This is a genomic window from Flavihumibacter sp. UBA7668, from assembly GCF_002483205.1.
Lineage (GTDB): Bacteria > Bacteroidota > Bacteroidia > Chitinophagales > Chitinophagaceae > Flavihumibacter.
Genome location: NZ_DLHM01000007.1, coordinates 230685 through 346027 on the forward strand (window position 1 = coordinate 230685; position 115343 = coordinate 346027).

The window sequence follows — 115343 nt, forward strand, 5'->3', positions numbered from 1 at the left end:
CCTATTCGGAATATAGGACGCCTTCGAATCAGCAAACTGCTATAGATCTCTGATTTATTTCTTGTTTTGATACCCAGACATAAACCAAAAGTTCGCAGATCATCGCGCAGGATGCGTTTAACCAGGTATTCCTTCAACTCCAGTGCTGCTGAACAGTCATCCTCCACCTGAAAATTCAATTCATTGGCTGCATGCCGAACATTCAGGCGACAGATATCCAGCCAATCTGTCCATTTTTCCCGATCTGCTTCCTGAATTCCTTTTATAATGATCGATTTCCATGGAGTGGAACAGATCTGACCAATTTTGGTATCAAGACAAAGCATGGCAAGCTCCTTCAACCAACCAATTGCAAACTGTTCATTTCTCCGATAGATACCAATCCAGTAATGTTGACCCCATTTATTAAGTCCTTCGTAATAAGGCAGATTAAATGATGGCAGCACACATTGTTTATCAGCAGTCCGATATAACATGTTATAATCCCGGCAGATTTCATCCAGCAAAACCTGCATTTCCAACACAAAGCGTTCTTCCCGAAACTCCATGCCCTTCAGCTTCCATTCCAGTATTTCTGAGAAACGTGCCAGGTCATTTGTATACACTTGTTTTGTCCATTCCATAAGGGCATTTGTTTTTGGAAACCGAACCTGCAAATGCCAGTAATGCGGATGAACCGGATCCGCAATCCAATTGATATTTCCGGTAACAAGCGGAGTAAAACTCTGGTTGGGTGCGCAAATATTGATCTTGATTTCCGGCCGGTATTGAAATGCATCCAGCACATCTTTGTACACATTTTCCGTAAGCCAGCCTGCAGCCATCAAACTTTCTACAGCCGGATAAGAGCTGGTAATATTCGGAAAGCGATCACCCTCCGATTCATATAAAACTCCCAGCCGATCCAGTTCTTTAACCAGAATTTCAACGTTTCCTTCTTCCAATGGTAATATGAGTTGTTGCCGAAGACCAACTTTCACCCAATGAATTCCCGCCTTCTCACAAGCAACCATCAGGTTGTATAATTGTCCGGGTGAAATCATACCGCCCTTGCAATTGACCTTAATACTTTTCATTACAACAGTATTTTGTCGGTGGATGAAATTGATTTTCGTTGCAATTGCTCTTCCAGCAACTGCTTCACTTCAGGACGGCAACTACCACATCCCATACCGGCACCGCTTAACTGACAGAGCTGTACCAGATCGGTACATCCTTCCCTAATTTTCTGTTGGATATTCCCACTGCCTACATTATTACAACTGCAAACCAATTTACCCAATACAGGTTCTGCAGTTTTTCCGGCTCGCAGTAACTGAAGCCGCTTCTCACTTAATTCTGTACCCTGTTCAATCAGATTTTTGAATTCAAGAAACTCGGTTTTATCTCCTATAAGCAAAGCACCCACCAGCCGGTCTTTATATACTATACATTTTTTATAATAACGCCTTGATTTATCAAGGAAAAGAATTTCTTCATAACCTGGTTCACCCGGACATTCAACCATTCCCATTGAACAAAAATTAGCACCCGGAATTTTCAGAATATTCATCAGCAGTGAACCCTGATAGGAACGGGCAATATCCCCTGCTAAAAAATTAGCTACCACCCCTGCCTGTTGTTCAGCAGCAGCCGTTATTCCAAATAACTGCTGTTGCCATTCCGCAATTTCACCAATGGCAAAAATGGAAGGATCACTTGTTTGAAGATAATTGTCGACCACCACACCCCGCTGAATAGCGAGTCCGCTTTCCCTTGCCAGTTCAATATTGGGAACTGTTCCTATGGCAATTACCATCAGCTTACTGGAAATAAGGATACCGCTCTTCAGCCGAATTCCATCCAGTTCCGAACTACCCAGGTAGCGATCTATTTCGTCGTTATAATAAATAGTTACTCCTTTTTCAATCAATGTATCATGCAGGAACTGACTTCCCAAAGGATCCAATTGCCGGTCCATCAACCTTGAAATCCGTTGGATCATTATTACTTCCCTATCCATCTCCCTCAATGCAACAGCCAGCTCGATTCCCAATAATCCGCCACCCACAATTACAACCGGGCCTTTTTTTCCATTTAATTCCTGCTGAAAAGCATCCGCATCCTTTTTAGTTCGCATAGTATAAATTCCCTCCAGGTCAGGAACATCGCGTAATAAAGCTGCGCGGCTTCCGGTAGCCAATAGTAAAACATCGTAGGAATGAACCAGACCATTGCTATCAACCACCGTTTTCTCCTGGCGATTTACTTTTTCAATACTTACTCCCTTATGCAGCGTCGCATCCAGTTCAAAGACTTCTTTATCACTTAATTTTATCAATTGCTGCCAGGGCAAGTGACCAGATAAGTAGTCGGGTAATAAAACCCGATTATAAAAAGGAAGATCTTCCTTACTGAACAATTCAATTTTATCCGTTTCATTCAATTGCCGATAGGATCGCAAAAATCCACAGGCGCCTGCACCTGCACCAGCCACCAGAATTTTTCTGCGAGCCGGACGATATGCTTCCACCTGAACAGGGGTGAACTTAAAATCAGGCTCCTTACTTTCCGGATCAACCAAATCATTTGTCAGATTATTGGCTCTCAACAAATCCATTCCATTAGTTTTCCCCCAATGCATAGGAAGAAATACCACACCTTTTTTGATGGTGTTATCCAATTGCAGGAGTACACGTACCGATCCAAATTCCGAATCCACCACTACCATCTGCTGATCATTCAGCTTTCGTTCCGCAGCATCAAATGGATGCATCGATAAAACCGGAACTGGAATATGTTGTTTCAGCTTATTGACTTTTCCTGTTTTACTCATTGTATGCCACTGGTCTCTCAGCCGGCCAGTTGTCAGGATCAATGGAAATTCCGGTGTCAGCGAAATACTTTTATTTGCATCCGGAACCGATTGAATCCTCGCTTTTCCGGATGGTGTAAAAAAATTCCCATCTTCAAATAAGCGTTTAGCCGTTTGTGTTAGTTGATCTGTGGAATCTCCTTTTTTAAACGGCCATTGGACAGATCGATACTGTTGTAACAATGAATAAGTGACACCGCTCATATCCATATTGGTTCCGGCTGTCAATGCTGCGTGTTCATCAAATATGTTGGCTGGTGATTTAAACGCAAAACCGGGATAACTCATCGCATTTGCAAAACGTTGAATAATTTCAGCATCCGGCAGGGCTTCACCAGGAGCTTCCATAATTTTTGGAAGATGCGTTATCCTTCGTTCTGCGTTGGTCATGCTGCCTTCTTTCTCTGTCCAGGCAGCTGCCGGAAAAACCACATCGGCGTAGCCAAGCGTCTCTGCTTTACTGGTAATTTCCTGAACCACCACGAACTTTGCTTTTTTCAATGCCGCTTCTGCTTTTCGTACATTGGGTAAACTGACAAGTGGGTTGGTACAAATAATCCAAACTGCTTTCAGTTTTCCTTCGTCCAGGGCATCAAACAATTCGGTTGCGGTCAATCCGGGTTGAGCGGCAATTTTTCCTGGCTCAATTTTCCAGAATTGTTCAACTTCCGCACGGTGCGCCGGATCCTGCAGGTTACGATGGGCTGGCAACATATTTGATAACCCACCTACTTCCCTTCCACCCATGGCATTTGGTTGCCCGGTAAGCGATAAGGGTCCTGCACCCGGTTTTCCTATTTGACCCGTGATTAAATGCAGATTGATCAGCGAAACATTTTTATTAACACCCACCACACTTTGATTCAGCCCCATGGTCCACATCGACAAAAAAGCGTTTGATTCACCAATCCAGTTTGCTGCCAGATAAATATCGGCCAGCTCTAATCCGCAAATAGCTGCAGCTTCTTCTACTGTTTTGGAAAAAACCTGCTCCTTGTATTCCTGAAACCCTTCGCAATGCGCTTCTATAAAATGCATGTTCAGATAGCCGCCTTCAATCAGAATCCGACCCAGGGCATGATGAAGGGTGATATCTGTACCCGGATAAATCGGCAGATGCAAATCGGCCAATTGCGCAGATTGTGTTTTCCTTGGATCAGTAACAATGATTTTCATAGACGGATTAGCCGCTTTAGCCGCTTCCACCCTTCTCCATAAAATAGGATGGCACCAGGCCGGATTTGCACCTGCTACTAATATTGTTTCCGCCAGTTCAATATCATCATAACATACCGGAACAGTATCTTCTCCCAATGTTTTTTTATAGCCTGCCACAGCGCTGCTCATGCATAAGCGCGAATTAGTATCTATATTATTGGTTCCGATATACCCCTTCACCAGTTTATTAATTAGATAATATTCTTCCGTCAAACATTGCCCCGAAGCGTAAAACGCAACGGCATCCGGACCATATTTTTGAATAAGTGTACGAAATACTTTGGCGGTCCGCTCCATGGCAGTATCCCAGCTAACCCGCTCCAGTGGATGATTTCGGCTCCAGCGCATTTGAGGAAACAGTAACCGGTCCTCCCGGTTATTAACGGTATGGTGCAGGTTCATGCCCTTACTGCATAACTGGCCCCGGTTCACGGGATGATCCGGATCTCCATCCACCTGCAACAATCCATTGGTATCTTTTTTAACCAATATCCCGCAGCCAACTCCGCAATAGCAACAGGTTGTCCGGTAACCATTCGTTGTTTCTTTTCTTTTCATAAATATATCAGGCCACCGCTTCCAGACTGGTGGTCATTACCTGTGTTTTTGATTTGGCAGCAAATCGGGTAAAGAAAACAAGCAGTGATATACCAATTGCTACAAAGCCGATGTATTGAAATGCCTGCCAGTAGCTGATACTGCTGCTTTTGAATAAAAACCCGAATAACATTCCGCCCAGATTACCACCTGCTCCAACAATGCCACTAACCAATCCAACATTGTCTTTATTGATAAATGGTGTTATTGCATAGGTGGCTCCATTTGCCATTTTTAAAAAAAGCGCAAATCCAATCATGCTTATTATTGCCATAGTTAATGAGCCGGCGGCAGCGAATAAAATAATACCCAGTCCCTCCAGCAATAAAACCAGGGCCAGCAATGAGCCTTTCCCTTTTAAACCATGTTTGCGACCCACTTTATCAGCCAGCCACCCACCCAATGCACGGGCGAACAAATTCATAAAACCAAAAACCCCAGCCCAAAAGCCTGCTCCGGCCTGCGATAAACCAAACTCCTCAACAAAATAAAGTGCGGCCACATTATCAAAAGTGATCTCCATTCCAAAACAAACAGCATAGGCAAGCGAGAGCGACCAGATCCGCCAGTCGAGCAGGATCCGATAATCTGTTTTAGCGGCAGCTTTCTTCTCTTTATTCAATTCCGAGAAATTTCCCCGGGGTGTATCTTTCGTATAACGGTAATACAGATACGCAGCCAGCAACATCAGCGAGCCCGGTAAAATCATGGCATATCGCCAGGCTTTTTCAGGTGCAAATCCGGCTGCAACAATTACTGCAAAAACCAGGGGCATCAACATATTAGTGACTCCCCCACCCAAATTACCCCAGCCTCCCGCCACCGCATTAGCTGTTCCTTTAATGGCAGGTGCAAACATCTGGGAAGTATGGTATTGGGTTATTACAAAAGAAGCCCCTATAACACTTATGGCTAAGCGAAATAATAAAAAACTGGTATAACTCTGTGCCAATCCCACCAGGAAAACAGGAATAGAACCTACAAGCAACAATAAAATATAGGTTTTTCTTGGGCCCCATGTATCGCATAAACGACCTATCAGCAGGCGGGCAAGAATGGTTCCTGATACGGATGCAATCACAATATTGCCAATCTGACTTTTGGTTAAACTAAGATCCTCTTTAATGGTTGGCATCAATGGAGCCAGGCCAAACCAGCCGAAAAAACAGATGAAAAAAGTGAGCCAGGTAACATGAAAGGTTTTCATTTGTACACCTTTCATTGATAACACAGGGAGATGATCCAATGGTTGGTTCGTTACTGCCATAACTACTTATTTATTGGTTGTTGATTGTTTGAATAAAAAGGGGCGGATATTGAGTTGCAGATAAACCCACCAGGCGGTTCGCTGATAATTACCTGCCGGTTGTGCTTTTGCAGTTATCATTGATTTACTTGCAAATAACAGGGCTGTGCCCAATTCCACCTGAGTGATTGGATTCATCTGATAGCGCTGAATCCAGTCAAGTTCTGTTCCGAGATAGGGCGATAGTTTTATCCCATTCAAACTGGTCTGCCGGTTGGCCAGACCGAAATAATGCAGTTCTGCAGCGGATTCATAGTTCTTCTTTGACTTGTATGCATATTTCAGGTATGCATTGTTCAACCCTCCTGCGGGCGATCCTGTTCCGGCATAGAAAAAATCCATTTGTCCCCAGAATTTATGCGGGGTACCATACAATGGATCAAAGCGCCTTGACTGATCCGGGGTCAATCCGGTTTTATTTCCGGAAAGAAAATCCCATCCCGCCTGCCAGCTCGATTGTTTTTTCTTCAGGTGAAGCTGAAGGGTTGAGGTATAGGCCCTGAGTTCTTTTCCATCAGGGTCTTTACCGCCCTGAAAATAGAAACCAGCCGTAACAGTTAGTTGATTTTTTGTTAGTGGCTGTTGTACTAATATCCCTGTAGTTATTCTTGTATTGAATCCGCTGGTCTTATAATTACGGCCATACACATACGCAGTTTCACCATTGTAATTATTGGATACAGAATCCAGCCGGTATTGTTGAAACTGATCTGCCAATAATAAAAACGACAATTCACGTGCTCCTTTTTTATTATTCAGGTGCAAAAACTGCAAGGATTTATAATGCTGCCGCAATGCATTGGTGGAAGGCGGACCTGCCAATGCCGGCTGTCCCTGAAGACTGCTGATTCCCTGTGCATTTACCAGCGGAATAAAATTGGCAGGCACCGGAACCAGTTCTCCTTTTGAATTTTTAACACTGGATGCCAGATTGCCCGGGGTATAATAGGTTCCATCATAGGAAAATGCATCGGTATGCTGATTGAAAGCCACTCCCAAATCGGCTTTCCAGGTTCCCTTAGTCCATTTCAAGAGTGCGGCATCGTGTCGGCGGGCCTGTTGCAGCCAGTCCAGATTTCCCAATAAACGACTGTCATCATAGAGCAATTCCTGTCTTCCAATTTTCAGGCTCAATTGCCCTGTTGGAGAATTCACCGCACTATCCATAGTTTTTAACGGGATTATTGCCCAAGCTTCGTGTAATCCAAAACGATTACCATCAGCCGAACTTATCGAAGATGCATCCTGCCCCCATACCCGAACATCCTGCAGGCTGGTAAAAAACTGAATGCCCCCATACTTATAGGATAGATTCAGTCTGGTTCTTTGGGAAGTAAAAAAAGCGGATGCCTGATCTTTTCTTATTAGATTACCTGTTCCATGCCGGAGTTCTGATCGGGTTCGTAATTGAGCACTTAACTCCAGTTGCGCTTCAGAAAATAGGGGAATCAGCAGGTTTAAAGCGATTGCCACCCCCCATTTGGCATCTAAAATTTTAAGCATAGTTTTGATTGATTTCTGGTTACTGCTTCTTTATGGCAGGCAATCACTCGAGGCCGATATACACCATAGCCTCCTCCACTTTAACGGGATAGGTGCGAAGCGAACATTCATCGCCGTTCAGGCATTCACCTGTGCGGAGGGAAAATGATTTTTTGTGAAAAGGGCAGGTAATCTTAGGCTCATCCGCCTGAGATCCCAGCAGTCCGCGGCTCAGGGCCATTTGTTTACGATGCGGACATTCATTCTGAGTGGCATACCATTCGCCACGTCGGGTGAAATGATAGAGGGCAATCTGCTCCTCTTCCAGTTTTACACAGACACCGCCGTTCGAGGGAACATCGTCCACTCGGCAGGCCGGCATCCATTGGATGGTTGTTGTTGGGTTGCTCATATACCGAAAGTTTAGTGATGGTGTATATGGGCAGGCAATCGTAGCGGCTTATTTCCATTCCATGGCGCGTTTCTGGCTGCGCATGGGATCAAATTGAACTGTTGGATCTTTTTCTCCGGGAGCATTCACAAAATGCTGAAAGCGCTTGCGGATTTCCGGATTATTAATGGCTTCTTTCCACTCGCACTGGTAATTATCTACAAGGCCCTGCATTTCCGCTTCCAATTCATCTGCAATGCCCAATGAATCTTCCAATATAACTTCTTTCAAATAGGCCAATCCTCCTTCGAGCTTATTCAGCCAGGTTGCCGTACGGGTTAGCGGATCAGCCGTTTTGATATAAAACATCAGGAAGCGATCGATGTATTTTATGCAGGTTGCCTCATCAATATCGGAGGCAAGCAATACGGCATGTTGTGGTTTGGAGCCACCATTTCCGGCAACAAATAAATTCCATCCTTTTTCCGTTGCAATCAGACCAAAGTCTTTGCTCTGTGCTTCTGCACATTCCCGGATGCAGCCGGATACCGCCGATTTAATTTTATGGGGTGCACGTATGCCTCTATACCGTTCTTCAATGCGGATGGCAAAACTCACGGAATCATGCAAACCAAACCGGCACCAGGTACTTCCCACACAACTTTTTACGGTGCGAAGGGCTTTACCATAGGCATGTCCGCTTTCAAACCCAGCCTCAATCAATTCTTCCCAGATAAAGGGAAGATCATCCAGATGGGCGCCGAATAAATCAATTCGTTGTCCGCCGGTAATTTTGGTATAGAGTCCATACTTTTTCGCCACCGATCCAATTACCAATAATTTATCCGGTGTAATTTCTCCGCCCGGAATGCGGGGTACCACAGAATAGGTACCCCCCTTCTGGATATTAGCAAGAAACCGATCGTTACTGTCCTGAGCGGTATCATTCCCTTTCTTCAGGATCATATCATTCCAAATACTGGCAAGCAGGGAAACCACCAGCGGTTTGCAAATTTCACAGCCATCTCCTTTACCTGCCGTATCAAGCACTTCATCGTAGGATTGTAATTTTTTAATCTTGATGATATCGAACAATTCCTGACGACTATAGCCAAAATGTTCACATACCACTACCTTACCAAGCTTCCCTTTTGCTTTCAGTTCTGCCTGCAGGATATCTTTTACCATTGGGGTACAGCCACCACATCCGGATCCGGCACCGGTACATTTTTTTATGGAATCGAAACTTTCATTTCCCTGATTGACCGCATCGATGATTGATTTTTTGGAAATGCCTTCACAACTGCAAATGATGGCATCCTCTGCCAATGCGGCTATTCCTGCTGCTGCTGAACCTCCGGTTTTGGATCCAAGAATTAATTCCTCCGGTTTTTCAGGAAGCGGCATAAACCCTTTACATACCTGCACCAATTGATTGTAAGAGGAGGCATCTCCAACCAGCACACCACCCAATAATTTTTTACCGTCTGCACTCAGGTTAATTCGTTTGTAAACACCATTGATGGAATCAGCCACACGAATAATTCGGGTATCCGGACCTTCGAGCATCGGATCTCCAAAACTTGCCACATCCACTCCAATCAGTTTGAGTTTGGTGCTCATATCAAAACCGGTGAAGTGCCGGTTATTCCCGGCCAGTTGCGAAGCAAGAATATCTGCCATATCATAGCCAGGTGCAACCAGGCCGTAAATCATTCCATTATGCAGGGCGCATTCTCCGATGGCAAAAATGGAGGGATCACTTGTTTGTAAGAGATCATTCACCAATATTCCACCCCGGTGCCCAAGTTCCAATCCGGCTAATCTTGCCAGCTCATCTCTTGGCTTGATGCCTGCTGAGATTACGAGCATATCCACCTGAAGTCGGCTATCGTCCTGAAAACGCAAACCGGAAATCTGATCCTCCCCTTCAATTGCTGCTGTCTGTTTGGAAGTATGAATGGTGAGTCCCAGTTTCTCCAGGTGCGAACTAAGCATTTCCGAACCGGCTGCATCAATCTGACGGGGCATGAGTCGGGGAGCGAATTCGATTATATGGGTATTGGTAATTCCAAGATCCAACAAGGCTTTTCCAGCTTCCAAGCCTAATAGTCCTCCACCAAGCACTGCGGCGGATCGGGCTTTTTTACTCCAGTCGCGGATCAACTCCAGATCCTCAATGGTCCGGTATATAAAGACACCCGGTTTTTCAGTTCCCGGAATCGGCGGAACAAATGCGGAGGAGCCGGTAGCCAGTACAAGAAAATCATAGACCGTTTCTTTTCCGCTATGCGAAACCAGGTTTTTTTCTTCCCGGTTAATCAACACTACCGGATCGCCCAAATGCAGGGTGATACCTTTTTCCTGGTACCAGCTGATTGGTGCCAATTCCAGTTCCTCTGCATTGAAATGGGAAAAATAGTCACTTAAATGTACCCGGTCGTAGGCCGGACGGGATTCCTCCCCGAATACGATCAATTCAACCTGATCGCCTAGATAATGGAGCAATTTTTCACAGCATTTAAAGCCCACCATGCCGTTGCCAATGATTACTACTTTCATATTAGTTGGTTTAATAGACAAGTAGCAAGTAATCGTATGAGTCTTTTGTGAATATAATAATAATTTCAAAAACAATCCAACTTTAATCAATAAAATATTATTTATATCATGTTTTAATGGCTTTTATGTAGATTTATATTGATTGCCTGCTATATTTTATTATATACAATTAAATGACATATGATAAAATCAACCTTATACTTAGTAGGTGCAGGTCCGGGAGATCCGGAATTAATTACATTAAAAGCTGTTCGGATTCTTTCGGATGCGGATGTGGTATTATATGATGTATTGGCTAATCAGGATTTACTGCGGTATTGCAAATCGGAAGCTGAGCTGGTATTTGTAGGAAAACGGTATGGCTGCCATGCACTTTCCCAATCCGAAATCAATGACCTGATTGTAGAAAAAGGCCGGATGTATAAAAAGGTAGTCCGGTTGAAAGGGGGCGATCCCTTTGTATTTGCCCGGGCACAGGAAGAAATTCAGGCAGCCCGGATGAATGGTATGGAAATTCAAATCATTCCTGGAATTTCCAGTGCGCTGGCTGTACCCGCCCTGCAGGAAATCCCGCTCACCTGCCGGGGCATAAGCGAAAGCTTCTGGGTTACCACCGGCACTACCAAAGATGGAACCATTTCAGCGGACATAAAATTCGCCGCCCAATCGAGTGCAACTGTGGTGATCTTAATGGCGATGAGTAAACTTGAAGCCATCATGGATATTTTTGTTGCCAATGGGAAATCAGAAATACCGGTAGCCATTATTCAGTCCGGCACTACCAAGGAGGAAAAACTGGTTATTGGCAAAGTAAACGACATCGCTTTTCGGGCGGCAGCGGCAGCACTTTCCAATCCGGCTATCATTGTGGTAGGAGAGGTGGTGAACGCTAGGCCAACACAATGGAAGCAGATGGTGCAAACTGAGTTAAATTGCAGCCAAAGCCATTGACTCCTTATGCGGAAAGACAAATATGCCTGCGACCTCGCCACCTGTGCCTTATGCAAAGAATGTTTACCCGAATGGTTGCCAGCAGTTGCTGCACAAAAGCAAAATATCCGCATAAAAAAGGGGGAACTGATATTTCGCGAAGGTGAGCCGGTGGAAGGAATCTGGTTCCTGCATAAAGGATTAGTAAAAGTGCATAAGCATTGGGATGAGGAAAAAGAACTGATTCTGCGTTTTGCAAAAGACGGACAGATACTTGGTCATCGTGGATTGGGAGGCGAGTTGACTTATCCGGTTTCGGCAACTGCTATAGACGATACCATCCTCTGTTATTTCCCACTTGATTTTTTTCTCCAGTCACTTAAAGTAAATAGTCAGTACCTCTATAACCTGCTCCTGTTTTTTGCAGATGAATTAAAACAATCCGAAAAACGCATGCGGAATCTTGCACATATGCCGGTTAAAGGCCGGATGGCAAGTGCCTTGCTGCGATGGGAGCTGCAATTTGGGAAAGATGAATCAGGCTGCGTTAATCTGCCAATCAGTCGCCAGGATTTTGCAGCCTATGTTGGCACGTCCTATGAAACGCTGTTTCGATTGTTGAATGAGCTGGCGGATGAACAACAAATCAAAATAAATGGCAAGGGAATTCAGCTGCTTAATCATGCAAGCCTCTCTATTCTTGCGAAAAATTAGCCTCTTCACAAGAAAAAACAACAATTTTTAAATTCACCAATACTTGGCGAATTTTCACAAGGGGATCTACTCTGCCTGAATTATACTAAGTTTATTTCAGGACCCGGGATTACCAACGACTGCTTATGCCTGCTAAAAAGAACCAAAAAGAGGAAATATCCGCCTGGTATGAACAATACCGCGACCAACTCTCCCATTTTGCGATGCGACTGGGTTGTCAGCATTGCGAAGCCGAAGACCTTATCAATCAATTATTTCTGGAGCTTTGGGAAAAGCAAACGGATCTCTCTACTATAGTGCAACCCAAAACATTCCTTCTTACCGCACTTAAAAGAAGAATGATTGACCAGTTTCGTAAAAAGAAATCCAATTTGTTTGTTGTAACGGATGACATGCAGGAAGCTGATATGGAACCCGGCATACAATCCAGACTGGAACAATTGGAAGATCAGGCACAACTTACAAATAAGCTGGCCTCCACCTATGCGAGTTTACCAAAACGCCTCAAAGAGGTCGTTTACCTAAAGTATTACAAAGGATACTCCACCAGCGATATTGCTTCAAGTTTTGGAATCTCCCATCGCACCGTTTACAACAGCCTGTTTGAAGCAATAAAACTGTTCCGCACCAAACTTTCAAAAAAATAAAACAAAAAAAATCTCTTTTTTTCCGGTAAATCGGAAGGGGCGGCACGACTGTATAAGTACGTATTGCCGCCATGAATCCAACCAAACGAACAATTGAGGACCTGCTACTGGATGATAGTTTCTGTAACTATTGTTTTAAAACCAATGAAGAGGATCTTCTCTTTTGGGAAACTTACCTTGAATTTTATCCGGAAGAAAAAAGCACCCTGCTGGCAGCAAAAGCTATGGTACTCGGACTAAAAGAAGCCATCCATACGCATAAAAGAAATAAGCTATTTTTTCTTCAGCCTTTGTTACGAATTGCAGCAGTATTACTGATAGCTGTTGGTGCCTATTTTACCTATGAATGGATACATCCCGCTGCAAAGCAAAATAAGCTAAGTCAGCAGACCGCAGACAGCAGTCAATCTAATTTTATTGTTTACACCACAGCTCCGGGTGAACGAAAAAAAATCAGACTACCGGATAGTTCAACTGTTGAATTAAATGTTGCCTCCCGCTTACAATTAACCAAAGAGTTCAATAATACCAACCGCGATATTTACCTGGAAGGAGAAGCGCTGTTTGATGTTACACACAATGAAGAACTTCCATTTATAGTTCAGACCCCAACCTATGAAGTACGGGTATTGGGAACATTGTTCAACGTTAAGGCCTATCCTGGTGAGTCTATAAGTGAAACCTCGCTCATAAGAGGAAAAGTAAAACTTTTTAAAGCGGATGGAGGCCATCTAACCCTACTCCCATTACAAAAAGTGGTATTTGAAAACAATACCAATGCAGTAAAAAGCTATCAACCGGATGCTGTTCCTGAATCAGGTATTCAACATATTATGCCGGTAACAAAAAGCCTGGAAGGTGAAATCAATGAAATTTCCTGGACAGAAAACACCTTGCAGTTTCAAAATGAATCCATGTTGGAGATCAAAGCGAAACTGGAACGCTGGTATAATATAAACATCGAATGGAAAGATTCCATAATAGGCACCTATCGTTTCACTGGAAGCTTTCGGGATGAACCCATTGAAAAAGTATTGGAAGCACTACAATTCAGTTATCCTTTCAATTATGCAATCGATCAGAATACTATCATCTTATCAAAATAAATAAGGAGAATTGGTTGCAGCCAATCCTCCCTAAAGTTGCTGCTCATCCCCTAAGTAAGAATGAGCGCTATTGTTCATAAATAAACCATACAAAGGTATGAAAATTTACTGCCTAATGTTTAGTCCGCCTCCAAGCAGGCCCGGACTAACCAAAATGATGAGAATCATGAAACTGACTGCCCTGCTGCTGCTAGCCGCCACCCTGCAAGTCTCGGCCAAATCCTATTCCCAGAAAAAGGTGACGGTCGATTTTAACAAAATTCCGTTAACGGAAGCTTTACGGCTATTGGAACGAAAAACCGAATACCGGTTTGTGTACAGCAATTTTGTTCTGGAGGAAAACAAACTGATCAGTTTTTCTGCCCGAAATGTACCACTTGAACTGGTGTTGGATAGTTTACTTTCCAAATCCAACCTAAGCCATAAACAAATTACAAATAACCTGATTGCTATCCGTTCAACCATTGCTTCCCTATTGCAGGACATTACGATCAAAGGAAGAGTAACGGATAGCAAAGGAAGTCCACTTAGCAATGTCAGTGTTTTTAATGATAAAGGTGAAGGTGTTTATACAAATGATAATGGAGAATACTCCATTACCGCTGAGGAAACCGGAAAACTCACATTCAGTTATGTTGGGTTTGTATCACAGACTGTTTCAATTAAATCACAAACAGCCATTTCCATATCACTACAGGCAAGTAATAATGAATTATCTGATGTAGTGGTGGTTGGTTATGGCACACAGAGTCGTCGTAAAATAACCGGCGCTGTTTCAACGGTGAGTGGTGAAACACTCAACCAACGGGTTGCAACCAATCCTGCCACCCTGTTACAGGGACAATTACCCGGTTTACAGGTAATTCAGGGATCAGGCGAACCCGGAGCGGAGAATGTAAATTTTCGTATTCGAGGTGTCGGCACATTTAGTGGAGCAGGAAGTTCTCCACTTATAATAGTGGATGGCTTGCCAGGAAGTATTACGGCTTTAAATCCCAATGATATAGAATCGATTAGTGTATTAAAAGATGCAGCATCGGCCGCTATTTATGGTTCACGAGGTGCAAACGGAGTTATTGTAGTGAAAACAAAAAAAGGAGGCAATGGTTTCTCCCTGAGTTACAATTATAATCTGGGAATTACCAATGCTACCTCCTTACCAGATGTAATTACCAACTCTGCCGAGTATATGGAATTATACAATGAGGCGCGCACCAATTCCGGATTGCAACCTCAATATACCCAGGCACAGATTGATTTATATCGGAATGCTACAGATCGGGTTCAATATCCCAACCACAATTGGCTGAATGATTTGTTTCAGACCGCTATAGTCCAGAACCATTATCTTAATCTGAGTGGTGGGAAGGAAGGCACTTCTTATCATGTAGGAATTGGTTTAACTGATCAGCCAGGCACAATGATCGGGTTTGATTTTAAAAAATATACCCTGGATTTCGGCCTCAGTTCCAAAATCAATAAACGTATTACCATTGGATCCAATATCCAGATGCAATACGGAAATAAAAACAATCCGCGCCAGGGTGCCGGAGATCAGTTTTTATCTACGTTGGCGCAATCTCCCCTGTATCCACCCAGAGCACCGGATGGCCGTTGGATTAAACGGGCTTTCCCCAATGAGCAGGGAAATAAAAATGCTATTGCTATTGTGCATGAAGGAGCCACCCGTCAAACAGAATCCTATTACCTGCAGGGGAACCTGAATATGGAAGTACAATTATTTAAAGGGTTAACCTGGGAAACCCGTGCCGGTGCCAATTATGCTGCAGGCAAATACAATGATTTCCGTCCTACCGTTCAGCTTTTCTATTATAATGATATGAGTCCGGCTGGCAATCTCGATGTAGGTTCACCCGGATTGGATGTTGGACGGGATGATAATATCTATACCGTATTTTATAGCCAGTTCAATTATAAAAGAGGCTTTGGCGAACATTCCATCAGCGGTTTCGCTGGTTATCAGGAAGAACATAATGTTGCCAGCAATATCAATGCATTCCGGAATCAGTTTACCACCAATATTCTGAGAGAACTGAATGCAGGCCCCACCAATGGAATGACCAACAGCGGCAGTTCCAATGAATGGGCACTTCGCTCCTACTATGGAAATGTAAACTATGATTATCAGGACAAATACCTGGTTGGATTCAGCTTGCGCAATGATGGAACATCCAGACTTCCGGCAGACACCCGGAGAGGCTGGTTCTATTCCGCATCTGCCGCCTGGCGCCTGAGTAATGAAAATTTCCTGATGAATGTAAAATGGCTGAATGATCTGAAAATAAGAGCTTCTTATGGAAAACTCGGCAACCAGAATATCGGCATCTACCCTTACCAGGCCACCTTACAAAACAGAGATTATGCTTTCAATGGCTCTGTACAACCTGGTTACTCGGCATCTACTTTAGTAGATCCATCCCTGATCTGGGAATCTGCCAGCGTATTTGATATCGGACTAGACCTTACCGCATTTAATAATAAACTGACGGTAATTGCTGATTGGTATAACAAAAGCACCTATGATATTTTGCGGGAGGCGCAGATTCCATTGTGGGTTGGTCTCAATGCTCCAACCATAAATAATGGATCCGTTCGCGATAAAGGTTTTGAGCTCGCTGTACAGTATCGTGACCAAATCAATAAAGATCTTGGCTATTTTATCGGAGGAAATATTCAGCGTTATAAAAACACCATAGAAGATTATGGCAGTACCGATATTATTGGTCGTAATATTCGGAAAGAAGGTATGGAGCTGGATGCCTATTATTTATATATATGGGACGGTATTTTTCAAAGTCAGGAAGAAATTGACAAATCGCCCACTCAACCGGTTACTCCCAGACCTGGCGACCTAAAAATCCGGGACCTCGACAACAATGGAATTATCAATGATTTGGATCGCACAAGAGTGGATGGTAAATATCCAAGTTTTCAATATGCCATGAATCTTGGACTCACCTTCAAACAATTTGATTTCAGTGCGCAACTGTATGGCTCAGCCGGACAAAAAATCTATGTCAACGGATGGGGAATTGAACCTTTCCGCCAGGGGTCTCTGCCAACTACTGACTGGCGCAATCGCTGGACACCGGACAATCCCAGCAACACCATGCCACGTATTTATGTCGCAGACGGATATGCGCCGGTACAGAGTTATGCCTCCACCTATTTCCTGAAAGACGCTTCCTTTATGAGACTCAAAAACATACAACTCGGCTATACATTACCGGGAGCAATTCTGAAAAAGCTCACTATGAAATCAGCCCGGCTCTATTTCACTGCGGACAATGTTTTCACCATCAGCAAATTTCCGGGACTGGATCCTGAACGCGTAGGCGATGGCAACTATGTTACATATCCCCAACTCCGCACCTTCACTTTTGGAGCCATGGTTCAATTCTAAATGATAAAAAAACTAGTATGAAAATCTTACATAAATTTTTATTCGCCGGCATTGCAGCTGCAACACTAAGTACCAGCTGTAAGAAAGATTTGCTGGATGTAAATCCCCGTGATCAGTTATCCACCACTGTTTTCTGGAAATCAGAAAAAGACGCAGACCTCGCACTAACTGGACTGTACAATTATCTTTATGCGACCGGTGGTAACTGGGGATGTTCTCAATATGAAATCATGGGATGGGACGGATATACCGACGATGTTTATTCCCAACATGATTATGGTGGTGGCCGGGCTGCTACATCATCCGGAATTACACCCAATAGTGGGGGTTATGTAGCCAATTATTACGCCAACAACTATCGGGCACTGGCGGCCATTAATAGTTTTCTTGCCAATGTAGATAAAGTTTTGACTGGCGATAAGCTTACTCAATACAAGGCAGAAGCGCATTTTCTTCGCGCATTTAATTATCTCTACCTTGCACAACTCTATGGGAATGTTCCATTGATAACAGAAGATCCCTTTACACTTGATTTCAATAAGGGAATTGCCAAAGCATCAAAAACAGCGATACTTGAATTTGTATTAGATGAACTGGATATCGCCATTGCGGGCTTACCCGATGTTGGATACACAACAGGGCATGCTGTAAAAGCTACAGCCTTGGGATATAAAGTGCGGGCCCTGATGGAATTGAAACAATTTGCTACGGCAGCAGCAACAGCAAAACAAATAATTGATGGGAATAAATTCAGTCTGCATACAAATTATGCTGCGAATTTTTATAAAGCCGGTCAGCGGACCAGTCCGGAAATAATGTTTTCTGTTGTTTTTCTGGCACCCAATATAGTACATGCAGATGCTGCCTTAAATGTTGCTATGCACCGTTGGGGTGGTTTTGCCGGTACACAAAACCTGATTGATGAATATGAAGAAGGTGATCCCCGTTTAACCATGACCTGGTTCTTTGCCGGGGATGGTGCTGATAAGGGTTGGCCTTTTGACGATCCGGCAGTAGCTTCCCCTGGTTCAGGCGAATGGCCTGCTAATTTTTACATTCCAAAAAAATGGCTGACCCCTGGAGTTCGTAATCCTGATTATGGATTACAGGGCGATAATGATTACGTTTTGCTTCGGTATGCCGATATAAAACTACTCTATGCGGAAGCACAAAATGAAGCCGCAGGTCCGGATGCAAGTGTTTATCAGCAGGTAAATGAAGTCCGCGATCGGCCTGGTGTTGAAATGCCCGCTCTTCCAACAGGTTTATCTCAGGCAGAAATGAGAGAGCGTATCCGTCATGAACGAAGAGTGGAATTGCCCCTCGAAGGAATTCGTTATTTTGACTTGAGAAGATGGGGTATTGCCAAGGAAAAAATCAATGGATTTGCACCCAATCCGGTATTTCCTGATATCCAACTCAAATACGAAGAAAAATATGAATACTGGCCAATTCCACAAACTGAAATTGACCGTAATAAAGGCCTATTGGAACAGAATCCTGGTTACTAAGAAGTAGAATTTCGCATCAACCACGGTCGTCTTCTTCGGAAGGCGACTTTTTTTATTGCAGCGGTTTCAACAACACCGCATCGGCCAGCAACAGGCCTTTCTCACCTGTGCCCTCCAGCGTAATTTTTGAACCCGGTGACAATTTAAATTCTCCTATCCGGTGCCAGATACCGGATGTTTGTCCGCTTACTTCAATGGCTGCTAAATCCACGGACACTATCTGCGATTTTTTTCCATCCCAAACAATCCAGTTCATCGTACTGATATGGTTCGGATGTTTTGGTAACAGATATACATACAGCTCGTATTTCCCACTCCTGGATAATTCTGGCTGATAAATTACCCGTCGGGTGGTAGACGCATCCCTTATCTCAAGCAAATCTTTTCCAAAACCAATATGCTGCACCGGCTTCCATTCTCCTTCTACCTTAACCCTCGCTTTATTATCATTATCCAACAGGATTTCCGGCTTGGATCCATCCGCCAGCGGATTTCGTTTCAACTCAGCCTGTAAAACTGCAATATTGATATCCTGCACAGCCTTTGTTTCATTAATAGCCATGGCTGCTGCTACAGCTGCTGATTGCCCCAATACCATAAATACCGGTTCCATCCGGATGGAGCCATAGGCAATATGACTGGCGCTTAAACAAACCGGAACCAATAAATTTTTACACTCTTCCTTCCTTGGAATAAGCGACCTGTAACTGATTGGATAAGGTCCAAACCCTCCTATCTGCACATCTCCCTCATTCTTTACCATGCCATTGATAACCAGACGTTGTGTATTGTGTGAATCCATCGTATAAGCGGCCATCCCAACTCCATCTTTCACTATTTCTTTCCCCTGGCAATTGGCCTGTGTCATAACATATGCACCAATCATTCTTCTGGCTTCCCTTACATATAACTGAGGTGTCCAATGATTCGACTCCGGGTATTCATCCTTTGGATAACCCCAGGTTTGCATTTCATTCCTTAAATGCTCCGGCATCCGTACATCATTTCCGATAAAATACAATAGGCCCTTAATATAGTTGGTATGTTTTATTTCGATGGCTTTTCGTGTTGCATAATCCGCCTCCGGATACGCATAATTTTCTCCAATCATATCCGTCGAAAATGGGCCATTGTTATTGATATCCGTTTTGTTATTCGGCATCAGGTCCATTTTCAAAATCGGACTTAAACTGGCTGCGGGAGTTTTCTGAAGATGACGCAGTAATAATTCATAACGCTCCGGCTGGTAATCTTCCGGTTTGGTTATGGGAATCCGGTTCTCCGGCTGGTTCGTTAAACAGATCCGATAATTATAGGCCTGTACCATTTTATCTCCTGAACCAATCGGAGCAAGAGAAGCAGCACTTATGCCCCATAATAATCCACTGGTTGTATCACCCGGAATTTTATACGGATCAATACCATCTGCAAACTGATGGTATTGATGCACCTGTACTCCATTGTAGGTTTCGCCGTATTTTACATTCGCTTCCCTTCCAACTATATAAGATACTCCTGCCTTTGCCATCAGATCGCCCTCATAACTGCAATCCAAAAATACCTTCGACTGAATACGTCGCTTCGCTGCAGCCTGATTATTTGGATCAGCTACCTGAATTTCCCGGATGAATCCCTCCTCTTTGGTTAAATCAATGAGAGTCGATTCATACAGGATTTCAATATTCCCTCTTTTCACATAAGAATCAAAGGTGGCGAGTGCCACTTTCGGCTCAAATAACCAGGATTCAAATTTTCCATAATAGGCTCCGATCCTTCGGTAAAAATCAAGCGACAAACCCGTTACCGCAAACTTGTTACCGATATCCGTATAGCCAAGTCCGCCTGTTGTTAACCCGCCGATCCGTTTGCCCGGTTCAATCACCACTACCGACTTCCCCATTTTACTGGCGGTATACGCTGCAATTATGCCGGCTGAGTTGCCGCCATATATACAGATATCAACTTTTTTAACACCCTGTGCTATACTTAAAAAAGGACAGCAGCACAAAAGGAAAAGTATTTTACGCATAATTCCTGACTTGTATTTTATTCAACTGATTTTGCAAATTCATCATCCGTCCATTCCGGATAGGCCGCAGCCACCCGATCCAATTCTTCTGCTTGTCCGGGTGATAATTTCTCCTCCGGACTCAGACAATAAATTCCATTCAGTAATCCCTGCCGCCGCAATACTTCATGAATCCCGGCAATACATCCTTTGAATTTATTGGCTGCATCAAACACAACAGCATTCATATCCGTTACTGCTGCACCAATCGTTAATAATTCAGCATAGTTTTCTGCAGCATTCGTCCGGCAGTCTTTAATCCTCGCTAACAATTCAACCGCCTTGCTTGTCCATACGGCCCAATGCCCCAACAATCCACCTGAGAATTTCTTCTCCACTATTTTACCATTGATTTTGAACCGATAGGTGGTGAGCAGATCTGCCACGATATTATCATCGTTCCCGGTATACAAACTAATCTCCGGATTTCGCTTACTGTATGCAACTGCCCGTACCACATCCAATGTCTGATAGCGATTGAAAGCAGCAATTTTAATGGCCACTACATTGGGAATTTCCGCAAATGCCGACCAGAAGGAATAACTCAATACTCTTCCACCCACCGCAGGCTGCAAATAAAATCCAAATACCGGCAGAATCGCTGCAATTGCTTTTGTTCTTTCCAACAAATCTGCTTCTGAATAATCAGGTAATCCTCCCATACTCAGCAGTCCGATATGAAATCCATAGTTCACTGCCAGTTGTGCTTCTTTCAATGCCTGTTCGGTTGGTCCGCAAATCCCCGCTACTTTTATAAAATCAACAGACCGCGGATTTCTCTCAATTTCTTCAGCAGCCATTTTGAAAATCGGTTCCAATAAATTAAATGCCGGATCCCTGATTTCAAACTGCGTGGTATGTACACCTACTGCCAGTCCGCCTGCGCCACTGGCCATATAATACCGGATCAATCTTTCCTGTGCAGGCTGATCAATCTGAAGTGATTCTGTTAGCGCCAGGGGTAGTGCCGGAATAACTTTCCCTGCTCGTAAATGTTGTAACCATCCGGCCGATTGCTGCTCACTGTTCATGCATTCCTATTATAATACGATAAATTAATAACGTCCCTCTCTTTCCTGAAAATGGGTTGGCTTATATACGGTTGCTCCTCCTTCTAATAACCAGTTGGTAGTAAGATCAATCATTTGTAACAGACTCACTCTCGGATAGCCAAATAACCCAAAGGATTTTGCAGCATTGCTGAGTAATGCAGTTGGTGCGGGCTCACCCACCAATACGGGCTCCTTCCCAAAACGTTGACCAAACTGTTCTGCGATCCATTCAACAGCAACCGTTTCGGGGCCTGTTATATTCAGTTTAGCAGGCGGATTGGAACAATGTAATAAACTACGGATGGCCATCTCATTGGCATCCCCCTGCCAGATTACATTTACATGCCCCATTCGGATATCAATGGCCTCTTCATTTTTTACTTTTTTGGCGATCTCCAGCAAAACACCATAAGACAGATCAATAGCATAATTCAACCTGTAGAGCAACACCTTTGTCCCGTATTTCGAGGAGATATATTCAAAAAGACGCTCCCTTCCTAAACAGGATTGCGCATACTCACCCAATGGCGCAGGCGGATTTGATTCATCCAATCCGCCTTTTGCAACCGGAGAAAGCGGGTACACATTTCCGGTAGAAAAAGCCACTATCCTTGAATTTTTATACTTTTCTCCCACTCTTGCCGGCAGGTAACTGTTCATTGCCCAGGTAAAGGATTCTTTTCCTGTGGTACCGAATTTTTGTCCGGCCAGATATAAAAGGTTGGGCATTTCCGGCAAGGATTGCAATTGCTGATCATCCAGCAAATCCACGGCATAGGTGGTAATCCCGAATGCGTCCAGCTTCTCCTTTAAACCGGCTTCAGAAAACCGGGAGGCAGCGGCAATTTTTTTATTTATTCCTGCAGCCTGAACTGTTTTTGCCAGCAGTTCTGCCAGAGCCGGTCCCATCTTCCCGCCAGCTCCAAGAATCATAATATCTCCATCAATGGCAGCAATATCTTTTAAAAGAGCTGGTGATGGTTCCAATAAGGAATGATAGTGTTCTTCCGTTTTTGTCATGAGTGAAAAATTCATTTAGTTTAAAAACCAGGACTTAAAATTCAATGCGGCCAATGTAAGGATGAGCAACAAACCGAGTAGTCCCGCCAGCTGCTGCCATCCCTTGTTTTTTGCAGTGCCCATAATGGAGGCATCGTTCGCAATCAGATAAAGTGCCAGTCCGATTATTGGTACAATAAATATTGTAATACTTTGTGCAAACACGATGAGCTGGAGGGGTAGTTTCCCAAACAGGATGGCTACCGAAGCTCCAATAAGCATGATTGCCGCAATCAGCAGGCGGGTACGGGTATCTTTAAACTGTCCGCCCCATCCCAATCCATCTGATAAAAGGGATCCGCCAACGGTGGCATTTCCTACCAGTGAAGAGAATCCGGCACCAAATAAGCCTACCAGAAATATGGCGGAAGCTTTTGATCCAAACAAAGGTTCCAGTGCTTTGCCCATATCACTGGCAGACTGCGGATTGATCTGACGGGGATACAAAATATTGGCCGCTGCCAGTAAGGAGATACTGCTCATCAGTCCGAGTAAAATAATGCCGGCTACAGTTCCATTGGTTTGTCCCGCTGTATCCGGACGCACCCGTTTTCTTTCCTGCACCAGATAAGCCTGATACAAGGCACCCACCAAAGAAAAACTGGAAGCTATAAATGCAATTACCAATCCCTGAGAACCGGTCGGCAACCTGAACTGAAATCCCTTGCCGATCAGTTGAAGCGATGGAGGTGACCAGAACAAGGTCATCACAAAAGAAGCCAGCATCATAAGAATCAGAAAAATCATCAGCTTTTCCAGTACTTTATAGAAGGATTTAAAAAACAGCAGAGCAATACTTATTACTGTAAATCCTATTATCCAGGGCTCTGGTTCCGATCCGGTTAACTCTGCCAAAGCGATTCCAACACCAACTGCATTTCCCGCCTGAAACGAGGAACAAACCAAAAAAACACCGGCACCAACCAAAACGGATGCCCATCGCCCCCATTTCATAGCTAATAACTGCAGTACTGTATGTGGAGAAGCCAGTCCGATTCGGGCGGCCATACTGGTAAATAAAATCATGAACAGGGTGGCAATCAAAACAATCCAGAGAAGATCCGTGGAATAAAGTGCCCCCAGTTTGGAAGTAATGGTCATTTTACTGGGACCAAAAACCAGCGCAGCAGTAATCAAACCCGGTCCCATCAGGTGCAACCAGCTGGCTATACCATTAAACGCCGAATTTTTTTTTGGTTCCATCGAAGCAATTTACTCCTAAATTATTATTAATTAAGGTTTCGAAACAATAAAAATAAGGTTTCGAAAATTTTTATAAATCCTGGATCGCCTGTTTAAAGTAGTTTTTAATTTCTTTGGGGCTTGGTTTTTTGAGAGGCCGGACGATCCGGAAACCTACAAAAGACGCATCCGTCATCCACCAATTGCTTTTTGGCAACTGAGGATCTCGTTGTTTCCAGGAGGGATCTGAGCCTTTACGGGCGGCAGACCGCAAATCAGCCGGACCATCATCCCAGGATCCGCCTCTAACCGAATGCGGGTATAATTTAGTAGGTTCTGCCCATGCATTGGGTTTACTGGCAGCAGCACTTGAATAAAATTCCGGCAGATACTGGTCCAGTGTCCATTCTGCCACATTTCCATGCATATCATGCAATCCCCATTTATTGGGTTTTTTCTGTCCGGGTTGCTGGTATTTTTCCTTACTGTTTTTGCTGTACCAGGCATAGTCTGCCAATTCAGCTGCATCATCACCGAAGTAATAGGCGGTAGAAGAACCTGCTCTGCAGGCATATTCCCACTCCGCTTCGGTAGGAAGCCGGTAAAACTGTCCTGTTTTTTCAGTCAGCCATTTGCAATAGTAGAGGGCGGCATGCTGGGTAATATTAATGGCAGGATATCCTGCTTTACCCATTCCAAAACTCATATCGGTAAAAGCAGGGGAAGGTTTGGTAACGGCATCTACATTTTCTGCTCCCACAAAACGTTCAAATTCATCCCAGGTAACCTCATATCGTCCCATCCAGAAAGCATCAATCTGTACGGTATGAACCGGCCCTTCGTCGGGTTTTCTTCCTTTTTCCCCAGCCGGACTACCAATAGTTGCTTTTCCGGCAGGTATGGGCAGCATTTCAAAACGGATGGAGGATTCCGGAACAGTTCCTGAATAAGGTTGGAAGGGATCGCTCTGGGTAGCGGCACCCGGACTGGTACAATGAATTCCGATTAGACCAGCCAAACAGGATCCCAACAATATATAACCGGATCTGGAAATGGATTGGAATTTGATCTGCATAAAAAGGGTTTTATTCAGTAATCAGGTAAATGGCAAGTACGGCAATCACCAGTCCAACCAGTGTCACCGGATGCGGAACCACACTATAAATCAATAATGAAATCAGAATAGTAATTACAGGGGATAATCCGGTAAGGGGTACAACTATTATTGCTTTCCCGTACCTTAAGGCATACACAAGCGTAAGCGCACCGATGGAATTCAAAAGATGAATGCCCGCAGCCATTCCGGATCCTTTCCAACCCCAATTGACAGGAACCGAAAAATCAGTCATATAAAGTGCGACAGGACTCAGCAAAACACCGGCCACTGCCATGTAGAAAAACAGGGATTCTGCTTCCATAGTGGAATTGGCCACTTTCATCACATAAGCCTGGATACCCCACATAAAAAAAACAAGGGCGGCCAGGACCAGCCACAAATACGAGTTGAAACTATTCTGACTGGGTGGCTGATAAGACAGCAAAACGATGGCAACCAGGGCAAGTACAATTCCAATTTTTGCTTTACCACCTGCGCGCTCCCGCAAAAAAAGCATGGAGAGAAAAATCGTAACCACAGGAAAAAGGGAAATGATCGGAAATACAATGTATGCAGGTCCGTCACGAAGTGCCTGAAAAAGGAGAAGTTGTCCGCCTGCACCAGTTAATCCAACCAGCAGGCCATACCCTATATTTTTAGTTTCTGTGTTGAGTTTCCAGTTGATTCGACGGAGGGCAAAGAGGGCACAGGGAATCATCGTCAGTGCCCAAACCACATAACCTAATGTGGCGGGGAAGCCGGCTTTTTCCGGAATTTCAATAAAAGCCCCCCATACGCCCCAGAAGAGCGTTGTTACCAGGGCGTATAAGAGCCATGGTCGTTTGTTTATATGTGTCATTCGTTGGGATTAAACTATCATCACCTGGATCCCGGCATTTTCGAGTTTTTTCTGATCTTCTGCAGGGATGCCTGCATCCGTCACAATAACATCGATTTCAGTCACAGGGGCAATGAAAGCAAAACTTCGTTTATGGAATTTACTTGAATCAGCTACTACAATTACCTGTTTGGAGATGGACATCATAATCCGATTAAGATGTGCCTCTTCCACATTGGGTGTTGATAAACCATGACTCACACTGAATCCGTCTACAGCCAGAAAAAGCTTATCACAGAAATAATTCTTGAAACTTTCTTCTGCTGTTGCACCAACCAGGGATAATGAATTTTTCCTCAAAAAGCCACCGGGAATAATTACATTGGCCTTGGGATGCTCCGCCATTTGGTTGGCTATATTCAGCGCATTGGTTATTACTGTCAGATCAGAAATGGATCCCAGATTACGGGCAATTTCCATGGTGGTTGTTCCTGAATCAAGGATTATGGTATCACCATCTTCGATAAGAGAAGAGGCCAGTTTCCCGATCCGTTTCTTTTCATCAAGATGCTGTTTGTTCTTATCCGAAAGTGTAAAATCAATCCCTACCCGGTCTACTTTAATGGCTCCGCCCCTTGCTCTGATCAGTGCATTTTTCTGTTCCAGACGTTTCAAATCGTTTCGAATCGTAACCTCACTGACCTGAAGATCCTTACTTAGAGAGGTTACATCTACCTGACCCATGGACTCCAGTTTTTCCAGTATCAGTACCCGCCGCTGAACGGTTGACTTATGTTCGGATTTTTCCACTTGTTTACATTTTACACTGTCAAAATAAGCGTATTCATCGCAATCGAAGGTTTTTTCGCTTCATTATTTATTAAAAAATGCTTTCGAAACAATAAAATTAATAAAAATATTATTTTTTGAAAGGTTTTATTTAGCTTTAACATAATTTCGAAACGAAATGAAATATAAATATGTCATCTTCTTTTCATAACCTGACTTCTGAAAAAGAAACGAAAAGTTGCCTTGCAGGCCTGGAAACTACAGAGTTGATGAAGTTGGGTGCATTGCATACCGCCACTGAAATACTACAACAGCCCTGGTTATGGAATCGGATTTATGAATTGGCCTTGGAGCGCCGGAATCAGTTGGAGGCATTTATTAACCAGGCATTTGAACATCCGACTCTTCGCATCATTTTAACTGGTGCTGGATCCTCCGCTTTTATAGGAAATGTATTGGAAGGGCCGCTGCAGCAATCCACCGGCAAATCCTGCTCTGCAATTGCAACAACAGAATTGATAAGCCATCCGGCTCACCATTTTACTAGTCATCCAACCTTGCTTGTCTCCTTTGCCCGATCGGGTGATTCCCCTGAAAGTCTGGCTGCTGCACAATTGGCCGCCTCCCATTGTACCACTCTCTATCATTTAATAATAACCTGCAATCCCAATGGCAAACTGGCCAGTGATTTGAAAAACGGGGTATCGCATGTATTTCTCCTGCCCTCAGAAGCAGACGATAAAAGCTTAGCCATGACCGGCAGCTTTACCGGGATGTTGTTGAGCGGTTTACTGATATGCAGAATCCATGAATTGACTGAATTGAAAGAAACTATTCAGCAGCTATGTACCTATGGTAAAACAATTCTTAACAGTTATTGTCAACCTATTAAGGAAATTGCCTCCCTGCCTTTTGACAGGGCAGTGTTTCTCGGATCTGGTCCAATGAAAGCAATTGCCAATGAATCGGAATTGAAAGTACAGGAACTTACAGATGGAAAAATTGTCTGTAAGTTTGACTCTTTCCTGGGATTCCGCCATGGTCCAAGGGCAGTAGTTCATCCTCATACCTTGCTGGTTTACCTTTTTTCCAATAATCCTTATGTGAACCAATACGAAACAGATTTGGTAACCGCAATCAATAGTGGGGAGAAAGGAATTTGCAGAATTGGCCTTGAAGAATCAAACAATGGCAACCGGCCATTGGATTTACATATTCAATTGGGAAATGAATCAGGTAATCTGGAAGAAGTATTTTTATGTATCTGTGCTGTATTACCGGCACAGCTGCTTGCTTTCTTCAAATCGATTCAGTTAGGCCTGCAACCGGATAATCCATCAAAAAACCAGGCAATAACAAGGGTTGTAAAAGGAGTAACCATTTATCCATATTATCAAACTATCCCAGTTAATGAAATCCACTGATGTAACAGTTCTTGGCGAACTCAATATTGATCTGCTCTTTAATAAACTGGATCGGTTTCCGGAAAACGGGAAAGAAATCCTGGCGCAACAGATGGAATTATCATTAGGTAGCTCATCTGCTATATTCGCTTCGAACCTGAGTGCGCTTGGTACCAGTGTTCAGTTCATGGGTAAACTGGGGAATGATTTATTCGGGCAATTCATTCTTCGGTCGTTGGAGGAACGCAAGGTTAATACAGCTACTATATTGATTGATCCTAAAGTAGAAACGGGGGCCACAGTGGTGATGAATTATGGACAGGACCGTGCCATGTTAACACATCCCGGCGCAATGGCAAATTTTGATATCAACGATATCGACTGGAATGCAATCTTTAAGAGTCGTCATCTGCATGTGTCTTCACTTTTTCTTCAACCAGGAATCAAAAAAGATATACTATCCATTTTCAAAAAAGCAAAAGCAGCCGGACTCAGTACTTCACTGGATGCCCAATGGGATCCTGAAGAAAGATGGGACCTTCCACTTGCTGAACTACTACCACTGGTAGATTTGTTTCTTCCTAATGAAAAAGAACTATGCCTGTTAACAGGTGAAACCAGTCTGACCAGGGCAATTGCCGCTGTAGAACCACTCCTCACAATAATGGTGGTTAAAATGGGAGAAAAGGGAAGTATGGTAGTAAGCGGACAGAAACAACGATTGCTTTCGGTAAAAAAATCCAATTCTTTTGTTGATGCAATAGGTGCAGGCGACAGTTTCAACGCGGGCTTTATCCATCAATGGCTGAAAGGAGAATCACTGGACAATTGCCAGGAATTCGGAAATTCCTGCGGCGCCTTTTCAACAACTGCAGCAGGTGGCACCAATGCCTTCAACAACACTCAAAAACTTTACACCGATGTCACAGCGATTGCCTGATATTCACCCGGCGGATCTTACAGAACAACTTACTAATTTTCAAAATAAAGGGAAGGCCATTCTGGCAACCAATTTTTATAATTATGAGACCCTCAGGGGGATTTTGCAGGCGGCTTCCTCCATGGAACAGCCTATCATCCTCCAGTTAACAAAGAGCTCACTCGATTACATGGGATTGAGCTCTGCTGTTAAAATGGCAAGGGCCGGATTGCAGCAATTCAATATAAAAGGATGGCTTCACCTGGATCATTGCTACTCTTATTCCTTAATTCAGCAATGCCTTGATGCGGGATTTGATTCGGTAATGATCGATGCCAGCGAGCGCCCAATGGAAGAAAATATTAATATCACCCGACGGGTAGTGGATCTGGCCGCTGAATACAACGCCAATGTGGAAGCCGAACTGGGTTATGTTGCCAAACTCGGCCAATCAACCGATCAGGTTGGTTTTACTGATCCGGATGAAGCCAAACAGTTCGTTGAAGCAACCGGTGTTCATGCACTTGCTGTAGCAATCGGTTCAGCACATGGCTTTTATAAACAGGAGCCCAAACTGGACATTGAATTACTGGCAGCTATCCGGGAAAAAACAGGCATTCCACTGGTATTACACGGTGGATCCGGAATTCCAGCAACGGCTCTCCAGGCTGCCGTGAAAAATGGTATCTGTAAAATCAACCTGGCAACTGAAATAAAAAATATTTTTATACAAACCTTACAAGCATGTTTAACCGAAAATGCGGAAATTGATCTCCGCATAGTATTTCCGCCAGCAATAAATGCAGTCAGCGATTTGGTAAAAGAAAAATTAACCATCATTAATCAGCGATAGGATGAGATATCAACTATCCAGTTTACTGGTTTTATTATCCGGTTCCGTTTTGTTTACATCCTGTTCAAATGCAGGCTCATCGAAACAGGATGATGCATATTATTCAGCGGACGAGTTCAGGGAAGTAAAAAAAATTGATGCGCATGTTCATGTTAATACCTTCGACACTACCCTGGTCAATTTGGCCAAAGAATATGGTTTCCATTTAATCAGTTTGAATGTTGGCGCTCCTGAATATCCATCCCTTTCAACACAACAGCAGTACTCCTTATTTCATCTTCATAGAAACCAAAGCGGATTTGCCTATACCACCAGTTTTGATATGAAGGAATTTGAAGCAGCCAACTGGCAGGAAGCTCAATTGAACTATCTCGCCAGTTCTTTTGATAGTGGTGCTGTAGGCGTTAAGGTATGGAAGCATATCGGCATGGAACTGAAAGACAGTGCGGGTAAATTCATTATGATCGATCATCCCCGAATGGATACCCTCTTTAAATTCATTACGGACAAAAATAAAACACTGGTAGGGCATTTGGGTGAACCTAAAAACTGCTGGCTGCCCCTGGATAAAATGACGGTTAAAAATGACCGGAATTATTTCAGCAAACATCCGGAATACCATATGTTCCTACATCCGGAATTCCCTTCCTATGAAGATCAGATCAATGCCAGAAACCGCCTACTGGAAAAACATCCCTCTCTTCGATTCGATGGCGCACACCTTGGAAGTCTGGAATGGAGCGTGGATGCCATGGCTGAACACCTCGATCGTTTTCCAACAATGGCGCTGGATATGGCAGAGCGGATCTCGCATTTACAATACCAGTCGAAAGAAAATCGGCAGAAAGTAATCGACTTCATCACCAAATACCAGGATCGTTTAATTTATGCAACTGATATTGTTCAGGATGAAACGGCTGATCCGGAAGCATTGAAAACCTATTGCAAATCAACCTGGGAACAGCACTGGCTGTATTTTACATCCGACTCCATGATGGAGGCGCCGGAAATTGACGGGTCCTTTCAGGCATTGCACCTGCCCAAAACCATCGTTGATAAAATTTATCGCTTAAACGCAGAAAAATGGTTCCCGGATGCTTTCCGCACAACACCATAAAAGCAGCCAATTGCAGGCAAGCATCCTGTTTGCCTTTTTCTTCCTGCTGGCCTGTCAGCATAAGGAAAAAGAACCAACTGGTTATCTGGTGAAAAAAACGGATGATTTTGTAGTTAATGGAGCTGGTAATTCCGTCAATTGGAATGCAACTGAATGGACCAGCCTGACATCTTTACCCAACTACCCATCCGATTACACTACTGAATTTAAGTTGCTCTATTCGTCCAATGGTCTGTATGCAATTTACCGTTGCACAGACAGTTTGCTTACCAGTACATTAAAAGAAGATCGGGCCGCATTGTACAAGGAGGATGTAATTGAACTTTTTCTGCAACCAGACACTACCCGCACCCATTATTTTGAATATGAATTATCGCCACTTAATTATGAAACACCTTTGCTTATTTTTAATACGGAAGGCGATTTAAACAGCTGGCATCCCTTTGAACAGTCAGAGAAGCGTAAAGTAGTGCATGCAACCAGTGTTATCGGAGGAATAAAAGAAAGCGGATCCGTTGTTTCTCAATGGACAGGAGAATTTTTTATCCCATTTGATCTGCTCCGACCACTTGGAGGAACTGCACCAAAATCAGGCGATAACTGGAAAGCCAATCTTTATAGAATAGATTACGACAGAGGAGAAGCACTGTGGGCATGGAAATTAAACAGTGGAAATTTTCATGAATTCCAGCATTTTGGAATTCTTCATTTTGAATAAACCGATTAGTATGAGTAAAACATCCTTTCTATCAGAAAACAATAACAGGAGAAGGACTTTTATAAAAAAGACCAGTGCTCTTTTTGGTGGTTCTTTATTGATCAGCTCCTTACCAGTTTCGGCAAAAGGATTTTTTCTTTCTGCAGATACAATAAAAATCGCCCTCATCGGATGTGGTGACAGAGGTACAGGAGCAGCAGTAAATGCACTAAGAACCAAAGGTGCAATTGAGTTGGTAGCTATGGCCGATGTTTTTCGTGACAAAATTGATGATTCCATTGCCCTGATGAATAAAATTGAGGATATCAAAGGAAAATTAAAGGTTCCGGATGCCAATAAATTTGTCGGGTTTAATGCTTATGAAAAAGCCATCGCTTTAGCAGATGTCGTTCTGCTGGTAACTCCTCCTGCATTCCGACCTCTTCATTTTGATGCTGCAGTAAAGGCCGGAAAACATGTGTTTATGGAAAAGCCTCTGGCTTCTGATGCGCCGGGTATTCGCCAGGTACTGGAGACCGGAAAACTGGCAGCACAAAAAAACCTGAAAGTAGTGGTTGGATTGCAAAACAGATATGATCCGGCATTTATCGAAATGGTTGATAAACTGAAGCAGGGAGCTATTGGAAAAATAGTTTCCGCTACCGATTATTATATGATCGGGCCATTAAAGCAGATCAAACGCACTTCCGGACAAACTGAAATGGAATACCAGTTACGTAACTGGCGCTATTTCAATTGGCTTTGGGCAGGTTCTCCCGCTGGATTGCAGATCCACAATACGGATGTGGTGAACTGGTTCAAAGGTTCCTTCCCGGTAAGAGCCCAAGCAATTGGTGGAAAAGCCATGCAGGGCCAACCCGACCAGGGAGATATCTTCGACAACTTTGCCATTGAATATGAATACGAAGATGGTTTTAAACTGAACAGCTTTATCCGTCACCTCCCTGGTACTAACACTAAAGGCGGCGCTTATTTTCAGGGAGCCAATGGTACTGCAAGCATTCATTCCGGAATCAGAGATGCAAACGGAGAACGGATCTGGAGAAGGCAGAGTGGATCCACTGAAAATGCCTATCAGATCGAACACGACAAATTATTTGAAGCAATCAGAAACAATACGCCCCTGAATGATACCGAGTGGGGAGCCCTGAGTACCATGACTACCATCCTTGGCAGAATGGCGGCCCATTCAGGCAAACTGGTAGAATGGAAAGATGCTTTTAATTCTGAACTAACCCTGCTGCCTAATCGCTTTGCATGGGATGCAGCAGCACCGGTAATGCCAGATAAAAATGGATTATATCCTTTTGCCATCCCGGGTGTTTCGCCTGTTTTGTAACTGACTGAACTGCTGTCATGAAAAAATCATTGTTAGTACTGGCTATTTCCGGCACCAGCCTGACTGCCTGTATCGCTACCAGATTACCCACGCATACGGAATCTGTAAGCTTAATTTCTAATGAAACTGATTTCAGCAACTGGGCAGCTATAAATGCTCCTGCTGGTGATTGGATCATTAAGAAGGATAGCTTGAAAACCAGCAGCAATGGAATAGGGTACCTGCGATCTCCAAAAATTGCGGGCGATTACCTTTTAAGTTTTGACGCTTACAGTGAAAGCCCTGAATCAGTTGATATTATGCTGGCGGCCACAGAACTGCCTGAAAAAGGAAGTCCATATCCTGATGGGGTTCCCATCCGTCTGCAAAAAAATAAATGGGTACAATATCTGATTGAAGCAAAAAATGGGCAATACAGAATTTTTGGAGATAAAAAACTAATTAAAACAATTAATGCGTCCGACAAATCAGCCGGCTTTATTTGTTTTCTTAAAGACGGATCACCAAAAACCTTCGCCAATATTCGATTCTCTGAATTCGAAACTCAGCCTGCTGACAAACAGGTACAAACAGCAATGGATACCCGCTTTCATCCATTGTACAATGGTGATGAGCTGAATCAATGGCAAATGAAACCCGGACATGAAGGTCATTGGACAGCTTCCAACTGGATGATTGATTATGACGGACTCAGCCAGGAAAAAGACAAGTGTTTGTGGACAAAGCAGTCTTACCGTGATTTTGAACTGATTGCTGATATCCGGCTGACCCGCGAGCCAACAGCTGAATTAAGTCCGGTTGTACTGCCCAACGGTGATAATGCCTTGAATCCGGATGGAACTGTTCAACAGGTATTGGAACTGTATGCGGGTGATACCGGCATTTACCTCAGAGGTCATTCAAAAAATCAGATTAATATCGGGTATCGTTATCTTGGTTCGGGTGAAATTTATGGATTCCGGGTAGATAAAAAAATGCCTCCTGAAGTTCGGGAAGCAGTTACACCAAAAATAAAGGCTGATAATTTTCCCGGTCAGTGGAATCGCTTTTATATCCGATTAATTAAAGACCGGCTGACAGTTCAATTAAATGGTATTACGGTAATTGATCATGCACAGCTGCCGGGGATTGCTCCCGAAGGTCCGATTGCTTTGCAGGATGATCATGCGTCTAACAACAGGTTTCAATTTGCCAATCTTTTTATTCGGGAATTATAAAATTGATCTATGAAATATGTATTGCTGGCATCCATGCTTTTGATGGAGCTTACCGGATATGCACAGATTAATCAGGATTTGGATCGATTTATTTCAGTGCAGAAAGAAGAGCTGATTGGCTTTTATAAACAGCTCCACCAAAACCCCGAATTATCCTTTGAAGAGGCAGCCACCTCCGCATTATTAGCAAAAGAGCTGAAAAAATTAGGGGTAAAGGTTACCGAAAACATTGGTGGATTTGGCGTAGTGGGCGTTTTAGAAAACGGGAAAGGTCCCACTATTCTGGTACGCACCGACATGGATGCTCTGCCCATTCAGGAAGCCACGGGTGCCTCTTATGCCAGCACAAAAATAATTACCGACAAGCAGGGAAATAAAATTCCGGTTATGCATGCCTGCGGGCATGATTTTCATATGACTACCTGGCTGGCGGTTGCCCGCTTTATGGATACCCACCGGAAATACTGGAAAGGCACCCTGGTCTTTATAGCTCAACCGGCAGAGGAAAAAGCTGCAGGTGCAAAAGGCATGCTGGCTGATGGATTATATTCCAGGTTTCCAAAACCGGATTATGCCCTGGCTCTTCATGTGAATTCCAAATTACCTGCCGGTACCGTGGGCTATTGTCCGGGTGGTGCCCTTGCCAAAATTGATCTCCTGGATATTACTGTAAAAGGAAAGGGCGGGCATGGCGGAATGCCTAATTTTTCTAAAGACCCGATCGTATTAGCCGCCCAGTTAATCATGTCCCTTCAAACGATTGTAAGCAGAGAAGTTAATCCGGCTGAACCAGCTGTTCTTACCATTGGATCCATTCATGGGGGATCGAATTCAAACACCATACCAGCTGAAGTGCAATTGGGCCTGACCATCCGTTCTCTAAATGACAGTGTTCAGGCAGCCATGATCCGAAGTGTTCAGCGAATAGCCAATGGCGTAGCGATGGCAGCCGGATTGGAGGAAAAAGATTATCCGGTTATTCATCTCCGTGATGAATCCAGCCCATTGGTTTATAATGATCCAACCCTGAGCCACCGGATAGGAGCCGTATTCCAGGAAAAGTTCGGAAAAGACAAGGTAATCCTGCTTCAGCCGGAAATGTATGGAGAGGATTTTGGCATGTACCGACAGACCGATCCACCTCTGCCTACGCTGATTTATTCTGTAGGAACAGTTGGAACAGGGCCTTTTGTATCAACCCATTCACCGCTTTATCTGCCGGAAATAAATCCAGGTCTGGAAACCGGAATTAAAAGTTTAACCTGGGCATTGTTAGATTTGCTGAAACCAGCAAAAAAATAACAGATTGATTACTTCATATACCAATCAGGGAGGCGCCATGCCAGATCGGGTTGTTTCAATAAAGGGAATACCACATTTATATTTCAGTGGCACCGCTTATTTGTGCATGAACCACAATGAAGCGTTCACCCAACTAATTCAGGAAGGCATGCAGTTATACGGAACTAATTATGGGAGTTCCCGCTCGGGAAATTTTCAAATTCCGGTGTATGAAGAAGCAGAAGCAGCAATGTCGGTGCAATTTAGATCAGAAGCAAGCCTAACGCTTTCTTCCGGTTTTATGGCCGCCCAATTGGTGATCCGGCAATATGAGAACAAGGCTTCCTTCATCTATGCGCCGGATAGTCATCCGGCATTACTTCGTACCAAAAAAGATTATACTATTGGGTCTTTTAAAGAATGGGCTGACCGGTTGCCAGAAACAATTGCAATGAATCCTGCCAATGAGTTGGTAATAATTTGCAATTCACTGGACCCATTAAAAGCAGCCTATCATGATTTTTCATGGATCAATCATCTTCCTCACCATAAATCAATCACGCTGATAGTGGATGATTCGCATGGACTTGGAGTGACCGGTGAAAATGGGGAAGGGATTTACGCTGCTTTAGGTACAAAATCCGGAATTGATTTGATAGTAGTTTCATCCTTGGGTAAGGCAATGGGATTACCTGGTGGAATTATTATCAGCACCAAAGAGAATATAGCTGAATTCAGAAAAAGTTCCTACTATACTGCCGCTTCACCAATGGCACCGGCATACCTGCATGCCTATTTACATGCAGGATCAATTTATGCAGAAGAACGGGTGAGATTAAAGCATAATATTCAATTTTTCCAATCAAGCCTTAACAGGAATTCAGCTTTCCAATATGCAGAACAATATCCGGTAACTTATTGTCATAAAAATGAATTGGCCGGTTTTCTCTTAGCGCAAAATATCCTGATCAGCAGCTTCTCGTATCCTACATCTTCCGATGAACTTATTACCCGCATCATACTAAACAGCCACCACACGAGGCATGATATTGAACAACTCCTTAACGCCATTCAGGCATTTACTTCGTCATAAAAAAAATCAATTCAACTGATCCGATGATTTTACCAATTTTAGTTGTTTTGACAATTCAATTACCGTTTTGCTGTTTTTCATTGATTCATATAAATTAGTAAACTCATTGGGGTCTTTTTCATGATCATACAATTCAAAGCCAGCTCTTCCTTCATCCCATTCAGTATATCGCCATTTTTCTGTTCGAATGCTATTACCAAAAATGGTACCTCTTTTGATTTGAGTATAAGCCGGGTGGCTCCATTTAGCTGCGGGATTTTTTAAGAGAGCAGTATAATTTTTCCCTTGCAGCTGACCTGGAAGGGGAAGATTACAAAGAGTAGCCAGTGTTGGATACAGTCCAACCAGTTCAACCGTCCGGTTACAGGTGGCGGCCTTCGCAATACCCGGACCAGCAATAATCAGCGGTACTCTTGCAACTCCTTCAAACAAACTTTGCTTCAGCCATTGCCCATGTTCACCCAGGTGATATCCGTGATCACTCCAAAACACGATTATAGTTGATTTCATTAAATCAAGTTCTTCCAATGCATCCAGCAGTTTTCCGACTTGTTGATCCAGCAGAGAAATAGAGGCATAATAAGCACGCATAGCGGTAATTCTTTCATCAACTGACAATCCCCAATGTGCAGGCTTGGTAAATAATGCTGCTGCCGGAATGTCATTCCAGTCGCTTATGCTTGAATCTGGCAATTGTATTTTATCTGTAGGATATAAATCAAAAAACTCTTTTGTAGCTATATAAGGTGTATGAGGACGAAAAAATCCTACTGCCATAAAAAATGGTTCTTCTTTCAGCGTTTTCATCAGGCGAACTGCTTCATTTGCAATTTTTCCATCAGTTTGCTCATCTGCAGTTCCTTCCGATTGGTGCCAGGCTAGCGCTGCACCAAGAGATCGTTGCGGTGTGAGATTTTTGACCAATGCTTCCTCCAACTTGTCCCGGCCAATCGGATTGACTACGGTATCCCAACTCGGTTTATCGTCCAGACCGTCCGTTCCAATTTCAGCTGGTACATGATAATGATAAATTTTTCCAAGCCGCGCAGATTTATATCCATTCTTCCGGAACAGTTGAGGAAGTGTAATGACATCAGGGAATCTCGTTCTGAAATGGGTGTCAAGGTCATAGATTTTGAGTTGTTCTGGTCTAATCCCTGTCATAACAGAAGCTCTGCTGGGATTGCAAAGTGGATATTGATTATAGGCAGCATTAAACTGAACACCCATTTTAGCTAACCGATCAATATTGGGTGTTTTTATAAGTGGATGACCATAACAACCCAGGTCATTATTCAGATCATCCGCGGCAATAAAAAGCACATTCAATTTTTCCTTTTTTATCTGGCCTGCGGCTCCTATAGTCCAACAAATAAGGAATGCGAAATAGATTACCTGTTTCATATTAGTCCACTTTAATCATCGGAAATAATTTTCGAATTATTATCTGAAAATAAAAAAGCATTCAATACCCGGTATAGACCAATGTATTGAATGCATTGCAAAACTATTAATACTGTGTGGAAAACCTAGTAAATCTCAGGTGGAAACTGGCCTTGTCTTGGGTGAAGGAAAGGCAATCCCGGTTTAGCATCCCACCAGATTCTGCTGGTCATCAGATCACCGCCCTCTAATCTGGAAATTGCTGACCGCACATTATTCTCATTCAGTGAATATTCCGATTGCGGATAGGTTGCTCTGCGAGGTATTCTTCCGTTTGTGCTACCCAGGTCGCTACCGGTCCAAATTTCAGGATAACCGGTTCTGCGATATTCAGCCCAGCTTTCTGTTCCCAACCAGAAGTTGGCAAGATATTTTTGAATTATAATTTCCCGAAGCTGTTCTTCTTCTGATCCTTCAAGAGAACCATACTCGCCTGCCAGATAATCAACAATATCCCCTGCAGCAACATTATACTGACTCATAGACAGTTCTATTCCATTTCTATACATTGCTTCTGCATCCTCACTGGAAAGCCCAACCAGAGCAGCCTCAGCCCGAAGGAAAGCGACTTCCGCCGCATTCATAACCTGAATATCAAACACCGGTGTCCGGAAAAAATAATCCAGATAGGCCGTATTGACGTCTCCATAGGGAGGTTTTTCATCTGTGAACAGGCACATGGGACGGCCCTTATATCCGGATACACCATCTGTAGCAGGATCGGCAAATTTTTCCAATCTTGGATCATCCCGCTGGAGAAGATTCTGCGTAACGGTAAACCCAACCCATAAAGGATAACCATTTGAACTAACGAAGGAATTATAAAGCGGATTGCGGTTAGCAACTTCTGCACCGTCAATGGTACGCAAGGTAGCAGCCTGATTATTTGCAACTATGAGCGGCTTGGTAATTACATCTGAAATATGTTCCTGTGCCAGGCTTTCATTTGCATAACGAACGCGTATGGCTAAGCGAAGACGCAAAGAATTGGCGAAACGAACCCAGCGCTCTGCATTTCCATTAAAAAGAATATCTGCAGAACCGAAAGACGCAAGAGCGGGCTCTGCAGTAAGTTGTGCAGCAGCTTCTTTCAACTCTTTCAGCATATCCGTGTAAATCGCTTCCTGTGTATCATAAACAGGCTGATTGATTACTTCATTTACATCCAGCAGGGCTTCAGAATATGGCACATCACCAAACATATCAGTAAGCTGGTGAAATTGCCAAACCTTCCAGATTCTTGCTACAGCCTGTTGATTTTTCAAAGCCGGATCATTACCTGTTAACCGGATAACTTCCGCAATATTTATCAGATCGCCGGTATAATTGAAACTTCCACCCCAATCACGCGCCTGAAAAATAGTACCGGATGCCTGGTTGGCATAATAGTTACTGTATTCATTCAGGGTTCCATTACTATGATTTGCAAAAATGGTATTCTTCAATACAAGGGTAAACATCATAGATGGACGAATCACCTCTTTTGTAATCAGAATAGGATTGGTATTTATCTGTTCAAAGTTTTTTGTACACCCCGCCATAATCAGGGTTATCATCCCGGCCGAAATAAGGTGTATTTTATATTTTCTGAGTTTCATACGTTCTGATTAATCGGTTAAAAAGTAAAGGATAGATTAATTCCAATGCTGCGGGTTGTTGGAACACCTTTTGCTTCGTATCCCTGAGCAGAAATAGTGGTATTATAGGCTGATTCCGGACTTATCCCCATAGCCTTGAACTTGGCATCCCGGTGGATATAGAAAAGGTTTCTGCCTATGAGTGAAATCCGGGTTCCTTTAAAATAGGTTTTATTCAACCATCTGGAAGCACCGATATTATACCCAATGCTCGCTTCCCGAAGAGCTGCATAATCTGCATCGATAATGGCATCCGTTGCGATATTTCCCCAGCTACTTCTGCCGGCATAGTAATCCTGAGCCAATAGTACAATATCACTTGGTGTATATTTCCCATCCGGACCTTCAATTACCCCTTCTGCAATCAGATTTGTTCTGTTTTCTGTGAACTTACCCGTTCCTTTTGCACTCTGATCATCATAGGATTGAGAATAAATCTTTCCGCCTTTCCTGAAATCAATCAATGCACTCAGTGTAATCCCTTTATAGGTGAAACTGTTGGTTATTCCACCCAGCCAGTCGGGCTGAATATTTCCAAGGATAGTCGCTTCATCTGCTCGTTGGAATTTTCCCTGCTCGGTTAATAAAATGCGTCCGTCTTCCGTTCTCTTATAGTCATACCCTATCAAATTACCAAATGCTTCACCAGGAGTTGCCTGAATGGAAACACGTGTTGCTGACAGCATCATGTAAGTTGATATTCCTTCTGTCAATTCAAGAACCTTTGACCGATTTCTTGACAGGTTCAAAATCATATCCCAGCTGAAATCTTTTGTTCTTACCGGGCTTCCGGTGAGCAAAATTTCCACTCCCCTATTCTGAATTTCACCTGCATTGATCATCCTGGATGCATATCCGGTTGCATTTGACAAACCTATGTTGATAATCTGATTAAATGTTGCCGCCCTATAATAGGTTAAATCAAGACCAAGCCGGTTGTTTAAGAATCGAAGTTCAGTTCCGATTTCAAAACTTCTTGTCAACTCATTTTTTAGATCTGCTAAGGGTACAGTTGAATTTATGGCTGCAAATGGTTGCCCATTAAAATTCAGGTTGGATAAATTATAACCACCTGTTGTACGATAGGGATCTGCGTCATTTCCTGCTTCCGCATAAGAAACCCGAAGTTTTCCATAATCCAGAATCCCTGTATTGGTTCCCAAAACATCAGAAAATACAAAGCTGGTACTAACAGATGGATAGAAAAAGGATTGATTTTTTAATCCAAGAGTTGAAGACCAGTCATTTCTGCCGGTTACATCGAGGAATAGGAAATTTTTATACCCAATTTGTCCGGTGAAATAAGCAGAGTTAATTACTTTTTCACTTATATTATTTCTGGTCGCTTTTGTTTTTGCATTGTTGATATGATAGAGTCCCGGAATATTAAAGCCGGTACCAGTAAAACCAACCTGCTCCTGTTCTCTTTTCAGATGATTGCCACCCAGGGAAACGGATCCGGTAAAATTTTTGGACAGGTCACCTGCTGCAGTTAATAACAAATCACTATTTGATTCTTTAACCTGGTATTGATCATTTGCTATACTTCCATCCAGGGTTCCGGGTGTCCCTATTCCAATTCTAACCATCCTGTTTTCTGTATAAAAATCAGTACCTGACCGTGCCTGGAGGCTAAGCCAATCTGTAAATTTATACCGGGCAAGCACATAACCGATGATCCTGTCACGGGTATCCTTACTAATCAGTTCATTCATCAGCCAGTAGGGGTTATTAGGGCTGCCATTTTTATAGTTGATCTGGGTACCATTGGCTCGTTTATAGTCTTTTTGCCAGGCAAGATCAATGAAACGCGGTGTTATCATCAAACTGGCAATCGGAGATGTAAGTAATCCACCTACTTCAGGACGATTATTCCCACTTTGGCGGATATAGTTCACTTTTGTTTCAACAGTAAGCCTTTTAGTTACATTCAGCGAGGCCAGTAAATTAATACTTTGTCTTTTCAATGAGTTATTTGGAATAATACCTTCATTTCTCATATCCGAAGCGGAGAGACGATACGTGCCTTTTTCGCTGCCACCTGACACTGCAACCGTATTGGTAAATGTTTTACCCGTACGGAAAAAAGATTTCAGGTTATCTGAGGGTTGCGGTGTATACGAAACGACCCCAATTTCCGGCCATGCATCAAAGACGATTTTTCTACCGTCCATTCGTCCTCCCCAATTATCATTCATCCAGCCGGGCCAGCTGTCATATTCAACTCCATCAATTGTTTTTTTATTGAAAGAGGTATAGTTATCATCGTATCCGCCGCCCCATACATTTTGGAATGTTGGTAAAACATTGGGAGATTCAAAGGTTGAATTGGAAGTAATATCCACGCGCGCGGGGCGGCCTGATTTTCCTTTTTTGGAAGTGATCAGAATTACACCATTTGCACCGCGTGCACCGTACAGTGCAGCTGCAGCCGGACCTTTCAATACTGACATAGACTCAATATCATCCGGATTGATATTACCGATACCATCACCAAAATCACGTTGTCCGCCAAATTGACCTGGTGTACCTAATGTCTGATTATCAATAGGCACACCGTCGATAACATACAAAGGTTGATTATTTCCCTGAAGAGAAGATGCACCTCTGATTACAACAAAACTGGATCCCCCGGCACCTCCAGAAGAAGGATTGATGTGCACTCCGGAAACCTTGCCTTTCAAGGCATTTGCCACGTTGAGGTCCTTATTTTCTGACAAACGGTCTCCATCAATGGTTTGCATGGAATAACCCAGCGATTTTCTGTTTCTTTCCACCCCAAGAGCCGTAACAACCACTTCTGATAGCTGTCCGTTGGAAGCAGATAATGTTATAGCGATATTCTGACGCCCATTGATGGGGAGCTCCTGCTGCTGAAAACCGGTATAACTAACAACCAGCGTACCATTGGCAGGGGCATCGATGGAGAATTTACCGTCCGCATCGGTTAGTACCCCACGGGTTGTACCCTTGAGAAAAACAGAGACTCCGGTTAACGGTTTTTGATTCTCGTCCAAAATAGTACCACCGATCTTTGCTGTTTGCGAGAAGGCAATCCCTCCCGTCATAAACAACAATAGGATCAGTAGCAGACTACTCATCAATTGATTTCGTTTCATTTGCAGTGTATTTGGCATTAATTAAAAAAAGAAGGTTACAAAAGAAATTGTCGGTGTTATATTTTCGTTTCCTTTCCTTAAAATTATGTTTAATTCATTATTTAACAAAATAAAAATAGATTTTTTCCCCTTTTTATTTGCGAAACCTTATCAAACCCTGAAACAAGAAAAGAAAACAGCAGATTTGAGGAAATCAGAAGGGTCCCTTCCGATTGTTGTAAGTAGCTTTTTTGACAGCACCCGGCATTACTCCCCTTTTCTGATGGGCAGATAACCGCTCCAGGCTCTGGGGATTGTACCAATCAGCGGTAAGCTGATCCGGACAATCATCGCCGGTTTGGCGGATCCAGCGTTTCAATACCTTTTGCAGCCGGCGGATTTCCCTCCGAAAAGAGGGATCATCGATCCGATTGCCAAACTGTAAGGAATCTGATTGGGTATCGTAAAATTCTTCCGCTGCACGCGGACTTGTATAAATCGACTGTTGCAGAGCCGATAATTCATTCCTGTTCCTGGCAATACGCAGGTCCGTCACCGCCGCCCCGGCTTTTACATCCAGCGGACCTTCCTGATTAAACTGCGGACGATTGTTCTTAATATATAAATACCGCTCAGTTCGAACCCCTCGCGCATGGGCTTCAAAGTCGTGCCAGTTTTGCTCAAGAAAAACATAGTTACGAAAGCGCTGATCCGGCTTGTTCAAGAGACCTGCAAAACTTCGGCCCTGAAATTGGTGAGAAGCTGAAACTCCTGCCAACTCACAGAATGTTGGTGCCAGATCAATGCTGCTGATCAATGCATCGGAAACTGCTCCCGGTTTTGCAATGCCATCAGGCCAGTACAACAATAGGGGAGATTGTACCCCGCGGTCGTACAAAAGGGTTTTACTACCCGGAAAAGGACGCCCATTATCTGTAACAAATAATACCAGGGTATTTTCCAGGACTCCTTTCTCTTTCAAAACCTTCAATAATTTTCCTACATACTGATCCAGCCGATAAATTTCATTATAATAGCTTGCAATGTCCTGTCGGGTACCCGGCATATCCACCAAATGAGGAAACACCCGCACATCCTCCGAAGTAAATGGACTATCTGATTCATTATCCCAGGGACGATGCGCATCATGTGCTGCCAGCCAGAGAAAAAAAGGCTTATTTGCCGGAGTGGCACGTACCAGCTGCTCCCATTGTGCTTCTCCGCCAGCACCATTATGCTTCAACAGCATGGTATCATAGGCTCTGGCTGTATTCGGACCTTCATGCCATTTTCCGGCAAGCGCCGTGTAATAACCAGAATTTTTCAACAACTCTGGAAAGTAGGCTAGATGCGAAGGAACCGGGCTGTGTAATTCCGCAGCACCGGTATTATGCGGGTATCGTCCGGTGAGTATACTTGCTCTGCTGGGACTACAGGAACTTGCAGTAACAAAAAAGCGATTGAACTTTAAACCTTCCGCAGCAAGTTTGTCCAGATTGGGTGTTGGTAACGCCTGCTGATTATAACAGGAAAGATCATCCACGCTGATATCATCTCCAATGATCAGAATAATATTGGGGCGATGAGCTACTGCCTGTTGTGCATGCAAAACCTGATTCCCGCAAAACAAAAAGAACAACCCACCCAATAAAGCAACCGTATTTCTCATTTAATATTGATCTCCCTTTGCAAACTGATTGGTTCGTTGCATCCATTGTCCGCTGGTGAAATCCGGAAAATCAACGGTTTCATTTCCAAGGGCAATTGAAGTTTCGCTTAACGGAGTGATCGCACTCCAGGCTGCCGCATCGTACACATCCATTGGCGTTGGCTCTCCTCGTTTTGCAGCTTCGACAAAAGCATGCAGCACGAAAAAATCAATGCCATCATGCCCGGTTTTGGTGGCTTCCGCTCCCCATTTTTTCCAAAGCGGATGTTCGTATTTTTTGAACCATTCCGCCGCATCATCCCAATGTTCATGATCGTATTTGCTAACCCCTTCAATGTACATACCATTGTTCAGATTCATCCAGATTCCATTGGTACCCTGCACCCGAAACCCAAGCGAATAGGGTCTGGGCAAATTGGTATCATGTTGTAAAAAGATGGTCTCTCCGTTTGCGCAGGCAATCTGTGTGGTTACCACATCCCCCAGTTTGAACAACTGTTTTGCATTGGGATGATTGGCGCCACCCTTTTTAACTATATAATTATGCAACCCTCTTGATTTGGTTGCGAATGAATTCAGGGATACAAAACGATTACCCCGATTAATATCAATGAGCATAGCCAATGGGCCAACATCATGTGTCGGATACAGGTCTCCGTTACGATGAACCGAATGAGCTGTTCTCCATTTCGCCTCTGAAAATCCTTTCTCTCCAAATTCCGCACCGCTGTTATAAGGAGTGATGCCATCATTGAATTTAACGCCTCTCAAATCGTGCTGATACCCCCCCTGCAGATGAATGATTTCTCCAAACAAACCCTGACGAATCATATTCAGAACAGCCAGAATATCGCGACGATAGCAGGCATTCTCCAGCATCATTACGTGTGCCTTGTTTTTTTCTGCAGCACGTACCACTTCCCAATGATCTTCCAGCGTTATGCCCAATACCACTTCGGTTGCAATGTATTTTAGTCCGGCTGAAATACTGTCAAGTATCATGGGCGTATGCCATTCCCAGGGTGTTGAAATCACTACCGCATCGAGTTTGCCGGATTCCAGCATTTTTTTATACGCATATACATCCCCGGTAAATACCTGTGGAGCTGTTTTTCCGGATTTTTTAATCAGGTCGCCGGCCATTTTTAACATACGTGGGTCAATATCACAGATGGCAGTCACTTCCACATCTGTACGATCCAGACTCATGGCAAGATGGGCCTGCCCTCTTAATCCCGTTCCTATTAAACCCATGCGCAATTTTTTTTGCTGATTGGAAAAGGCTGCTATAACCGGACTTCCAATCGTAATTGCTGCTGTTGATAAGGCAAGCTGCTGTACAAATTTTCTTCTTGGTTGCATGAAAATTGAATTAGGGTTGAAGAGTTGGCTTGAATCGCTCACGAAAATACTTGTTATATGCTTTTAGTTTTTCCAGATAGCCTTCCAGATCGAGTAATTGTTCATCATAAATCAGGTAGTCCATTCCGGCTACCCTGCTGGCAAAATGCCGGGTTCTTTCCTGTTCAAAAAAGTATTTTTTGTCCGGGGTAGACATGCCTTTTGGCAATCGTGTTTCTTCCCATTTTTTACAAAGGGAAGAAAACACGGATTGCCTGCGGGCCAATTGACCACTTACTATTTTTTCTGCATTCAACAAATGATAGTACGATGAATCCGTATTTAGGAATCGCTGCAGATGTGCTTCTTTGATGGTTGCCTCCAGTTTTTCCAGATCGAAATAAGTTTGAGCTGTATGTTTTGCCAGTTCTGCCAGAGTTTGTAACACTTCAATATCATATGCATTTTGTGCACCAGCTTTTAAATTGGTGGTGCAAATCGCGATAGCTGAATCCATTTTTGGCAACATAAGTTTAGAAGCTTCCAAACGGTCTGCATATTCCCTTGTCCAGAATGGATCGTATTCCAGTGCATCTCCTCTTGGCAGATCCGGTAAGTGTGTCTTTCCGATATCGCCCCAGGCCCAGACTCTTCGCTCAAAACTTTCCATATAGAAATAAGCTGCTTCATTCAATAGCCGATACAGCGTTGTCATTTCATCTTGTTCAGCCCCATACCGATTGCGCATGAATGCAGTTGTAAACTCCTCCATATTATACCCTTTTACATTCCAGGAGTAGGCTGCTGTAGTGGCGAAACAAAGCATCCAAGCCTGCATGGGTAAGCCGGAATCGTCCCAGTTGGTACGAATAACTCCGTCAAAAACATTTTTACCCAGGTTATCCTGCAGAAATTTTACAGAAGCTTCCAGTGCCCCTTCTTCGTATTTACCCTTTCCTTTTTTCACGAAAAAATAAGGGAGGAAGAGTTGCTCAATACCCGGATTGGGGTCATATGCATACACAGCATATCCCAGCGCTTTTGCTTCTTTTGCGTATTTCAGATCAGGCGTTTCATAACTATAGGATTCGGTCATGATCAATGATTTGTGCGGTACAACCGGAGCGTGTTGCACTGCCTTATCTTCACCATGATAAATATTGAGTCGGCCCTTTGCCCAACCCATGGGCGCTTCCCAGGCCATCACGCCCCTTTTGTAAGGCTTCAATAATTCTGCGCTTTTACCCAGGAAAAGATGATACAGGCCGCTTCTGCCGATTTCGGTCTGCTTTTTACTGCAGTTTTCGCATTTTCCGAGTTCATAGGTTTCATCCGATCCGATATGGATAAACTTTGCTCCGGGTGTAGCCTCCATTGCATCTTTCCATAAATCCATCAACAGTTCGTAGGAACCTTCTTTCAATGGACAAAATTCAAAATTGGAAGCGGGAACTTCTCTCAAATGCGCAAACTGAGGCCATTTAAGAATAAAGCCGACATGTCCGAGGCCCTGAACTAGTGGAACAATCTGAACATGGTACTGCTGTCCATAACGGGTCAGCTCCTGCATTTCAGCCATGGTAAATGCACCCGGTGCCCCAATTTCCGGATGACTGGGATACAGAAATTTATCTTCCCATTCCCAAACCAGCATATTCATTTTATAGGCTGCCAGCTCACGAATGAATTGTTTTACATATTCTTTGTTGTCCTGATGATGTTTGGTATCGTAATGCGCTGCACGAACTTTGGTATCCGGCCAGTCGCGGATCTGCACTGCCCTGATTGTGGCACTTCCAGGTTTGCCCTGTATAAGCTGCAATAGGGTCTGCACACCATAAAACAAACCGGCTTCGCCTGGAGATGAAATGGTGATACCTGCCGGCTGTACGCTAAGCCGATACCCTTCTTCACCCAGACTTTTATCTTTAATTCGCTGCAACCTAATTGACTTTTGTTTTGATGAAGTGGTTACGGAAATTGTTTTGCTCCAGTTCTTTTGAAGAGATTCCTGAAGCATTTCCGCCGTAAACCGGTCTGCCTTTCCTGCGTTGCCGGATAAAACGATTTGCGTAAACTCCGCCAATTGTACACTGGTTTCAGAGAAACTGATTTCCCGTGGATATGGTACCAGCGCCGGAAGATCCTGCGCCGGTTGCGGACTGGCCTGAATGGAAACCGACCATCCCGTTAACAGGACAAGAAAAAAGTGGCGAATGCAGGTTACTGTCAATCGTTGCATGATGCTTGATTATTTTAAGGAGGTATAAATATAAATAAGCCTATTTATCTTTCAAAATATTTTGTATTTAAAACATTTTCTTTCATTTCCTTATTTTACTGGAAGAGCCTAACTTTAGTAAAAACTCTCCCCATGCGAATTCCTGCCTTTCTTCTCGTGGTTTATTTATCTGCCGGTAGTTCAATAACCAGTCAGGCTCAATCCTGTTTACCCTGTGATTCTTTACGATTACAATCCGGGGTCATTTTTTGCGATGATTTTGAATCGGATGAGCCAATCCGGAATCGTTATTTTGGATACGATCCGGATGATGGTGAATTTGTACGAATGTCGGGAGTAGGCAGGAACGGCAGTTTTGGGATGCGGGTGAAATTTCAGGCTGGTGAGGTTGGAGCAGGTGTTTTACAAAAAGCAATTGGACGATCTCCGGATTCAGGTATGACACACCGGAGTATGCCGGACAGCAATTTCAAAGAAATTTACTGGCGGATCGATATCCGGAATCAACCCGGCTGGGAAGGCGGCGGAGGCGACAAATTAAGCAGAGCGACTGTTATTGCAAGTAAGTCCTGGCAACAGGGAATGATTGCCCATGTTTGGTCAGGTGGAAAACCGGATACCTGGGATTACCTGGTGATGGATCCTGCCACCGGTATCAGTACAGACAGCAAACTGGCCAGTAAAAAATACAATGATTTCGCTAACCTGCGCTGGATGGACGGGACGCATGGACCAACTCCGTTGTTCCGGAAAGACCTAATCGGACAATGGAATTGTGTGGTGGCGCATGTAAAACTCAATACGCCGGGCATTTCGGATGGGGTATTTGAGTTGTGGGTCAATGGCAGGTTACAGGGTGCGCGATATGACCTGAACTGGCATGCGAGCTGGAACCTGCAACCCGATTCCTATGGAATCAATGCTGTTTTTTTTGAAAATTACTGGAACAAGGGATCGGTAAAGGAGCAGGAGCGCTATTTTGATAATATCCTGATCAGCACCCAGCCTATTTCCTGTGATTGTCCTCAGCAATAGGGCCGATATATCGTTTCGCTACTACAAGATGATCATATTTGGTATAATGGTTTTCGCCAACCGGACTCTTACTATCATAATGTTCGATCCGAAGGAAATTGAAATTCAACAGCGGATTGGAACGCCATTGAAATCCTTCGAATGGTTGTCCGGATGGATCATTGATCCAGCGGTCCTTTACCCATCTGCCTTTTGGAAAACCCGCTCCCCAGTGGCCCACTTCCTTACCATCCTGCCAGATCCGGATAGATCCGTTTCGGGCGGTGGCGGGCTTATTGAGTTTGATCATTATCTCAATGCAGATCCATTCATCCCATTTTAAATCCTGGGCAGTACTGCTTTTATTAACCAGTGTATTTCCATAACAGCTGTTACCATTGTTCCAGCTACGCATTTCCCCCCAGTAGAGGTAAGCGTCCATTTCCGGTTCATTATTGGGTTCATAGGAAATGGAGAATCGCTTGTCTCCCTGTCCGCAGGTGCCGGCCTGGCCCATATGATAGGGTATAGCGGGATAATTTCCGCCAATTTTTACCGCTTCATGATGAATATACCCATTTGAAATAGCCGGATACTTAACATAATAACGGATAAAGAGACTGTCATCCCAGCCGGGCTGGATCATTTTATACAGATGCGCTCCATCGTTTTTGCCTCCTGTATTGGTTAAACGGATAGATTGTTTGCCATTACTTCCTTTTGGCACATCCGGATCAGTATATATCCCCTTCCTATTCTTTACATCATCGTACCGTGAAAAAATTCCTGCTGTATCATCTTCGAACTGTTCTGTAAAGAGCACATTTGGATCCTTCTCGATACCAATATCATATGGATACTGTTGAGATAGCGGATCCGTTTCGAGTTTATTTTCCCAGAGTAAGGAGGAATGAAATAACGGATTGAATAAAATCAAAAGATATATATACTTCATAAATAAACGCCTACAACTTGCCGGATTTTTGGTAACGAAGCAACGCTTCAATGAAATAATAATCAGCATAAATCAGGGGAACATCTACTTCAATTCTACCTGGTTTATGACCTACTGAATGCTTTAGCAGAAATCCACCCTGTTCTGTTCCCTTGTTCCTGTAAACCGGACTACATAAGGATACCAAAATTTCTTCCGCCCAATTATGGTACATCAGACTTGCGTTCGCGGGCACATATTCCTTCAATTCCAGTAAGGCACTGGCCATAATTGCAGCTGCCGATACATCCCGTTCTTCAGCCGGGATAGCAGGGGCATTGTAATCCCAGTAAGGGATTTTATCAGCAGGCAATGCAGGATGGTTGATCAGAAAATCAGCAATCTTTACTGCCTGTTGCAGGTAGCGCTTATCTCTTGTTTCCCGGTACATCATGGTAAATCCATAAAGTGCCCATGCCTGTCCCCGGGCCCAGGCAGATTCGTCTGCCGCTCCCTGATGCGTCTTTTTTGCCTCCACTGAACCATCCGGAGCATAACAAACAACATGGTAGCTGCTGAAATCCTCTCTAAAATGATGTTTAATAGTCTGGTCAGCATGTGCAGCAGCAGCGGAATAAAATGAATTGTTTTTCGATTCCCTCGCAGCCCAGGTTAAATAATCCAGGTTCATCATATTATCAATAATAACGGGGAAACTATACCCTTTGAACTCATCCCATGATTTAATTACATTCCTTCGTGCATCAAAGCGGGTTAAAAGTGATTTTGCCCCCTGCAACAAAATCCTGCGATACGTAGTATCACCGGTGAGCCTGTATCCATGACCAAATGGATAATAGACCATAAATCCAAGATCATGAGTGGTAGTATTATATTGTTCTCTCTCAACAGCCATCGTCCATTTATGCGCTGCCGCCTTCCAATATGGTTGTTGCGAATACTCATACAGATACCAGAGGCTGGCACCAAAAAAACCACTGCACCACCAGTCTGATGGCAAACTTCGATAGGTTCCGTCAGTATGAAGTGAATGTGGAATTTTTGAAATATCCGAATGCTTTTTTAGCAGGTATTTATACTGGAACTGAATTTTTTCCAATTCTGCCGAAACATCTATTTTTTTCTGACCGGAAACCATAAGAGAGCTTGCGATCAATATACCAAGAAGTGTTTTTTTCATTTTAACTTGTTTTCCTGTAGAAATTGATGATAATATTTCTCTCCCTGCAATCCCTTAACTGGTTTATTAAAAATCAAGAGTCTGTAGGTAAGAAGCAGGCCCTCATCCGGTAAGTTTATAGCAACAGGGCCCGGAAACATATTATTCTGCATACTAAGACTGTTTCTTAAAACCCATTTATCGGAGTTGGTTTGCCGGCCATTATCTGCCAGCACTAAAATAGTTGAAAGCGAATTTTGATCCGGCATAATATCGAATTGCATCCAGGGCAGATTGGTAAGAAATGCTTCAGTCGGAAGGATCTGCTTCTCCTGTTGTGAAAACCTCAACATTGTTGGATTTATCCAGCGCATGCAAAATCCGCCATATCCCTTATGATCATCCGATCCGCCAATAGCCACTTCGGATTGCAATGGACGTACGTGAAGGAAAATATCAAGTTGACGATACAGTTTACCTTTTGAATGAACAACAAGGGTAGCCTTTTCCTCCACGAGTTTTCCTTTTTCCGGATGTATCCAGTGAATGGTACTTTTCAATACTGCCTTTCCCTTTTTCACAGTTGCCCGGGTGGATATGAATTCATATAACAGATTTTCAGAAACCCAGCCATCGGCCACCCAGGCATCCTCTTTTCTGACCTGGTGCCAGGCCCAAAAAATACCACGGTGATAGGGATGATCTGCCGGCCCGTTTTCCGTCAATATGCGACCTTTAGCATCATACAGGGGATGAATAAAAGGAGCCCTTTCATACTTACCGTTTATTGACTGAGGACGGACCTGAAAAAATAAAACGGTATCGCGTCCCTGTCTGACCCACCAGCCATCACATGTCGAATCAGTTGTAACAGACTGGGCTGTGAGCAGTTTGGTGCAACAAATGAAGACTCCGATAAAAAAAAACCGCATACGATCTAGGGTGTTTTAATAATCCATTCAAGCTGCTCATCTTTCTCAATTGTAAGCTGCTTTTTATCCTTTCCAATTTCAAGCGTATATGGATTTTCAACCAGGTTTTCATGCTCATTAAATGTATACGCAGGAAGGGTAACAATCAACTTCCCAACCGAATCCGTTTTTAATTCTTTGACAATTTTTCCTGCTGAATTTTTGATTACAACCTGTTTATCTGCCAACTGTTTTCCCTTTTTATTGATTACCGAAAGATCCAGTTGCCAGTTTACTGAATAACTATGTGCTTTTTTATCCTGTTTAATCCAGAAACGATCGCCTACAACTTTATTAGAACTAAATTCAACCTGTTTTGCCATACAATCTGCACCATCGCCAAAACCCATTATAACCGGAACAAAATGTTCTCCCGCACCGGGAGCTTTGGTTATTGTGTTATTTTTTATAACTGTATTAATTGTTCCTCCATAGGATCCTGCCAGCCAGAATGCCGATACATTCGTTGTAATACGATTCCGATAAAACCGGCCGCCAAAGCCCTCCAATCCACCTCCAACAAAAACTCCTGTTGATATTGCTTTCGTTCCAGGCGCTTTATGATTGATTACAATATCGTTTTCAAAGAAATAATTATCTCCGCCGCTTGCGCTGCAAAATATAGCCCAGGCTAATGGTGTATAGGGTTTCGGCTCTTCAAAATTCAGCGCGGTTACTTCTATTCGGTTATTATATACTTTATTACCAAATGCACCTCTTGCAGAGCCCGGCTTGGCCCGATAATCAGCAATGCGTATGCCATTAACACTATAATCTTCCCTGCCGTATTCACAGGTTGGAGGAGAGGATTGAATCTTAATAAAGTTGCTGAAGATTTCAATATGTTTTCGGATATAAATTTCAATACCTGATCCACGGTCGGGGGTTATCTGGTTCTGAAAAATAATGGAACTGTCTCCCATTGCCATTATACTGTAATGATTCGTAACCGCCTGCTGATTACGAAAGGTATTATGATGTATGGAAGAACGATTTCCCTTAAATACAAGACAGCCCTGTCCCCCGATAAAGGTCGAAAATGAAACTTCTGATGCCTGATTACCCCGCAGATCCACCGCATAAAAATTACTTCCATGCCTGTTAATCAGAAACGGGTTATCTACTTCGAACAAACAATTTACAATAGTAGCCATTGGAACATCAACAGCAGTTGCATTAATGCCGGTAGTTTTGATATGTACATTATCAAGCACCATTTTTACATCTGAAGCGGAGGATTGAATTCCCCAACTCATTATGGTAGCAGTACCATTTTCAATTTTTCCATTCCGGATCGTTACAGATCCCTTTCCTATTGATACGGGTATTCCTTCAACAGGCTTACCCGTTTTAAAATCACTCGTGTAATCATAAAATGAACTAAATACGCTGTTGTACAAATGATCATAATGGCCGTAGGGATAAGTCTTTTCTACGATTCCGATGCCAACATCCATTGCCGGACGAATATCAAGCTCATCAATCATACAATCAGTTTCAGCTTTCACTACAATACGATATTTGCCTTTGGGAAGCTTGTTCAGATGAGCAAACAAGAACCCTCCGCCCAGCCGGGGGCTTCTGTTAATCAGGGGAGCACTTTGTTTCAGGGAATCGCCATATTGAGTGAGGCATTCCACCTTATTGCCTTTTTCATCTTCCACATACACACTGACCTTCATTTCATTGGTAAGATTCCGATTCATTTCGGGATCTGTGTAATGCCATCCTGTTACTCCGCATTGCGCAAAATAAGATCTATTGGCTTCCACCAGATCACAAAAGGGAGACCGTACTATGTCGCCTTTTTTCATTCGTAATAATTTATCCCCAATGAAAACATGAACGTCTGCTGTATTGGTAATTTTTGATCCGGGAGCCTGTGAAAGGTCCCATCCTTTATCACCCTCTTCAAACCCGCCATTTGAAATATGCTGATAACCTGCATCTGCGAAACGAATAGTATATCCATTAAGATCCAGCACAGCATCCTTTGCAAGAAAAAATGCAGAACGGGGAGCACTGATATCACAGGTAAGCACATAGGTAGATCCTTCCTGACTTAAATTGCCCGGTTTACTAACCGGAATTTCTCCGGGTCGTAGTGCCCTGTGCTCAGTAGGCTTAAATTGAGCAGTCAGTGATAAAGAAAGTAAACAAAGTGCGGCGGTTAAACATTTAAGATAATCAGGCCTTTTCATTATTTTTCTTTTTTTGAAGCTGAAGAAAATAAGGGATCAATAATAATACAGGAAGTACCCATATTGCGATATAAGAGAATCCTTCGAACCAGTTGTATACATTGTACACATACTTGCGTTTTCCAAAAATATCCACCATTAATTCTGTTGTATAAGGTTCTTTTGCCTCCGAATAATACAGATTGGCCATTTGTGCATACGGCGCTCTTGCTAATTCCGGATTTTTTGTCAGTGCTGCAGTATCATACGGAACATTGACGCCGAAATCCGGATCGAGCAGGTACGTGGTGGTATCATCGATTTCTGCACGAACCACTACATGGCGCCCTCCTACATCCAGCAATTCTGCTTTTATTCCCTGTTCTTTAAGAAAACCTTTCAATACAATGGAATGTCCGGAACAAACACCTGCGCCTCTTTCCAATCCTTTTTTATAACTGGTAAACTCATAGCGTTCATATTTTTTGGGATTGATAAAAGAAGCGACATACAGCATATAATTTTCCCAAATTGGTACCCGCAAATAAAACCGGTCAATTCCGGGAGTTTTCCAATAATGTGCAAAGCCATTGTGAATAACACCATTGATTCGGACCGCATAGTCCACTTTTGATTCATCTGATTTTCTTTTCAGGGAATCTTTTATATCAGGGTATTTTATTATCACATCATTTTTTCGGTTTTTAATTTCGTTTTCCAGCGTATATAATTCCGGATTACGCATTGATTTGAAAAGTCCCACCAGATTAATGACAAGTAGCAGCACGCCAAGTGCAAACAATAGTTTTTTTAGCATAATTGTAAGTTGGAAGTTAGTCAGTTATTTAAATGGAGATAAGAGGTAGTCCTGCGCATCCTGCCAGTGGTTCAACATTATTGAACGTTTCAGCTGAAGTTGTTGCAGGAGATCAGGTCCTAATAAAAAAGCATCCTCATATTTTTGATCGGCCGATTTCACCAACCAGGCGAGTCCGCCATTTTTAAGCAGATCAATAAGCTCCTGAGTATTATCGAGCTCATCCCGAAGACTATTGAACAATGGAATATAATCTGGATGCCCCGTCATGGTGGATCTTTTGTCAGGTTCCGGAAAAGGGCCTTTCAAAGCAGTTGCGTTCCGGTCGCGAATTTCCTGAACAGCAGAAAAATTGCCGCAGGATCGCATTATGCTGCCATACATACGCAGGGATGTACCAAGTTGACGAAAAAACTGTTGGTTGCTCCCATTCCCGGGAATGGATTCCAATAGTTGTGCAGTCTGCTTAACACGTTGAAGAAATTTTTCAACATGAGTACGATTTACAGTGACCCTTCCGCCATGTACATCTGCATAATCCATTCTGGCTTCTTCTAAAGAGGTATTGAAAACAAATGGAAGAAAATAGGCTTCTTCTTTTTTAGTAAGGCGGTTTGGAGCTATTACGAGCGGTCTGTTGATCAGTCGTTCAGTAGTTCCCCAATACAAAGAATGCACCTGAGGAAAACTGATTTCTTTATATTGGAATGTTTCGTTTAATGCTTCGAGTGCAGTAACCAGAGCAGGTGCGGATTCAACGCCCACCCAGTCGGCTGCCTTTCCCTGTAACCAACTTTTCCCATTGACGGAACGATCGGTGGCTTTCAATTTTTCGACCAAAAGTTCCATAATAAATGAGCTTACAGCCAGCGGTTCAACACCCCGGTCATAGGCTGCTCTCAATTGTATAAAAATGGCTTGGTTAGGCGTTTTGGAAATTTCAGCAATTCTGTTTAAAAGCGAAACCGGATTAAGAATTCCTTTTACGGGATAAGTACCGGACAATGAGCCACTGATTGTTAGAACAGGCCTGTCTTCAGTACTCATAAAATAACAATCAGCCGGTAGTTTTGACTGAATATCTGCTTTTTCATGAGGCAGAAAATTGGAATTGCTTTCATCCACATATATAGCCAGTTTTCTTCCTAAACGTCGGGCACCATCCTGATAAGCAGAAAGGAGCAAGCGCATCGTTTCACCTATTCCCGAACGCCGACAGGCTGATGGGCCATTGGGTCCGTTATACAGGTATTCTGCCCAGCACATACCGGCTCCTGCATCATTTGTTTTAAAGGTGAATGCCTGAATTTCCGGAGCCTTCTTCAATAACTCCTCCATCATTCCGGCATACATTTCTCTTGTTTTTGCCTGATGCACACAGGGAGCAAATGCTTTTTGTGTACTCCTTCTCGGATGATCGACCCTGGGACCCATCAATTGTGGATGGGCTGCAAAAAAATCATCCGGAAGAAAATTAGGCTCATAACCCATAAACGAGGCTTCCAATCCGGCACTTCGAAGTAAACGAACTTTCTCAAGCAGCAGCGTACGGTTTTTCTGTACAAAATCAGCCGGTATAAACGGTGCTATTTCTTTGGATGGAAAAAATTTATAGGGCGTTGGATTGCTGCTGGCATACTCATGCCAGGAACTTCCCTTTGATGGAATTTCATGAAAACTTTTATCTGCCAGCGAACTCACATTCACCAGCACTTTACCATATGGAGCCAACTCTTTTGCGGAATTAACAAAAATTCGAAAAGAATCCAGATTGTTATATGGAGCATTAATTATGAAAACACGCCCAGCAGTTCCTTGCGAATACACTGAAGCTGAAGCAGTTAATAGAACTACTAAACCAATTAAACGAAAATAACCTGAAAAAGAAAAAACAACGCGCATATCCGGCAAGTATTAAAGGTATTGAAAGATTTATTTGTTAAATATAAGATATCGAAAGGTTTTATAAAAGAGTTATTTTATTATTTTTAAAAAATATAAGGTTCCGTAAAAAATACTACCAATGCGTACTTCTTTTTTGACTTTGTTATTTATACTAGTATCCGTTTTAAATCTGGTTGCACAGGAGGATCATTCTCATTACAGTCAGGTATTTAAGCGATCCAAATCATACAGGATTTATTTACCAGAAGCGTATAAGCAGGAACCAAGCCGGCGTTTTCCGGTGGTCTATTATTTTCACGGCAATAAGGGTGATCATCGTCTTTTCTTTGAAGAATTACCAGCTTTGGTAAAATCCGGGAATGCTATATTGGTTGCCTGGAATGGACGATCAGTAGATAGTGATATAAGACCCTACAACATTGGCTACCATTCCAACATTAATTACCCCTATGAATTCAGGTATTACTTCCCGGAATTGGTACACCATATTGACAGCCAGTTCAGAACTAAGACGGATCGGTCAAACAGAGGAGTGATTGGTCATAGTATGGGAGGTTTCATGTCTTTTTACCTGGCAGCAGCTTACCCTGATCTTATTGGCTCAGCCGTGAACTCTAAGGGTTCTCCGGAGTTTTTTATAGGAATGCCCAACCGGCATACTTTATATCAGCACAGGTATATGTTTCCCTTTCTCCGTGGTATCCGATTGAGGTTTCAAACAGGTGATCCGGGAGAGGAATTGCATTATCTGAATAATGAAGTACATACAGGGGCGCAGCGAACACCCGGTCTGGTCTACGACTTTCAATCTTATCCGGGTGTCCATTTTTTGAATTTCGAGCAATTTAAGGATGCCTATAAATTCATACTACAATCTTTTGCAAACCCCGTTGATACTCCTGAAAGCTGGTCATACGCAGCTGATGTGGCCTCCTTTTCTGCCTGGGGTTACACTGTACAATCGACATTGAAAACACCAGGCTACATTCTACTTGAAAATGTACGTCAAACCGGCTTTACTGTTAGAACGCAGAAATGGTTCCCATTGGGTGCCCCCCTCCAGGAGCTGGCCATTAAAATAAAAACGGCGCCCCGCTACAAACCGGGCAAATCCTATCAACTACTCGATTATAATTTGGCCACTGGTACACAAACAACAAGAACGGTAAAAGCTGATGAAAAAGGTTCTTTGCAAATAGAAACCGATCAGCACGCGCACAGCTTTGGAATTAGCAGTCCGGATATGAGCGCTGATATGGTAGTCATTGCTAATCGTTCAACTGTTCAACAGAAATTTTTGAACCATCGAAAACCTACTTCACTTGAATTACATCTCTTAAACAGAGGCGGAACAATATCCAGGAACATCCAGCTTAAAATCAGCACACTGCATCCAGGTGTTCGTCTGTTTGATTCCATCCATACAATCAGGCAGCTTGGTGCAGGTGAAGACATTTGGGCGGAAGCTGCCTTTACAATGCAAATCGATCAGGAACCTCCAACCGACGGCAGCAGCCCGTTCATTCGTTTTCAGGTAGAGATGAATGACCAGGCTGGAAACAACTGGAAGCAGGATCTGGAAGTTCCGGTTGCATACGATGTTCCCGAGTTTAAAGAAATTGGCGTGGATGATGGCGACAGTGAAATCTTTGGCAGCGGGAATGGAAACAATATTGCAGAACCTGGCGAGCTGGTTATGATATACCAGCACAGCCATCGGACACGCCTTTACTTTGATGACCCATATGTCACTGAAGAAAGATTGCATGATGATCTGCAGCCGGATAAATGGGGTGATGGGTATGCCCTGAGTTCTTTGATCCGGATAGCACCAAATTGTCCGCCTGACCATGAAATTGAGTTTCTGGCCAGTTATGAAGTGAAGGAATGGAAATCAATCAAACGAAATGTACATTGGGGGCGTTTCAAAATCAAAGTTGGAAAATCAGATGCAGGTATCAGTACCCAGGGAAGAGTGGAAAAATTGCCCAATGGTCAGGTGAAACTTTTTTGGCCTGGAACTGCTGTGGGAATTCGCTTCTTTGGTCAGGATTTAGATGCCTGGTTGAATGATGCCGGCGGTAAAAACAATTATTATATCCTGATAGATTCTATGCAACCGCAGCTGCTTCAAACAAAACCTGGAAGCAATCGGTACAGTTTAGCAAAGGGATTATCCGCCGGAGAACATTATGCCCGCCTGATCCGCCTTACCGACTGGTTCAATGGTACAACTATATTTGAACGATTTGAATTCAGTCCGGGTGGATATGCACTTCGTCCGCCAGACAGCATCCGCAAATGGATTGAATTTTACGGAAATTCTGTAACCGTTGGAGCCGGACTGAGAGAACGGCAATCTTCTTATAACGGACCATCTACTAATCAATACCTAAGTTATGCTGCATTAACAGCGCGGCATTTTAATGCAGGTTATCATTGTATCGCTTCGAGTGGAATCGGACTCACTGTTAGCTGGGGCTCCCAAATTATGCCGGAATTATATAATCGGCTCGATCCTTATGACAGCACAAAAAGTTGGGACTTTACCCAAAGCCGGCCGTCATTGGTAGTACTAAATTTATTTCAGAACGATGCGAGTCTGGTTAATCAATCCGATCATAAACAGGTTATTCGCAGATTTGGGCAACAGCGTCCGGATGGAAATTTTTTCATTCAGCGATATATCGATTTTTTAAACAGGATCCGTTCACATTATCCGGGTGTTCCAATTATTTGCACATTAGGCAGTATGGATGCAGCAAAAGAAGGAAGTATCTGGATAAATTACATAAAGCAGGCTGTGGAAAAAATGAACGATTCATCCATTCATACCTTTTTCTTTACACCAATTAAAGGGAATGGACATCCAAACCCGGAGGAACAATTGAAAATGTCTGCAGAGTTAATATCATTTATTGAAAAGATGCATCTATGGTAAGCGGGAGCGGTTAAATACCGTACGCAGGTAAGGCCATATACCTTCCTTATAATATCGATGCCCGCCCTGCCCTTCATACAGAAGGGCATTTTTTTCAACACCGGCAGCTCTGTAAATTTGTTTCAGGTGCTGAAATGCTTTTCTTGCTGATTCAATTGGATAGATTTCATCTTCAACTCCATTGATCATGTAAACATGCCGTGGTGCAATCAGGCCGGCAATATCACTGCATTCAAAATCCTGCAAAATCCCTGGAATATAATTACAATCACAATGTTCAATAGTGCCGATACTTTCGGTAAATATGGTGAAATAGGCAGAAGGTGCGGCAACTTTAATTCGTTCATCCACTGCTGCTGCAAATAAGGAAGTGGTGCCTCCTGCCGAATTTCCTGTTATAGCGATTTTAGCTGTATCTATTGAAAACTCCTGCAATGCCCAATCGAGTACACGCGAAATATCCCAGACCCTGTCTCCGATAGGTGTTCTTCCAATCAGAAGATCATGCATCAGCTGAATTCTGCAGGAAAAGGGTTTATCTCTGGGAATATCAACACTGGCCCGGGTTGCTCCAAATCCACGGGTGGTTGGAACAATGGCAATATATCCTTCCCGTACTGCCTGAACGGCAATATTTCGATCTGTTGATTCAACATATTCCCGCTGAACCGAATCAGTATATATTCCGGCATAATCAACGGTGCTTCTCCCATGTCCGTGTGGCGTAACAACCAGAGGCAACCTTTGATTTGCTGTTTTTGGAACTAAAACAATTACCGGTAAGGGGACAGTGGGCTCCGTCCAAACAACCCAATGCTGTCGTTGAAAATCCTGCAAATACTCAATGCTTTGTAATTTTGCAGCTGGTCGATATTTTGGCAGGGATGATTCGAGCAAAAGCAATCCCAGCCTTTGTTTCAACTGCTTTTTAGCCAGTTTTCTCCATTGGATAAAATCATCCTGCTTATTTCCTTTAAAATGATATGATCTCTCCGCTTTATTATACCAGGAAGCAAAATGCTGATCAGATGAATACTGCTCCTGCAATTGCGCATTGGCAATCTGCAGGAGCAGTAAGGAGATAATAGTTAAACAAACATATTTCATGCAAACGATTATTCTATTTCAGGTGGATACATCCCTTGACGGGGATGAGCAATAGGAACTCCTGCTTTTTTATCCCACCATATTTTACTGGTTAATAAATCGCCGCCAGGTAAACGATTGGCTGCTTCTGTTACATTGGTCTGATTTCTAAAAAACTCATCATATGGATAGGTAAGCCTGCGGGGAATCTGTCCCTCTGTATCACCCAAATTTCCTCCGGTCCAAATGCGGGGGTATCCCGTACGACGAAATTCGGCCCAGCCTTCATTACTATTATAATAAATGGCAATCCATTTTTGAACAATAATTTGTTCCAGTTTTTCTTCATCAGTACCCATTAGAGTACCACCAGCACCAGCAAGAAAACTGGTAATATCACCAGCTGCAACTCCATATTGTTCCATTGAAGCCCGGATACCTAAAGCATATAGCTCTTGTGCGTCATCACTGGTCAATCCGGCAAGCGCAGCCTCCGCTTTTAGGAAATAAACTTCTGCAGCAGTCATTACAAACAATGTCATAATCGGTTGTAAAAAAGAGGCGGCCATTCTTGCAGTCGAGTCACTGGAGTATCTGTTGCCCTCTGTGCCTGCCAATTGCATGGGCACGCCACGATATCCGGCTTCCGGAATCGGTGACGGAGTTGCAAAAACGGAGATACGGGGATCGTCGTATTTTTTGAGATTTTCAGTTAATGTAAAGGACACCACCATATTGTTAGGCGAAGTCTGATTTTTTGTAAAAAACTGATTCACATTGGCAGTATTGCCGTCATTAACAGTAGCCAATTTTACATTTTGGCTATTGGTTTCCAGCATGGGACTGTTTTCTAATTCCTGAACAATTTGCCGAGCCAGCTCAGGCTCCACAAAACGGATCCTGATTGCCAAACGCAAACGAAGAGAATTTGCGAATCGTTGCCAAAGGTCAACATTACCCTTCATCAATAAATCAGCATTGCCATAGGAAATTTTGTCAGATGTTGCAGCCAATGCAGCCTCTGCTTCCTTCAGCTCTTTCAACAAATCCATATAAATTGATTCCTGCGTATCATATTTGGGTTGAAGAACCATTTCATTAACATCTTTCAACGCATCAGTATATGGTATATCGCCATAGGCATCCGTAAGCTGATGAAATAACCAGGCTCTCCAGATTCGTGCCATATGGTGCTGGTTACTCAAATTTGGATCAGTAGCAGTGAGGCGAATAATCTCAGAAGTGTTGATAAGATAGTTTCTGTAAAACACATTATATGGATCGGCAAAGTTTCGTACCTGAAAAATATTACCGGATGCAGGGTTTTTATAATACCCTGCATATTCCATTATTGTACTATGATTATTAAATACATTAAAGACAGCCTGCTTTTGAACGGAGGACAGGAGGAGTGCCGGTCTGATTTTATCTTTTGTTATTAGCGTCGGATCGGTATTCGTTTCTTTAAAATCTTTGGTACAGCCTGCTACTAAAATACAGGCAGACAGGAACCAGCCGGAACGGGAAATAATATTGGGCTTCATGAATGTCTGATTTAAATATTAAAAATTAAAAGAGAGGTTTACACCCACGCTACGGGTAGCGGGCGTACCCGGAGATTCAAACCCCTGGGCTAATGCTGTAGGCGCATAAGATGCTTCGGGTGTTATTCCCATGAGCTTAAACATGGGATCTCTGTATATATACAATAGGTTTCTGCCAACCAATGAAAGTTTGGCGTCTTTAAGAAAACTCTTTGGTAATAATTTCCCAATTGTATATCCAAGGGAAACTTCTCTTAACGAAACGAAATCCGCCGGAATTACATAGTATTCGGAAATACCACCCCAGCCCATTGCTGAATAATATTCCTGGCGGCCAATCACCTGTGTATTTTCAACAAATTTTCCATCGCCGTCCTGATAATAACCAGGAGCAATCAGATTATCCCCGTTTTCAGTAAACTTACCGGACCCTCCGGTGGTTTGTATAAATTTAGAATTCGAATAAATTTCACCACCTATTCTCATATCGATCAGCGCACTCAGAGAAAAACCTTTATACCGTATTGTATTCGTAATACCGGCAAGAAAATCGGGTTGGATATTTCCCAAAACTGACATCGTATCCGCTTTTTGGAAACTGCGGGTAGATGCGTTCAGCCAATAATCACCATCTGGTGTGCGTTTGAAATCATATCCAACGATAGTACCATATGGCTGGCCGGGTCTGGCCTGAATGGTAGCGCCTTCAACACTTCCCATAGACAAGGTATTGATGCCCGGTGCAAGTGATACCACTTCTGAACGATTTCTTGAAAAATTCACCAGTACTTCCCAATTAAGATGCTTGTTTTTTACAGGAGTACCATATAGAAGAAATTCAAATCCACGGTTTCTTATTTCACCTGCATTAATCAGCTTACTATTGAATCCGGTTGCTGCAGGAACATCAATTCCAAGTATCTGATTTTTTGCTGATGCATTATAGTAAGTGAAATCCAATCCAAGCCTGTTCTTAAATAACCGAAACTCAGCCCCCAACTCAATTGAAGTTGTAAGTTCATTTTTAAGATCAACCAAAGGAACACTGCTGCGAATATTAGCAAACTGCTGACCATTATACGTAACAGTTGATAAACTGTAACCGATTTGCGTCAGATAGGGGTTGGCGTCCTTTCCCGCCTGCGCATAAGAAACCCTGATTTTTCCAAAGTCAAGCCAGGGAGTTTTCAAATCAAATGCATCTGTAAAAACAAAGCTGGTGCTGAAAGATGGATAGAAAAAAGAATAGTTGTTAATGCCTAATGTAGAGGACCAGTCGTTTCTTCCTGATACATCAAAGAAAAGAAAATTGTCATACGCTATCTGTCCCGTATAAAACAGGGAATTCATTTTTTTCCGCTGGATCGTATTGGACGGAACAACTAAACCGGCATTTATTATATTGTAAACATCCGGGATATTCAGGTTATTGCCTTGTAAAGACATAGCTTCCTGTGTTCTGTTTAAATGATTACCTCCAAGAGATAGTGACCCTGTCCATTTGGATGCGAGATCTCCGCTGGCAGTTAAAAGGAGGTCTGTATTCTCTTCCTTCACTTTTATGAATTGGTCATTAATTTGTCCGCGGCGAAGATTACCCGACCCTGTAGGTGTCCCAAAACCAATTCTGGCAAATCGTACATCTGTATAAAAATCAGTTCCGGAGCGTAATTGAAGGGATAACCAATCATTAAATTTGTATTTACCCATTACATACCCGATCATACGTTCACGGGAATCATTACTGAGAAATTCATTTAATATCCAGTATGGATTAAATGGTCGTCCATCTGTCCAGTTATTCGCTCTCCCATCAGGCATTTTATAGTCTTTCAACAAATCCATAGAAAGAAATGCTGGTGCACGGGTGAGTGCTGTTTGTACGGTATTAATTGACAATCCATTTCCGGGCCTGTTTTCTCCACCCTGCCGCACATAGTTCAATTTACCTTCAAAATAAAGACGGCTCGTAGCATTAAATCCAACTTTTAAACTTACTGTCTGGCGCTTGAGTTTGGACGTTGGATAAATGCCACTGTTCCGCAGATCAGAAAGTGAAAGTCGGTAATTTACTCGATCAGAACCTCCGGATACACCCACTGTATTGGTATAGGTGGAACCTGTTTTGTAAAAAGCCTTTATACGGTCTTCATCGATGGGTGAAAACTTTAGAATTCCTGCTTCAGGCCAGGTTGCAAGCACAACATCTGAACCGTCGAAACGCGGACCAAAACTTTCACCACCAGTCCAGCTTGGAAACCGCTTAACTGGCACACCGTCAACAACAGCATCCTCATAGGAGCTAAAGTCATTTCCATATCCGGGGCCCCATGTTTTCTGAAAAACAGGTGTGGTATTAATCGTTTCAAATGTGGCATTGGAATTAAAATCAATTTTAGCAGTTTTTCCTGCCTTTCCTTTTTTTGTAATAATAAGGATAACGCCGTTTGCCCCTCTTGATCCATAAAGAGCAGCAGCATTGGGCCCTTTCAATACAGTTATGTTTTCAATATCGTCTGGCAGAATATTACCGATTCCATCTCCGAAATCTTTCTGTTGCCCAACAGAATTGTTAACATCAGGCGCGCCGATGGTTTGATTATCGATGGGAACTCCATCAACCACATATAAAGGTTGGTTATTACCCCCTAATGAACTTGCTCCACGAATATTTACATAAGATGAACCGCCGGCACCAGTATTTGTTGCACTAACAAATACACCGGCAACACGGCCTTTTAATGAATTTGCCACATTGGTTTCACGTGCTTCAACAAGGTCGCTGCCTTTTACAACCTGCGTGGAATAACCGATTGCTTTTTTCTGCTGCTCCATACCAAATGCCGTGACTATAACTTCGGAGAGCTCTTTATTGGCATCGGAAAGTGTAACATTTATGGAAGACCTGCCATTAATAGGTATTGTTTGAATAGCCATACCTGTATATGAAAATTTAAGGGTACCCTTCAGATCAGGTACCTGGATGGAATACCTGCCCTTTTCATCGGTCATTACAGCCCGGGAATCTCCCTGGGTTACTGTTACTCCGGAAAGCGGCTTCCCATCCTGTTCAGATAGTACTGTACCGGAAACAGAAGCCGTTTGGGCAGAAACCCCCAAACTCATAATCATCCACAAAATCAGAGATGAAAGATTTAGCAGCAATTTTAGTTTCATTTTATTTCGTATTTTGGTTCATAGAAATAAAATTAAACTTTTAGTAAGATTACAGATAATTTTTACTTTCGTTTTCTTATTATTTACTACCTGTAAATTAACATAAACAGATCTTAATCTATCTAACACAGTTCTAACTGCTGCTTACTATTTATTACGTCTTGATAGAAAGAAGATGAGAAGTCCAAGACTATACGTGGGTATACCAAATACCGTAAGATATATGTAAGATTAACGAAGGAAAACGAAGGATCAGCCTTTTGCTTACTTTGTAAATTAACTATATACAGTTGTAATTCAGCTTATTATAGCTTTGAAAAATCGGCTCATGTATCTAAATAATCAGCTCAAAACCCCATTAATTGGCTCAAACCACCGATAATTGGCTCAAAATTTCACTCCATTGGCTCATTTCCTCTCCCCCAACTACCTGACTTTGCGGATTCGAAACTTTTTAAATAACGCTGTATTTATTTCTCCCGACATATTTTCATTTGTGGAGCGAAAATCAAGCTGTAACTGATGTTTTCCCTTATTCAACTCAACCCGGATACAATTGCTGTAACCCCAATCCTCCCATTTATCCTTCCCCCTTTGCGGAAAAACCAGCACTCCAATTGCCTTTTTATTCAACAGTATCGTTCGTACTGCGCATTTATTATCCGTATTAACCGGACCATTGCCATTCGCATACTCCATATCAATATCATATACACCCGCCTGCTCTATATCAACTTGTATCGGAACAGTCGCCAGACCTTCCGCTTTAACCGGAATTTCAGCCGCACTGAAATATTCCACCGGCTCACTGGCAAAGGATTCCACCCCTGCCTCATCCAATGCCAGCAATTGATATCGCCCTGTTTCCGTAATAGTTTCACTGGTTGTATTTGCCCCAATAAGTTTCATCAACTCTCCATTCCGGAATAATTTATACTGCTTAACAGATGCCTGCGGCAACCAGTACAACCTGTTTTTATCTAAGCCCAGTTTAGGTTCTGCCAAACTGGTATAGCTGCCTGGTTTATAAATGGATTGTGGCGGGATGGCATCGCCTAATTCAATCTTTATGGAATAATGCCCGGTCAGTTCTTTATTGATAAAAGCGGAATCAGATTTTACCCCATTCATGGTAACGGATACAACCCTGTTGCCATGTCCATTTACTTCAATATCCAAAACAGCTCCACGATATTGAAAATTCTTCAACACCCGCTTCCCCATTAATGCTTCAGGAATAAATGGACGAAACAATAATCCCTCTTCCGTAAACTGCATCCCAAATAAAACCTTATGCACCATCCCAATTTGTCCGGATAAACTCCAGAGCATATTACTTGAATTGATTTGTGTTCCTTTAAAATCGCCATTCTCTGCAACCAGATTTTCTTTATTGGTAAGAAACAGTGCTGCCGGCCGATAGATGGCCGCAATACTTTCCAGCACTGCAGGCTCATTATTTACTTTTGAAGCAGCCATTAACCAAAAGGATTGCACAAATGGCCATACCGCATTATTATGATAGGGAGGAATACCTGGTATATCAGGATAAATACAGGGAATGCCAAAACTTGTAACCGGTGTATTCGAAACAATTTCTCTCTGCTGATCAGGTGTTGCCAAATCAAACAAAACGCACAATGCTTCGCCAAGTGCATCTGCCCTTGGAGATCTTAGCTGATCACCTCTTCCATACAGGTACTGCGCATAATATTTCTTACCGGGAATCCATAAATATTGATTGACTGCATTCTTTATGCTTTCTGCCCGCTTTGAAAACTGCTCAGCCTGCGCTTCCTGATTCAATATCCCGGCCATTCGTGAAGCAATACTATTCGCCCGATAATGAACCGCATTGGTACTTAATGATCTCGATTCAAATATATCTGCAGGTTGCATCCAGGCCGGATAACTCTGTTCTCTCCAATCAAGAAAAGACGACTCTCCTTTTACCATTCCGGAAACTGGATCATAGATTGTTACATAATCATCCTGCAGAGAATTCGAAATTATTTCATAGGCCTGCTCCAGCCATTTCAAATCACCTTCCACCAGATAAATTTCCCAGGCTGCTACTGCCCAAATCAGTCGGTCGCTCGAAACTGGCCAGGCACCACCCGTTCCTGTATCCTGAATTATTTTCTTTTTCGCATTAACCTTTCTAAGCAAACTATTCCGGGCCGCTTCCGGCTGCATATAAGCCATCGACAATAAAATACTGTAACTCACATCTCTGGTCCATACACCGGCCCACTCTTTTCCGGTTCTTAATGTTGTATCCGGCTCAATTGCATTCACCATCTCTTCCAAAGCCATATTATACAATGCATCAGACAACAAAAAATCGGATTGAAGAGTGGGATACCCACTGATATCTTTGGTGAGCACCCATTTTTGTTCGTTCCCGGTTTGCGCAGATTCCTGATTTATTTCCAGCAGTACTTCATAAATCCCATCCCCATCCGGATCCTTTAATTCCAGTTCAGGGTGTTGCACCAGCTGACTAAAATCCCAGGTCAATGGCGCCGTACTGCCGGCTATATAAACTGATTTAAATTCTTCTTTTTTTAATCGTTCCCCATTAAACAACTGATAATAACCAAGTTTGGAGAATGAATCCAATACCTCCCGCATATCCAGCTGTACAAGCAATTTAGTATTGGGTTTGATATAGGCCGACTCTTCATGCTCCCGCAACTTAAGTTGCTGCCCAAATTTTATAAGCGGTGTCTTAACAGTTGACGCAGCGCCAAGTACATTGAAATGATGATCGAGTCCGGATACCATTTCATTATCAATTCCGTTGATCGCAAACTTGAAATCAATGATTGATTTTTTATACGGATTAGCCGGACTCCGATAATCCGATACCAGTTCTGTTGCAGAAACAGCTGTAGAAACAAATTCCCCCTGCACTACCTGATCCTTAAATAGCTGGTAAGCAGCAGATGTATATACTGGTTGATTGGAATCACTACAAGCCATACTGAAAGTTACAACCAGCACAGACAGTAATTGAGATAAGTTGAACCGCATCCTTTACTTTTTGATAAATTCCAACAACAGATCTGAACTCGAATATGCCTGCTCTATCGTACAGACCCGGGTTACTGCATCCCAGCTGAACCGCAGTTTCTTTTTGTTCACCAATACCTGCTTTGGTTTTGCATCTAACTGAATTTTTATTTTCCAGGAACGTTTTCCCACCGGTGTATATCCATTGTTAACAGCTGCTTTTACCAATACCTCAGTAGCATTCGATCGAACTGAACAACTGATTGAAGTGGTACTGTTCTGTTTGTTCAGATAAGCGGTCGTTTCTCCATCATCTTCATATAAACGAAAACTGGCAGTTTGACTCAAATCCGGAGGAAATACCAGCAGAGTCATCGGATAATCCGGTTTTTCATGGATGTATTGCATCACCGGCATCATTGGAATAATGGAACCTTTTTTTACCAGCATCGGAATTACATCCAGTGGTGCTGAATAATCGATTACCTGTCCGCCTTCAAATTGGATAGCCGGATTATTAAAATCAATCCAGTTTCCTTCGGGCAGATAGATTTTATTTGTGCGGGCTCCTTTTTTAACAACAGGTGCTATCAGCAATTCTTTTCCAAACATGAATTGTTCATCGGCCGTATATCCGTTTATATCTTTTGGAAACTCCAGCACCATAGCACGCATAAGCGGCATTCCGGTTTCATGCGATTCTCCTGCATACGAATAGATATAGGGGAAAAGGCTGTATTTTAATTCAATGGATTCTTTACTGATTCTTTCCGCTTCTGTACCAAATAACCAGGGCTCCACCGCATTATTTCCTTCATGATGCGCCCTGCTCAACGGATTAAATATCCCAAACTGTAACCAGCGCACATACAACTCAGCCATAGCCGGATAGTCTTTTATATCACCGCAATACCCTGATATATCAGTTGCCCAGAAAGGAATTCCTCCCATACCGGCTGATAAGGCCAATGGAATCTGACTGGCGAGATTTGACCATCCGTCCAATACATCGTTTCCATTTCCTGAATCACCCGACCAGCCGAATGTATACCGCTGCAAACCCGCATAGGCGGCACGGGTCATTTGAAAAACCCGTTTACCCGGATTATGTTTTTCAAATTGTTCTTTTACTACCTTATCCCAGGTGAGGCCATATACATTATGAATTTCATCGTGCATACCCAGATAATGTTTCATATTCAGCCGGTCCGGGGCATCTTCATTACTCCAGGCAGGTTCTCCCATATCAGTCCAGAAACCTCTCACACCAACTGACAAAGGTTTTTGCTGCAACTTCCCCCACCAGTCCGCCACTCCGGGTTTGGTGAAGTCCACGACACTGCAATTGCCTCCCCAGGGCCAGGGCATATCATAGGATTTTCCGGTACGCTGATCCAATGCAAAATAGCCGAGTGAATCTGCCTGCCGCCATTGTTTCTGATTCGATTGTGAAACAACCGGATCCTGTGAAACAATCACTTTAAACCCTTTCGCATCCAGGTCCTTCAACATCAATGCCGGATTCTGGTAACGTTCAGGATGCCAGTCGAAACTCTGCAAGGCATCCACCCAGCCGATATCCTGATAAATAATATCACAGGGAATATTTCGGGAGCGATAACCCGCTGCAATTTCGCGGGTCAGTTGTTCATTCGTCAGCAAACCCCTGCTCTGCGAAAAACCAAATGCCCATTTCGGTGGCAGAATCGGCTGGCCGGTTAAGGCGATGTATTGTTGAATTATCTCTTTGTAATCCTTCCCGTATAAAAAATAATAAATCAGTTCTCCACCAGGTGCTTCAAAAGAATAATATTGATCTGATTCGGTACCAAATCGAAAGACGGATTTGTGGGTATTATCAAAAAATATTCCATACTGATAACTGCTCATGAAAAAAGGAATACTCTTATAAAGCGGATCATCCGTATTGGTGTAACAGGGCCGGTCACTGTTCCACATCGTATAGGTACGGCCTCTTCTGTTTAATGGTCCCGCTTTTTCCCCCAATCCAATAAACTGTTCATCGGGTCTTAGCTGCTTATACGAAACAACTCTGGCAGAATCTTTCTCCAATCCTCTTTCTTTAAAATCACTCATCAGCAATCGCTGGTATTTATCAAAAACCTGTAACTGAAAAGGAGAACGGTTCACCCGGATTCTCAATTGATCAGTAAACAATTCATAGGCCTGCGCCTGTTCATGGATCTGTAAGCTACCCACTGCATCAATGGAGTCGGTAATAACAGCAAAGGATTCATTTTTCTTTTCAAATCGTCCATCCGGAGAAAACCAGATCTGAAAAAGCCCGTTTGCAAGCAGCTTCAATGAAACAGCTGCTTTATTATCTCCTTTAAATACTACAGTATTTCCTTTTACCTGATAACCAATACAATTACCGGGCGTTCGAACCTCCTGCGCTACTCCAGCCAGGAAAGCCAGTATCCCACTCAATAAAACAAGGATCTTTTTCATAAGCACATTTATTCAATTACAATCATATTCCAATATAAAAGCGATGGCAGTGTAAACACCAGCTCATTCCCTTCCTGAACAAAACTTATTTCCTGTGGAGCACCCTGGAAATGATCCGGAGATGCCACCCAAACTTTAGTTACTTTTTGATTCACCATGCAACGTAAAATTGCATTTTCCACCAGCTCCGGTTTCCGTTGCTGCCCGTTGGTATCTCTCCAATTCAGATCAGTTGCCTGATTAAAATTGTGGAGATGTAAAACCTGCCGATTATCAACTTTTTTACTTAACAAACTTACATTCCCCGAAACAGGAGGCCATTGATTGATCGTCATTTTCTGATTCGTACAGACTACTGCCAGCTCATTCCATTCTCCCCCATCACGCAACAGATTTTCATAGGCCACCATAAAATCATAGTATTTCATCAGCGCCACTCTCAATTCATCCTTAACCTGCAGATTAGTATGCGGGAAATATTCTTTACTTAATATATGCTCCCCTAATTCAAGGTGCGCGCCACCCAGTGAAAAAATTACGGCATCTGTCAATAGGAGTCCGGGTGTATTAAAATAACCGGGATTATCGGAAAGCGTATAATTCATATAAGCTGCCAGCACGGTCGGCTTTCCATCACTCAGAAAATAGTTATTGCCCAGTATGGTTGCAATATCTGCATAAGTTTCATTGGGATGCCATACTTCTGTATACAAGAAATCTACGGGAGCCAATGCTATACTTTCTCGTTGACCATATTGATTCACCGCATTCATTACCATTTTTTTTGCAGGTGCTGCATTTTTAATGGCAGCTAAAAATGAACTGAAATCTTCTGCCTGATTCACCGGCTCGCCATTATAATTGTATAATTTCCCTCTGTCACCCAGCGCGTCTACATGATAACCATCAAAATCAAGTGCCTGATATACCTGCTTATTCTGATTGATCAGATAATTCTGCCACTCACCGTTGCCTGCATCGGTAAGGAAAATATCACTTTTGAAAAATGGTTGTGGTAGTACATGTTTATCTTTCTCCTTGCGGTTGGCATCTTTAAAGAGATACCATTCTTCCTTAACACCATCTGCTGCAGCATCTTCAAGCGCACCAAAAGCCAGGTTATAAAACATGGTTTTCATGCCCTTTTCATGCGCCAGCTCTATATATTTTTTCAATGTATTCAACCGTACTTCCTTATTGGCAATATCTGTCCAGCTTTGCATGGGCAATGCTCCTGTACCTGCCAGCGGCTGATGATGCTTGTATTGCCAATCATAAAACTGCAGTCCATTTATATGATGCCTTGTCAGTTGTTCCATTGTTTTCTCCATTTCCATTTCCCGGATCGCTCCAAATTTGGAAAGAAAACCATACCGTGGAAAGCGATGCCAGTCAGACGAAACATCCACTCCAATACTTGCCTGTATGATTTCCTTTCCTTCCTTTATTTCAACGAGCTCAACCAGGTAGCCTTTAAAATCCTGTGCAGGTAAAGCTATACTCACTGAATTTCCTGAAACGGGCTGCTCCAGAATCAATGAATTAAGGTGCCTCAACCGGACTTTCCAGTCACCCTGCAGATTGCGATTGATCGAAAAACGGACCGTCTCACCCGGCTTATACACCGCTTTTTCTGCAAAGAGATTTAAGGCAAAAGAACTTCCATAGGTTATCGGATCATTTGACGGCTTGTCTTTTTTGCAAGAAGTCAGTAGGTAAACTGCTAAAAAGGGTACAAGAAAAAGTAATCGAACCATCACTATTGTTTTTGAATCTGAATCGTTTCATACAGCTGGTTTATGGTAATTTTATAATTACCAGCCTGAACGATTCTCCATTTATTATCCGGACTTCCACTCTTGATAAACTTCATTTGTGTGCTGCCCATTTCAGAACCATTGATTACCGGCATAAAATAATCACAACCCCAATTGCCCGTGTCCAGCGGAAACTTGAACTCACCTGCAGTCATTGGCCCTGTAAAACTGAATTCATAAGGATTGCCGGGGGTAGGTACCAGCGCAACCGGATTATCGATATTCCACCCGGCCGGAGTTGCATCCCCTACCATCCAGATTTCGGTGTATGGAGTGAATGGCTGAATCTGCATGGTCATGCCCTGTAAATCAAGCCGGATTTTATATGGACCTGCATTGGTAACTTTCCATTTATTATCAGGATTGCCACCTGGCACCAATTGTACGCCGGTTTCAGTAAGAGGCTGCTGATTCACCAATGGCATATAATAATCCGTTCCAAAATTACCGGTAGCAACAGGAATTTTAAATTCACCCGCTGTTAATAAACCACCGTAGGTAAATACAAACAGATTGGAGGAATCCACCCGCATTGGAGTTGGATTATCAATATTCCAACCCGTTGGAACAGCATCGCCCAATAGCCAAAGTTGTTTGTAGGGAGGCTCACTGGAAGCAGTAACCGAAATAGTTCCATCCAGCAAACTCACCACCACATCATATAAGCCGGAACTGGTAATACTAAATTTTTCATCCGGATCGGCGTCTGCTGTTCTGTACACCAGACTGGCTTCATTGGCTCCTTTATTATAGGAAGGAAGAAAAGAACCTAGTGTTGTAATCAGCTTGAATTCGCCTATCGATAAAATACCTTTCCAGGAAAAGAAGCCCGGTTGTGCAGGAACCGGAGTAAGAGGTGTTGCATTGTCGGCACTCCAGCCATTTGGAGTGGCATCTCCCAATAAATAAAGCGTTTCGCTCACCGGCTGATAAGGCGTTACCGAAAATTCCAATACCGAGGTTGAATCATTTGGTAATAATCCATCCGCAACGGTAGAAATAATCTGCGCTTCAAAAGCTGCGGCTGTTCCGGCTGTTAATCCGAATTGTGTTGCAAGTGTATTGAGTTCGCCAACAGTAAATTTTTTGGATCGTACCCCTGCGCCCAAAGGTTCTATTAATGCAGATGAAAAATTATTTCCTTTTTTATCCAGTTTAAGTGTATAGGATATTGCCGCATTGGTTCCCTGATTGGAACCCGGTGTCCAGCTTAAAACGATTGCATCCTGTTGCTGGTTTTTTTGTTCCAGAATAACTGCTGTTTTGTCGGCTGTTAAAGCAAGGGGCATCGATCCCTTATCCAGCTCTCTCAGGTCCTTCACACAGGAAATTCCCAGTGTCATCAGGAGGAGAGCAATTAATTGAAGTATCCGGTTCATAATAATTTGTTTGGTTTTGTTGAATCAATAGCCGGTATTCTGTGTAAGATTTGGATTGGCATCCCGCTCTTTTTGCGGAATGGGCAGCAGCAGATGTTTCTCTGTAGCATTTACTTTTCCGATAGAATGAAGGAAGGATATCCCGTATGCACCCTGGTTAACACGTATCAGATCAAACCAGCGATGACCTTCAAATGCCAGTTCCATTCTTCTTTCCTGCAGAATTTTTTCCCGCAATTGCGCCTGATTCAAGCCCTGTACAGGATCCAATCCCGCTCTTAAACGCACTCTGTTAAGGGGTCCGCCGGTTGAAATAGAACCAGCCGGAGCCTGTGCCTCTGCAGTTTTGCCTGTTTCATTGAGTGCTTCTGCATACATCAGTAATACATCTGCATAACGTAATACCACCCAGTTTGCCGGATTGGTATCATAATCTGGCGACACGGTTTTATCAACCAGAAATTTTCTAAGATTATAACCGGTAACAGAATAAGAACTGCGATATTCTTTACCATCAAATGCTGGTCCGCCCTGGTAGAGGATAGTCTGGTCTTTTCGAAGATCACCCGGTTCATAGGCATCTACAAATTCCTGTGTAGGCTGGTTCCATCCATAACCGCCAGCAACAAAATCAGCATTACGCGGACCGGTAAACGTACTCACCCAGGAACTCTGGTTTTCATTGCTCCAGAATCCAAAATTGGTTTTGCCCATAAACTGAACTTCAAACAGCGACTCCACCCCATTTTTGGAAGCCGGATTGAAATTATCACTGTACTGTGGATGTAATGCATACCCCATTGTTTGAAGGGTTTCGCAATGGCGGATGGTTTCACCATAATTGCCAAGAGTCAATTGAACTTTTGCCAGCATTCCGAGTGCTGCTCCTTTCGTAGCGCGGCCCAGATCAGCTGCTGACATTTCATTTTTTGCCGGTAATAATTCAACGGCTTTCTCCAAATCACTCAGAATTAACTGATATACTTCCTCCTTTGAATTTCTTGCCGGGCGTAAATCATCCTGAGGAGTTTGCGCTACTGTAATCAATGGTACATCGCCAAAAAGCTGAACCAGAATAAAATGATAATGTGCACGTAGAAAATAAGCTTCACCCAGCACACGGTTTTTGATTGATTCGCGAATATCCATCGTCGGTACATTCTGGATAACCAGATTTGCCCGCAGAATTCCGGGAGCCGGTCCGCGCCAGATATCCAACGCCGCCGCATTATCAGTAGAGGTTACAAAATTGGCAATGTCCTGTGTTTCGATTCCATCGGTTCCACCACCGGCGCCAACCACACTATTCCCGGCCCATATATCGGTGGTCCACATACGAAGATTATACAGTTTTGGCCATTGCAGCGGCTGGTAGGCGCCGTTAATGGCAGAAATAGCGTCCTCTTCTGTTTTCCAGTAATTCTCCGTATTAACGGAATCCAGCGGCGCTTTATCAAGGTATTTGGAGCAACTACCCAACGAAAGGCAGGCAACTGACAGGACTATATTTTTTAATGAAAACATCTTGTTCGTTTTTGAAATTAGAAACTGATATTAATTCCTCCGCTGATGATTCTTGTTACAGGATACACGTTTAAATCAACGCCACTGGAGGGTACTTCTGGATCAAATCCGGAATATTTTGTAAACGTCACCAGATTTTGACAGGAGAAATACAAACGGGCACTGGACATTTTCAATCTTTGTATAAGTGCAGATGAAAAAGTATAACCCAGGGTGATATTCTTAATTCTCAGGTAAGAGCCGTCCTCAATAAAGCGATCTGATACCCGGGTATTTTTATTTGGATCATTGAACACTGCTCTTGGCATAGTATAACTGCTGCCTTCTCCATTCCAGCGATCCAATACAGCTGTAGTCTGATTTTGTGCCACAGCCATTCCTTCCTGATATATACGATTCGCATTAAAGATTTTATTTCCGGCAATGCCCTGAAGGAAAATGGACAAATCGAATCCTTTATAAGCGAAACTATTATTCATGGCAAAAATGAAGGTTGGATTTGGATTGCCTATGAATGTGCGGTCATTGTCATCAATTACGCCATCATTATTCAGATCGCGGAATTTTATATCACCTGGAGAGGTTCGATTATTGGGGTCAGCACCCGGAACCTGTTGCGCATAACCATCCACTTCTTTCTGGTTCTGAAAAATTCCATTCGTAACGAAGCCATAAAATTCATTGATCGGATAGCCTCCCGGATGTTGAATGGCAAGGTTCTGATTCAAACCAATACTTCCGGTATATAATGGAACACTATCATTGAGACTGATTATTTTATTCTGATTGTAGGATACATTAAAACTGGTATTCCATTCCAATGCACCGGTCGAATTCCGGGTATTGATGGTAAGTTCTATTCCCCTGTTTTCCACTTTTCCAAGATTGATGCTTGGAACCACGATATCAGAATAACCGGTGGTAATAGGAACGGCCATCGGAACCAGCATATCATTCGTAGTTTTTAGATAAGCATCCAGTGTTGCAGTTACCCTGTTATTAAACAGACTTGCATCCACTGCTATATTTGCCTGCGCCACTTTTTCCCAGCGCACACCCGGATTTGGAATAGCCAAAGGAACAATTGCTGTAGCAGGCTGACCATTGAAATTGTATTGTACGGTTTGTAAAACAGAAGCGAAGGAATAATTTCCGATGTTCTGATTTCCAGTAACACCATATCCTGCTCTTATTTTCAAATCATTTACAACACTCCTATTTTGGAAAAAATCTTCTTCTGAAATCCGCCAGGCTATGGAAGCAGAAGGGAAGGTTCCAAATCGGTTAGCCGGACCAAAACGCGAAGAGCCATCGCGCCGAACCGTCGCAGTTATCAGGTATTTTTTCTGAAAATCATAATTAACGCGACCGATATAAGAGAAAAGTGCCCACTCATTGGCACTACCACCAATGGTTGGAAGAGTGGTGCCATTGTTTAACTGCTGAGTGGCATCGCTGGCGAATTGCTGAATGGAACCATTCATGAAATCGTAGCGATTGTTTTGCAAACTGGTACCAGCCAATACAGTTATATAATGATCATCTGCAATTTGACCGGAATAGGTTAACGTATTATCCCATAACCAGGTCAGGCTTTTATTATACTGACTGTAGAGATAAGAGTTCGGTTGAGGAATGGGTTGCCAGTTGTATTTAGGGGACCAGCTTCTGTTATCCCAGAAAGATGCCTGTACACCACCGGTTGTTTTGAATTTCAACGAAGGAAGCAAACTGATTTCAGCAAACATATTGCCTACGATATTGTAACCGTTTGTCCTGTTTTTATTGAGTGTTGCTTTGCCAATCTGATTGGGAATATCACCTACCCAGGAAGGCTGACCAACCGGACCTGCATAACTACCATCTTCATTGTAGACAGGTTGAGTTGGCAGTGCCGCCATGGTGGCGCGGATATCATAGGAGCCATTTCTTTTTACATCGTGATTGAAACTGAGGTTATTTCCGAAGCGCAACCAGTCAAATACTTTAGAATCCGTATTCATCTGAATGGTGTAGCGGCGATAATCGGTATTCAGCACAATGCCCTTTTGATCCAGCACAGAGCCAGCCACATAATAGGTTGATTTGGCGTTCCCCCCTGCATAGGAAATCGCATAATTCTGCATGGGGGCAGATCGAAATAAAGCACCAAGCCAATCGGTACCATTTCCCAGTGAAGTTGGATCAGCAAATGCCGGATTCTGCGCCTGCCCATTATTCGCCATCATTTCGTTATGAAGAGAAGCAAATTGGGATGCAGATAAGAGGTCAACCAATGAGGTAGCCTGCTGATTACCAAAAGAAGTTTTGAATTCAAGTGTATTCTTACCTGAAATGCCCCGTTTCGTACTGATCAGCACCACACCATTAGCACCTCTTGAACCATAAATAGCAGCTGCAGATGCATCTTTCAGAATTTCGATGGAAGCAATATCATCCGGACTGATGGTATTAAGCGGAACATCGGTTGGAACGCCATCAATAACCAATAAGGGATCACTGTTATTAATGGTACCAACTCCTCTGATTCTAATGGTGGCATTGCTGCCTGGCGCGCCGGATGAAACCACCTGTACACCGGCAGCCCTTCCCTGCAAAGCATCACCGGCATTGGTAACAGGGAGTGATTTGAATTCTTTACCACTCACTGAACTAACGGAGCCGGTAAGATCCCGTTTGCGCTGGGTACCGTATCCTACAACAACCACATCATCCAGACTTTTATCAATCGCAACCAGACTGATCTGCCAACTGGTTTGATCACCAACAGGAAGTTTCAGGTCCTCATACCCAACATAGGAAAACAATAATGTATCAGACTCACCTGCAGAAATGGAGAAAAGACCACCATTGGTGGAGCTGGCTACTTGTCCGGATGGCAGCACCTGAATGGTGACCCCCACCAAAGGGTCATTATCCGTTTTTGAACTGATTTTTCCTGAGATGACCCGGTTCTGTGCGAATACTGGAAAATAAAAAACAACACAGACCAGGAGGCAGAGAATGCTTCGGAGACAGCAATGCAATCGAGCTGGCATAAACAATCGTTTTGATTTAAGATTACTGAACGAAACAACTACAAGTTTTTCAGAAATACCTATCTGTACGTTCCAATTAGTTTTCAAAATGTGCCAATTTCCAAAACGGTGTCTCGTAAATAAGCAGAAATCAGTAACTATGTAGACGTAGTATATTTTAATTGCATGCCTAAACGAGTCCACGCATATTTATTTGTAGCATATGTGTTATGTGGAGTCATGCAGGTGCAAGTCGTGTTTTCGCAATCTTATTATTTTAAGAATTATCAGGTACAGCAGGGCTTGTCTGGTAATACCATTACCAGCATCTTACAGGACAGAAAGGGCTTTATGTGGTTCGGAACCAGAAACGGCCTGAACCGGTTTGATGGAACGCATTTCAGGATCTTTAGCCAGGAGGCAGAAAATCCTACCAGTATAGGAAGCAACTCAATTCTGAGTTTGTATGAAGATAGGAAAGAAACCATCTGGGTGGGAACGTATAAAGGCGTTTTCCAATATGATGCAGCAACTGAAAGCTTTCGCCCTTTCACAAAAATTCCCAGAGGAGAAGTCCGGCATATCAAAGGCGATTCGGCGAATACCATCTGGATCATTTCCAATTTTCAGCTCTATAAATATAATATCGCCACGGATGACCTGCGAGCCTATCAGGCCAATAATATGCAATCAATCGCCTTACATGTCAGTGCTAACGGTACTGTATATGTGGCTACCACTACCGGGTTGGTAAAAGTCTACAACCGGGAGAAGGACCAGTTCGAAACCTATGATATAACAGCAATCAATGGTCAGTCCATCACCTATATTCAGGATTTGCATCCGATTGATGACAGTCTGTTGCTGATTGGAACCATGAATAAAGTGCTGTTATTAAATCGAAATCAGCAAACTATTCAAAACATCTTTGAAAAAAGTCAGCATACGGGAAATATTCAGGTGCATTCAATTTTGAGGCAATCACCAACCAGTTATTGGCTGGGAACGGAAACCGGAATTTATATCTGGGATCTGCGTCATGGCATCCGAAATCATATTGAAAAACATTTTACCAATCCATATTCAATAAGTGATAATGTGATAAACACATTCTGTGCTGATCGGGAAGGCGGAATTTGGATCGGAACATTTTTTGGGGGTGTAAATTATTATTCCGGTTCACTGAGTAGTTTTCAAAAATATTCACCCATCAGTGGCGATAATAAGCTGAGCGGAAATCTGGTGCATGAAATCTGCAGAGATGATGTCGGATATATCTGGATTGGAACGGAAGATGCCGGACTTAATAAATTGGATCCAGTAACGGGCAAGGTTCGTCATTTTATGCCAGGGATGGGGCGGGGCAGTATTTCCTACCAAAATATTCATGGATTAGCAGTTGCTGGAAATGAATTATGGATTGGCACCTACGAACATGGACTGGATGTAATGGATTTACGAACGGAAAAAGTGATCCGTCATTATAAAGATGGTCCGGGTTCAACAGATTTAAAAGGGAATTTTATTGTTGCCCTGCATAAAACAGGAAAAGGAGAAATTCTGGTAGGTACCTGGAACGGTCTGTTTAAATACAATCGTAAAGAAGATAATTTTACACAGTTGCCTTTTTTCAATACACAGATTCAGGCAATATTTGAAGATGAAAGCGGTACTATCTGGGCCTGTACTTATGGGAATGGTGTTTACTACTATAATTATACTACTGAAAAAGGCGGGCGTCTGCTGCACGATTCACTCAATCAGGCGAGTATTCCCAATAACTATGTAAACAATTTATTTGAAGACAGTAAAAAAAATATCTGGTTCAGTACAGAAAGCGGGATCTGCCGATTAGAACCTAAAACGGGCAAGATTACCCGCTATACGGAAGGCTACCTGAATAATCAGACATTCCGGATTCTCGAGGATAGTATTCAACAATACTGGGTCAGTACGGCAAAAGGGCTGGTGCGATTAGACCCCGCAACCGGACAAACCAAGCAATACAATACAGCAAATGGCTTGTTGTCTGATCAGTTTAATTATAATTCAGCCTACCGGTCGCCCGAGGGGGATATGTATTTTGGTACGGTAAAAGGGATGATTCGCTTCAAACCGGAAACCCTGCCGAAAAACAATTTCATCCCTCCCGTATTAATAACAGCTATCCAGATAAATAATCAGCCTAGATTATTTGCGGCAACAGAAAATGGCAGTCTTGTACTTCCATATGACAGTTCATCAATCAGTATTGATATGGCTGCATTAAGTTATAAGCTGCCTGAAATGAATGAGTATGCCTACAAAATGGAAGGTGTTGATAAAGACTGGATTTTCATCAAAACAAACCGAAGAATCTATTACACCAAATTATCACCCGGGAATTACAATTTCTTATTAAGGGGATCCAACAGTGGTGAAGTGTGGAATGAAAAAATAACACGTTTAAAAATAACCATACTTCCGCCATTTTGGGCGAGCAGCTGGGCCTATCTAATTTATGTGCTGGCAGGATTTGGAATAGCCGGTTTGATCATCCGGTATTATTACCTGGCCTGGACAGAAAAAAACAAGCGCCGGCTGGAAACTATGGAAATGGCAAAAGAACGGGAGATCTACAATGCCAAAATTGAATTCTTTACCAATGTAGCACATGAAATCAGGACACCATTAACGATGATTAAATTGCCATTGGACAAAATACTTCAGATGCAAACGAATAATTCACTTATCACAGAAAGTCTATTGACGATGAAAAAAAACACGAATCGATTAATTGATCTGACAGATCAGCTCCTGGATTTCAGAAAAGCAGAAGCCAATCATTTTAGTTTGAATTTTATCTCAACCGATATTACCACGCTTTTGAAGGAGCTGGTTAGTGGATTCAGGACAATAGCAGAAGAAAAAGAGATTTCTTTGAAATTGGAAATACCCAGAATCAGTTTACAGGCCTATGTGGATACGGAAGCATTTCGCAAAATTCTACTTAACCTGATCAATAATGCGATCAAATATTCAAAATCAACCATACTGGTTAAACTGTTACCTTTTAATAGTGAGGATACGGTATTTACAATTGAGATAAGCAACGATGGATACCTGATACCGGCAGAGCAGAAAGAAAAAATATTTGAACCATTTTATCGGTTAAAGGAAACGGAAAAGCAACCTGGTACCGGTATTGGACTTTCCTTGTCAAGATCACTTGCAGAATTGCATAAAGGAGTGCTGGAATTAAAGGAGCCCAACGGAGCATTGAATATTTTTCAATTAACAATTCCTATCCATCAGGAAAATGAAATCAATTTTCTGGAGGATGCAACAGCAGAAGAAACTGCCGCTAATTCAGAATTTAGCCCATTACCAGCTGAAAACAGTGCAAAATTGCATATTCTATTGGTAGAGGATAATAAGGAAATTGCCGTGTTTTTACAAAGAGAGTTAACGGCCAACTATTTTATATCAAGGGCAAAAAATGGTGAAGAGGCGCTTGACATCCTGGCAGGTGAAAATATTCAATTGGTCATCAGTGATATCATGATGCCCGTAATGGATGGTATAGAATTATGCCGGCATATAAAAACAAATATTGAATACAGTCATATTCCGATTATTTTATTGACTGCAAAAAATACGCTTAATGCAAAAATAGAAGGACTTGAAGTAGGTGCAGATGCCTATATAGAAAAACCGTTTGACTTTGAGCACCTGCAGGCACAGATAAGCAACCTGTTGAATAATCGAAAAATCATACGTGAATATTTTGCACGCTCGCCAATTACTCATTTGAGAGGCATGGCAAGCTCCAAAGCAGATATTGATTTTCTGGATCGACTAAATGCAGCCATTGAAGAAAGGATTACCGACCATGCTATGGATGTGGATCAGCTTTGTCGCCTTATGAATATGAGTCGCACTACCCTGTACCGGAAAATTAAAGCCATATCAGATTTAACTCCGAATGAGCTGATAAATATTACGCGGCTTAAAAAAGCTGCCGAATTATTGGCTTCCGGAAATTACAAAGTGAATGAGGTATCTGATCTGGTTGGATACAGCCTGGTCAGTAATTTTTCGCGTGATTTTAATAAACAGTTTGGGATGACACCTTCGGCATATATTAATAGTTGATTTCAAGGAGCACTCCTTTACCGGCAGGTATATTGATTGGTTCCTCCGGTTTAAACTTCTTCGCTTCCTGAAACTTTGGTATGTCTGGTTGAATGATTGATACGCTGGCTGGAATCCGCCCAATTTTCCTCCAATCAATGGTAAGTTCCATTGGCAAGTCATTTTCTGCCCAGGATCCAACAGAAACAAGCAGTTTGTTCTTCCGCTGATATGCTGTTGCCAGTAATTGTTTGTTATTTGTTCTAACCGGATTAGCAGGATCCCAGTATCCAATCATACGGGCATCCTGAATTCCAAAATTGTCCCATACCTTCCAGATATCTCTGGGATCGCAGGTAACGCCTTCTGTACCCCAGGGATACCGAACTGTCATTCCATATAAGGGACCTTTCCATGGATTACCTCCGCCATGCAGCATATCACCCATTAATCCAAAAGGAATACCACTGACTTCCACCATCCAGTTTTCAGGTGGCATCTTATCATATTGAAAACTTTCACCAAACCAGAGTTTATTGATATACGGAAAATACTCTGTGTATTGTGTTGCCGGCCCCTTGGAAAACCCGGTATTGGAATGAAGATCAATCAAACAACCAGGTTTTACCTGATCCATCACTTTTCGCATTCTTTTTAACATGGTACGATCAAAAGAAACATCATCCAGATACAAGCCATCAATATCAAGATTTTGCACAAGCCATCTTAACCCTTCAATATAATAGTTATACCAGCGCGATTCTCCACTGGTTAAAATGGAAGCATCACATTCTTCGTACCCGTTAATTTTGTTAAACCATTGCACATTGTAATTACTCATCAGGTGTTCCTGTAACCAGGGAAACCCGCCTCCATTTCCGTCTCCAAATATTTCAGATCCCAGGCTGCGTAGCGCCCACAATTCAGGCAGCTGGTTGGTTAATTCACGAATAGTATAATAGATTTTTACTTTCAAGCCTTTTGCATGCCAATAATTTACAAAATTGCGCATGCTGTCCACTGCAATAAAAGGATAATTGATATACGGATTAATTGGATTAGCATGGTGAACATTGGTAATTTTAATGCCGTTCTCCAGATCACTGAGTTTTGGTGCTGGAATATTTCCATTGTGGTAATATCGGTTTACAAACTGATCTTTTGTATTCAGGTTCTTAACCGGTGTTACAAGAAGCTTGAATTTAAATGGCAATTCTTCTCCGGCTTTCATTAAACGCTGTCCGGAATAGATGGTATTAAGCACCCTGCCATTTTTAGTTTGCAAACGAAATCCACCCTTGTTTTCATTAAACCAGGATGGTGGAGGAGCAGGTTTATACAGATTCAGTAGAGGGCCATTATATGTTGCCCCCTGCAACTCGACATGAAGTCCCGCATCCACATCTCCGATCCAAAAAGCATCCTGTGCTCCTTTCCATTTCCAGTCATGTATTTGAGGACAAGCTCCACCCGGAAGTCCCATTCCCATAAAATACCGGGAAACAGACGTGTCAACTGGAACCAGCAGTCGGATATCTTCAATTTCCAGATCCTGTTTTGACTTAACTTGAATATCATATTGAAGTGTGCCGTCAAATTCCATTGTACCATTGAGTGTCAACTGGAATCTTTCGTTGGACGCATCCTGTTTCCAGCTGATTGTTCCTTTCGTTTTTTTAACGAACTGACGCTTACCGGCTTCCAATACCTCAAGCCCTACTTTGGATTGAATTTCGAATTGAATCGGAGCTGCATTGATTTTTGTTTTACCTGCAATCAATTGTTCAGGAAATCCGGCATCATTTAATACAACCTGTGCCGTTTTGGCCCGAATTAATTTACCCTTTACCTGCAATGGTGTATATGGTTCAACAATATCATCATTTATACCCAATCGGGAATTCAGCCATCGTAAACGGGAATGGCGCCAGGGTTCACTATCTCCCCTGTCTGCTAATACCACACCATCAATATCGATACGTACGTCAATGCTTTGAGGAGCAGCCTGATCAGACTCAACAAATACCTTAAAATTCAGAGGAGTCATAGTTGCTTTTTCAGAAATATCAATACCAATCCACATAGCCTGAACTGAACCTTTGGGAATATTAACCTGTTTGGTAAAGTCACGGCCGCTGGCATCCACCCCGCCTGTATTAAAACAGGTAAAGCCGGGTAAATTACTTTTCACCTTTACGTTGGTTAGCAGCGTATCAGCAGCAAATACTCCAATCTGAAATACATAATATTCATTCCGGCTGGCGGTTCCATGGAAATGTCGGGAAGGCCCATTGGGTATCCATCTGACAGGCAAATCAGTTGTCATTCTTATGGGAAATCTTCTATCTTCCGGAAATAATAACATAGATCCGGCATGTGCAGTAACTAATTTTTCCCGTTCTTCTTTTGTAGCACAAACTTCCATGGGATAAAAACTATCAAAGGCTGTTCTGGATTCCAGCTTTTCTACAGCTGCAATTGGAAGTTCATTTGTTCCATCATGTTTGTTTTTCCCTGAAATTGTAGCAAGCCACTCTTCCGTAGCAGATGATTCCGGCTTAAGATAAGCTCCTTCCCACCAGCCTACATTCTTTTTGCCAATAAAGGGCATATAATAGAGATAATAAATGCCTTCACCACTTTGCGGCTGAAACAGGATCTCCGCTTTTTCCCGATCCATTGTTATCGGAACAATATTCCTTATCTGACGTCCGCTGGCATCCAGCAAAATCATTCGTTTCAATCGGGGATCAGCATCACGTCTTCGCCAATGTATGATTGTGCGAACTATTTCAGCAGAATCCTTCACTTTTAGAACAGCCCTGTGATTACCCAAGGCCTCCTCCCAGGGTTGTTCTGCAATTCCATATTTTTCAACCTGAGTAAAACCTGCAACAGGTACAAATAGTAACAGTATACAATACGCGAAATAAATTCTTGTCATGAGAATACAATTATTTTTACTGATTGAACTGAATCGACATGCCTTTTGCCTGAATAGTACGTTTATCCATTTTAGATATGCTGATCAGTGGCTGCCATGGTATCAGGAGTTTGTTATCACTTATGTTTACATTTTTACAGCCAGTTAACTGGAATCCGGGTTTCCCTTCCGTTTTAGGGAGCAGGTCAGACTGCTCAATAGTATTTCCAGAAAACTCAAGGCCATCTACAGACCGTGCAGTTAAAATTGGTGAATCATATACTTTAAAATAATTATTCCGAATCCGGATATTCTGATGTACAAACCGATTAGGGATCAACTCATGGTTCTCGGGAGCAATGGCTATTACATAATTTCCAGGAGAAGAGTTATATCCGCATTCCTCAAATCGATTGTTTTGAATCAGTACATCCTGCACCGGCCCCGACTCATACCAACTGGATGCATCATTTGCAATCAGAATGGCGTGCATTCCGGTTCGAACGAAACGATTGTTTTCAATAACTACTTTCTTTCGGGTAGTAACCAAAATCCCTCTTGTATTGGTTCTTTCAAAGTGAGAATTTCGGATGGTAAGATCTGGTGTCCAGCTAATATTCTCCAATACAAATTCCTTATTTATTCCTGCAGGTATCGGCATTTCCATTTCCAATTCCATTATTCTTTTATTCATCATTTCAGCACGTTTTACTTTGCCGAATCCGGCTGGCAATAAACTTGAAGCCTGTATATAGGCAATGCTGTCTCCCTTAAAAAAAGCTTCTATTCCATAGGTTTGATGGTGCATAAATTCCACGTGCAAAGTGGTTGGATTTACCTGCTCTCTGATTTTAAGATGAGTCCCATGTACATTGATCGGGTCATCATGAGAACCGGAAGTAAAACAATGGTCAATCAGAATTTTCCCTTTACAACCGGAAAAATGAAAACAGTCCGCAAAAGAACTAATGATACGATCAGACCCCTCCGGAGGAGCAACACGAACATTTTGAAAGGTTATATTTTCAGAAAATTGAGAAACAATCCCTAAGCCATGCATATAATGCATGGTCAGGTTCTTCAAGTGCGTATTAGTTGATTTCCAGATAAGCCCACCCACATTATCACGATAGGGATCCCGAACCGACAATCGATCTCCCACCTGCCATCCGCTTTTTGAGAAGTCGCCGGTGAATATTAGGTTGTTTAATTTCAGCTGTTTTGCAACTGCCTGTTGAAGCGTTTTAAAACTGCTATATTTCATTAACCCTGTTTCAGGTTGAAATAAAATTGTATGGTAGCTATTGGATTTCCAGCCTTCGCCAAACAAAATCAGTTTTCCATTTTCAATTGTATACCTGGAAGCTGGATTTACCTCCAATTCTACCTGGTGATTAGAAAATGAATTCACTTTGAATTCAGACATAGTGGGTCGTTCATAATCGAAGCGGAAACTTTCAAGTGTTATATTAGTGCAATCTAACAATGCGAAAGAAATCATCTTTCCATGCAAAACAATTATGGTGTTTTGACCAATTATCCTCAGATTCCGAAAACCCTCCAGATAAAACCCAATAGACCGGATTTTGGAAAGCGTATCGTTCTCCGTACCATTACTTATGTACAATTCTTTCTTTGTTGCTCCATCCGGCCAAAGATCAATTCTACCCTGGGGCAACTGAATGGTAGTCCCTGGCTTCCCTTTGCAAAACAACAGGAGGCGTTGAATAGCCGGACTGGCATTTTCATAACTATCCGGTTTAATGCCAAAATCAATAGCGTGAATCAGCGTGTCGGACGCCGATGCACTGGCTAAACCGGAAAATGACAACAATGCATAAACCAATGCAGCCAATTGTATTTTTATTCTCATTCAATATAATTTTATCAGTACCTGTTGATCTTTATTAAGTGAAAGTTTAAGAGACGACTGCCTTATTTTTTCTTCACCAATTTTTCGAAGCCCACCTGGCCCTACCTCAAACAACAAGGCTTTTTTATACCTTGTAAAATTCGCAGGAAGTTTCCAGATGCGATTAATATATCCCTCTTTACTATAGGCAATTAAAGAGGGATCTGGTATCCAAAGCGCCGGAAGTAATATATTCTCATTATCTGCCAATTTAATACCTGCCTGCTCCAAACTGAAATCTGAGCCTTTCAATTGAGTGATTACATTACCTGAAAAATGTACTTCTTTTATATTGCCGGCTTCTACCAGAAATTTTCGCTCCAATCGATTTAGGAAATACCAGATAGCAGAGCTTGTACTAAATTGCTCTTTAAATCCAGTTAACCCGACAGGATCCTTTTTAACAATTTCCTCGCCGTGCATGCTGGTTCCAAATAATTTTCCCCAACTGCTTTTATCGGCACCTCCTGTATAAATAGAAGCCGGCCATTTTAAATAATATTCTTTCTGATTAAACCACCAGGCCATTGACTGATAGGATTCAAACGGCTTCCCTCTTAAAAAATCAACCCCTTCACTGGTAATATCGATTCCTTTTGAAGCCCAGTAAGCGTAGATATTTTTTTGTGCAGCAGTTTCATCTGCAACCGTATAAGAAAGATATGGACTAGTAGGTTTTTTTTTCAGATCAACACCCCATGTTCCGTCATCCTTTGACAAAGGAATTGGTGGCCATGTATGAAAGGCGTCAATATGAACCGTTCCTGTTTGCTGAATCGGAAGCAGGGAACAAAGGCTATCGATTCGTTTTTGTGCGAAACCCGTTGCCCACTCCTGCGCATAACTGATAGGATAGCCCCATTCGCCTCCAAGTAATGAACCGTCTTTCCTGCGGGCAATAATATTATGTTTTAAATAGGTATCCCAAAGAGGACTGTCTTCATAGGCATCAAACATGTTGATATGTAAACTTACCTGGGTATGATATTTTTTGGCTTCATTCATCAGCCAGCGCAGACTTTCCATTGCGCTGGTATCCTGCGGTCGTTTCAATGCTTTGTTTGCTTCAAACCAGGCAGGGTAACCTGAATCATGTCCATTATATTGCCATCCTACCAGATACACAATTTTTGGAATTCCCAGACTGAGTGCGTCCATTTTTTTAATCACTTCCAAGGCCTGTTCAGCATTTAAGAAAACTTCAGTTTTCCCGTTATCCCGGCGCTTAAATTTTCCATCAAATAAAGCCTGGCTCAAAAATAGTTTCATAGTCAGGGTTTGGTGATAAGCCGGATGATTTGCAATTTTTTCAACCTTATTATGGCGAATTATGGTAGTATCTCCACCTATTTTAATGTTATCCCCCAAAGGCGTAAGTAAAATTGCAGTATGAGCCTTAATATTCAGTTTAAGCTGTCCGGACCGAATGGGCAAAACGGATCCTTTTTCAAGTCCATTTTTGGTAATCTGCCAGACTTGAACAGCACTGAATGATTTCCATGATTCGGGTACGATCTGATTTATTTTTTGTTCAGCAGAACTATAGACAGCATAACTATTATCTGATCGCCAGCTTACTGGAAAAAATACCCGGTTCTTACTGCGGTAGATAAGTTCATTTCGCCGTACTGTACTGTCATTGAGTGAAACCTGTACCTCATTTGAAAAAAAAGCAACCCGATTCATTCCAGTACCTTTTACGTTCAATCGTTTCAAGCGGTTAAGAAAATCATATTGCAGAAAGTTTAGGAAAAACTCCTGTTGGAATGCCTGCTGCCAATTCGATTGATCTGTTTTCTTTCGGCTATCCGGGAAATGATTCTCGCCGTACATACTCGTGCCGAACAAAAACTCCAATCCAAAATCACTGTTTTTTAAATCCGGATTCATTTTACTACCTGTGCACTCTGCGGCTGATTGTTTCAAATAATCATCCTGTGTACGTCCATTAAAGTGCCAGTAATATGGCACCCGGCCGTGCATGTAGTCCATTACCCATTCTGTGGTAACATCTATTCCTTTGGTTTTCCAATAATCTGCCAGCTGTTTCTGAAAAGATGCTTCATTAACCAAAGATTCCCGATGGCCTTTACTATCTCTGGCAATCCACGCATCCAGGTGAATTGTTCCGGCCTCTTTCAATTCAGGAAGCAGCTCCAATAACAGATCTACTCTTTTTTGAGCATAGCTATTTTCCCATTCTCGCTGGTAATTGATCTGATAGGCTTTTTTGCCATTGTAATTGCCAATAACCAATAAGGAACCATCTGCATTTTTAGAAAGCATGTCCTTCTCTGCATAGGTTGTCCAAAGTGGACTATCCTCGTATGCATCAGTCATATTGATATGCAGACTTACCGTTGTATGATATTTTTTTGCCTCTCTAATCAACCAGCGGAGGCTCTGCGTTGCCGTTGTATCTTCCTGCCGTTTTAAAGCCGGATTTACTTCAAAAAATGCTGGATACTGATCATCATGGCCCCTGTATTGCCAGCCAACGAGGTAAATAATTTTCGGGACTTCCAGCGTCAGCTGATCAACTTCCTTAATTATCTGCAATGCACTGGTAAAATTTTGAGAAACATGCGTGCCACCCTGATCATCTGGTATAGATAAAAATAGTTTCATCACCAGTGTTTGGTGATAGGCATGTTGAAAATTGTTTTTATTCTGCGCTGCAAGTTGTGATGTTGCGTACAACAGGAATAAACTGCATAAACATGGATATAAATTTTTCATTATTGATTTTTTTCTATAACCTGAACGGGTTGATTATTCCTTGCTATTAAAATGAATTCACGGGCCGTGTTTGATCGGCCACCTGAAATTTTTCTCAATTCTCCTTTACTTATCCAACCTGTTTCATCATGGCCTGCTACATTAAATCCAGCTTTACCGTCTCCTTTCAATATCCAACCATAACCTGCATCATATTGGCCTTCATATGGACTCACACCAGAAAAATTCCCGCCACAGAGAAAATCCGGATGGCCATCTTTGTTAATATCCGTCTGATAAAATGAATATACAGCTGACCATTGAATTTGCGCTGGTAATGGTTTCGCTTTAAATGATTTACCAGGTTCATTTAAAAAAACCATCGACCTCAATTCAGTGATTTCCAGTTTTTTAAGCTTCTTTAATGCATCACCAAAAACCTGCTCTATTGATTCATTGGCAAAACTTGCATAATTGGGATATTTTTTTCGTAAAGGGGCAGGAAATCGTTTCTCCAGTTCCTCCTTTCCAAAAAAACTTACATATTGTCCCTGGCGATATACAGCAAGCAGTTGATCATAGCTTTGCGTACCTGATAAGGAGCCGTGGTAGAGTATTAAAGGAAATTGGTTAGTAGCATTGATCTTGGAATTTGTCCCCAGATTTCCTGCCAAAAGATCAGGGTATCCATCTTGATTGATATCTGCAATACAAATCGATTTCCAGAAACCAGTTGAAGTCGCCATGCCCGGGAAATCAGTTTTTTTGAGTTGGCCTATTTCGTTCATAAAAACCATCACCGGCATCCAATCACCTACTACTACCAGATCCATCCACCCATCTTTATTCAGGTCTGCAAATGCTGCGTCTGTAACCATCCCGATTGAATCAGAGGAAGCTGAAAAAGAAGAGTGGGGGCGACTAAAGTTTCCTTTTCCGTCATTCAGTAATAAATAAGAAATTGGTGATTGTCCATATTTTCCAACGACTGATCGACCCCCAATAAATAAATCCATATCACCATCCAGATCTATATCAGCTGCAGCCACAGAACTTTTATTAATAGCTTCACCCGGACGGTTTACGGAGGCCTTAAGAACTCCTTTACCATCATTTATATAAAGTCGATCATACAAAGGGACGGCACCTTCAAAGTATTCATTCCCTCCACTTACAACATAAAGATCAGGATCACCGTCACCATCTGCATCAAAAAAAACTGCATCAACATCTTCACAGAGCCGATCTTTAAGAAAGACTTCATTATTTCCTTCAACAAAGGAAGTCTGTTTTGTTTGCAAATAGAGTTTACCGGCCTGTCCTTTTGCACCACCTGTAAAAAAATCTTCCAACCCATCCCCGTTTATATCTCCAATGGCCAAAGCCGGGCCTTCGGTAGAAAGTCTTTGAGGCATGAGTTCCTGAATAGTCAGGTCATTAAAGGCATCTTCTTTGTGAACAAAATCAATGCCTGTGTTTCTAACCTCTCTCAAAAATTTCTTATCGTCATTTTTTCGGGGCCAGGCAGAATTATTTGAAGCCCTACCGGATCTAATGGAAAGAGACAGTCTCCCGGATGAATAAGGACCTTTAAACAGTTCCGATTTCCCATTGGGCCAGTCAATCATCAACTGGTTAATAACTGAATCATTCCCAAGTCCGACATGCAGCCAACTGGAAGAGGCGCTTTGAAATCCGCGCGAAGCAGTAAGGTGGAGAAAAAACTGCCTGCTTCCAGCATCTACCCGAATCTTTGCACCATATGCAAGTGAATTCAGACTATCCCCTCTGAGCCGGATCTGAAGAGCTTTTCCTCCCTTTAGATTGGAACTATTTTCAAATATTCCTGCTGGAGAATTGGTATTATTTACAACTATATCCAGGTCTCCGTCTCCATCGAGATCTGAATAGCAGGCACCTGTTGAAATGCCTGCTTCCTTAAATCCCCAGTTATTCGTCTGCTCAGTAAACCTGTATCCGTCAATTCCTTCATATATTTTATTAGGCACTTTTCCTTCGGGCATTTTTTCCAGTTTATCACGATCATGTTTCCGCATTTCTTCAGGAGCATGCAGACTGGCCTGGTGCCCTGCATACTTCAGGAAATCAAGATTATTCGGACGCTTCAGGATACCATTCGAAATAAACAAATCCTTTATTCCGTCATTATTAAAATCTGCCAGTAAAGGTGCCCAGCTCCAGTCAGATGCAGCTGTTCCGGAATACAAAGCAATATCATAAAATAACAAACCGCTCTTTCCATTCAATTGCAGCGCATTTCTTGAAAACTGGGGGTGATATCCCCACCGTCTTTGTTTGTGTTCGTAAATAGATAGCGGATCATCCGAAAGAGATTCTTTCACAATTCTTTCATTGTCAGGCAGCATATCTGCTGTAAATATATCCAGCCATCCATCATTGTTGACATCCGCCATATCGCTGCCCATGGAGAAACGGCTTTCATGCGCAAAGGCCGATTTATTTATTTCCTGAAAGCTGCCGTTTTGCTGGTTTATATAGAAATAATCTTCCTCGTGAAAATCATTGCTGACATAAATATCTTCCCAGCCATCATTGTTGAGATCACCCACAATTGCATTGAGGCCATAGCCAATTGTACTACTGAAAATTCCCGCCTCTTTAGTGACTTCTACAAAAACTGACCGCCCATTTAGGCGATCATTTCGAAATAGTTTATCTCCTGAAGCCAGATCAGGTTTATGTCGGATACTGGAATCCTGCATACTGGCAGGTGAATGAACAGAATGATTAACCAGGAAGCAATCCAGATCACCATCCCGATCATAATCAAAGAAAACAGCTTGCGTATTGAAGCCTTCAATAGCTAGTCCATATTTTTCTGCCTGTTCGGAAAAATGATTATTCCCCTCATTAATAAACAATTGATTGCGGCCCGTAAAACTGCTGTATCCGCCCACAGAGCAAACATAGAGATCAACCAGTCCGTCGCTGTTTACATCTGCGAAAGTAACACCGGTGTTCCAGTTGCCATTTCCACCGACTCCGGCCGATTGGGTAATGTCTTCAAATTGTAAATTTCCTTTATTAAGGTACAGTTTATTAGACTGCTGATTGGAAACAAAATACAGATCATCCAGTCCGTCATTATTGATATCGCCTGCCGCTACACCTCCTCCATTATAATAATATAAATAATCAAAAATATTAACTTTTGCATAGGGGTCAATATTGTTTGAAAAATGGATTCCTGTTTTGTTTGCTGGAACCTGCTGAAACAAGGTTGCAGGTTGCTCCTGTTGGCAGGCAATCAGCAAGCAGAAACAAATAAAAATTGGAATACTTTTCATATAGTACTAACCAGAAAAAAGTCGGCTGCAAATGCAGCCGACTGAACCAAACCAACTGCTAATTGGTAAAAGAAAAACGCTGTTTAGTTATTTAATAAGCTGATTGACACGAACAGTCCATACGCGTATTGATCCATCAGCGGCTTTTAGCTGATATTTTCTTGGCTGAGAGAAGTCACCCGGAACACCCGGACGGGGTGATCCTTCAATTGCTGACATCGTAGCTGCCGTAGAGATATTGGTCATGAATACCAGGTTAGTCAGATTCACTTTTGTACGTTCAGCTTCTGTGAATGAGCCTGAGGCACCTGGTACCTGAACATCGAAAATAGCGGAGTCAGTTACTGCACCCGGATTATCTTCTAATTTTTTAAACTGTTTTGCACTTACATTCAGGTTAACTATTCGCACAACCGGGCTGCCGCCGGAAGTAGCAGTTGGGTCTTCGAACCGGTATTCCATGAAGACATCCGTGATGAATGCATCTTTGAATTTGGGCAGGTTATCATCCAGGCCGGATTTGAGGCAGGAACTCATCGAAACTATCAGAATACCAGCCATTAAAAATAAAATCCTTTTCATATTGTCAATATTTTACAGATTACCAATTGGGATTTTGTTGCAGACTTCCATGCCGTACAATTTGAGAATTCTGAATCGGCAGCAGGTAACGCCTTGTTTCGTCGAAGATGCGCTGGTCGTTCTGGTTGAAGTTTATCACTTCAATCCGATATCCCCTGCGATCTGCATTTATTTCCATAAAAGTGGGTGCTTGTTCCAATTCCGGAATAGTGCCGTTTGCTGCGATTCCATGGTTCGCATCTCCACCATATTTTCCCCAACGCAGCAGGCTCCAGTAGTAGTCTTTTTCTTTAAAAAGTTCTACTCTGCGTTCCCTCTTATAATCAGTCCAGGCTGCGCCGGATGTTGTTGCCGTAGAAGGAGGAAGTCCACCATGAAACTCTCTGGTAATATTCAGAGTTTGAACCGCTTCTGCAATTTTATCCTGCCGCAACAAAGCTTCTGCTTTGTTCAGATATACCCGGCCCAGACGGAAAATCACCCAATGGTAATCTGTATTCACGTTAAAGAAGGGTCTTGGAGCAATATTGGTATAGATACCTTTCCGAAAAAATGCATTGGTGATCTGCGTACAGCAATCTGAGTTCAGTGATCCTTTAATCAGCCGATGCAGGTTTCCATTACGGTTGGTGGTAACGAGTTCTCCATACCAGGCAGTGGAATCATAAACTATACTGGCAGCCAGGCGTTTATCGCGATTATTATAAATAATACTATTAATTGAGCCATCACCAGAAATTACCGCACTATCGGAGTAAGATGAACTACGTTTGGTAATATTTGCAAGGTATTGAGACGTCTGGTCCCATTTTACAGCCTTGGCGGGATCGGCTTCATCAATTGCCAGGTATTCATCCATCAGGTTCTGCGTTGGAGAGTAGCGCCCCCAGTTTTCAAATACCTTATCCTGTTTAAAAAGAGGAGTCGCTCCACGTAGATTCAGGTCATCGTTGTTTACATTGGGAATTGCCCGCTGCATATCCATATCAATGCTGGACACGACTGTATTGGATTTGTCACGATAATATCCAAGAATAACTTCTGTTGAAAAGCGTTGTTTTTCATTAAACAGGCCTTCATAATCTGCTTGAAGTGCATGATTCCCGTTATTGATAACTGCATCAGCAGCAGCAATTGCCTGCTGATAATATCCGGCTTCTCCGGTATAGGCGGCAGCCTGAAGTGCAGCTTCTGATTTTAATGCATAGGCTGCTGATTTTGATGCTATACCTGTAGAAGCTGTTTCTGGTAATCCTGTTATTGCATCATCAATATCCTTCATAATCAGGGAATAGGTTTCTGCAATACTGGCTGTTTGAGGGAGTGCATAGGATTCTTCATTTTCAGTTAATACCCGATCAATGTAAACAACACGTCCAAATCTCCTGGCGAGCCAATAATAGGTCATGGCACGAAGGAATTTTCCATGTCCCACTAATTCAGCCTTTTCCGCCTCCGTCATGGCAGATGCCTGTGCTTTTTCTATTATCAGGTTACAGCGACGAATTCGCGCAAACTGGTTGAATCCATAGTCATCATCACGGGTTATTTGATCACGCGTAAACGCATCACCATTGCTTGCAATGATATTATTCGTCCATATTTCATCTGCTACATAATTGGTATATAATCCAAGCACATCTCCATAGGTTCCATTCACAAAAACCATTGCATTGTTTTTGGAACTCCATACAGCAAGTTCATCGAATTTATCAAAGGGTCTGGTTTCATCTAATTTTTTACAGGAGATACCTGCCATAACCAGCAACAAAAGCAGGGCACCTGTTTTTATACATACATTTTTCATACAGTCAATTTGTTGGTTCACTAAAATCCAATGTTCACATTTAGAGAGTACACTCTTTGGGAGGGATAATCATAGTTATTGTTGCTTCCGGTTTCAGGATCCAATCCATACTTTTTTATTTCTGAAAAAGTAAGCAGGTTGGTACCACTGAGTGTTACGCGGAAATCCTGAACAAAATCAAACCGGTTTACCAATAATTTCTTGAAATCATACCCGATTTGAAGTGCTTTCAGGCGAACATAACCAGCATTGATAATCCACCAGTCGGACGTAACAGCGTTGTGTCCGCCGTTAACACCACTTCCGGAAACCATTCTTGGGAATTGTACATCCGCATTATTTCCTTTGCCGGCTTCCCAACGATCTTCTGTCTGGAAATCGTAGCGAATACTGGTAGAATAATTACTTTGAATAACATCTCCAAGGTAAATACTTCTTTTACCGCTTCCCTGCCATAACATATTCATGAACCAGCCTCCGTATTTTAGATCGGCTGTAAAACCGAAATTGGTACGAGGGAATCCATTTTTTCCAATTCTTCTGAAATCTTCTCCATCAATTTTTCCGTCTCCATTTGAATCCTGATAAATAATATCACCCGGAGCAAGATTGGAGGACCTTCTTCTTGGATTGTTGATGATATCTGCAGAAGTCTGGTAAAGCCCCGTGGAGCGATAGGCAGTTTGCAAAAATCCAAGTTGATGATAAGAGGTTGTATAGGGATTTTTAAGGGTGGCACTGTCTTCATTGGGATTGATTTCCCAGAGTTGATCAAACTTGGTGAAATTGGCGCCGATATTGTACTGCAGTTTTCCAATACTATTATTGTATTTCATGGAGAAGTCAAATCCGGCTCTGCGAAAAGCACCGTTCGATCGGCGGGTAGGAAGGGCGGTACCTAATGGATCTGTGTATCCTTGTCCGGATGGAGATGCGAGATATCCTGTGGTACGCAAATAGAAATAATCAAAGGTTCCACTAAGCCTGTTATTAAGTGTAGCAAAGTCAAAGCCTGTATTAAAAGATCGCTGATCAAACCAGCTAATATCAGGACTAGGAATAGAAGGAGGATTAAGGGTGGGTTGTAAAACTCCATTAACAACATATCCACTACCCTGAGAATAGCCTGGTATATATGCAAAATATCCTATGGTTGGAGAACCATCACCATTTCGCTGAATCTGACCAACGCTGCCATAGGAAATTCTATACTTTAGATAATTCAATATGTTCAGGTTATCCAATTTTTCCATAAAATTTTCTTTACTGATAACCCAGCCAATTGCTGCTCCAGGGAAAAAACCTCGACGCTTGCCAGCAGGGAAAAGATCACTTCCGTCATTTCTAAAACTTCCCTCAAGGAAATATTTTTCTTTGAAATCATAACCAATACGTCCTAACCAGGCATTGCGTACTTCTTCTCTTGCAGAACCTGTATTTGTTGCTGTAGCCTGTGGACCGGCAAATAACTGATCAATTCCAAATACATAGGAATTTCTACCTGCACTGAAACCTTCATTGTAAGAATACGCTTCTTCATAACCAAAAAGACCAGATATCGAATGATCGCCAAATGTTCGGCTATATTCACCAAAGCCCTGTAAAACATAATTGTATCCGGTGGATGCCCGATTTTGGAGATTGGGAGCATTTGCAACTGTTGGAATATCAGAACCAATGGCGTACTGAGGAGCAGTTGCATTCCAGGATCGGCCATTATATTGTGATTGCCTAAAATTACCATTTGCCCGGAAGGACAATCCTTTTACACCAGGCACCGTCCAATTCAGAATTACATTTGCATTATTATCGCGGTCTTCATCCCTGTTGTAACCACTTCTGGGATCCGTTTCTACAATTGGATGATCCCCTTTATTGGCATATTTTGTACGTTCCAGGTCAGCAAATGCTCTCTCCATTGGAGAAGCATTCTGTATATGGCTCCATACAGCAAAATAACCACTACCATAAGCACTCTGGTTATCACGGCGAATTTCATTGCCGCCATATATTGCCACGGTTGCTTTCAGTCCGATTTTTTCAAATTCACTTGTCACGCTTAACCGATAATTATAGCGCTTCATCCAGTTAGTATTAAACTGGTATAATGTTCCCTGATTCTGGTAGCCTAATGAAGCATAATATTGTAATTGCTTGCTGCCTCCATTAATTGAAAGATTATGTCTGCTGGTTGGAGCGAAATTTTTCAACACTAATTCCTGCCAGTCGTTATTTGGAAAGTTTAGCGGATCTGACTGATCCCTGTACTTTTGCACATCTTCAGGAGTATATCGTCCAACATTCCCTTCATTTTCATCCACCTTATTAATTAAAGAGGCCAATTCAAATGAACTAATTTTTCTTGGCAGATAAGTGGGTTGTGATAAATCCTGGCCAAAATTATAATTAACGGATGTTTTTCCTTTCGACCCTCTTTTTGTGGTTACCAATACCACACCATTACCAGCCGCAACTCCATAAATTGCTGTAGCCGGACCATCTTTAAGGAAGGATATATTTTCAATGTCATTAATATTCAGGGTCTGGAACTGAAACTCGGAAGAGATAATATCATCAATCACAAATACCGGTGTTCCGCCTCCGCGAATAGAAACTGCCGGCCGTTTTCCTATTCCGCCTCCTGAAGCTGTTACTATTAATCCAGGTACCCGTCCGGCGAGTGCTTCACCAACGGATGTCGCGCCCAGATTTTGAATTTTGTCAGATTTTATCGTTGTAACCGATGTCACATTTTTCGCACGAGTGGTTGTACCATACCCTACTACAATAACTTCTCCCAAATCATTAGGCAGTTTTTCCAGTGTGATATTAAAGCTGTTGATTTTACCAACTTTGATGGATTGCTTTTCATACCCAACATAGGAGATCTCAATGGTTGAATTTTCATCCACTTCCAGGCTAAAATTGCCATTTTCATCAGTGGTAGTTCCGGAAGATTTGCCTTTTTGAAGAATTGTTACTCCTTCCAGAGGAACACCTGCCGCATCCGTAACGGTTCCTTTAACAGGAACAGCAACCAGTTCAAAGGGATCCTTCTCTTCAGTTGGCTGATTAACTATACCAGCCGGACGAAGTATGATGGTCTTATCCACAATTTTGTAGGATAAGCCATGTTTATTTAATACCAGTTCAAGTGTTTCACGAAGTGATAAATTGCTTACGTGAATGGAAAAAGGTCTTGTCTTCTTTAACAATGCATCATTGTAAATAAAATTAAATCCGGTTTGCCTGTTGACTTCCGTAAACAGTCGCTCCAGGCTTATTTTTCGTTTCGAAAGGGAAATGGACTGTCCAAATCCATTTGCCGAAACCTGCATTGCAGTAGCCAACAATACAAGGGCGGTGATTCTCATATACAATAGCAGTTTTGGTGGTGCCTCCGGTAGTCGCCGGAAATAGCAGGCTGTAGCTTTAAATTGCATACATTTGGGTTGTTTTGGTTAATAAATAATTCCTCGAAAGCGTTATTTTTTGCCAAACAATTGGGCAGGGTAGTGGTACCAACACTCCCTGCTTTTTATTTGACAATCAGGATACTTGTTTGATTTTTTTGCCTTGAATGTTAAATTGAAGTCCGCTACTTATTGATATTAATTCCAGGATTTTTGATACGGGTAAATCCCGGCTGATGATTCCCGATAATTTCAAATTGGGAAGTGCCTGCAGCTCATCCAGCTCTACATCATACCATTCACCCACCTGGTGAAGGATATCTTTTAACTCCATTCCCTTAAAATTGAAGATATCATTCGTCCAGGCGATTGCCTGTGCCGTATCTGCCTGGTTGATCACATCAATGGAATTTGCCACGATTGCTTTTTGTCCGGGTTGCAGGATATTTCTTTCCAAACCCTTTACAATTTCTACAGACCCTTCCAATAGTGTAACAGCCATTTCATTTTCTCTTTCGTCTGTATCCACATTAAAATGAGTGCCCAATACTTCGATCAGACCATTTTTTGTTCGAACTTCAAAAGGCTTTGTTTTGTCTTTGGCTACCTCGAAATAGGCTTCTCCTTCCAATTCAACCCTACGGTGCGTGCCTGAAAAATAACTGGGATACTTAATGCGGCTCCCGGCATTCAGCACCACTTTGGTGGCATCCGATAAAAACAGGATTAATTGTTTACTTCCCCGTGGATTGATCAATTCATGCGTACTCACTTTAGATTCTGGAACAGTACCTGAAATTTTTTCATATTCCACCACTTTTTTTCCATTGATTTCAAGCACCTTTAGGCCAATGGCAGGTGTTGATTTCTGTATAGTCTCTACCTCTAAGGTTTGCGCATCATCCGTTGCAAGCATTGCCAGGCTCCGCGATGGCGGAGCTACATCATCTTTTACCCGGGTAAGGCCAGGGTTTGCAACTGACAGATCTTTTTTATTAAATAAATAAAACCCGCCGCCTAATAATAAAAAAATGGATGCAGCTGCCATCCAGCGGCCCCAATTTTTCCAGATTGTTTTCTTATTCGCCAGTTCATGCACAGATACCGCCACTAAAGAAAAAAGCTGATCAGCTTTCTCTTTGGACAGTAGTTCCGGGAATAATTTTGATCCGGAATCCATTGTCCAATGCTTTTCCAGAAAATCAAGTATTATTTCTTTGTATTCCTCATTGGAAAACAACTCTACCAGACGATCTTCCTCTTCTTCTGAAGTCGTTTTTGCCGCATAGCGCTCTAATAATTGTATAAGCTCCTGACTTGACATAGCTATAACTAAGACAATACAGCCAAATCAAAGGGCTAGTCTTTTTTAAAAAAAACAGGAAAAAAATATTCGGGTTGTACATCAAACAGAGTAACCTGCCCTGTTTTACCGGCAGGCGTATTTTCCTGACCTTTAATTTTAATCGTTAAGGATTTTTCAGGCGGCATTGCCTTAAGGTAAAATTTCCATTCCTGACCATGGTTAAGGTGATCACTAATTAGTGAGTCTTTATAATAAAGCACACCAGAATCGCCTAGGTATTTAAGCGTTACCAACCAGTCAGAAATGCCCAGCCGCAATTTGCCGGGAGTTGAAAACACCACTTCATTGGAACCAGTTCCTGTATGCTTTATGGAATGACGGATGACTGGTTGAACTTGGCTGAATTCATCAAATCCGTTCTTTGATTTTACCCGGAACCCTGGAAAGTTGACAATGGAACTGATCTGCCCTGCCGGAATTACAGAGATTTTAAGCAGCGGATTATTTACCTGCCGCCATTCTAAACCGCGTTCATTTTCCTGAAGATTGGCGGATGATATCAGAAGTAATTCTTTACCTGCTTTATTTACCCTCCAACTCTGAAGGGCCTGATCTCCTGATAACAGAACAAGTTCCAATTGATTATTATTAATTGATTGGAGAAGCCTGGATTCCCCGGGTTTCAAAATCAATTCCTGTGTTGCATTTCTTGTTTTGCTATCCAGTTTAAACCGGGCTTCCACACCAGGCAAGGCCGAAAAAACGAGGGTAGTTCGATTCCCATTTTCTAATCGGGCCAATGGCTGTGCTGTAGCATACTTTATTAGTATTCCACCAGCTGCTAAATTAAACGGCAGAATTGGCGACGTTTGCCCCTTTAAAAGAAAGGGAGGAAACTGGATGGTTTCATCTTTAAGTTTAACTGACAGATTAACCTTTTTATCAGGCATAGATACCCGAACCTGTGCATTACAAAAAAATACGAAACCACTGTTATTGTTTTCCCTGGCAACGTATCGTACAGATTGGGAATCCAATTCATTTCGAACCGGATTTTTTGGTTCGATTACCCGCATTGCCGCCAGATCTGAACCAAAATCCCGTAAAAAATGATGTATAATTTTAAGATTATGGTAGGATGGTCTTACTACTCCAAACTCGCCAACAGGTGATTGAAAATCATAGCTTTCAGGGTGTCCGGGTTCTTTCAATCCGGGCGTTTGTGTACCGCCGTGAAACATATAATACCCAATGAGATTCATACCTCTTCCAAGCTGATTCTGCAAATGCGCCTCCACAATATGTGGCTCCACAGTAAACCGGTTGGCATAGGTCATCTGGCTTCCACATCCCTGCTCACAAAGTCCGCGTGGAAAAAGGCTTACATCATAATAGAGCCTACCCAACGCATCACTCATTATCCATTGATCATTTCCATAGAGAAAATCTTTCGTAGCCTTTCCTCCGTTTTTTTCCCAGCCGCGATAAGGATAAGAACCCTGCAATGGAATAACCTCCAGTTCCTTGTCTCTGAAAATGGTATTGGCTGTGATGGACCAATAAACCGGTTGTATACCTGCTCTGGATGCAATTTTTTTAAGTTCATGAATATGATCGGGATCACCGGAAGCATATTCATTTTCTAACTGCACTCCAATAACAGGCCCTCCATCTTTAAAGAAAAGCCCTTTCGCTTGTTTTCCAATTTCAACAAATAAACCCTGCGCTGCTTTTAAATAGACCGGATCATTGGATCGTTTGCCTTTCATTTGATGAATCCATTCAGGGTGCCCGCCATTCAACTGTTCACCATGGCACCAGGGACCAATTCTCAGCCAGACGTATACTCCATTTTTCTGGCAAAGCCTTATAAATTCGCGCAGATTCCGGCGTTTTGTCCAGTCAAAAACGCCTTGTCGGATTTCATGTTCGTTCCAGAAAACATAGGTTGCTATGATACTTAAGCCGCCTGCTTTCATTTTCCGTATTGCCTGTTCCCAATCATTTTCCGGAACTCTGGTATAATGAATTTCACCCATAACTGGAAGCCAGGGTTTTCCATTCTTTAGGAAATACAGGTTATTAACAGCTAATTTTTCACCATTCGGTGCACTTCCTTCAAATGGCAATAAATGAACGGGCATAGTAGTAACAGTTTCAGTGACATCAATCAGACAGTGCTTCAATTGAGCATTGAGCAGATTAAGGGAACCAAAAATGCCATAACAGCAAAGAAAAAAACATTGAATATATGATCGCACAGGTTTTGAATTGTACCAAAAAGACAATTCAAATGCGCAAAAGGGCTATGATCCATCAATAAAATAAATACCAGAAAGAAAATAAGAGGAGCGATGATATATACCCTTTTAAGTACGTCTTAATTGAAAACAACGCCGCTTTCATATGATTCTTTACTGTATTCAGACTGATACCCAGATTATGAGCAATCTCTTCGTGCTTTAGTCCATCTTTCCGACTGAGAAGGAACACTTTTTTTTGCTGAGGAGGTAATTGATTAACGGCTTCTTCATACAGCCGATCATATTCCTTTCCCAGCATAATTTCCTCTGTACTGTTGGTGACAACTGGGTGAAGCTGGTAAATTTTCTTTAGATTTTTTTGCTCTAATGCGTTGCGTTTCAAATAATTGTACACCTGATTTCGAATTAGCACAGTTAGCCATGCTTCAAAATTATCAAGTTTTTTCAACTCGGCTCTTTTGATCCAGATTTTTGTAAAAAGTTCCTGGGACAGGTCTTCGGCTTGTTGGGTTGAGCGGGTTAAAAAATAGCTGTAGGAGTAGACTTTCTGGATATACCTGTTATATAACTGTTGAAACGCAATAAGATCACCTTCGGCTACTGCCAGTATCAGATCGGACAGGCTATTTTTTTCGGCGGTCAGCATGCAGTCGTCAGGTGTTAATAATCGTTTGTCTAAAAAATGGCTAAATAAAAGTACCATCAAGTATAGGATCCGACTACTCACTAATTCTCTAATATCTGTTTAAAATTCACTTACACTAAGATCAATCGGATCTGTCAGACAGGTGTTAGGACTCTGATCTAACATATATCTGATACTTCCCTAACAGTGTTCTAACACCTGTCTGACGTCTTTATGCGTTCCCCGTCTTCAACGGCATAACCAAATTCGATAGCACGCTGGATACCGCTGTCGATAACCGTTTCAACGAGTGTGCCGAGTCGCGAATAACCAAATAAACGGGCAGTTTCCTTTAGGAGATCTGTACGCAGCAGACTTACCTGATTCAACAGGATCTCCCTAACCCCTACCGCTATTTCTTCAGGCGAAATATCTTCAGCCGAACGTTTGAATTCATCCAACTTAGCAATCCGGTAGGAAGTCAGTTCCCGTCGCCCATCCACCCAGAAAAATATATTATACCCTTCATCCACCACCTGGCAACCTGTCAATTGAATCAGCTGCTCCAGATGAGCATTGATCCTTGTTCCCATGCGGGAGATACCCCAGGCATTCAGCATCCGTTTATATAACAAGGATTTACTGATAGGAGCTTCCAATTCCAGGATATCTCTTAACTGAACCAAAATAAAACCCTGATTCGTTTCATAGGTAAATTCATCTGAATAGGTATCTGTTTTTCTTCTTAAAATAGCAGGACGATAGGCTGCCTTAAAAGAAATGGTTTTTCGAACTGTTGGAATAAACTCCGGGGGTGGATCATTTGGAATTTCCAGTTCAACTTCCAATTGCTTCACTGATCCATTTTGCCTGATCTCTTCCAAAACAGTCAGTAGTCTTGCTAAAACCCGATCCGGCATTTCCCACCATTCGGTTGACCATAACTTAAAAACATTCCATCCCAAACCTTTCAAAACATCTATCTGTACAATCTCCCTGTCCCGATTGGTACCTGCCTGATAATAATTTTTCCCATCCGTTACTATTCCGAGTAAATAATGGTGTTCGTTCTGCGGATCCACCACTGCGATATCAATTTTATAACTCGATGTTCCTACATGCGTGTGAACCATATAGCCATGCTGTCTCAATGCAAGTGCAACCACTTCTTCAAAACTATCTTCATTCCTTTTGGGATGTATGGTATTTACAGCCAGAGACATTTTCCCTTTTTCAGCATAAGAAAGAAAGGCTTTCAGATTTGAAACACCTTCCGAAGCAGTCCGTCGCAAATCAATCTGATCAGATCGTAGCGAGGAGAAAACCAACATCTCCTCACGGGCTCTGGATACTGCCACATTTAATCTCCTCCAGCCTCCCTCTCTGTTAATGGGGCCAAAATTCAGACTTATTTTCCCTTCTGCATCCGGACCATAACAGGTAGAAAACAGAATGATATCTCGTTCATCTCCCTGCACATTCTCCAGGTTTTTGATAAAAAGCGGTTCTTCGGATTCCATAGCCAGTTTTTCAAGATCCGGCCTGGTTGACAACAACTTGTCCAGCTGATCATTAATCAAAATTTGCTGTGTTGAACTAAAGGTTACAATCCCGATACTTTTTTTTGAACTAACCGGATCGGATAACCGACGAATCACCTCATTTACGACCGCCTCTGCCTCCATTTTATTTTGTCGGGTATTGGATCGGTCATAAATTCCTTCTACCGGAATATAGTTAACCCTCGACTGAATATCATCCGGTGAAGGAAAAGTCAGCAACCTGTTTTCATAATAATGAGCATTACTGAAGGCAATCAGGCTTTCATGTTTACTCCTGTAATGCCATAATAAGTATTGAGAAGGCATTGACAAAGCCAGACAATCATCCAGAATACTTTCCAGATCTTCCTTTTCAATATTCTCTTCATCAATCTGATTGGTACTGAAAAAATTGGTTGGCGGCATCTGTTTGGGATCTCCAACCACGATCACTTTTTTCGCCCTTGCTATTGCGCCGATCGCTTCACAGGTGGGCAATTGCGATGCCTCATCAAACAGTACCAAATCAAATTCAATTTTACCCAGTTCAAGATATTGCGCCACTGAAATTGGACTCATCAACATACAAGGCTTTAATTTAGGAAGTAAGCCGGGTATTAACTCAACTAATTTCCGGATGGACATTCCCCTTCCATTACTTCTTAATGCTCTTTGAAGAATCCCAATTTCAGAACTTTGTGCTGCTTCCTTTTCAAACGCGGGAATGGAGGCTGACAGACGAGCCTGTAGTTCTTCTCTTGTTAATTCCTGAAACAGGTTGCTTATTTCGCGGAATTTCCGCACCTTCTGATCAAACAATTCTCCATTAAAACTCACGAGTACCTGAGATTGATCTATCACCCATTCTGCAGCAGAACGAACCCATCCCTTTTTGAATTGTAGCAATAGATCTTGGGTTTCAACTAAACCGGTTTCATATGCCTGAATCAGGGGCTTTAATCCCGCCTGTTTAGCCCTGGCACGAACCTCTGTGTAATTGAACCAATCTTTCAGTTTATTGCTGTGAAAAAGCCACTTGGTACAAAGCGCATGCAGGTTTTCTTTCCAATCCAGGTTAGATCGCGCTTCCTTTTCCCAATCAAAGCCAAGCAATGATTTAGAATTATCCAGAGCTGCAAACAAATCATTTAAAATTCGTCGGTAATTTTTCAAACTGGCAGCATGCAAATCAATATAATATTTGCTGCCCTCAATAAATTTTCCCGCCATTACATTTCTCCATTGACGGATTTCTTCAAGCGGAAGAATACTTGCAATTTCCCGGCCCATAGCCTGCAAATGCGTTATCGAATCCTCCAGATTTTTCCAGTCGGGATGGCCATCATTCCAGGCAAATCCTAGTGTTTCAGACAACCAACCTGCATTTTCTAAAACTTCCTGTTCTTCCTTATAAGCTATGATTTTATGAAGTGTCGAAATAATAGCTTCTTTAGTCAGCTTCCCTGTTTTTGCAAACTGCCGTATAGAACGGGACAGTTTATTTTGTTTTAGCCAGCGGGATAAAAACCAGGAATGTTCAGCCGCGTTCCATTCAGCCAGAAGCCCGACAGCATTAATATCCAACAATCCTTTATTGAAATCTGTCAACAGTTCATTTCGGATTTCGTCTCGCTTTAAACCATGTGGAATCAATCCGATCAATTGCGCCATCCGTTGTTCAAAAGAGTCCGCATTCAGTAGATTGGCCGGTGTATCCGGAAGCTTAAGCAATCCGCTTGTCAGTCTTAATACTGCTTCTTCCTGAGAAAGGGTGGAAATTTTAGTACTCAATCCGGCTAATTCCGCCACTTGTTTGGAAGAAAGCTTAAGCTCTTCCAGCAAAATTTTGATTTTCCCTACCATTACAGTTAATTCCGCTTTTATCTGACTGGTATAGCGGGGAAGTTGAAGTTCAGCCAGTCCGTGATCCTTTGGATGCTGAATAATTGATCCGACATCCTGTAATTCAGCGGCCAAATCCTGCCAATTACTCCATTGATCGGCTGTAGTTCCATTGATTGATTCGGGAGGGAAAAACACCTGGTCTTCCGATTTGGGAAACTGACTGTATTGTGTAAACAAATCGAAAAGCGAAAGCCCAAAACTTTGTTGACGGTGCAGCAGTTCCACATACTGATGCAATTCAGAGCGTAGTTCAAATAGTCGACTGGCATCTCGCTGAAATGATTCCGGAGCACTTTTAATGGCGAGTTCAGTGCTCGCTTTTAACTGGTCCAGCACGGCCGATTTTTTTGCTTTATTGGAGTGCAATTCCAAACAAAACGGACCAATACCAATTGCATTCAGGCGGCTCTCTACCACTTCGAGAGCGGCTTTTTTCGCGGCAACAAAAAGAACCCGTTTTCCACTGTATAATGCATTTGCAATTATATTGGTAATGGTTTGAGATTTACCTGTTCCAGGCGGACCGTGCAAAACAAAACTTCTACCTCTGGCGGATCCGAGTATCGCCTGTAATTGGGATGAGTCGGTTGATATTGGAAGTGCCAGCTCCTCTGGACGCAATTGAGCATCACTGATATCCTCAGGTTTTATGGGAGATTCGGATTCCGTTACCAATCGTCCGGTTAACAGACTTTGCACCAATGGGTTTTTTTGCAGGAGATCGGCATGCTGATGAATATCATGCCATAGAATGAATTTGCTGAAAGAGAAAGTGCCGAGAATAGCGGATTCTTCAATATCCCATCGCGACTTTACCATTACAGCCTGGCGGATAATAGAAAACACTGCCTGTATATTTATGCCTTTTTCGTCGCGTGGCAGTCTATCCATGGAAAGGAAAATACCAAAGTCCTGCCGAAGCATTTCCATAAGTGTAATATTGAGAATAGTTTCTTCTTCGCGACTTCGGATGATGAATCCTTTATGACTGGTTTTTCTGATTATTTCAACCGGCATGAGAAGAATGGGTGCGTAACGGGCTTGTTCGCTTTGCGATGTTTCATACCATCTTAATAAACCTAGTCCCAGATAAAGTGTATTGGCACCATTCTCTTCCATCGAAAGACGGGATGCACGGTATAGGTTGGTTAGGTTAATAGTTAATTCCGGATCAGACAAATAGGCCCTCAGCCGTTTCTGGCCGAATTCTTTTTCAAGCAATTCAGTAATGGGATCTGATTGGTGAAGGGTGCGGTACAAGCCGGCATCTCTTCCTGAATTGTCCCAATCACCGGGTTTAGGTAACACCTGAAACTCTGTATTTTGGGAGAGTTCATCTTCCAGTTGCGAAATATCAGCCGACATTAACTGGATCATGGTTTTGGTGAACCGGATGTTCAACAGGTTATTGCGCAAGCTGAGATCAAGCAGTTTTCGTTCCCATATCTGTTGTTTGGTTACAGTGATTTTGGAGAGGTGGTTAATTGCGGGGCCGGTAACAATATCATCCGGCAGTTGATTAATTCGTAGGCTGATTTGGTCCTCTTGAATTTCCCATCCACCAGAAGTAGCGATGCGAAGTGGGAGTGGACGAATACCGGCGAAACGTGATCGTTTCAGATCAACAAAAAGCTGGAATTCCTCCATTTTTATCATATGTTGTTCTGCCTGCCATACTGCTTTTTCGAAGTCTGATGATTGTCCGGCATTCATGGCAACCGCTTCTACCAAAACGATTTCATTGATTCCGTTCGCCATTCGTTTGGTTAAAAGAGAAGGATCGTCATTAACCGCATCAGCAAATGATTCGTCAATTAACCAGGCACCTGCAAATGCGTGGCCTTTAATAAATACCAGTATTGGATGGAGTCCAATAGCTTCGAGACAGGCAGTATATAAAAGTGAAATATCGAGGCAATTAGCGAGTCTGTCTTTAAAAATCGAATCTGTAAGGCGAATCCGTTGTCCATTTTCTTCAAAGCTGGCTGCAACTGAGCAATAGATGAATTGATATTCTGCAATTGCCTCAAACACGGCGGCCATTTGTTTTCTCACCCGGTTGGGATTTTTCGATTGGTAGGCATCAAAAGACGGGCTGCCGGTCCAGCTTTGGAGAATGATGGCTGCTCTCCTGATAATTGCAGGAATCTGTGGGTGATTTGGTGTGGAAAAAGCGGCAATCAGTTCCGGAAGATGAGTGAGGCCGCTCCAATGATCATATGGTAAAATTGCAATCGGATGGGTTTGGGAAATATGCGGAATCGGTTCAGCTTGCGCAGAAATTTCATTTATTCGCAGGGAAATCTCCAAACACGCGTGCAGACGCTCTGTAAGAGCAGCCAGGAATTTCGTTGAAACAGTTAATGCCAGGTTCTTTAATTCATAGGATTCGCCGGCTTTCAGCGTATCAATAGAGTAGCTAAATGGCTGCGCAAATTCAGGGGAAGGAAGAATAGTTAATTGCAGGTGAGTCCAATCCTGCTCAGACGTATTTGTAAGGGTCAGGCTGCGAATCAAGGGCACTTGGTTCTGTTGTGATGCGAAATTGATGGCAGGTAAAACGGATAATTCCAGCATACGCATAGTTGAGTAACCAAAATACGGAAAAACCCAGATAGACGTCAGACACCAGTTGGAACACCTGTCTGACACTTCTCTAACACTGTACTAACACCTATCTGACACCTGTCTGACGTCCTTCCGGTAAACTGACGGAGGAACACCAAACTGCCGGACAAACTGTATGCGGAAATATTTGATACTGGATATGCCAACCTGATTAGCTGTTTGGTTTACATTGGAATCGGTATAGAGCAAAATATCAGCAGCCCGCTGTAATCGAACCAAGCGGATAAAAGCATTAACCGATAATCCGGAACTAGCCTTAATTCGTTTATACAATCCCGAATGACTCACCCCAATCCGGGTGGCCAACAATTTCACATTGAATTGCTCATCATCGAGGTGCTCTTCAATCACCTGCAAACATCGTTTCACTAATTCCTGTTCACTCATTGTTCAGTTTTTTCGAGCTTTTATCTTTACAGGCGAGATCCCCCGGTGGGTAGGTTTCACCGGAATAATCCCCCCTGCGGCATCAAACGTCAAAACATCCATACAAACCTCCCTGTTATATCCAGCCGACTCCCCCATTGTAATTCCCTTTGGATAATTAAAGCGATGGTACACTATATACCACTCATCTCTTCCAGGTAGCTTAATAACCGAATTATGTCCCGTACCATAAATCCCGGCTGCTGTATCTTTCTGAATCACAAGATTGACAGGAGGCACCTGGATTCCTCCCAGTGGCGATGAAGCTGTCCCATACCGAACCCGGTAATTCGGACTCCGGGTATCATCCTCCGACCACATAAAATAATAGCGGCCTGCCCGATAAAATACATGCGCTCCCTCCCTGAAACTGGCATCAGGAGTCAATATTTTAATCGTCTCCTTTTTCAAGCTCATCATATCATCATTCAATTCTGCTCCTGCCAAATATCCATTCCCCCAGAATAAATAGGTCCGCCCGGTTTGCGGATCTGTAAATACATCCGGATCAATCTGCTGTCCGCCTGTTACCCCTGGAGGAAAAGCATCAATCAGCGCATGCCCCAAATCTTTAAACGGTCCGGCCGGATGATCTGCCATAGCTACCCCAATTTTCTGTGCCGCTGTGAAATAGAAAAAGTATTTATACTCCCCATTGATTTTTTTCTCCAGAATCGAAGGCGCCCAGGCATTGCGCTTGCCCCAACTAACCTGAGTTGGTAAATCCAGTATCACACCCTCTTCTTTCCAATTCACCAGATCAGGGGAAGAAAATGTTTTGAAGGATGTACCCGACCAATTCGTATATCCATCACTGGTAGGATATAGGTAAAACCGCTGCAATTTTTCAGAAAACAGGATGGAAGGGTCGGCATAATAGCCCGGCAGCACCGGATTATTGGTACCCCATTTTGCTTCCAGTCGCAAATATTCTGATTCATTTATTGGCAGTACCGTTCCATGCCGTGGATGAAAGGGAAGTGAAACCGAATCGTCAATCACCCGAAAATTCTCCAGATCTGCCGATTTCGTAAACTGATAGCGACCCTTCGTATAAACATCATACATCAGGATCCATTCCTTACTATGTTTCAATTGGAAAATACCAGATCCCTCCACCGGATCCATTGTCTGATGCAGGTAGCGATCCTCCAACACATACCCTTTTGTCAATTGACCTGACACTGCTTTTTTAATACCCGCACCCTTTCCCTCCGTTTTAAAAAACAAATGAAACCGGCCATCCTTCTCTATTATATCACCATCAATGCAGGCATCATTCGAAGGATGATAAAACAATTGTTCAGGCCTGGTTGCCAGATCGGTAAAGTCCTCATTAGCGTACGCATAATAAATGATATCCGGCCCTGCTCCATGTTTCATCGAAAAATATATCATAAACCTGCCGGCTTTTTTATCATAAATGGTCTGTGGTGCCCAAACCCGCAACAAACTATCATTTCCCGGAAAGCGTTTTTGAATATTTACCACACTGGAAGTCCAATTAAGCAGATCCCCTGATTTTAGCAACACCATCGCCCGGTTACTATTCCAGCCATTTGCTGATACCATATCCGTAACCACCATGTAAAAAGTCTTTCCATCCGGACCGCGGACAATATGCGGATCACGCACGCCCCCGGTTGAACTGATCTTCTCACTGGGAATAACTGCCTGATTCGCATTCAGTGCGCGATATCGGTATCCATCTCTGCTCAATGCAAATCGAATGGCTTCTTCCCCACTGCCATTGCCGGTAAAATAGGTAAAGAGATATCCACCCGATTGAGCATGAATACCAACCGGATAAATCAGCACAGCAAGCAAAGCAATTTTTTTCCAATTCATACGCTCAATTTAAGAATAACCGGGAAGTAGACACTTCCCGGTTCTATGACTGCTTATTAATGAAAAATCAGTATCCGGTATTCTGCTCCAATACCGCATCCTTATTCAGATTGATTTCTGCCTGCGGAATCGGCAACAACAAATGTTTATCCTCAATACCCACCAGCTGGTTAATCGGACTCACCGCGTTTAATCGACGGGTTCTTTCTACCAGGGTTTTCGTCCGCATCAATGTCATCCGTCGATTTTCTTCGCCCACCAATTCACGTACCCGCTCATCCAGAATAAAATCCAAATCAACATCAGCAGCAGTAATTGCAGAAGCATTTGATCGGGCACGCAACAAATTCAAGGTTGTTGCAGCTTCTTCCAGTTTTCCCTGTTTGAACTGTGCTTCTGCTTTAAGCAGATAGGTTTCTCCCAATCGCATCAGGATGATATCCTTTATCATTGCAAATCCAAACTCATCCTTCGGATCAAACTGGAACCACTTGGTGGTATGCGGAGCGACCCGAAATATGGTATCAAATCCTGCATAAGGAACGGGTTGTCCGAAAGTAGCCGGACGAGCAGGGTCATTATAGGTATACCTTCTGCGGAAATTAAAAGAAGAATTCCTCATATCCTGCTCTTCATACAAATTATACACCACCCAGTCATTCAGACGTAACCGGGCCAGCCCTCTGCCCCCGAGCGAATCCGCCAGCTTCATGCCGGTAATCTGATAATAAGCTGCGGTCCATACCCGGCGATGTTGCGGACTATTCGTGATTCCGCCAACAACGGAAGCAGGATGCTCCATTTCCAGTGTCCACAATACTTCCCTGTTTTGCTGTGCTCTGCGTTGTTTGCCATAAATAAACAGATCAGAAAAGGCATCGCCAGGTTGGGTAGTACTTCCAAAACGGGCTGTATTCAAAGAAAACAATCCACTACTGATCACCGCTTCTGCCTGTTGTTCTGCCAGCTCATTTTTATCCATACGCAAATAGGCTTCGGAAAGCAGGTGCATCGCCATGTATTTATGTGCTCTGCCTGCAGGCTTTCCCGCTGAATTGGTTGTAGCACCCAATCCACCCGGATTCGGCAAGTTGGTTCCTGCATAAATAAGATCTGCTTCAATCAATGCATTCACTTCATCCAATGGCGCACGGGTGAAATCCGTTTTTGGCGCAGTAAGCGGCTCAGTTACCAATGGCACCCGTCCAAAACAGGTAGCCAGTACATTATAGGCATAGGCTCTTAAAAAACGGGCTTCTCCATTTATGAAGCCTTTATTCTCTTCTGAAATACCAGACAACGCAGGATCTTCAATATTCTTTATAATGATATTGGCATTATTGATCATGCGATAGGCCCAGCTCCAGGTAAAAGAAGCAGCTGCATCCGTTGATACCAGTAATGGATAGTTGTAGTAAGGAACTTCAATTCCTTCCTGTTGCGCCGCATAGGCAATATCCGTACCGGTTTGCCAAACATTCAGCCAACCCTGACGGTCAGAGGTAGTGTGAAACTGACTGAAATGATTATACATACCTACAAGTGAAGCTTCAAATCCCAATGCATCTTTAAGTGTTGTTGGTGCATAGGATGAATACACTTTTTCATCCAGAAAACTTTTACTGCAGGATGCCGTCAATAAAATTCCTATTAGTCCGGGCAGCAATATGGTTGATAATTTCTTCATGACACTGATTTTTGAACATTAACGAAGGGAGATATTAGCTCCGAATACAAAGGATCGAACTGGCGGATAGTTGTTTACCCAATCTCCTGAACCACGGAAAGTGAAATCCTGTTCCGGATCCCAGCCCTGCCAGGAAGTAAATGTGTGCAGGTTTCTTCCGCTTGCATAAAGTGTCAATCCTGCCAAACGGATTTTACTCAACACTTTCTCCGGCACGGTATAACTGAACGTGATATCCTTAATGCGGGTATAACTTGCATCTTTCGGGTATCCATAACCGCGATTCGCTGCAATTGCACCGGCATTTAAGGATGGCCGGTCATTGATCGGATTGGCCGGTGTCCAGTAATCAACTTCCCGTGGAATATTGATCCGGTGTGCTTCATCCGCAAAAGTCAGGTTAACATTATTACGTAATCCTCCCTGTGATGTCTGAATAAAAATATTAAGGTGAAAATTTTTATAATGAAAGGTATTCGTTAAACCACCGGTCCATTTTGGCAGGCGAGACCCCAGTACACTACGGTCATTTGCATCAATTTTTTTATCGCCGTTGATATCGCGGAATTTGAGGTATCCTGGCTTGGCAGATGGATCCACGCTGGAGGGATCTTCTCCTTCCTGCCAAACACCATCCAATGTATAATCAAAAATCACCCGAAGCGGTTCTCCAATGAACCAGCCATTTCCAATATCACTGATTTCTTTCCCATTCTCATCCAGATTACCATAGAGACTTACGATTTCATTACGATAAGAAGCAAAATTGATGGAAGACTCCCACCTGAAATCGGTGGACTGAATATTCACAGTATTCAACATGAGTTCGATACCGGTATTTTTTGTTTTACCAAGATTATCGAGAATGTTTCCGTAGCCTGTTACAATCGGAATATTTCTTCTTAACAGAATATCAGTGGTATTCGTGTTGAATACATCAATGCTACCATTGATCCGGCTCTTCAGTATGGAGAAATCCACACCAAAGTTCAGTCCCTGAGTTTCCTCCCAGTGCAGGTTCGCATTTCCCAGATTATTTGCCAATACGCCAATTGTACTAACTCCATTGAAAGGAAAGCGATTGGTTCCTGCAGTTGTAACTGTACCATTGATATTGATGGCTTCATTTCCTGTTTTACCATAGGAT

Annotated in this window: 67 protein-coding genes (2 of these 67 cut by a window edge); 18 read left to right on the top strand and 49 right to left on the bottom strand. The window is 42.7% G+C overall.

What is annotated here, in order from left to right; translation table 11 throughout:
* The 6 genes in view from B2746_RS18720 to nirB are tightly spaced (at most 48 nt apart) and all read right to left on the bottom strand, a layout consistent with a single transcriptional unit that may run on beyond the window.
* On the bottom strand, nt 1–1076 hold the 5' portion of the coding sequence (locus B2746_RS18720; protein ID WP_290797338.1) for a rubredoxin. The gene continues 388 nt to the left of window position 1, outside the view; the window shows 1076 of its 1464 coding nt (coding positions 1–1076); it begins with the start codon at nt 1074–1076; the stop codon falls past the left edge of the window.
* Nucleotides 1076–4630, bottom strand: a complete 3555-nt coding sequence (locus B2746_RS18725) for a nitrate reductase (RefSeq protein ID WP_290797341.1) — start codon at nt 4628–4630, stop codon at nt 1076–1078. The genes B2746_RS18720 and B2746_RS18725 overlap by 1 nt, the downstream gene beginning before the upstream one ends.
* A gap of 7 nt (nt 4631–4637) precedes the next feature.
* A complete protein-coding gene (locus tag B2746_RS18730; RefSeq protein ID WP_290797343.1) occupies nt 4638–5936 on the bottom strand; it encodes a NarK family nitrate/nitrite MFS transporter in 1299 nt (432 codons plus the stop codon).
* Nucleotides 5937–5942: 6 nt separating this feature from the next.
* A complete protein-coding gene (locus B2746_RS18735; RefSeq protein ID WP_290797346.1) occupies nt 5943–7478 on the bottom strand; it encodes an alginate export family protein in 1536 nt (511 codons plus the stop codon).
* Nucleotides 7479–7521: 43 nt separating this feature from the next.
* Nucleotides 7522–7869 (bottom strand): nitrite reductase small subunit NirD, encoded by a 348-nt coding sequence (nirD, locus tag B2746_RS18740; protein ID WP_290797349.1) that lies wholly within the window; start codon nt 7867–7869, stop codon nt 7522–7524.
* 48 nt (nt 7870–7917) lie between these two features.
* Complete coding sequence (gene nirB, locus B2746_RS18745; protein ID WP_290797352.1) at nt 7918–10410, bottom strand: nitrite reductase large subunit NirB; 2493 nt, start codon at nt 10408–10410, stop codon at nt 7918–7920.
* A gap of 180 nt (nt 10411–10590) precedes the next feature.
* On the opposite strand from nirB, the gene cobA reads away from it, so the two are divergent.
* From cobA to B2746_RS18775, 6 genes are all read left to right on the top strand, one after another.
* The gene (gene cobA / locus B2746_RS18750) at nt 10591–11361 is read left to right on the top strand and encodes a uroporphyrinogen-III C-methyltransferase (protein ID WP_290797357.1); all 771 of its coding nucleotides are present in this window, start codon (nt 10591–10593) and stop codon (nt 11359–11361) included.
* Nucleotides 11362–11367: 6 nt separating this feature from the next.
* On the top strand, nt 11368–12054 hold the full coding sequence (locus tag B2746_RS18755; protein ID WP_290797359.1) for a Crp/Fnr family transcriptional regulator: 687 nt from the start codon (nt 11368–11370) through the stop codon (nt 12052–12054).
* Between the two features lie 125 nt (nt 12055–12179).
* Nucleotides 12180–12701, top strand: coding sequence for an RNA polymerase sigma factor (locus tag B2746_RS18760; RefSeq protein ID WP_290797362.1), 522 nt, complete (start codon nt 12180–12182; stop codon nt 12699–12701).
* Nucleotides 12702–12772: 71 nt separating this feature from the next.
* Nucleotides 12773–13807: a FecR family protein gene (locus B2746_RS18765; RefSeq protein WP_290797365.1), complete on the top strand. Its 1035-nt coding sequence runs from the start codon at nt 12773–12775 to the stop codon at nt 13805–13807.
* A gap of 97 nt (nt 13808–13904) precedes the next feature.
* Nucleotides 13905–17231, top strand: a complete 3327-nt coding sequence (locus B2746_RS18770; RefSeq protein WP_290797368.1) for a SusC/RagA family TonB-linked outer membrane protein — start codon at nt 13905–13907, stop codon at nt 17229–17231.
* Nucleotides 17232–17248: 17 nt separating this feature from the next.
* Nucleotides 17249–18742 (top strand): RagB/SusD family nutrient uptake outer membrane protein, encoded by a 1494-nt coding sequence (locus tag B2746_RS18775; RefSeq protein ID WP_290797386.1) that lies wholly within the window; start codon nt 17249–17251, stop codon nt 18740–18742.
* A 52-nt stretch (nt 18743–18794) separates the two neighbouring features.
* Here B2746_RS18775 and B2746_RS18780 read toward each other — a convergent pair whose 3' ends face one another.
* From B2746_RS18780 to agaR, 7 genes are all read right to left on the bottom strand, one after another.
* Complete coding sequence (locus B2746_RS18780; RefSeq protein ID WP_290797389.1) at nt 18795–20771, bottom strand: FAD-dependent oxidoreductase; 1977 nt, start codon at nt 20769–20771, stop codon at nt 18795–18797.
* A 17-nt stretch (nt 20772–20788) separates the two neighbouring features.
* A complete protein-coding gene (locus B2746_RS18785) occupies nt 20789–21841 on the bottom strand; it encodes a dihydrodipicolinate synthase family protein (RefSeq protein ID WP_290797392.1) in 1053 nt (350 codons plus the stop codon).
* A 24-nt stretch (nt 21842–21865) separates the two neighbouring features.
* Nucleotides 21866–22882, bottom strand: coding sequence for an NAD-dependent epimerase/dehydratase family protein (locus B2746_RS18790; protein ID WP_290797395.1), 1017 nt, complete (start codon nt 22880–22882; stop codon nt 21866–21868).
* 15 nt (nt 22883–22897) lie between these two features.
* Entirely contained in the window at nt 22898–24124 is a 1227-nt protein-coding gene (locus B2746_RS18795) for an Nramp family divalent metal transporter (protein WP_290797396.1), read from the bottom strand.
* Nucleotides 24125–24194: 70 nt separating this feature from the next.
* Nucleotides 24195–25178, bottom strand: coding sequence for a formylglycine-generating enzyme family protein (locus tag B2746_RS18800; RefSeq protein ID WP_290797398.1), 984 nt, complete (start codon nt 25176–25178; stop codon nt 24195–24197).
* Nucleotides 25179–25188: 10 nt separating this feature from the next.
* Nucleotides 25189–26058 (bottom strand): DMT family transporter, encoded by an 870-nt coding sequence (locus tag B2746_RS18805; RefSeq protein WP_290797404.1) that lies wholly within the window; start codon nt 26056–26058, stop codon nt 25189–25191.
* Nucleotides 26059–26067: 9 nt separating this feature from the next.
* Nucleotides 26068–26847, bottom strand: coding sequence for a transcriptional repressor AgaR (agaR, locus tag B2746_RS18810; protein WP_290797406.1), 780 nt, complete (start codon nt 26845–26847; stop codon nt 26068–26070).
* A gap of 170 nt (nt 26848–27017) precedes the next feature.
* Here agaR and B2746_RS18815 point away from each other — a divergent pair, with 170 nt between their 5' ends.
* From B2746_RS18815 to B2746_RS18855, 9 genes are read left to right on the top strand one after another with little or no spacing between them, the layout of a single operon-like run.
* Nucleotides 27018–28250 carry an SIS domain-containing protein gene (locus tag B2746_RS18815; RefSeq protein ID WP_290797409.1) on the top strand — a complete coding sequence of 411 codons (1233 nt, stop codon included), beginning with the start codon at nt 27018–27020 and terminating at the stop codon, nt 28248–28250.
* Entirely contained in the window at nt 28237–29169 is a 933-nt protein-coding gene (locus tag B2746_RS18820) for a carbohydrate kinase family protein (protein WP_290797412.1), read from the top strand. Before B2746_RS18815 ends, B2746_RS18820 begins: the two co-directional genes overlap by 14 nt.
* Entirely contained in the window at nt 29150–30001 is an 852-nt protein-coding gene (locus B2746_RS18825) for a class II fructose-bisphosphate aldolase (RefSeq protein WP_290797415.1), read from the top strand. Before B2746_RS18820 ends, B2746_RS18825 begins: the two co-directional genes overlap by 20 nt.
* Nucleotide 30002: 1 nt before the next feature.
* A complete protein-coding gene (locus B2746_RS18830; protein ID WP_290797418.1) occupies nt 30003–31118 on the top strand; it encodes an amidohydrolase family protein in 1116 nt (371 codons plus the stop codon).
* Nucleotides 31096–31836 carry a carbohydrate-binding family 9-like protein gene (locus tag B2746_RS18835; protein ID WP_290797421.1) on the top strand — a complete coding sequence of 247 codons (741 nt, stop codon included), beginning with the start codon at nt 31096–31098 and terminating at the stop codon, nt 31834–31836. The genes B2746_RS18830 and B2746_RS18835 overlap by 23 nt, the downstream gene beginning before the upstream one ends.
* 10 nt (nt 31837–31846) lie before the next feature.
* Complete coding sequence (locus B2746_RS18840; RefSeq protein ID WP_290797424.1) at nt 31847–33175, top strand: Gfo/Idh/MocA family protein; 1329 nt, start codon at nt 31847–31849, stop codon at nt 33173–33175.
* Nucleotides 33176–33192: 17 nt separating this feature from the next.
* Nucleotides 33193–34392: a 3-keto-disaccharide hydrolase gene (locus tag B2746_RS18845; RefSeq protein WP_290797429.1), complete on the top strand. Its 1200-nt coding sequence runs from the start codon at nt 33193–33195 to the stop codon at nt 34390–34392.
* A 9-nt stretch (nt 34393–34401) separates the two neighbouring features.
* Nucleotides 34402–35694 (top strand): amidohydrolase, encoded by a 1293-nt coding sequence (locus tag B2746_RS18850; protein ID WP_290797431.1) that lies wholly within the window; start codon nt 34402–34404, stop codon nt 35692–35694.
* A gap of 4 nt (nt 35695–35698) precedes the next feature.
* Complete coding sequence (locus tag B2746_RS18855) at nt 35699–36766, top strand: aminotransferase class I/II-fold pyridoxal phosphate-dependent enzyme (protein WP_290797434.1); 1068 nt, start codon at nt 35699–35701, stop codon at nt 36764–36766.
* Between the two features lie 6 nt (nt 36767–36772).
* Here the strand turns inward: B2746_RS18855 and B2746_RS18860 are convergent, their stop codons facing one another.
* The 6 genes from B2746_RS18860 to B2746_RS18885 all read right to left on the bottom strand — a co-directional run bounded on the left by B2746_RS18860 (nt 36773) and on the right by B2746_RS18885 (nt 48196).
* Nucleotides 36773–38170, bottom strand: coding sequence for a sulfatase (locus B2746_RS18860; protein WP_290797437.1), 1398 nt, complete (start codon nt 38168–38170; stop codon nt 36773–36775).
* Between the two features lie 125 nt (nt 38171–38295).
* Nucleotides 38296–39807: a SusD/RagB family nutrient-binding outer membrane lipoprotein gene (locus B2746_RS18865; protein WP_290797439.1), complete on the bottom strand. Its 1512-nt coding sequence runs from the start codon at nt 39805–39807 to the stop codon at nt 38296–38298.
* A 17-nt stretch (nt 39808–39824) separates the two neighbouring features.
* Complete coding sequence (locus tag B2746_RS18870) at nt 39825–42965, bottom strand: SusC/RagA family TonB-linked outer membrane protein (RefSeq protein WP_290797441.1); 3141 nt, start codon at nt 42963–42965, stop codon at nt 39825–39827.
* A gap of 193 nt (nt 42966–43158) precedes the next feature.
* Nucleotides 43159–44613: a sulfatase family protein gene (locus B2746_RS18875; protein ID WP_290797444.1), complete on the bottom strand. Its 1455-nt coding sequence runs from the start codon at nt 44611–44613 to the stop codon at nt 43159–43161.
* Nucleotides 44614–45975, bottom strand: coding sequence for a Gfo/Idh/MocA family protein (locus B2746_RS18880; protein ID WP_290797447.1), 1362 nt, complete (start codon nt 45973–45975; stop codon nt 44614–44616).
* 10 nt (nt 45976–45985) lie between these two features.
* Nucleotides 45986–48196 carry a beta-N-acetylhexosaminidase gene (locus tag B2746_RS18885; RefSeq protein ID WP_290797452.1) on the bottom strand — a complete coding sequence of 737 codons (2211 nt, stop codon included), beginning with the start codon at nt 48194–48196 and terminating at the stop codon, nt 45986–45988.
* 132 nt (nt 48197–48328) lie between these two features.
* Here B2746_RS18885 and B2746_RS18890 point away from each other — a divergent pair, with 132 nt between their 5' ends.
* Nucleotides 48329–49231 carry a hypothetical protein gene (locus B2746_RS18890; protein ID WP_290797455.1) on the top strand — a complete coding sequence of 301 codons (903 nt, stop codon included), beginning with the start codon at nt 48329–48331 and terminating at the stop codon, nt 49229–49231.
* Here the strand turns inward: B2746_RS18890 and B2746_RS18895 are convergent.
* The 6 genes from B2746_RS18895 to B2746_RS18920 are packed head-to-tail and all read right to left on the bottom strand — an operon-like array spanning nt 49203 to nt 57194.
* Nucleotides 49203–50165, bottom strand: coding sequence for a hypothetical protein (locus B2746_RS18895; RefSeq protein ID WP_290797457.1), 963 nt, complete (start codon nt 50163–50165; stop codon nt 49203–49205). The genes B2746_RS18890 and B2746_RS18895 overlap by 29 nt on opposite strands.
* A gap of 10 nt (nt 50166–50175) precedes the next feature.
* Nucleotides 50176–51345, bottom strand: a complete 1170-nt coding sequence (locus tag B2746_RS18900; RefSeq protein WP_290797460.1) for a glycoside hydrolase family 88 protein — start codon at nt 51343–51345, stop codon at nt 50176–50178.
* Nucleotides 51342–52256 (bottom strand): DUF6807 family protein, encoded by a 915-nt coding sequence (locus tag B2746_RS18905; RefSeq protein ID WP_290797463.1) that lies wholly within the window; start codon nt 52254–52256, stop codon nt 51342–51344. The genes B2746_RS18900 and B2746_RS18905 overlap by 4 nt, the downstream gene beginning before the upstream one ends.
* Before the next feature lie 5 nt (nt 52257–52261).
* Nucleotides 52262–54496, bottom strand: coding sequence for a hypothetical protein (locus tag B2746_RS18910; protein ID WP_290797465.1), 2235 nt, complete (start codon nt 54494–54496; stop codon nt 52262–52264).
* Complete coding sequence (locus B2746_RS18915; protein ID WP_290797468.1) at nt 54483–55292, bottom strand: hypothetical protein; 810 nt, start codon at nt 55290–55292, stop codon at nt 54483–54485. Before B2746_RS18915 ends, B2746_RS18910 begins: the two co-directional genes overlap by 14 nt.
* 24 nt (nt 55293–55316) lie before the next feature.
* Nucleotides 55317–57194, bottom strand: coding sequence for a hypothetical protein (locus tag B2746_RS18920; RefSeq protein ID WP_290797471.1), 1878 nt, complete (start codon nt 57192–57194; stop codon nt 55317–55319).
* A gap of 121 nt (nt 57195–57315) precedes the next feature.
* Between B2746_RS18920 and B2746_RS18925 the strand changes: the two genes are divergently transcribed.
* On the top strand, nt 57316–60138 hold the full coding sequence (locus tag B2746_RS18925) for an alpha/beta fold hydrolase (RefSeq protein ID WP_290797473.1): 2823 nt from the start codon (nt 57316–57318) through the stop codon (nt 60136–60138).
* Here B2746_RS18925 and B2746_RS18930 read toward each other — a convergent pair.
* From B2746_RS18930 to B2746_RS18970, 9 genes are all read right to left on the bottom strand, one after another.
* Nucleotides 60130–61245, bottom strand: coding sequence for an alpha/beta hydrolase family protein (locus B2746_RS18930; protein WP_290797476.1), 1116 nt, complete (start codon nt 61243–61245; stop codon nt 60130–60132). The two genes, B2746_RS18925 and B2746_RS18930, sit on opposite strands and share 9 nt — an antisense overlap.
* Before the next feature lie 8 nt (nt 61246–61253).
* Entirely contained in the window at nt 61254–62768 is a 1515-nt protein-coding gene (locus tag B2746_RS18935; RefSeq protein ID WP_290797478.1) for a SusD/RagB family nutrient-binding outer membrane lipoprotein, read from the bottom strand.
* 18 nt (nt 62769–62786) lie between these two features.
* Nucleotides 62787–65945, bottom strand: coding sequence for a SusC/RagA family TonB-linked outer membrane protein (locus B2746_RS18940; RefSeq protein WP_290797481.1), 3159 nt, complete (start codon nt 65943–65945; stop codon nt 62787–62789).
* 426 nt (nt 65946–66371) lie between these two features.
* Complete coding sequence (locus tag B2746_RS18945; protein WP_290797484.1) at nt 66372–68981, bottom strand: MGH1-like glycoside hydrolase domain-containing protein; 2610 nt, start codon at nt 68979–68981, stop codon at nt 66372–66374.
* A gap of 3 nt (nt 68982–68984) precedes the next feature.
* On the bottom strand, nt 68985–71432 hold the full coding sequence (locus tag B2746_RS18950; RefSeq protein ID WP_290797486.1) for a glycoside hydrolase family 31 protein: 2448 nt from the start codon (nt 71430–71432) through the stop codon (nt 68985–68987).
* 8 nt (nt 71433–71440) lie between these two features.
* On the bottom strand, nt 71441–73189 hold the full coding sequence (locus B2746_RS18955) for a glycoside hydrolase family 66 protein (protein WP_290797495.1): 1749 nt from the start codon (nt 73187–73189) through the stop codon (nt 71441–71443).
* Between the two features lie 2 nt (nt 73190–73191).
* Nucleotides 73192–74628: a SusF/SusE family outer membrane protein gene (locus B2746_RS18960; RefSeq protein ID WP_290797498.1), complete on the bottom strand. Its 1437-nt coding sequence runs from the start codon at nt 74626–74628 to the stop codon at nt 73192–73194.
* 24 nt (nt 74629–74652) lie between these two features.
* Nucleotides 74653–76152, bottom strand: coding sequence for a RagB/SusD family nutrient uptake outer membrane protein (locus B2746_RS18965; protein ID WP_290797501.1), 1500 nt, complete (start codon nt 76150–76152; stop codon nt 74653–74655).
* 17 nt (nt 76153–76169) lie between these two features.
* Complete coding sequence (locus B2746_RS18970) at nt 76170–79190, bottom strand: SusC/RagA family TonB-linked outer membrane protein (protein ID WP_290797504.1); 3021 nt, start codon at nt 79188–79190, stop codon at nt 76170–76172.
* A 219-nt stretch (nt 79191–79409) separates the two neighbouring features.
* On the opposite strand from B2746_RS18970, the gene B2746_RS18975 reads away from it, so the two are divergent.
* Nucleotides 79410–83303, top strand: coding sequence for a hybrid sensor histidine kinase/response regulator transcription factor (locus B2746_RS18975; protein WP_290797507.1), 3894 nt, complete (start codon nt 79410–79412; stop codon nt 83301–83303).
* Here B2746_RS18975 and B2746_RS18980 read toward each other — a convergent pair.
* From B2746_RS18980 to B2746_RS19050, 15 genes are all read right to left on the bottom strand, one after another.
* The gene (locus B2746_RS18980) at nt 83293–86226 is read right to left on the bottom strand and encodes a glycoside hydrolase domain-containing protein (RefSeq protein ID WP_290797510.1); all 2934 of its coding nucleotides are present in this window, start codon (nt 86224–86226) and stop codon (nt 83293–83295) included. The two genes, B2746_RS18975 and B2746_RS18980, sit on opposite strands and share 11 nt — an antisense overlap.
* Before the next feature lie 16 nt (nt 86227–86242).
* Nucleotides 86243–88078 (bottom strand): right-handed parallel beta-helix repeat-containing protein, encoded by a 1836-nt coding sequence (locus tag B2746_RS18985; RefSeq protein WP_290797513.1) that lies wholly within the window; start codon nt 88076–88078, stop codon nt 86243–86245.
* Nucleotides 88079–90856, bottom strand: coding sequence for an endo-alpha-N-acetylgalactosaminidase family protein (locus tag B2746_RS18990; protein WP_290797517.1), 2778 nt, complete (start codon nt 90854–90856; stop codon nt 88079–88081).
* Nucleotides 90856–94164 carry a VCBS repeat-containing protein gene (locus B2746_RS18995; RefSeq protein ID WP_290797520.1) on the bottom strand — a complete coding sequence of 1103 codons (3309 nt, stop codon included), beginning with the start codon at nt 94162–94164 and terminating at the stop codon, nt 90856–90858. The genes B2746_RS18990 and B2746_RS18995 overlap by 1 nt, the downstream gene beginning before the upstream one ends.
* Nucleotides 94165–94251: 87 nt before the next feature.
* Nucleotides 94252–94746: a DUF5018-related domain-containing protein gene (locus tag B2746_RS19000; protein ID WP_290797523.1), complete on the bottom strand. Its 495-nt coding sequence runs from the start codon at nt 94744–94746 to the stop codon at nt 94252–94254.
* 19 nt (nt 94747–94765) lie between these two features.
* Entirely contained in the window at nt 94766–96553 is a 1788-nt protein-coding gene (locus B2746_RS19005; RefSeq protein WP_290797525.1) for a RagB/SusD family nutrient uptake outer membrane protein, read from the bottom strand.
* 20 nt (nt 96554–96573) lie between these two features.
* Nucleotides 96574–99996, bottom strand: a complete 3423-nt coding sequence (locus B2746_RS19010; RefSeq protein ID WP_290797528.1) for a SusC/RagA family TonB-linked outer membrane protein — start codon at nt 99994–99996, stop codon at nt 96574–96576.
* Between the two features lie 106 nt (nt 99997–100102).
* Nucleotides 100103–101290: a FecR family protein gene (locus tag B2746_RS19015; protein ID WP_290797532.1), complete on the bottom strand. Its 1188-nt coding sequence runs from the start codon at nt 101288–101290 to the stop codon at nt 100103–100105.
* A gap of 35 nt (nt 101291–101325) precedes the next feature.
* Nucleotides 101326–103533, bottom strand: coding sequence for a beta-galactosidase (locus B2746_RS19020; protein WP_290797535.1), 2208 nt, complete (start codon nt 103531–103533; stop codon nt 101326–101328).
* Nucleotides 103534–103588: 55 nt separating this feature from the next.
* Nucleotides 103589–104182, bottom strand: a complete 594-nt coding sequence (locus B2746_RS19025) for an RNA polymerase sigma factor (protein ID WP_290797538.1) — start codon at nt 104180–104182, stop codon at nt 103589–103591.
* Between the two features lie 191 nt (nt 104183–104373).
* Complete coding sequence (locus B2746_RS19030; protein WP_290797541.1) at nt 104374–110184, bottom strand: DUF3320 domain-containing protein; 5811 nt, start codon at nt 110182–110184, stop codon at nt 104374–104376.
* Between the two features lie 90 nt (nt 110185–110274).
* Complete coding sequence (locus tag B2746_RS19035; protein WP_290797546.1) at nt 110275–110622, bottom strand: helix-turn-helix domain-containing protein; 348 nt, start codon at nt 110620–110622, stop codon at nt 110275–110277.
* 3 nt (nt 110623–110625) lie between these two features.
* A complete protein-coding gene (locus B2746_RS19040) occupies nt 110626–112509 on the bottom strand; it encodes a family 43 glycosylhydrolase (protein ID WP_290797549.1) in 1884 nt (627 codons plus the stop codon).
* 67 nt (nt 112510–112576) lie between these two features.
* Nucleotides 112577–114196, bottom strand: a complete 1620-nt coding sequence (locus B2746_RS19045; protein ID WP_290797552.1) for a RagB/SusD family nutrient uptake outer membrane protein — start codon at nt 114194–114196, stop codon at nt 112577–112579.
* Nucleotides 114197–114214: 18 nt separating this feature from the next.
* Nucleotides 114215–115343: the 3' end of a SusC/RagA family TonB-linked outer membrane protein gene (locus tag B2746_RS19050; RefSeq protein WP_290797555.1), read on the bottom strand. 2165 nt of this gene lie beyond the right edge of the window; only the last 1129 of its 3294 coding nucleotides appear in the window; its start codon lies beyond the right edge, outside the window; it ends in the stop codon at nt 114215–114217.

What these genes read in the sequence shown, in the direction of transcription:
- B2746_RS18725 (WP_290797341.1), bottom strand. Translation starts at nt 4,630, where the DNA reads ATGAAAAGAAAAGAAACAACGAATGGTTACCGGACAACCTGTTGCTAT.
- B2746_RS18730 (WP_290797343.1), bottom strand. Translation starts at nt 5,936, where the DNA reads ATGGCAGTAACGAACCAACCATTGGATCATCTCCCTGTGTTATCAATG.
- B2746_RS18735 (WP_290797346.1), bottom strand. Translation starts at nt 7,478, where the DNA reads ATGCTTAAAATTTTAGATGCCAAATGGGGGGTGGCAATCGCTTTAAAC.
- nirD (WP_290797349.1), bottom strand. Translation starts at nt 7,869, where the DNA reads ATGAGCAACCCAACAACAACCATCCAATGGATGCCGGCCTGCCGAGTG.
- nirB (WP_290797352.1), bottom strand. Translation starts at nt 10,410, where the DNA reads ATGAAAGTAGTAATCATTGGCAACGGCATGGTGGGCTTTAAATGCTGT.
- cobA (WP_290797357.1), top strand. Translation starts at nt 10,591, where the DNA reads ATGATAAAATCAACCTTATACTTAGTAGGTGCAGGTCCGGGAGATCCG.
- B2746_RS18755 (WP_290797359.1), top strand. Translation starts at nt 11,368, where the DNA reads ATGCGGAAAGACAAATATGCCTGCGACCTCGCCACCTGTGCCTTATGC.
- B2746_RS18760 (WP_290797362.1), top strand. Translation starts at nt 12,180, where the DNA reads ATGCCTGCTAAAAAGAACCAAAAAGAGGAAATATCCGCCTGGTATGAA.
- B2746_RS18765 (WP_290797365.1), top strand. Translation starts at nt 12,773, where the DNA reads ATGAATCCAACCAAACGAACAATTGAGGACCTGCTACTGGATGATAGT.
- B2746_RS18770 (WP_290797368.1), top strand. Translation starts at nt 13,905, where the DNA reads ATGAAAATTTACTGCCTAATGTTTAGTCCGCCTCCAAGCAGGCCCGGA.
- B2746_RS18775 (WP_290797386.1), top strand. Translation starts at nt 17,249, where the DNA reads ATGAAAATCTTACATAAATTTTTATTCGCCGGCATTGCAGCTGCAACA.
- B2746_RS18780 (WP_290797389.1), bottom strand. Translation starts at nt 20,771, where the DNA reads ATGCGTAAAATACTTTTCCTTTTGTGCTGCTGTCCTTTTTTAAGTATA.
- B2746_RS18785 (WP_290797392.1), bottom strand. Translation starts at nt 21,841, where the DNA reads ATGAACAGTGAGCAGCAATCGGCCGGATGGTTACAACATTTACGAGCA.
- B2746_RS18790 (WP_290797395.1), bottom strand. Translation starts at nt 22,882, where the DNA reads ATGACAAAAACGGAAGAACACTATCATTCCTTATTGGAACCATCACCA.
- B2746_RS18795 (WP_290797396.1), bottom strand. Translation starts at nt 24,124, where the DNA reads ATGGAACCAAAAAAAAATTCGGCGTTTAATGGTATAGCCAGCTGGTTG.
- B2746_RS18800 (WP_290797398.1), bottom strand. Translation starts at nt 25,178, where the DNA reads ATGCAGATCAAATTCCAATCCATTTCCAGATCCGGTTATATATTGTTG.
- B2746_RS18805 (WP_290797404.1), bottom strand. Translation starts at nt 26,058, where the DNA reads ATGACACATATAAACAAACGACCATGGCTCTTATACGCCCTGGTAACA.
- B2746_RS18815 (WP_290797409.1), top strand. Translation starts at nt 27,018, where the DNA reads ATGTCATCTTCTTTTCATAACCTGACTTCTGAAAAAGAAACGAAAAGT.
- B2746_RS18820 (WP_290797412.1), top strand. Translation starts at nt 28,237, where the DNA reads ATGAAATCCACTGATGTAACAGTTCTTGGCGAACTCAATATTGATCTG.
- B2746_RS18825 (WP_290797415.1), top strand. Translation starts at nt 29,150, where the DNA reads ATGTCACAGCGATTGCCTGATATTCACCCGGCGGATCTTACAGAACAA.
- B2746_RS18830 (WP_290797418.1), top strand. Translation starts at nt 30,003, where the DNA reads ATGAGATATCAACTATCCAGTTTACTGGTTTTATTATCCGGTTCCGTT.
- B2746_RS18835 (WP_290797421.1), top strand. Translation starts at nt 31,096, where the DNA reads ATGCTTTCCGCACAACACCATAAAAGCAGCCAATTGCAGGCAAGCATC.
- B2746_RS18840 (WP_290797424.1), top strand. Translation starts at nt 31,847, where the DNA reads ATGAGTAAAACATCCTTTCTATCAGAAAACAATAACAGGAGAAGGACT.
- B2746_RS18845 (WP_290797429.1), top strand. Translation starts at nt 33,193, where the DNA reads ATGAAAAAATCATTGTTAGTACTGGCTATTTCCGGCACCAGCCTGACT.
- B2746_RS18850 (WP_290797431.1), top strand. Translation starts at nt 34,402, where the DNA reads ATGAAATATGTATTGCTGGCATCCATGCTTTTGATGGAGCTTACCGGA.
- B2746_RS18860 (WP_290797437.1), bottom strand. Translation starts at nt 38,170, where the DNA reads ATGAAACAGGTAATCTATTTCGCATTCCTTATTTGTTGGACTATAGGA.
- B2746_RS18865 (WP_290797439.1), bottom strand. Translation starts at nt 39,807, where the DNA reads ATGAAACTCAGAAAATATAAAATACACCTTATTTCGGCCGGGATGATA.
- B2746_RS18870 (WP_290797441.1), bottom strand. Translation starts at nt 42,965, where the DNA reads ATGAAACGAAATCAATTGATGAGTAGTCTGCTACTGATCCTATTGTTG.
- B2746_RS18875 (WP_290797444.1), bottom strand. Translation starts at nt 44,613, where the DNA reads ATGAGAAATACGGTTGCTTTATTGGGTGGGTTGTTCTTTTTGTTTTGC.
- B2746_RS18880 (WP_290797447.1), bottom strand. Translation starts at nt 45,975, where the DNA reads ATGCAACCAAGAAGAAAATTTGTACAGCAGCTTGCCTTATCAACAGCA.
- B2746_RS18885 (WP_290797452.1), bottom strand. Translation starts at nt 48,196, where the DNA reads ATGCAACGATTGACAGTAACCTGCATTCGCCACTTTTTTCTTGTCCTG.
- B2746_RS18890 (WP_290797455.1), top strand. Translation starts at nt 48,329, where the DNA reads ATGCGAATTCCTGCCTTTCTTCTCGTGGTTTATTTATCTGCCGGTAGT.
- B2746_RS18895 (WP_290797457.1), bottom strand. Translation starts at nt 50,165, where the DNA reads ATGAAGTATATATATCTTTTGATTTTATTCAATCCGTTATTTCATTCC.
- B2746_RS18900 (WP_290797460.1), bottom strand. Translation starts at nt 51,345, where the DNA reads ATGAAAAAAACACTTCTTGGTATATTGATCGCAAGCTCTCTTATGGTT.
- B2746_RS18905 (WP_290797463.1), bottom strand. Translation starts at nt 52,256, where the DNA reads ATGCGGTTTTTTTTTATCGGAGTCTTCATTTGTTGCACCAAACTGCTC.
- B2746_RS18910 (WP_290797465.1), bottom strand. Translation starts at nt 54,496, where the DNA reads ATGAAAAGGCCTGATTATCTTAAATGTTTAACCGCCGCACTTTGTTTA.
- B2746_RS18915 (WP_290797468.1), bottom strand. Translation starts at nt 55,292, where the DNA reads ATGCTAAAAAAACTATTGTTTGCACTTGGCGTGCTGCTACTTGTCATT.
- B2746_RS18920 (WP_290797471.1), bottom strand. Translation starts at nt 57,194, where the DNA reads ATGCGCGTTGTTTTTTCTTTTTCAGGTTATTTTCGTTTAATTGGTTTA.
- B2746_RS18925 (WP_290797473.1), top strand. Translation starts at nt 57,316, where the DNA reads ATGCGTACTTCTTTTTTGACTTTGTTATTTATACTAGTATCCGTTTTA.
- B2746_RS18930 (WP_290797476.1), bottom strand. Translation starts at nt 61,245, where the DNA reads ATGAAATATGTTTGTTTAACTATTATCTCCTTACTGCTCCTGCAGATT.
- B2746_RS18935 (WP_290797478.1), bottom strand. Translation starts at nt 62,768, where the DNA reads ATGAAGCCCAATATTATTTCCCGTTCCGGCTGGTTCCTGTCTGCCTGT.
- B2746_RS18940 (WP_290797481.1), bottom strand. Translation starts at nt 65,945, where the DNA reads ATGAAACTAAAATTGCTGCTAAATCTTTCATCTCTGATTTTGTGGATG.
- B2746_RS18945 (WP_290797484.1), bottom strand. Translation starts at nt 68,981, where the DNA reads ATGCGGTTCAACTTATCTCAATTACTGTCTGTGCTGGTTGTAACTTTC.
- B2746_RS18950 (WP_290797486.1), bottom strand. Translation starts at nt 71,432, where the DNA reads ATGAAAAAGATCCTTGTTTTATTGAGTGGGATACTGGCTTTCCTGGCT.
- B2746_RS18955 (WP_290797495.1), bottom strand. Translation starts at nt 73,189, where the DNA reads ATGGTTCGATTACTTTTTCTTGTACCCTTTTTAGCAGTTTACCTACTG.
- B2746_RS18960 (WP_290797498.1), bottom strand. Translation starts at nt 74,628, where the DNA reads ATGAACCGGATACTTCAATTAATTGCTCTCCTCCTGATGACACTGGGA.
- B2746_RS18965 (WP_290797501.1), bottom strand. Translation starts at nt 76,152, where the DNA reads ATGTTTTCATTAAAAAATATAGTCCTGTCAGTTGCCTGCCTTTCGTTG.
- B2746_RS18970 (WP_290797504.1), bottom strand. Translation starts at nt 79,190, where the DNA reads ATGCCAGCTCGATTGCATTGCTGTCTCCGAAGCATTCTCTGCCTCCTG.
- B2746_RS18975 (WP_290797507.1), top strand. Translation starts at nt 79,410, where the DNA reads ATGCAGGTGCAAGTCGTGTTTTCGCAATCTTATTATTTTAAGAATTAT.
- B2746_RS18980 (WP_290797510.1), bottom strand. Translation starts at nt 86,226, where the DNA reads ATGACAAGAATTTATTTCGCGTATTGTATACTGTTACTATTTGTACCT.
- B2746_RS18985 (WP_290797513.1), bottom strand. Translation starts at nt 88,078, where the DNA reads ATGAGAATAAAAATACAATTGGCTGCATTGGTTTATGCATTGTTGTCA.
- B2746_RS18990 (WP_290797517.1), bottom strand. Translation starts at nt 90,856, where the DNA reads ATGAAAAATTTATATCCATGTTTATGCAGTTTATTCCTGTTGTACGCA.
- B2746_RS18995 (WP_290797520.1), bottom strand. Translation starts at nt 94,164, where the DNA reads ATGAAAAGTATTCCAATTTTTATTTGTTTCTGCTTGCTGATTGCCTGC.
- B2746_RS19000 (WP_290797523.1), bottom strand. Translation starts at nt 94,746, where the DNA reads ATGAAAAGGATTTTATTTTTAATGGCTGGTATTCTGATAGTTTCGATG.
- B2746_RS19005 (WP_290797525.1), bottom strand. Translation starts at nt 96,553, where the DNA reads ATGAAAAATGTATGTATAAAAACAGGTGCCCTGCTTTTGTTGCTGGTT.
- B2746_RS19010 (WP_290797528.1), bottom strand. Translation starts at nt 99,996, where the DNA reads ATGCAATTTAAAGCTACAGCCTGCTATTTCCGGCGACTACCGGAGGCA.
- B2746_RS19015 (WP_290797532.1), bottom strand. Translation starts at nt 101,290, where the DNA reads ATGTCAAGTCAGGAGCTTATACAATTATTAGAGCGCTATGCGGCAAAA.
- B2746_RS19025 (WP_290797538.1), bottom strand. Translation starts at nt 104,182, where the DNA reads ATGCTGACCGCCGAAAAAAATAGCCTGTCCGATCTGATACTGGCAGTA.
- B2746_RS19030 (WP_290797541.1), bottom strand. Translation starts at nt 110,184, where the DNA reads ATGCTGGAATTATCCGTTTTACCTGCCATCAATTTCGCATCACAACAG.
- B2746_RS19035 (WP_290797546.1), bottom strand. Translation starts at nt 110,622, where the DNA reads ATGAGTGAACAGGAATTAGTGAAACGATGTTTGCAGGTGATTGAAGAG.
- B2746_RS19040 (WP_290797549.1), bottom strand. Translation starts at nt 112,509, where the DNA reads ATGAATTGGAAAAAAATTGCTTTGCTTGCTGTGCTGATTTATCCGGTT.
- B2746_RS19045 (WP_290797552.1), bottom strand. Translation starts at nt 114,196, where the DNA reads ATGAAGAAATTATCAACCATATTGCTGCCCGGACTAATAGGAATTTTA.